At 73.9% G+C, this 110,638-nt stretch carries 109 protein-coding genes and 2 pseudogenes (2 of these 111 running past the window's edge); 40 read left to right on the plus strand and 71 right to left on the minus strand.

Annotated elements, in window-relative coordinates; translation table 11 throughout:
* Positions 1-174, minus strand: partial view of a citrate synthase gene (locus tag MF672_RS26285; protein ID WP_242382707.1) — the start only. The gene continues 1,116 nt to the left of window position 1, outside the view; only the first 174 of its 1,290 coding nucleotides appear in the window; the start codon lies at positions 172-174; its stop codon lies off the left edge, out of view.
* 78 nt (positions 175-252) lie between these two features.
* On the opposite strand from MF672_RS26285, the gene MF672_RS26290 reads away from it, so the two are divergent.
* Positions 253-1,467, plus strand: coding sequence for a LeuA family protein (locus MF672_RS26290; RefSeq protein ID WP_302893265.1), 1,215 nt, complete (start codon positions 253-255; stop codon positions 1,465-1,467).
* On the opposite strand, the gene MF672_RS26295 is transcribed toward MF672_RS26290, so the two are convergent.
* The 4 genes from MF672_RS26295 to MF672_RS26310 form a co-directional block, all read right to left on the minus strand.
* Positions 1,458-1,955 carry a hypothetical protein gene (locus tag MF672_RS26295; RefSeq protein WP_242382710.1) on the minus strand — a complete coding sequence of 166 codons (498 nt, stop codon included), beginning with the start codon at positions 1,953-1,955 and terminating at the stop codon, positions 1,458-1,460. The genes MF672_RS26290 and MF672_RS26295 overlap by 10 nt on opposite strands.
* Positions 1,956-2,166: 211 nt before the next feature.
* Positions 2,167-3,480 carry an NAD(P)/FAD-dependent oxidoreductase gene (locus tag MF672_RS26300; protein ID WP_242382712.1) on the minus strand — a complete coding sequence of 438 codons (1,314 nt, stop codon included), beginning with the start codon at positions 3,478-3,480 and terminating at the stop codon, positions 2,167-2,169.
* A gap of 67 nt (positions 3,481-3,547) precedes the next feature.
* Complete coding sequence (locus MF672_RS26305; protein WP_242382713.1) at positions 3,548-3,868, minus strand: DMT family transporter; 321 nt, start codon at positions 3,866-3,868, stop codon at positions 3,548-3,550.
* Positions 3,869-3,900: 32 nt separating this feature from the next.
* On the minus strand, positions 3,901-4,248 hold the full coding sequence (locus MF672_RS26310) for a DMT family transporter (RefSeq protein WP_242382715.1): 348 nt from the start codon (positions 4,246-4,248) through the stop codon (positions 3,901-3,903).
* 112 nt (positions 4,249-4,360) lie between these two features.
* Here MF672_RS26310 and MF672_RS26315 point away from each other — a divergent pair, with 112 nt between their 5' ends.
* On the plus strand, positions 4,361-4,816 hold the full coding sequence (locus MF672_RS26315; protein ID WP_242382716.1) for a MarR family winged helix-turn-helix transcriptional regulator: 456 nt from the start codon (positions 4,361-4,363) through the stop codon (positions 4,814-4,816).
* A 56-nt stretch (positions 4,817-4,872) separates the two neighbouring features.
* Here the strand turns inward: MF672_RS26315 and MF672_RS26320 are convergent, their stop codons facing one another.
* Positions 4,873-6,168, minus strand: coding sequence for an MFS transporter (locus MF672_RS26320; RefSeq protein WP_242382718.1), 1,296 nt, complete (start codon positions 6,166-6,168; stop codon positions 4,873-4,875).
* Between the two features lie 126 nt (positions 6,169-6,294).
* Here MF672_RS26320 and MF672_RS26325 point away from each other — a divergent pair, with 126 nt between their 5' ends.
* The 3 genes from MF672_RS26325 to MF672_RS26335 all read left to right on the plus strand — a co-directional run bounded on the left by MF672_RS26325 (position 6,295) and on the right by MF672_RS26335 (position 8,637).
* Positions 6,295-6,930 carry an HAD family hydrolase gene (locus MF672_RS26325; protein ID WP_242382720.1) on the plus strand — a complete coding sequence of 212 codons (636 nt, stop codon included), beginning with the start codon at positions 6,295-6,297 and terminating at the stop codon, positions 6,928-6,930.
* A gap of 135 nt (positions 6,931-7,065) precedes the next feature.
* The gene (locus MF672_RS26330) at positions 7,066-7,725 is read left to right on the plus strand and encodes a dihydrofolate reductase family protein (protein ID WP_242382721.1); all 660 of its coding nucleotides are present in this window, start codon (positions 7,066-7,068) and stop codon (positions 7,723-7,725) included.
* Between the two features lie 72 nt (positions 7,726-7,797).
* A complete protein-coding gene (locus MF672_RS26335; protein WP_242382722.1) occupies positions 7,798-8,637 on the plus strand; it encodes a class I SAM-dependent methyltransferase in 840 nt (279 codons plus the stop codon).
* A gap of 31 nt (positions 8,638-8,668) precedes the next feature.
* On the opposite strand, the gene MF672_RS26340 is transcribed toward MF672_RS26335, so the two are convergent.
* From MF672_RS26340 to MF672_RS26350, 4 genes are read right to left on the minus strand one after another with little or no spacing between them, the layout of a single operon-like run.
* Positions 8,669-9,550, minus strand: coding sequence for an NAD-dependent epimerase/dehydratase family protein (locus MF672_RS26340; RefSeq protein ID WP_242382723.1), 882 nt, complete (start codon positions 9,548-9,550; stop codon positions 8,669-8,671).
* 41 nt (positions 9,551-9,591) lie between these two features.
* Positions 9,592-10,137, minus strand: a complete 546-nt coding sequence (locus tag MF672_RS51835; protein ID WP_308210516.1) for an SbcC/MukB-like Walker B domain-containing protein — start codon at positions 10,135-10,137, stop codon at positions 9,592-9,594.
* Positions 10,089-13,463, minus strand: a complete 3,375-nt coding sequence (locus MF672_RS26345) for an AAA family ATPase (protein ID WP_308210517.1) — start codon at positions 13,461-13,463, stop codon at positions 10,089-10,091. The genes MF672_RS51835 and MF672_RS26345 overlap by 49 nt, the downstream gene beginning before the upstream one ends.
* Complete coding sequence (locus MF672_RS26350; RefSeq protein ID WP_242380612.1) at positions 13,464-14,573, minus strand: exonuclease SbcCD subunit D; 1,110 nt, start codon at positions 14,571-14,573, stop codon at positions 13,464-13,466.
* Between the two features lie 107 nt (positions 14,574-14,680).
* On the opposite strand from MF672_RS26350, the gene MF672_RS26355 reads away from it, so the two are divergent.
* Positions 14,681-16,180 carry an alpha/beta hydrolase family protein gene (locus MF672_RS26355; protein ID WP_242380614.1) on the plus strand — a complete coding sequence of 500 codons (1,500 nt, stop codon included), beginning with the start codon at positions 14,681-14,683 and terminating at the stop codon, positions 16,178-16,180.
* Between the two features lie 7 nt (positions 16,181-16,187).
* Here the strand turns inward: MF672_RS26355 and MF672_RS26360 are convergent, their stop codons facing one another.
* The gene (locus tag MF672_RS26360; RefSeq protein WP_242380617.1) at positions 16,188-17,117 is read right to left on the minus strand and encodes an alpha/beta hydrolase; all 930 of its coding nucleotides are present in this window, start codon (positions 17,115-17,117) and stop codon (positions 16,188-16,190) included.
* 1 nt (position 17,118) lies between these two features.
* A complete protein-coding gene (locus tag MF672_RS26365) occupies positions 17,119-17,982 on the minus strand; it encodes an enoyl-CoA hydratase-related protein (RefSeq protein WP_242380618.1) in 864 nt (287 codons plus the stop codon).
* Positions 17,983-18,119: 137 nt separating this feature from the next.
* Here MF672_RS26365 and MF672_RS26370 point away from each other — a divergent pair, with 137 nt between their 5' ends.
* From MF672_RS26370 to MF672_RS26390, 5 genes are all read left to right on the plus strand, one after another.
* Positions 18,120-19,586 carry an LCP family protein gene (locus tag MF672_RS26370; RefSeq protein ID WP_242380620.1) on the plus strand — a complete coding sequence of 489 codons (1,467 nt, stop codon included), beginning with the start codon at positions 18,120-18,122 and terminating at the stop codon, positions 19,584-19,586.
* Positions 19,587-19,774: 188 nt separating this feature from the next.
* On the plus strand, positions 19,775-20,749 hold the full coding sequence (locus MF672_RS26375; protein ID WP_242380622.1) for an ABC transporter substrate-binding protein: 975 nt from the start codon (positions 19,775-19,777) through the stop codon (positions 20,747-20,749).
* Positions 20,746-21,558 carry an ABC transporter permease gene (locus MF672_RS26380; RefSeq protein ID WP_242380624.1) on the plus strand — a complete coding sequence of 271 codons (813 nt, stop codon included), beginning with the start codon at positions 20,746-20,748 and terminating at the stop codon, positions 21,556-21,558. The genes MF672_RS26375 and MF672_RS26380 overlap by 4 nt, the downstream gene beginning before the upstream one ends.
* Positions 21,555-22,337 carry an ABC transporter permease gene (locus tag MF672_RS26385; protein ID WP_242380626.1) on the plus strand — a complete coding sequence of 261 codons (783 nt, stop codon included), beginning with the start codon at positions 21,555-21,557 and terminating at the stop codon, positions 22,335-22,337. Before MF672_RS26380 ends, MF672_RS26385 begins: the two co-directional genes overlap by 4 nt.
* 58 nt (positions 22,338-22,395) lie before the next feature.
* The gene (locus MF672_RS26390; RefSeq protein ID WP_242380671.1) at positions 22,396-23,175 is read left to right on the plus strand and encodes an ABC transporter ATP-binding protein; all 780 of its coding nucleotides are present in this window, start codon (positions 22,396-22,398) and stop codon (positions 23,173-23,175) included.
* 28 nt (positions 23,176-23,203) lie between these two features.
* Here MF672_RS26390 and MF672_RS26395 read toward each other — a convergent pair whose 3' ends face one another.
* Genes MF672_RS26395 through MF672_RS26415 form a run of 5 tightly spaced genes read right to left on the minus strand, consistent with a single transcriptional unit; the run spans position 23,204 to position 27,719 of the window.
* Entirely contained in the window at positions 23,204-24,313 is a 1,110-nt protein-coding gene (locus tag MF672_RS26395; RefSeq protein ID WP_242380628.1) for a Fic family protein, read from the minus strand.
* A gap of 53 nt (positions 24,314-24,366) precedes the next feature.
* Positions 24,367-25,341 carry an asparaginase gene (locus MF672_RS26400; RefSeq protein ID WP_242380630.1) on the minus strand — a complete coding sequence of 325 codons (975 nt, stop codon included), beginning with the start codon at positions 25,339-25,341 and terminating at the stop codon, positions 24,367-24,369.
* Positions 25,316-26,161, minus strand: coding sequence for an amino acid ABC transporter permease (locus MF672_RS26405; RefSeq protein WP_242380632.1), 846 nt, complete (start codon positions 26,159-26,161; stop codon positions 25,316-25,318). The genes MF672_RS26400 and MF672_RS26405 overlap by 26 nt, the downstream gene beginning before the upstream one ends.
* On the minus strand, positions 26,158-26,802 hold the full coding sequence (locus MF672_RS26410; protein WP_242380634.1) for an amino acid ABC transporter permease: 645 nt from the start codon (positions 26,800-26,802) through the stop codon (positions 26,158-26,160). Before MF672_RS26410 ends, MF672_RS26405 begins: the two co-directional genes overlap by 4 nt.
* On the minus strand, positions 26,802-27,719 hold the full coding sequence (locus MF672_RS26415; RefSeq protein WP_242380637.1) for a glutamate ABC transporter substrate-binding protein: 918 nt from the start codon (positions 27,717-27,719) through the stop codon (positions 26,802-26,804). Before MF672_RS26415 ends, MF672_RS26410 begins: the two co-directional genes overlap by 1 nt.
* Positions 27,720-27,825: 106 nt before the next feature.
* Between MF672_RS26415 and MF672_RS26420 the strand changes: the two genes are divergently transcribed.
* The gene (locus MF672_RS26420; protein ID WP_242380638.1) at positions 27,826-28,971 is read left to right on the plus strand and encodes an ROK family transcriptional regulator; all 1,146 of its coding nucleotides are present in this window, start codon (positions 27,826-27,828) and stop codon (positions 28,969-28,971) included.
* Here the strand turns inward: MF672_RS26420 and MF672_RS26425 are convergent.
* From MF672_RS26425 to MF672_RS26435, 3 genes are read right to left on the minus strand one after another with little or no spacing between them, the layout of a single operon-like run.
* Complete coding sequence (locus MF672_RS26425; RefSeq protein ID WP_242380640.1) at positions 28,968-29,963, minus strand: hypothetical protein; 996 nt, start codon at positions 29,961-29,963, stop codon at positions 28,968-28,970. The genes MF672_RS26420 and MF672_RS26425 overlap by 4 nt on opposite strands.
* Before the next feature lie 23 nt (positions 29,964-29,986).
* Entirely contained in the window at positions 29,987-31,075 is a 1,089-nt protein-coding gene (locus MF672_RS26430) for a mandelate racemase/muconate lactonizing enzyme family protein (protein WP_242380642.1), read from the minus strand.
* A complete protein-coding gene (locus MF672_RS26435) occupies positions 31,072-31,761 on the minus strand; it encodes a GntR family transcriptional regulator (protein WP_242380644.1) in 690 nt (229 codons plus the stop codon). The genes MF672_RS26430 and MF672_RS26435 overlap by 4 nt, the downstream gene beginning before the upstream one ends.
* Between MF672_RS26435 and MF672_RS26440 the strand changes: the two genes are divergently transcribed.
* Both MF672_RS26440 and MF672_RS26445 read left to right on the plus strand, forming a co-directional pair.
* A complete protein-coding gene (locus MF672_RS26440; RefSeq protein ID WP_242380646.1) occupies positions 31,760-32,989 on the plus strand; it encodes an MFS transporter in 1,230 nt (409 codons plus the stop codon). The two genes, MF672_RS26435 and MF672_RS26440, sit on opposite strands and share 2 nt — an antisense overlap.
* 98 nt (positions 32,990-33,087) lie before the next feature.
* Positions 33,088-33,327 carry a hypothetical protein gene (locus tag MF672_RS26445; RefSeq protein WP_242380648.1) on the plus strand — a complete coding sequence of 80 codons (240 nt, stop codon included), beginning with the start codon at positions 33,088-33,090 and terminating at the stop codon, positions 33,325-33,327.
* 4 nt (positions 33,328-33,331) lie between these two features.
* Here the strand turns inward: MF672_RS26445 and MF672_RS26450 are convergent, their stop codons facing one another.
* From MF672_RS26450 to MF672_RS26465, 4 genes are all read right to left on the minus strand, one after another.
* On the minus strand, positions 33,332-33,985 hold the full coding sequence (locus MF672_RS26450) for a class I SAM-dependent methyltransferase (RefSeq protein ID WP_242380650.1): 654 nt from the start codon (positions 33,983-33,985) through the stop codon (positions 33,332-33,334).
* A gap of 12 nt (positions 33,986-33,997) precedes the next feature.
* Positions 33,998-35,002, minus strand: coding sequence for an enolase C-terminal domain-like protein (locus MF672_RS26455; RefSeq protein ID WP_242380652.1), 1,005 nt, complete (start codon positions 35,000-35,002; stop codon positions 33,998-34,000).
* 11 nt (positions 35,003-35,013) lie between these two features.
* Entirely contained in the window at positions 35,014-36,396 is a 1,383-nt protein-coding gene (locus tag MF672_RS26460; protein ID WP_242380654.1) for an MFS transporter, read from the minus strand.
* 77 nt (positions 36,397-36,473) lie between these two features.
* The gene (locus MF672_RS26465) at positions 36,474-37,229 is read right to left on the minus strand and encodes a TetR/AcrR family transcriptional regulator C-terminal domain-containing protein (RefSeq protein ID WP_242380656.1); all 756 of its coding nucleotides are present in this window, start codon (positions 37,227-37,229) and stop codon (positions 36,474-36,476) included.
* A gap of 99 nt (positions 37,230-37,328) precedes the next feature.
* On the opposite strand from MF672_RS26465, the gene MF672_RS26470 reads away from it, so the two are divergent.
* Positions 37,329-38,774, plus strand: a complete 1,446-nt coding sequence (locus tag MF672_RS26470; RefSeq protein ID WP_242380658.1) for a DHA2 family efflux MFS transporter permease subunit — start codon at positions 37,329-37,331, stop codon at positions 38,772-38,774.
* Positions 38,775-38,793: 19 nt separating this feature from the next.
* Here the strand turns inward: MF672_RS26470 and MF672_RS26475 are convergent, their stop codons facing one another.
* From MF672_RS26475 to MF672_RS26495, 5 genes are read right to left on the minus strand one after another with little or no spacing between them, the layout of a single operon-like run.
* On the minus strand, positions 38,794-39,978 hold the full coding sequence (locus MF672_RS26475) for a VWA domain-containing protein (RefSeq protein ID WP_242380661.1): 1,185 nt from the start codon (positions 39,976-39,978) through the stop codon (positions 38,794-38,796).
* Positions 39,975-42,488 carry a DUF5682 family protein gene (locus MF672_RS26480; RefSeq protein ID WP_247815445.1) on the minus strand — a complete coding sequence of 838 codons (2,514 nt, stop codon included), beginning with the start codon at positions 42,486-42,488 and terminating at the stop codon, positions 39,975-39,977. The genes MF672_RS26475 and MF672_RS26480 overlap by 4 nt, the downstream gene beginning before the upstream one ends.
* A complete protein-coding gene (locus MF672_RS26485) occupies positions 42,485-43,549 on the minus strand; it encodes an ATP-binding protein (protein WP_242380664.1) in 1,065 nt (354 codons plus the stop codon). Before MF672_RS26485 ends, MF672_RS26480 begins: the two co-directional genes overlap by 4 nt.
* Entirely contained in the window at positions 43,546-44,937 is a 1,392-nt protein-coding gene (locus MF672_RS26490; protein ID WP_242380667.1) for a DUF5691 domain-containing protein, read from the minus strand. The genes MF672_RS26485 and MF672_RS26490 overlap by 4 nt, the downstream gene beginning before the upstream one ends.
* Entirely contained in the window at positions 44,934-46,607 is a 1,674-nt protein-coding gene (locus MF672_RS26495) for an SWIM zinc finger family protein (protein WP_247815446.1), read from the minus strand. Before MF672_RS26495 ends, MF672_RS26490 begins: the two co-directional genes overlap by 4 nt.
* Before the next feature lie 55 nt (positions 46,608-46,662).
* Here MF672_RS26495 and MF672_RS26500 point away from each other — a divergent pair, with 55 nt between their 5' ends.
* Positions 46,663-47,208 (plus strand): cupin domain-containing protein, encoded by a 546-nt coding sequence (locus MF672_RS26500; RefSeq protein WP_242383220.1) that lies wholly within the window; start codon positions 46,663-46,665, stop codon positions 47,206-47,208.
* Here MF672_RS26500 and MF672_RS26505 read toward each other — a convergent pair.
* The 3 genes from MF672_RS26505 to MF672_RS26515 are packed head-to-tail and all read right to left on the minus strand — an operon-like array spanning position 47,198 to position 49,448.
* Positions 47,198-47,683 (minus strand): nitroreductase/quinone reductase family protein, encoded by a 486-nt coding sequence (locus MF672_RS26505; protein ID WP_242383219.1) that lies wholly within the window; start codon positions 47,681-47,683, stop codon positions 47,198-47,200. The two genes, MF672_RS26500 and MF672_RS26505, sit on opposite strands and share 11 nt — an antisense overlap.
* A gap of 14 nt (positions 47,684-47,697) precedes the next feature.
* Entirely contained in the window at positions 47,698-48,612 is a 915-nt protein-coding gene (locus tag MF672_RS26510; protein WP_242383217.1) for a sigma-70 family RNA polymerase sigma factor, read from the minus strand.
* Positions 48,609-49,448 (minus strand): universal stress protein, encoded by an 840-nt coding sequence (locus tag MF672_RS26515; protein WP_242383215.1) that lies wholly within the window; start codon positions 49,446-49,448, stop codon positions 48,609-48,611. The genes MF672_RS26510 and MF672_RS26515 overlap by 4 nt, the downstream gene beginning before the upstream one ends.
* 120 nt (positions 49,449-49,568) lie before the next feature.
* Between MF672_RS26515 and MF672_RS26520 the strand changes: the two genes are divergently transcribed.
* A complete protein-coding gene (locus MF672_RS26520; RefSeq protein ID WP_242383213.1) occupies positions 49,569-50,246 on the plus strand; it encodes an HAD family hydrolase in 678 nt (225 codons plus the stop codon).
* Here the strand turns inward: MF672_RS26520 and MF672_RS26525 are convergent.
* The 10 genes from MF672_RS26525 to MF672_RS26570 all read right to left on the minus strand — a co-directional run bounded on the left by MF672_RS26525 (position 50,239) and on the right by MF672_RS26570 (position 60,342).
* Positions 50,239-50,766 carry a DoxX family membrane protein gene (locus MF672_RS26525; protein WP_242383211.1) on the minus strand — a complete coding sequence of 176 codons (528 nt, stop codon included), beginning with the start codon at positions 50,764-50,766 and terminating at the stop codon, positions 50,239-50,241. The genes MF672_RS26520 and MF672_RS26525 overlap by 8 nt on opposite strands.
* Positions 50,767-50,859: 93 nt before the next feature.
* A complete protein-coding gene (locus MF672_RS26530) occupies positions 50,860-53,313 on the minus strand; it encodes a cation-translocating P-type ATPase (RefSeq protein ID WP_242383209.1) in 2,454 nt (817 codons plus the stop codon).
* An 81-nt stretch (positions 53,314-53,394) separates the two neighbouring features.
* Complete coding sequence (hypE, locus tag MF672_RS26535) at positions 53,395-54,444, minus strand: hydrogenase expression/formation protein HypE (RefSeq protein WP_242383207.1); 1,050 nt, start codon at positions 54,442-54,444, stop codon at positions 53,395-53,397.
* Entirely contained in the window at positions 54,441-55,541 is a 1,101-nt protein-coding gene (hypD, locus tag MF672_RS26540; RefSeq protein ID WP_242383205.1) for a hydrogenase formation protein HypD, read from the minus strand. Before hypD ends, hypE begins: the two co-directional genes overlap by 4 nt.
* A complete protein-coding gene (locus MF672_RS26545) occupies positions 55,525-55,758 on the minus strand; it encodes a HypC/HybG/HupF family hydrogenase formation chaperone (protein ID WP_242383203.1) in 234 nt (77 codons plus the stop codon). Before MF672_RS26545 ends, hypD begins: the two co-directional genes overlap by 17 nt.
* Positions 55,749-56,660 (minus strand): Kae1-like domain-containing protein, encoded by a 912-nt coding sequence (locus MF672_RS26550; RefSeq protein WP_247815447.1) that lies wholly within the window; start codon positions 56,658-56,660, stop codon positions 55,749-55,751. The genes MF672_RS26545 and MF672_RS26550 overlap by 10 nt, the downstream gene beginning before the upstream one ends.
* A gap of 23 nt (positions 56,661-56,683) precedes the next feature.
* Positions 56,684-57,634: a Sua5/YciO/YrdC/YwlC family protein gene (locus tag MF672_RS26555; protein ID WP_247815448.1), complete on the minus strand. Its 951-nt coding sequence runs from the start codon at positions 57,632-57,634 to the stop codon at positions 56,684-56,686.
* Positions 57,635-57,643: 9 nt separating this feature from the next.
* Positions 57,644-58,300: a CBS domain-containing protein gene (locus MF672_RS26560; protein WP_242383437.1), complete on the minus strand. Its 657-nt coding sequence runs from the start codon at positions 58,298-58,300 to the stop codon at positions 57,644-57,646.
* A gap of 83 nt (positions 58,301-58,383) precedes the next feature.
* A complete protein-coding gene (locus tag MF672_RS26565) occupies positions 58,384-59,235 on the minus strand; it encodes a universal stress protein (protein WP_242383438.1) in 852 nt (283 codons plus the stop codon).
* Positions 59,236-59,301: 66 nt separating this feature from the next.
* Positions 59,302-60,342, minus strand: a complete 1,041-nt coding sequence (locus MF672_RS26570; protein WP_242383439.1) for a nitroreductase/quinone reductase family protein — start codon at positions 60,340-60,342, stop codon at positions 59,302-59,304.
* 106 nt (positions 60,343-60,448) lie between these two features.
* On the opposite strand from MF672_RS26570, the gene MF672_RS26575 reads away from it, so the two are divergent.
* On the plus strand, positions 60,449-61,852 hold the full coding sequence (locus MF672_RS26575; protein WP_242383440.1) for a DUF4389 domain-containing protein: 1,404 nt from the start codon (positions 60,449-60,451) through the stop codon (positions 61,850-61,852).
* A gap of 46 nt (positions 61,853-61,898) precedes the next feature.
* Here MF672_RS26575 and MF672_RS26580 read toward each other — a convergent pair whose 3' ends face one another.
* Together MF672_RS26580 and MF672_RS26585 are read right to left on the minus strand one after the other, a co-directional pair.
* The gene (locus MF672_RS26580; protein WP_242383441.1) at positions 61,899-62,798 is read right to left on the minus strand and encodes a universal stress protein; all 900 of its coding nucleotides are present in this window, start codon (positions 62,796-62,798) and stop codon (positions 61,899-61,901) included.
* 98 nt (positions 62,799-62,896) lie between these two features.
* Complete coding sequence (locus MF672_RS26585; protein WP_242383442.1) at positions 62,897-63,946, minus strand: class I fructose-bisphosphate aldolase; 1,050 nt, start codon at positions 63,944-63,946, stop codon at positions 62,897-62,899.
* Between the two features lie 151 nt (positions 63,947-64,097).
* On the opposite strand from MF672_RS26585, the gene MF672_RS26590 reads away from it, so the two are divergent.
* From MF672_RS26590 to MF672_RS26615, 7 genes and pseudogenes are all read left to right on the plus strand, one after another.
* A complete protein-coding gene (locus tag MF672_RS26590) occupies positions 64,098-64,730 on the plus strand; it encodes an SRPBCC family protein (protein ID WP_242383443.1) in 633 nt (210 codons plus the stop codon).
* A gap of 17 nt (positions 64,731-64,747) precedes the next feature.
* Positions 64,748-65,017: a DUF1876 domain-containing protein gene (locus MF672_RS26595; RefSeq protein ID WP_242383444.1), complete on the plus strand. Its 270-nt coding sequence runs from the start codon at positions 64,748-64,750 to the stop codon at positions 65,015-65,017.
* A gap of 72 nt (positions 65,018-65,089) precedes the next feature.
* Positions 65,090-65,986 carry an alpha/beta fold hydrolase gene (locus MF672_RS26600; protein WP_242383445.1) on the plus strand — a complete coding sequence of 299 codons (897 nt, stop codon included), beginning with the start codon at positions 65,090-65,092 and terminating at the stop codon, positions 65,984-65,986.
* A gap of 87 nt (positions 65,987-66,073) precedes the next feature.
* Positions 66,074-66,574 (plus strand): annotated as a pseudogene (locus MF672_RS51950) (phosphotransferase); the annotation flags it as partial.
* Positions 66,575-66,596: 22 nt separating this feature from the next.
* Positions 66,597-67,103, plus strand: a complete 507-nt coding sequence (locus MF672_RS26605) for a phosphotransferase (RefSeq protein WP_247815449.1) — start codon at positions 66,597-66,599, stop codon at positions 67,101-67,103.
* A gap of 37 nt (positions 67,104-67,140) precedes the next feature.
* The gene (locus tag MF672_RS26610) at positions 67,141-68,013 is read left to right on the plus strand and encodes a UTP--glucose-1-phosphate uridylyltransferase (protein ID WP_242383839.1); all 873 of its coding nucleotides are present in this window, start codon (positions 67,141-67,143) and stop codon (positions 68,011-68,013) included.
* Between the two features lie 31 nt (positions 68,014-68,044).
* Complete coding sequence (locus tag MF672_RS26615; RefSeq protein ID WP_242383840.1) at positions 68,045-69,598, plus strand: aldehyde dehydrogenase family protein; 1,554 nt, start codon at positions 68,045-68,047, stop codon at positions 69,596-69,598.
* Between the two features lie 47 nt (positions 69,599-69,645).
* Here the strand turns inward: MF672_RS26615 and glnII are convergent, their stop codons facing one another.
* A complete protein-coding gene (gene glnII, locus MF672_RS26620; RefSeq protein ID WP_242383841.1) occupies positions 69,646-70,665 on the minus strand; it encodes a glutamine synthetase in 1,020 nt (339 codons plus the stop codon).
* Between the two features lie 153 nt (positions 70,666-70,818).
* On the opposite strand from glnII, the gene MF672_RS26625 reads away from it, so the two are divergent.
* Positions 70,819-71,994 carry a TerC family protein gene (locus tag MF672_RS26625; RefSeq protein ID WP_242383842.1) on the plus strand — a complete coding sequence of 392 codons (1,176 nt, stop codon included), beginning with the start codon at positions 70,819-70,821 and terminating at the stop codon, positions 71,992-71,994.
* Between the two features lie 64 nt (positions 71,995-72,058).
* Here the strand turns inward: MF672_RS26625 and MF672_RS26630 are convergent, their stop codons facing one another.
* Together MF672_RS26630 and MF672_RS26635 are read right to left on the minus strand one after the other, a co-directional pair.
* Positions 72,059-75,235, minus strand: a complete 3,177-nt coding sequence (locus MF672_RS26630) for an AAA family ATPase (protein WP_247815450.1) — start codon at positions 75,233-75,235, stop codon at positions 72,059-72,061.
* A 10-nt stretch (positions 75,236-75,245) separates the two neighbouring features.
* On the minus strand, positions 75,246-75,893 hold the full coding sequence (locus MF672_RS26635) for a hypothetical protein (RefSeq protein ID WP_242374963.1): 648 nt from the start codon (positions 75,891-75,893) through the stop codon (positions 75,246-75,248).
* A 274-nt stretch (positions 75,894-76,167) separates the two neighbouring features.
* Here MF672_RS26635 and MF672_RS26640 point away from each other — a divergent pair, with 274 nt between their 5' ends.
* Together MF672_RS26640 and MF672_RS26645 are read left to right on the plus strand one after the other, a co-directional pair.
* Entirely contained in the window at positions 76,168-76,506 is a 339-nt protein-coding gene (locus MF672_RS26640; protein ID WP_242374964.1) for a carboxymuconolactone decarboxylase family protein, read from the plus strand.
* 17 nt (positions 76,507-76,523) lie between these two features.
* Entirely contained in the window at positions 76,524-77,273 is a 750-nt protein-coding gene (locus MF672_RS26645) for an SDR family NAD(P)-dependent oxidoreductase (RefSeq protein WP_242374965.1), read from the plus strand.
* Positions 77,274-77,400: 127 nt separating this feature from the next.
* On the opposite strand, the gene MF672_RS26650 is transcribed toward MF672_RS26645, so the two are convergent.
* The gene (locus MF672_RS26650) at positions 77,401-78,615 is read right to left on the minus strand and encodes an ABC transporter ATP-binding protein (protein ID WP_242374966.1); all 1,215 of its coding nucleotides are present in this window, start codon (positions 78,613-78,615) and stop codon (positions 77,401-77,403) included.
* A 178-nt stretch (positions 78,616-78,793) separates the two neighbouring features.
* Here MF672_RS26650 and MF672_RS26655 point away from each other — a divergent pair, with 178 nt between their 5' ends.
* Complete coding sequence (locus tag MF672_RS26655; RefSeq protein WP_242374967.1) at positions 78,794-79,855, plus strand: LacI family DNA-binding transcriptional regulator; 1,062 nt, start codon at positions 78,794-78,796, stop codon at positions 79,853-79,855.
* Here the strand turns inward: MF672_RS26655 and MF672_RS26660 are convergent.
* Both MF672_RS26660 and MF672_RS26665 read right to left on the minus strand, forming a co-directional pair.
* Positions 79,827-80,996: a 2,5-dihydroxypyridine 5,6-dioxygenase NicX family protein gene (locus MF672_RS26660; RefSeq protein WP_242374968.1), complete on the minus strand. Its 1,170-nt coding sequence runs from the start codon at positions 80,994-80,996 to the stop codon at positions 79,827-79,829. The genes MF672_RS26655 and MF672_RS26660 overlap by 29 nt on opposite strands.
* A 107-nt stretch (positions 80,997-81,103) precedes the next feature.
* On the minus strand, positions 81,104-81,592 hold the full coding sequence (locus MF672_RS26665; RefSeq protein ID WP_242374969.1) for a glutathione peroxidase: 489 nt from the start codon (positions 81,590-81,592) through the stop codon (positions 81,104-81,106).
* 200 nt (positions 81,593-81,792) lie between these two features.
* Here MF672_RS26665 and MF672_RS26670 point away from each other — a divergent pair, with 200 nt between their 5' ends.
* Together MF672_RS26670 and MF672_RS26675 are read left to right on the plus strand one after the other, a co-directional pair.
* Entirely contained in the window at positions 81,793-82,188 is a 396-nt protein-coding gene (locus tag MF672_RS26670) for an aggregation-promoting factor C-terminal-like domain-containing protein (RefSeq protein ID WP_308210518.1), read from the plus strand.
* Positions 82,189-82,524: 336 nt separating this feature from the next.
* Entirely contained in the window at positions 82,525-83,034 is a 510-nt protein-coding gene (locus tag MF672_RS26675; protein ID WP_242374970.1) for an aggregation-promoting factor C-terminal-like domain-containing protein, read from the plus strand.
* A gap of 22 nt (positions 83,035-83,056) precedes the next feature.
* On the opposite strand, the gene MF672_RS26680 is transcribed toward MF672_RS26675, so the two are convergent.
* Entirely contained in the window at positions 83,057-83,755 is a 699-nt protein-coding gene (locus MF672_RS26680) for a TetR/AcrR family transcriptional regulator (RefSeq protein ID WP_242374971.1), read from the minus strand.
* 82 nt (positions 83,756-83,837) lie between these two features.
* On the opposite strand from MF672_RS26680, the gene MF672_RS26685 reads away from it, so the two are divergent.
* Positions 83,838-84,956 (plus strand): ferritin-like domain-containing protein, encoded by a 1,119-nt coding sequence (locus MF672_RS26685; RefSeq protein ID WP_242374972.1) that lies wholly within the window; start codon positions 83,838-83,840, stop codon positions 84,954-84,956.
* Here MF672_RS26685 and MF672_RS26690 read toward each other — a convergent pair.
* Positions 84,949-86,271 (minus strand): sensor histidine kinase, encoded by a 1,323-nt coding sequence (locus MF672_RS26690; RefSeq protein WP_242374973.1) that lies wholly within the window; start codon positions 86,269-86,271, stop codon positions 84,949-84,951. The two genes, MF672_RS26685 and MF672_RS26690, sit on opposite strands and share 8 nt — an antisense overlap.
* 43 nt (positions 86,272-86,314) lie before the next feature.
* Entirely contained in the window at positions 86,315-86,794 is a 480-nt protein-coding gene (locus tag MF672_RS26695) for a nucleoside deaminase (protein WP_242374974.1), read from the minus strand.
* Between the two features lie 179 nt (positions 86,795-86,973).
* On the opposite strand from MF672_RS26695, the gene MF672_RS26700 reads away from it, so the two are divergent.
* Both MF672_RS26700 and MF672_RS26705 read left to right on the plus strand, forming a co-directional pair.
* The gene (locus MF672_RS26700) at positions 86,974-88,698 is read left to right on the plus strand and encodes an ABC transporter ATP-binding protein (protein ID WP_242374975.1); all 1,725 of its coding nucleotides are present in this window, start codon (positions 86,974-86,976) and stop codon (positions 88,696-88,698) included.
* On the plus strand, positions 88,695-90,554 hold the full coding sequence (locus MF672_RS26705) for an ABC transporter ATP-binding protein (protein WP_242374976.1): 1,860 nt from the start codon (positions 88,695-88,697) through the stop codon (positions 90,552-90,554). Before MF672_RS26700 ends, MF672_RS26705 begins: the two co-directional genes overlap by 4 nt.
* Positions 90,555-90,559: 5 nt before the next feature.
* On the opposite strand, the gene MF672_RS26710 is transcribed toward MF672_RS26705, so the two are convergent.
* The 6 genes and pseudogenes from MF672_RS26710 to MF672_RS26735 all read right to left on the minus strand — a co-directional run bounded on the left by MF672_RS26710 (position 90,560) and on the right by MF672_RS26735 (position 92,673).
* Complete coding sequence (locus MF672_RS26710) at positions 90,560-90,967, minus strand: hypothetical protein (protein ID WP_242374977.1); 408 nt, start codon at positions 90,965-90,967, stop codon at positions 90,560-90,562.
* 145 nt (positions 90,968-91,112) lie between these two features.
* Positions 91,113-91,415 (minus strand): hypothetical protein, encoded by a 303-nt coding sequence (locus tag MF672_RS26715; protein WP_242374978.1) that lies wholly within the window; start codon positions 91,413-91,415, stop codon positions 91,113-91,115.
* A 96-nt stretch (positions 91,416-91,511) separates the two neighbouring features.
* On the minus strand, positions 91,512-91,706 hold the full coding sequence (locus MF672_RS26720) for a hypothetical protein (RefSeq protein ID WP_247815505.1): 195 nt from the start codon (positions 91,704-91,706) through the stop codon (positions 91,512-91,514).
* 61 nt (positions 91,707-91,767) lie between these two features.
* A pseudogene (locus tag MF672_RS26725) lies at positions 91,768-91,875 on the minus strand (DUF202 domain-containing protein); the annotation flags it as partial.
* 12 nt (positions 91,876-91,887) lie between these two features.
* Positions 91,888-92,214, minus strand: coding sequence for a YidH family protein (locus tag MF672_RS26730; protein ID WP_242374980.1), 327 nt, complete (start codon positions 92,212-92,214; stop codon positions 91,888-91,890).
* A gap of 66 nt (positions 92,215-92,280) precedes the next feature.
* On the minus strand, positions 92,281-92,673 hold the full coding sequence (locus tag MF672_RS26735) for a DUF8711 family protein (RefSeq protein WP_242374981.1): 393 nt from the start codon (positions 92,671-92,673) through the stop codon (positions 92,281-92,283).
* Between the two features lie 161 nt (positions 92,674-92,834).
* Between MF672_RS26735 and bla the strand changes: the two genes are divergently transcribed.
* The 3 genes from bla (at position 92,835) to MF672_RS26750 (ending at position 96,746) form a co-directional block, all read left to right on the plus strand.
* A complete protein-coding gene (gene bla, locus MF672_RS26740; protein WP_242374982.1) occupies positions 92,835-93,800 on the plus strand; it encodes a class A beta-lactamase in 966 nt (321 codons plus the stop codon).
* Positions 93,800-96,010: a transglycosylase domain-containing protein gene (locus MF672_RS26745; protein ID WP_242374983.1), complete on the plus strand. Its 2,211-nt coding sequence runs from the start codon at positions 93,800-93,802 to the stop codon at positions 96,008-96,010. The genes bla and MF672_RS26745 overlap by 1 nt, the downstream gene beginning before the upstream one ends.
* A gap of 478 nt (positions 96,011-96,488) precedes the next feature.
* Positions 96,489-96,746, plus strand: coding sequence for a UBP-type zinc finger domain-containing protein (locus MF672_RS26750; protein WP_247815451.1), 258 nt, complete (start codon positions 96,489-96,491; stop codon positions 96,744-96,746).
* 18 nt (positions 96,747-96,764) lie between these two features.
* Here MF672_RS26750 and MF672_RS26755 read toward each other — a convergent pair whose 3' ends face one another.
* The gene (locus tag MF672_RS26755) at positions 96,765-98,348 is read right to left on the minus strand and encodes a Na+/H+ antiporter (RefSeq protein ID WP_242374985.1); all 1,584 of its coding nucleotides are present in this window, start codon (positions 98,346-98,348) and stop codon (positions 96,765-96,767) included.
* Between the two features lie 108 nt (positions 98,349-98,456).
* Positions 98,457-99,632: a hypothetical protein gene (locus tag MF672_RS26760; protein WP_242374986.1), complete on the minus strand. Its 1,176-nt coding sequence runs from the start codon at positions 99,630-99,632 to the stop codon at positions 98,457-98,459.
* A 373-nt stretch (positions 99,633-100,005) separates the two neighbouring features.
* Between MF672_RS26760 and MF672_RS26765 the strand changes: the two genes are divergently transcribed.
* Positions 100,006-102,009 carry an ATP-dependent DNA helicase gene (locus MF672_RS26765; RefSeq protein ID WP_242374987.1) on the plus strand — a complete coding sequence of 668 codons (2,004 nt, stop codon included), beginning with the start codon at positions 100,006-100,008 and terminating at the stop codon, positions 102,007-102,009.
* 42 nt (positions 102,010-102,051) lie between these two features.
* On the opposite strand, the gene MF672_RS26770 is transcribed toward MF672_RS26765, so the two are convergent.
* From MF672_RS26770 to bar, 10 genes are all read right to left on the minus strand, one after another.
* Complete coding sequence (locus tag MF672_RS26770; protein WP_242374988.1) at positions 102,052-102,807, minus strand: SGNH/GDSL hydrolase family protein; 756 nt, start codon at positions 102,805-102,807, stop codon at positions 102,052-102,054.
* A complete protein-coding gene (aroQ, locus tag MF672_RS26775) occupies positions 102,804-103,238 on the minus strand; it encodes a type II 3-dehydroquinate dehydratase (protein ID WP_242374989.1) in 435 nt (144 codons plus the stop codon). The genes MF672_RS26770 and aroQ overlap by 4 nt, the downstream gene beginning before the upstream one ends.
* The gene (aroB, locus tag MF672_RS26780) at positions 103,235-104,308 is read right to left on the minus strand and encodes a 3-dehydroquinate synthase (protein ID WP_242374990.1); all 1,074 of its coding nucleotides are present in this window, start codon (positions 104,306-104,308) and stop codon (positions 103,235-103,237) included. Before aroB ends, aroQ begins: the two co-directional genes overlap by 4 nt.
* On the minus strand, positions 104,305-104,808 hold the full coding sequence (locus MF672_RS26785; protein WP_242374991.1) for a shikimate kinase: 504 nt from the start codon (positions 104,806-104,808) through the stop codon (positions 104,305-104,307). The genes aroB and MF672_RS26785 overlap by 4 nt, the downstream gene beginning before the upstream one ends.
* Complete coding sequence (gene aroC / locus MF672_RS26790; protein WP_242374992.1) at positions 104,805-105,986, minus strand: chorismate synthase; 1,182 nt, start codon at positions 105,984-105,986, stop codon at positions 104,805-104,807. The genes MF672_RS26785 and aroC overlap by 4 nt, the downstream gene beginning before the upstream one ends.
* Before the next feature lie 43 nt (positions 105,987-106,029).
* Complete coding sequence (locus tag MF672_RS26795) at positions 106,030-106,638, minus strand: prepilin peptidase (RefSeq protein WP_242374993.1); 609 nt, start codon at positions 106,636-106,638, stop codon at positions 106,030-106,032.
* Positions 106,639-106,774: 136 nt separating this feature from the next.
* On the minus strand, positions 106,775-107,302 hold the full coding sequence (locus tag MF672_RS26800) for an SseB family protein (RefSeq protein WP_242374994.1): 528 nt from the start codon (positions 107,300-107,302) through the stop codon (positions 106,775-106,777).
* 11 nt (positions 107,303-107,313) lie between these two features.
* Positions 107,314-108,108 (minus strand): HD domain-containing protein, encoded by a 795-nt coding sequence (locus MF672_RS26805; protein WP_242374995.1) that lies wholly within the window; start codon positions 108,106-108,108, stop codon positions 107,314-107,316.
* The gene (locus tag MF672_RS26810; protein ID WP_242374996.1) at positions 108,105-108,446 is read right to left on the minus strand and encodes a PadR family transcriptional regulator; all 342 of its coding nucleotides are present in this window, start codon (positions 108,444-108,446) and stop codon (positions 108,105-108,107) included. The genes MF672_RS26805 and MF672_RS26810 overlap by 4 nt, the downstream gene beginning before the upstream one ends.
* A 57-nt stretch (positions 108,447-108,503) precedes the next feature.
* Positions 108,504-109,607 carry a barbiturase gene (gene bar, locus MF672_RS26815; RefSeq protein ID WP_242374997.1) on the minus strand — a complete coding sequence of 368 codons (1,104 nt, stop codon included), beginning with the start codon at positions 109,605-109,607 and terminating at the stop codon, positions 108,504-108,506.
* A 125-nt stretch (positions 109,608-109,732) separates the two neighbouring features.
* On the opposite strand from bar, the gene MF672_RS26820 reads away from it, so the two are divergent.
* Both MF672_RS26820 and MF672_RS26825 read left to right on the plus strand, forming a co-directional pair.
* Positions 109,733-110,404: an alpha/beta fold hydrolase gene (locus MF672_RS26820; RefSeq protein ID WP_242374998.1), complete on the plus strand. Its 672-nt coding sequence runs from the start codon at positions 109,733-109,735 to the stop codon at positions 110,402-110,404.
* Between the two features lie 64 nt (positions 110,405-110,468).
* A protein-coding gene (locus MF672_RS26825; protein WP_242374999.1) for an FUSC family protein crosses the window boundary here: on the plus strand, positions 110,469-110,638 show its 5' portion. Its footprint extends 913 nt past the window's final position; the window shows 170 of its 1,083 coding nt (coding positions 1-170); the start codon lies at positions 110,469-110,471; its stop codon lies off the right edge, out of view.

A 110,638-nucleotide genomic window follows, 5' to 3' on the forward strand; every position in this document is an offset into this window, starting at 1 on the left:
GTTGCGCGGCCGGCCGCGCCGCGCCAGCCGTTCGACCTCCTCGGCGGAGAACAGGCTGCGCCGCCCGTCCTCGGCGTGCCGCCGCCGCAGCACTCCCCTGCTCACGTACGCGTACAGGGTGGCGGGCTTGACCCCGAGCCGTCCGGCGGCGGTGGCGGCGTCGATCCACTCCACGTCCGGCCCCTTCCGCCCTGCGATATTGACGAAAATCAATATTGATCCACCTTGAGCGCGCGTGTCAACGTGAAAGGCATGCCTCAAGTTCACTTCCTTGACGTGACCAACCGGGACGGCGTGCAGACCGCGCGCACGGGCCTGTCGAAGTTCGGCAAGACCATGGTCAACTTCTATCTGGCCAGGCTCGGGGTGGCGCAGTCCGAGATCGGCTTCCCGTTCCTGTTCCACGAGGTCCCGTACGTGCGGGCGCAGCTCGCGCTCGCCGAGGCCGGCGCGTTCGGGGCGCTGCGGCTGTCCGGCTGGTGCCGCGGCGTGCCGCAGGACGTCGAGCAGGCCGCCCCGCTCGGCCTGAAGCACTACAACCTGTCCATCTCGACGTCCGACTACATGATCCAGAACAAGTTCCGCGGCCGCCTGGACCGGAACGCGATCATCAGGGAGATGACCGCCGCGGTGCGGGCCGCCAAGGCCGCGGGCGCGCTCACGGTCGGGGTCAACGCCGAGGACGGGTCACGCACCGACGACGGGTTCCTGCTGGAGTTCGCGCTGGCGGCGAAGGAGGCGGGGGCCGACCGGGTGCGGTACTGCGACACGATCGGCGGCGACACGCCCGACCGCATCCGCGAGCGCTTCGCCAAGCTGGCCGCCGCCGCCGCGATGCCCGTCGAGACCCACTGCCACAACGACCTGGGCCTGGCCGTGGCCAACTCGGTCTCCGGCGCGCTCGGCGACCTCGACGCCGGCCAGGACGCCTGGATCAACACCTGCGTGAACGGCATCGGCGAGCGCTCCGGCAACGCCGACCTGCTGTCCACCGTCCTCGCCTTCCGGCACGGCTTCGGCCTGGCCGCCGAGATCGGCGACCCGCTCGACCTGTCGTGGGCCCGGCGGTTCGCGTTGTGGGCGGCGTACGCGTTCGGGCAGCCGCTGCCGTACAACCAGGTGGGGGCGGGCCGCAACGCCTTCGCGCACGAGTCGGGCATCCACGCCGACGGCGCGCTGAAGGACCACGGCAACTACGAGCTGTACGACGAGGCGACGCTCGGCCCCTTCCCGCGGGACTGGCACGCCCGCTCCGGCCGGGTCGTGCTGACCGGCGAGTACGGCGGCAAGGCCGGCTTCCGCCACGTGATGGACGGCCTCGGCGTCGAGGTGACCGACGAGGACCTGACCTTCCGCCTGGTCCAGCTCTGCAACGCGATGACCGGCAAGCCCCTCACGGACGACGAGCTGCGCCTGATCGCCGCCCACCCGCGCGAGCTGTCCCTGCTGTTCCCCGGTCAGTCCTGAGCGGGCCGCCGCGCGCCGCGGAAGAACACCAGGAAGTACGCGACCGCGAGCACCGCCTGCCCGCCCCCGAGCACGATCAGCGGGACGCCGCCGCTCTGCTCGCGGAGCGCGAAGGTCACGCCGCCCCAGACCACCAGCGACGCGGTCGCGAGGGCGAAGCCGGTCCCCCCGTTCGCCCAGGCGGCGGAGCGGCGCCCGCGGCGCAGCACCCACCACAGCAGCGCGACCTCCAGCAGGCCCGGAGCGAGCAGGACCGCCTGCGCGAACGTCGCCGACGTGGACGGCACGGCTTCGAGGAGCGGCGCGGCGGCGAAGATGAGCAACGACACGGGGAGCGTCATCTCGATCAGCGTGACGCCGCCGAACACGAGGTCGAACGTCGAGCCCGTCGTGGCCGCGACGGTGAGCACGACGAGCGCGGCGGCGAAGGCCGCCGCGATGAGGCCGGGCAGGCTCCGCGCCGGCAGGGACTGCGGATTCGCGATCACGGTCCCACCCTCCCCCGCGCTGATCACGCGCGGCCCGCGATTCCCGTCACGGTCGGATCAAGCCGCGCGGGTCGAACCGCGCGGGTCGAACCGGGCGGGTCGAACCGGGCGGGTCGAACCGGGCGGGTCGAACCGGGCGGGTCAAGCCGGGCGGGTCGAACCGGGCGGGTCAAGCTGGACGGGTCAAGCCGGGCGGGTGAGGGCGCGCGGGTCAGGCCGCGCGGGGCAGGTCGTGGGCGGCGGCGGCGCGGAAGTCGGCGTCGGGGTGCTCGATCGCGGCGAGCTGCACGGTCTCCCGCCGGAACAGCGCCGACAACGTCCAGTCCGCGAGCACCCGGGCCTTGTGGTCGAGGGTCGGCACCCAGGCCAGGTGGTACGCCCGGTGCGCCAGCCAGCCGAGGAACCCGGTCAGCCGCAGCCGGTACACCTGGGCGACCCCCTGGTGGTGCCCGAGCCCGGCGACCGAGCCGAGGTAGGCGTGCCGGTACGGCCGCAGCCGTCGCCCCCGCACGTACGCGACCAGGTTGCGGGCGAGCAGCTTGGCCTGGCGGACGGCGTGCTGGGCGTTCGGGCCGGTGAACTCGCCCGGCCGGGTCAGGTCGGGCACCGCCGCGCCGTCGCCGGCCGCGAAGGCGTCGGCGAGACCGGCCACCGTCAGGTACTCGGTGGCGGTGATCCGGCCGAGGCCGTCCACCGGCAGGCCGCTGGCGGCGGCGAGCGGGTTCGGCCGGCCGCCGGCGGCCCACACCAGCGTGCCGGCGTCCAGGCGGGTGCCGTCGCTCAGCTCGGCCACGCCGCCCTCGGCCGAGGTGAGGCGGGTGCCGAGGCGGACGTCCACGCCGCGGGCGCGGAGCGCGTCGGCGGTCCAGCGGCCGAGGTCGGGGTGCAGCTCGGGCAGGATGCCGCCGGTGGCCTCGACCAGCGTCCAGCTCAGCTCGGCCCGGTCGACGCCGGGGTGGTGCCGGACGGCCTCGTCGGCGAGCCCCTGCATCTCGGCCAGCGCCTCCACGCCCGAGAACCCGCCGCCCACCACGACGAACGTCAGCGCCCTGCGCCGCACCTGCTCGTCGTCGGTCGAGGCGGCCGCGGCGAGCTGGGCGAGGACCCGGTTGCGCAGGTGCACGGCCTCGGCGACGGTCTTGAAGCCGACGGCGTGCTCGGCCAGCCCGGGGATGGGCAGCAGGCGGGTGACCGAGCCGGCGGCCATCACCAGGATGTCGTAGGCGAGGGTCCTGGCCGGCCCCTGGACCGGCTGGAACTCGGCGCTGCGCGCGTCGTGGTCCACGCGGGTGATCCGGCCGGTCAGGACCTGCACGCCGGTGAGCACCCGTCCGAGCGAGGCGACGACGTGCCGCGGCTCGACGGCGCCGCCGGCCGCCTCGGCGAGGAACGGCTGGTAGGTCATGTAGCCGCGCGGGTCCACGACGGTCACGCTCACCTCGCCCGTACGGATCAGCTTGCGCAGTCCCAGGGCGGTGTACATGCCGACATATCCGCCACCGACGATCAGAATGTGCTTGCTCACTGTTCCGTCTCCTTCCAGATTCTTCACCACAAGGACGGGCGAGGGCTCGCGTTCGTGACAGGTCCGCTCAGATTCCGGCCGACAGTTTGAGCAGGACGACCCCGCCGATGATCGCGGCGAACGAGGCCAGCTTGGCCGGGGTGATGCGCTCCTTGTAGACGAGGGCGCCGAGCAGGACGGTGCCGATGGAGCCGATGCCGGTCCAGACGGTGTAGCCGACGCCGACGTCCAGGGTCCTGAGGGCGAGGCTGAGGGTGAAGATGCCGCCGGCGGCGGAGAGCAGGGTGAACACCGAGGGCCACAGGCGGGTGAAGCCGTGGGTGGCGTTGGTGCCGAGGGCGAAGCCGATCTCGAAGACGATCGCGATGGACAGGTAGACCCAGGACATGAAGGACACTCCTCACGAAGCAGGCGGGCGGGTCAGCGGGTGGACGGGCGGGCCGGGCGGGCGGGGCGGTCGGCCAGCTTGAGCCCCAGCACGCCGCCGATGATGAGCACGAAGGCGAGCGCCCGCCCGGGCGTGAACTCCTCGCCGAAGATCACGGCGCCGAGCAGCACGGTGCCGACCGACCCGATGCCGGTCCACACGGTGTAGCCCACGCCGACGTCCAGGGTCCTGAGGGCGAGGCTGAGGAAGAAGATGCCGCCGGCCGCGGCGGCGATGGTGAGCAGCGACGGCCAGAGCCGGGTGAACCCTTCGGTGGCGTTGGTGGCCAGGGCGAAGACGACCTCGAAGACCGCCGCGATGAGCAGATGGACCCATGCCATGAGAGCGGGACTCCTCCCAGAAGTATTTGCATGTACGTACAAGTACATGTCCGACGGGCAGAAGCTTGCATGTACATGTATGCTTCTGTCAACCCGGCAACGAGGAGGTCCCATGACTCCGCCCACCCCCGTCACGGCACCCGCCCCGTCGCGCGAGGCCGCCATGTGGAGCGGGGTGCTGCTGCTGCACGCGCGGGTGGAGAGCCGGCTCGCGACCGCGCTCCAGCGCCGGCACGGCATCGGCCTGTCGGAGTACCGCGCCCTCGGGCACCTGGCCGCCGCGCCCGCCGCCGAGCTGCGCATGCAGGAGCTGGCCGACCGGCTCGGGCTCAACCAGAGCTCGGTGACCCGGCTGGTGGCGCGGCTGCAGACGGCCGGCTTCGCCTACCGGGACGTGTGCCCCGACGACAAACGCGGGGTCTACACCGTCATCACCGAGGACGGCCGCGCCCGCCACGCCGCGGCGAGCGGCACCTACGAGGAGGTCCTGCGCTCCGCGCTCGCCGAGGCGGCGGCCGACCCGCAGCTCGCCGCGACGGTCACGGCCCTTCAGCCCGCGGACGGGTGACCCGGCGGCCGGTCACCGTGACGGCCGGGCGCCCCCGGCGGACCGGAAGAACGACACTAAAGCCCCTTGTTGCGCGTCTCCGGGAGGGCGAGCAGGCACAGCAGGCTCAGCAGGGCCATGGCCGAGACGTAGACCCCGATCGCGCTCGCGCCCAGCCCGCCGGCCTGCATGCCGGTCGCGACCAGCGGCGGCACCGCGCCGCCCAGCACGCCGCCGAGGCTGTAGGCGACGGAGGCCCCGCTGTAGCGGTACTCGGTCCTGAACAGCTCGGGCAGGTAGGCGCCCATCGGGCCGAACACCAGCCCCATGAGGCCGAGCGCGCCCGCCAGCGCGACGCCGACGAGGACCACCGACCGGGTCTCCATCAGCGGGAACATCACCAGCCCCCACGCGATCGCGACCGCGCTGCCGGTGATCAGCGTGCGCCGCCGGCCCAGCCGGTCCGACACCAGGGCGGAGGCGACCGTGCCGGCCGCCATGAAGACGACCCCGGCCATGGTGAGGCCGAGCATCGTGGTGCGCGGGATCTTCAGCGTGCCGGTGCCGTAGGCCAGGCAGTACGTGGTCGCGGTGTAGAACAGCGTGTACGCGACCGTCATCGCGCCGGCGCCGAGCAGCACCCGCCGCCACTGGTGGCGCATCAGGCCGGCGAACGGCACCTTGGCGATGCGCCGCTCGTCCATCGCGGCCTGGAAGACCGGCGTCTCGGAGATCTTCAGCCGGACGTACAGGCCGACGATCACCAGCAGCAGGCTGGCCACGAACGGCAGCCGCCAGCCCCACCCGTCGAACTGCCCGTCGCTCAGCACCTCGCCGAGGACGAGGAAGAGCCCGTTGGCCACGACGAACCCGACCGACGGCCCGAGCTGCGGGAACATCGCGTACAGGCCGCGCTTGCCGGCCGGGGCGTGCTCGGTGGCGAGCAGCGCGGCGCCGCCCCACTCGCCGCCGAGGCCGATGCCCTGCGTGAAGCGCAGCAGCACCAGCAGCACGGGCGCGGCGACGCCGATGGCGGCGTAGCCGGGCAGCAGCCCGATCAGCACCGTGGACAGCCCCATGACCAGCAGCGACACCACCAGCATCGACTTGCGGCCGATCCGGTCGCCCCAGTGGCCGAACACGGCCGAGCCGAGGGGGCGCGACACGAACGCCACCGCGAACGTCGAGAAGGAGGCCAGGCTGCCCGCCACCGGGTCCATGCCGGGGAAGAAGGCGGTGTTGAGCACCAGCGCCGCGGCGGTGCCGTAGATGTAGAAGTCGTAGAACTCGATCGCGGTGCCGATCAGGCTGGCGGCGGCGATCCTGGACCTGCTGGGGGCGGCGGCCGTGGCCCGCTGGGGGGCTGTCTTCATGGGGGTCTCACTATGCGGACTGACATCTTGTTAGGTGGTACAGCAAAGCTATCACCTGCCGCGATGCCGCCGCCCCGCTCCCCGATAGGGTCGGGACAAAGGGCTGATTTCTGGAGGTACGCCGCCTTGGCTGTCGATCTGGTCATCTTCGACTGCGACGGAACGCTCGTGGACAGCGAGCCCATCTCGGTACGCGTGGGCACCGCCGCGCTGCGGCGCCTCGGCTGGACGATCGACGAGGCGGAGTACGCCGAGCGCTTCGTCGGCTGCACCAACGAGTACTGGGCCGAGCAGGTCGGCGAGACCCCGCCCGGCTGGCGGGAACGGCTCCACGCCGAGTACGAGGCCGCGATCAAGGCCGAGCTGTGCGTCATCGAGGGCATCGAGACGGCCCTCGACCGCCTGGACGTGCCGTCCTGCGTGGCCTCCAACGGCCGCCACCGGACCATCCGCCGCAGCCTGGAGGTGACGGGGCTCGCGGAGCGGTTCGCGGGGCGGGTGTTCAGCGCCGAGGACGTGCCGCGCGGCAAACCGGCGCCCGACCTGTTCCTGCACGCCGCCGCCACGATGGGGGCCGAGCCCGGGCGGTGCGTCGTGGTGGAGGACAGCCCGTTCGGAGTGACGGCGGCGGTGAGCGCGGGGATGCGGTGCCTGGCGTACGCGGGCGGGCTCACCCCGGCGGAGCGGCTGAGCGGCCTCGGGGCCACGCACGTCTTCCACGACCCGGCCGGCATCCCCGACCTGATCGCCGCCCTTCCCTGACCCCCGTACCGCCCCTCCCCGCCGCCGCGCCCCCCTGACCCCCGTACCGCCCCTCCCCGCCGCCGCGCCTCCCCGCCACCCCCTCCCGCCGCCGTCTTTCCGCCGTTCGCCGGGGTGGCGGCGTACCGTGAGGTCATGGCGCGACGTCCGTATGTGGTGGCGCACGTGGGCGTGTCGCTCGACGGGGCGACCACCGGGTTCCAGCCCGACGTGGCGAGGTTCTACGAGCTGGCCGCGACGTGGGGCGAGGACCTCACGCTGACCGGCGCCGACACCGTCCTCGCCCAGTACGGCGCGCCGCCGGCGACCCCCGGGGCCGAGCCTCCGGCCCCGGGGCCGGGGCCCGATCCGGAGGGCCCGCTGCTGGCGGTCGTGGACGGCCGCGGCCGGGTCCGCCCGTGGGTGTGGGAGGCGCTGCGCGCGAGCGGGTACTGGTCCGACGTCATCGCCCTGCGCTGCGCGAGCACTCCCCCGCGCCCGCCCGGCGCCGCCGTGCGCGAGGTCGTGACCGGCGCCGAGCGCGTCGACCTGGCCGCCGCCCTGGACCGGCTCGACCGCGACGACGGCGTCCGCGTGGTGCGCGTCGACAGCGGCGGCGCCCTCCTGGGCGCGCTGCTGGCGGCCGGCCTGCTCGACGAGATCAGCCTGCTCGTCCACCCGTGCGTGGCGGGCGGGCGGGCCACCCGCTTCTGGTACGGCGCCGCGCCCCCTGCCCCGCCCGTGCCCCTCGCCTTCGTCGCCGCCGAGCCGCTGCCCGGCGGCCTGGTCTGGCTTCGATATCGCCGCTCTTTATGAACGTTATCGGGAATTTATTTTCCTGTGTTATGCTGTTTGCACCGCCTGAATTGCCGTGCCTAATATCGCCGCGTGCACAGCGAGAAACACAGCCAGACGGCGATGATGGCGGCCGCCGCGCGCGCCGCCCACCTCGTGGTCGACGAGCCCCCGCACCTCTTCGAGGACCGGCTCGCCGCCCCCCTCCTCGGCGAACGGGCCGGCGAACTGCTCGGCTACCACCGCCTGCACGGCGACCACCTCATCCTGTCCGGCACCCGCGCCCAGGTCACCGCGCGCAGCCGGTACGCCGAGGACCGCCTGCGCGCCTCCGGCCACACCCAGTACGTCAGCCTCGGCGCGGGTCTCGACACCTACGCCTACCGCGCCCCCGGCGGCCGTGTCCGGGTCTTCGAGGTCGACCACCCCGCCACCCAGGAATGGAAGAAAAGCCTTCTCGCCGAGGCCGCGATCGCCATTCCGGAATTTCTCACGTTCGTCGGCATCGATTTCGAGAAAGCGGATCTGAACGAACGGCTCGCGGCCGAGGGATTCGATTTCGGCCGGCCCGCCTGCGTGAGCTGGCTCGGGGTGAGCATGTACCTGACGGCGGAGGCGGTGTCCGCGACGCTCGCCGCGTTCGCCGCGTTCGCGCCCGGCTCCGAGCTCGTCATGGAGTACGCCCTGCCCGAGGAGGCGCGCGACGGGACGGCGGCGGAGATGGCCGGGTACGCGCTGGCGGCGGCGGCCGAGCGCGGCGAGCCCTGGCTGTCGTTCCACACGCCCGAGCAGATCACCGCGCTGCTGGCGCGCCACGGCCTGCGGGTGGTCGAGCACATGCGCGAGCCGGACGTGCCGGCCGTGGCCGCCAGGACCGCGAGCCGGCCGGTCAGCGTGGACCTGTGCCGCCTGGTCACCGCCACCCCCGCCTGACCGCCGCCCGCCGGCTCCCTGGACGACCGGGTCAGGAGCGGGAGCGGCCGTCGTCGTCGAGATAGTCACGCCATGACCGCTTGGGCGCGTAGCCCAGCATCCGGTGCGCCTTGGCGCAGGACAGGCCCGAGGCGTCCGTCCGGGCGAGGGGCCGCAGCTCGATCGCGTCGCCGAAGTGCCGCCGCACCATCGCGGCGAAGTCGTGACCGCCCGCGTTGTCCGGCGCGGCGATGTAGAACACCTCGTGGCCCGGCAGGTCCGAGCCGACCGCCAGCACGATGGCGTCCGCCAGGTCGTACACGTCGGTGTAGCTCCACAGGCCCGCCCCCGGCTCGCCGCCCTCGCGGACCTGGGGGCCGAGGTTGCGCTCGTAGTTGCCCTCGTGCTGCACCCAGCTCGGGCGCAGCGAGACGCACCTGATGTCGGAGCGGCGCACCGCCGCGTCCATGAGCTGCTCGCCGAAGTGCTTCGACAGCGCGTACGGGTCCTGCGGCCGGACGGGGTGCTCCTCGTCCACCGGCGCGTAGTCGGGCAGGAACGGCCGCTCGGGGAAGAAGTAGCCGGGCACCGTCTCGCTGGAGATGTTCACGAACCGGGACACGCCGAACCGCACGGCCGCCTCGATCATGTTGAACGTCGCCATCAGGTTGTTCTGGAACACCACGTGCGGCGGGTTCTGCGTGGGGTCGGGGATGGCGGCCGCGTGCACCACCGCCTCGGCCCCGCGCGCCACCGCGAACGCGTGGCCCGCGTCCGTCAGGTCGGCCTGCATGTAGCGGGGCGCGCCGGGCTCCTTCCGCTCCCACACCGGACGGGTGACGTCGGTGGCGGTCACCTCGTGACCGGCCGCCTGCAGCGCCTGGACGGCCGCCCGCCCGACCTTGCCGTGGGCTCCCGTGACGACGACGCGCATCGGCTGACTCCTTAGCCTCGAAAGTGGTGAATCCGGGCAGATCATCCCACTCCGACGGCGGCGAGCGTCGAGCCTCTGCGCGTCTTCGTGACCTTGAGCTGGGCGGTGATGCGGGAGCGCAGCTCGGCGACGTGACTGACGATGCCGACCGCCCGGCCGCCGTCGCGCAGGCCGTCGAGGATGTCGAGGACGCCGTCCAGCGTGTCCTCGTCCAGGGTGCCGAAGCCCTCGTCCACGAAGAGCATGCCGATCTCCGCGCCGCCGGCCTCGGCCGTGACCACGTCGGCCAGGCCGAGCGCGAGGGCCAGGGAGGTGATGAAGCTCTCCCCGCCGGACAGGGTGGCCGGGTCGCGGTCGACGCCCGTCCAGCCGTCGCAGACCCGCAGGCCGAGCCCGCCGCCCGAGCGTCCGCGCGAACCGGCGGTCTTGCGCAGGTCGTGCCGGAGGAGGTAGCGGCCGGCGGACATGTGGTCGAGGCGTTCGTTGGCGGCGTCCACGACCTGGCGCAGCCGCTCGCCCAGCACGTACGACGACAGGCTCATGCTCCACTGGTTGTCGCCGGAGGTGCCGGTGGCCAGGGCCGCCATGCGCTCGGCGAGGCGGTGCCGCTCCTCGGCCGGCCGCCAGCGCTCGACGCAGGCCGCCAGCTCCGCGTGCAGCTCGGCGAGGCGGCGGGCGCGGGCCGCCGCGTGGTCGCGGACGCTCGCCAGCCTCGTGTGGGCCTGCTCGGCCGCCTCCCGCGCGGCCCCGGCGGCGGCCGGTCGGGCGCGGGCTCGGCGGCGGCGGCCGTCAGCTCGGGGTCGGCGAGGGCGGCGGTGACGGCGGCGTGCTCGTCGTCCAGCCGCCGCAGCGCCTCGGCCCGGCGGTCCCGCTCGGCGGGGCTGCGGTAGGCGGCCTCGGCCTCCGGCACGTCGGCGAACCCGGCCTCGGCCGCCGCCTCCCGCGCCTGGCTCCTGGCCCGGGCCAGCTCACCGGCCGCCGCCTGGGCCGCCTGGGTGGCCTCGACGGCCTCGCGCAGCAGCTCGGCCTCGTCGGTGAGCCTCGACAGGCGGGCCGCCAGGGTCGGGTCGTCGCCGCGCGCCGCGTCGAGACGGGTGGCGAGGCGGGCGGCGTCGGCGCTCAGCTCCTCGTGCCTCGTACGGCCGGCCGCCACCCGCGCGGCGACGCGGCGGGCCTGCTCCTCCAGCTCCCGCCGCTCCTCCCGCAGCCGCGCCACCTCCCGCGCCGCCGCCTCCTCCTGCCCCGCCGACCGCCGCAACCGGTGCAACTCCCGCTCGACACCCGCCAGCACCGCCTCGGCGTCCACCACGACGGCGTCGCCCCCCACCGCCCCCGCCATCGCAGCCCCGGTCACCTCGGCGCCCGAGGGCACCGCGTCGGCGTCGATCACGGGCGTCTCGTCTCTGGGGCCCGCCTCTGCGGGCGTCGCCCCTTCGAGCATGTCGCCGTGCCCCGGCCCGGGCCGGCTCGCCTTCCCGGCGCCGCTGTCAGTGGGCTCAAGCGCCTGACCCTCGGCCGCCCCCTTGCGGGGGTCGCTCACCGTCGCCTTCGGGCCGGGCGCGACGGGGCGGGCCTCCGGGGCCGGAATCGCCTGGGCGTCCGTGCCGGGAGCAGGGGTGGCAGGAGAGGAGCCGGGCGGGGAGGGGACGCCCGGTGGGGTGAGGGCGGTCTGGGCGAGGCGGGAGCGGAGGCGGGCGCGGTCGGTCTCCAGCCGGGTGCGGTGGGCGCGGTGGGCGGCCAGGGCCTCGGCGAGCTCCGTCGCCCGGTCCCGGACGCGTTCGCGCTCGGCCTCGACCCGTTCCAGCGCCGCCGCCAGCGCGGGCTCCCGCTCCGCCACCGCGTGCAGCCGGGACAGCTCCTCCTCCGCCCGGAGCACGGCCTCGGCGGCGGTCTCGGGGTCGAGGTCTCCGGTGGCCTCGACGGCGTCGGCGTGCCGGGACTCCAGGGAGGCCAGCGCCCGCTCGGACGCCTCCCGTTCGGCGAGGGCCCGCTCGTGGGCGTCCTCGGCCTCCCGCTCGTCCTCGGCGGACGGGGCGCTCGGGGCCGGCGAGGCGGGGTGCGGGTGGTGCTCGGAGCCGCACACGGCGCACGGGCGGCCGTCGGCCAGGTCGCGGGCCAGCTCGGCGGCCATGCCGTCCATGCGGGCCTGGCGCAGGTCGAGCCAGCGTTCGCGGAGGGCCTGGGCGTGGTCCACCAGCTCCTGGTGGGCGGCGGCGGCCGTCTCCAGCTCGGCGGCCAGGGCGTCGCGGCGGCGGGCGGCCTCCAGCGCGGCCCGGGCGGCGTCAACACCGGCGGACGCGGCCGGGATCGCGGCGGCCTGCGCCCGCACGTCCGCGAGGGCCGCGCCGGCGTCGGCGAGGCGGGCGGGCAGCTCGGCCTCGGCGGCCGACACCTCCGCCTCGCGCTGCGCCAGCGCCTCCAGCTCGGCCGCCAGCCGGGCCAGCTCGCGGTCGATCTGGATCAGGTCGGCGGCGGCGTCGCGGACGGCCTGGGCGGCCGGGATCCTGGCGGCGTCCGTACGGGCGCGGGCGAGCGCGGACTCGGCCTGCTCGATCAGGGCGGGCAGGGCGGCGAGGCGGGCGGTGACCCGCTCGTCGGCGGCCACCAGCTCGGCCAGCTCCTCCTCGACGCGCAGCAGGTCGCGCCGTACGACGGAGAGCCTCGCCTCCTCGGTCAGCAGCTCGGAGAGCCGGGCGAGCTCGGCCCGTCGCTCCCGCTCCAGCCGCGCCAGCCCGGCGACGGCGGGAACGCCCAGGCCGGCGACCGCGATCGCGTCCTCGGCGGCCAGGTCGGGCTGACCGGGCTGGAGGGTGGGGGCGTGGCTCGGGGGCGGGGGGTCGGGGAGGAGGGGGCGGGCGCGGGCGAGGGCGTCGGCGGCCAGGGCGCGGGCCTTGGCGGCGGCCTCCGCGCGTTGCCGGATGGCCGTGACCAGCGGGATCACCCGATCGGCCCGGGCGGCGTCGTCGAGGACGGCCTGGAGGTCGGCGCGTTCGTCGGCGCGTTCGTCCAGCATGCGGCGGGCGGTCAGGGCGTCGGCGTGGCGGCGCTGTCTGTCGGCGAGGGCGGCGGCCCGGTCGAAGCGCAGGCGGGTCTCGCGCAGCGCCCGCGCCGCCGCCTCGTGCTCCTCCTCGGCGCGGACGGCCACCGCGCGGGCGGCGGCGAGCAGCGCCCCCGCCCACCCCACGGCATCGGCCTCAGGGGAAGCGGCGGCCTGCGGGGGCGTCTTCAGGGGCGGGGTGAGGGTGTCGCCGGCGGCCTCCTCGACCCGCTGGATCGCGTAGTCGACCTGCCGCCGCAGCTCCTGCGCCTCCCGCCAGGCGAGCCGCCGCTGCTCGGCCAGCCATCCCTCCGCCGCCGTGAAGATCTTGACGGTGAACAGCCGCTCCAGCAGCCGCCCCCGCTCCTCCCCGTCGGCGCGCAGGAACTTGGCGAAGTCGCCCTGCGGCAGCATCGCCACCTGCCAGAACTGCTCGGCGTTCATGCCGAGCAGCCCGCCCACGAGGTCGCCCGCCTCGTCGAGCCGCGTCGTGAGCCCGGCCCAGGACGCGCCCTGCCGCTCGGCGACGACGACCTTGGCCTTCTCCTCGGTGAAGCCGCTGCCCCGCAGCTTGGGGCGCGACCACGCGGGCGAGCGCTGGATGCGCAGTAAGCGGCCCCGGATGGTGACCTCCAGCGTGACCGACGGCCCGGCCCCGGCGGAGGCGTGGTCGCAGCGCAGGCTGCGGGCGCTGTTGCGCTGCCCCGGCACCTGCCCGTACAGGGCGAAGCAGAGCGCGTCGAGTATCGTCGTCTTGCCCGCGCCCGTGGGCCCGTGCACCAGGAACAGGCCCGCCTCCGCGAGGGCGTCGAAGTCGACGGTCTCGGTGCCGGGGAAGGAGCCGAACGCCGTCAGCGTGAGCCGGTGCGGCCGCATCTACGCCATCGTCTCCTTCACCCTCGACGCCTCGATGGCCTGTCTTAGCAGGTCTTCCTCCTCGGGCGCGGCAGGCTCGCCGCGCACCTCGCGGACGAAGTCGAGGGCGACCTCCGCCTCGGGCCGGCCGCTCAGCCGCACGGGCTGGGCGGCGGGTGCGGCGCCGACGGGGTCGAAGGCGAGGGCGAGGGTGTGCGGGAAGCGGGCGCGCAGCCGGTCCATGGCCTGCTTGGGACGGACGGCGTCGGTGAGGGTGATGTGCAGCCAGTGGCCTTCGACGCCGGCGTGCCGCGGGTCGGCCAGCAGGTCGTCGAGCTCGCCGCGCAGCCGCGCGACGGGCCGCGGCACCGGCGCGGGCACGAAGTCGGCGCCCTGCCCGAGCGTGACCAGCCACGAGCCCTTGACGTGCCCCGCCTCGGAGAAGGAGTAGGCCAGCGGCGAGCCGGAGTAGCGCACGGTCTCGGACATGCGCTGCCGCCCGTGCAGGTGGCCGAGCGCGACGTAGTCGACGCCGTCGAAGGCCGTGAGCGGCACGTGCGCGACCCCGCCCACGCTGATGTCGCGCTCGCTGTCGCTGGCCTGCCCGCCGGTGACGAAGCAGTGGGACAGCACGACGGAGGCGCGCCGGCGGGCCGCGTCGGCGCGGACGCGGTCCATCGCGTACGTGATCGCCGCCGTGTGGCTGCGGTCGGGCAGCTCCCAGGGCGCCCGCACCAGCTCCGGCTCCAGGTAGGGGATGCCGTAGAAGGCGACGTCGTCGATCAGCACCGGCTCCCAGGCCCGCTCGGGCGCGCAGCGCACGTGCACCCCGGCGGGCTCGAACAGCGCCGACCCGAAGCGCAGCCGCAGCGCCGAGTCGTGGTTGCCGCTGATGAGCACCACCCGCGCCCCGGCCGCGCGCAGCCGGGCCAGCGCCTCGTCGAGCAGCGCGACCGCGTCGACGGGCGGCAGCGCCCGGTCGTAGACGTCGCCGGCGACGGCCACGACGTCGACCCGCTCCTGCCGCACCGTCTCGACCAGGTGGTCGACGAACGCCGCCTGCCCCGCGAGCAGGCTCTCGCGATGGAAGGTGCGCCCGAGGTGCCAGTCGGAGGTGTGCAGGATGCGCATGTCGCAGGAAACTAACAGCTCCCACCGACAAATGCGGCCCCACCCGTCCCACCAGCCGGGAGTAGGCTAAAAGATCCGCGGGCAAACCAACGCACATGGGGAGGCCGATGCGCACTGGCCGTGGCACCTTGAGCGTCGCCGCCGGCCTGGTGCTGGTGGCGCTTGCGACGGTCGGCTACGTTCTGCCGCCCGCCTTCGACCCCCCGCCGCTCAAGGCCGACCCCGCCTTCCAGGCCATCCCGCCGCAGCCGGCCGCCGAGCTGCGGCCGGTGCGCACCGACGGCGCGATCAGGCGGCAGGAGATCTCGGTCGCGGCCGAGGGCCAGCGGCTGTACGGGACGCTGCGCACGCCGCTGACGCCGGGGCGGCACCCGGCGATGGTGTTCGTGTCGGGGTCGGGCAACGGCTCGCGCACCGAGTTCACGCCGCAGGCGGAGTTCCTGGCCAAGGCGGGCGTGGTGACGGTCGCCTTCGACAAGCGCACGGTCGGCTACGACTTCCGCGAGCGCGACTTCGGCCTGCTCGCCGACGACGCCCTGCGCATGGTGGAGTACCTGCGCGCGCTGCCCGAGGTGGACCCGTCGCGGGTGGGCATCTGGGGCGTCAGCGAGGGCGGCTGGGTGGTGCCGATCGCGGCGGCCAGGAGCACGGCGGTCGGGTTCGTGGTGCTGGTGTCCTCCCCCAACGTCTCCCCGCTGCGCCAGGTCGCCTGGGCGCTGAACGAGCAGTTGCTGCGGCTGCGGGCCCCCATCGGCGCGCGCGACCTGCTGACCAGGGCGATGGGCGGCGTCGGCTTCACGTTCCTGCGCTACGACGCGATGCCCGCGTTAAGCCGGATCAAGGTGCCGGTCCTCGCGTTCTACGGCACGACCGACCCCTCGATCCCCTTCGTGGAGTCCACCAAGGCGCTCATCACCGCCATGGACCGGGCGGGCAACGACGCTTACACGATCCGGTTCATGGGCCAGGGCGACCACGCCATGCGGGTGGGCGGCGGCCCGTTCACCAAGGGCTACCTGGAGACCCTGGCCAACTGGATCACCGGCCTGCCGGGCACCGCGACCCCCGCGGTGCACATGGCGGGCGCCACCCCCGTGCAGCGGTTCGAGGCCACCGACGTGCCGGCCGCCCCCTGGTACGCGGGCGGCACGATGCTCGGCCTGACGATCTGCCTGGCCGCCGTCGGCTACGTGGCGGGCCCGGTGGCCGCCATCGTGGTCCGCCTGCGGGGCCGCAACCATCCCCTCGTCGTCGCCGAGGCCAACGCCCGGCTGTGGCCGCCGGTCCGGCGGCGCCTGGTCAGGATCGCGTGGACCAGCCTGGGGCTGCTGGTGTCGGTGCTGGCGTTCATCATGCTGCTGGTGCTGTTCTCGATCAACCAGGCGGGCGCGTGGCCGGCGGTGCTGGCCGGCTGGCTGGTGGTGCGCGTCCTGGCCGCGCTCATGCTGGTGCAGGAGGTCGCGGCGGTGGCGGCGGTGGTGTCGGCGCTGCGGGAGGGCATGCGGCCGGGCCGCTGGCAGCACGTCGCGGTGGCGGGCGTGCTGGGCGGCACCGGCCTGCTGATGGTGGCGGCGGCCTACTACGGCCTGTTCGCGTTCCCCTGGTAGTGGCCCGCTACGCCCCGTTCGCGTCGCCCTGGTGGACGTAGGCGTTCATCCAGCGGTCGAGCTCGGCGAAGACCTGCTTGCGCACGGGCTCGGCCGACAGCACCAGGTCGTGCACGCCGTCCTGGACGCGGACGCAGGTGACGTGCGGCCCGAGCGAGGTGGACCAGCGGGCGATGTGCGCGGGGTCGAGCACGACGTCGGCCGAGCGCGCCTCCGGGACGAAGTCGCGCACCCGCAGGCCCCGGGAGGAGGCCAGCACCAGCACGGGGACGTCCACCGCGAGCCCCCTGTGCAGCCGGCGCTGCGCCCGCCGGATGGCGGCCAGCCACATGGCGTGCACGGAGAACCCGCCGAGCGGCTTGAGCTCCAGGTCGTAGTCCCATTCGCCGCCGTGGTCGCGGTGCAGGGTCTGCCCGTAGACGGTGCTGACGCCGAGCGGCAGCGCCCGCCGCGTGTACGACAGCGGCGTCCGCAGCAGGTCGGCGGCCACGCGCATCGGCGTGGGCACGTTGAGGTCGAAGAACGGGCTGTTGAGCGCGAGGCCCTGCACCAGCCCGCGTCCGCGCACCCGGTCGGCCCAGAGCGCGGCGACCAGGCCGCCCGTGGAGTGGGCGTTGATCGTCAGCTCGTCGTGGTCGCGCCTGATGAGGCGGACGGCCTCGTCGATCTCGGGGAAGTAGTCGGTGACGCTCCTGATCAGGCCGCGGGTCTGGTGCGGCAGCAGGGAGCGGCCGTACTTGCGCAGGTCGAGGGCGTAGAAGTCGATGCCGCGCTGGACGTAGTGGTCGGCCAGGTGGTCCTGGAAGAAGTAGTCGGTGAAGCCGTGCAGGTAGAGGACCGCCCTGCGGGACCCGGCGGACGCCGTCCTGGCCACCAGGGTCGCGACGACCTCGCCCTCGAAGTCGTCGGGCAGGTGCAGCGTGGTGGTCTCGTACATGTCAGCCACCATAGGGATTGTCGGGCCAGGACGGTACACCGGGCGGCAGGTCCTCGCTGACCTTCATCGGGAAGTCGGCCTGCCGCTTCTCCAGGAACGCCGTCACCCCTTCGACGGTGTCGGCGGCGCCGCCCAGCTCGGCCATGAGCCGCGAGTCGGCGGCGTGTGCCTCCCACGGCGAGCTCGCCGACAGGCCGGACCACATCAGGCGGCGGATCGCGGCGACGGAGACGGCCGAGGTGTTGTCGGCGATCTCCCTGGCCAGCGCGTACGCGGCCGGCAGCAGCTCCTCGTCCGGCAGCACCCGGGAGACCAGCCGCCCGGCCAGCGCCTCGGCGGCGGGGAAGACGCGGCCGGTGGCGGCCCACTCCATGGCCTGCGCGATGCCGACGAGGCGCGGCAGGAACCAGCTCGACGCGGCCTCGGTGACGATGCCGCGGCGGGCGAAGACGAAGCCGAAGCGGGCCGACTCGGCGGCGAGGCGCACGTCCATCGGCAGGGTCATGGTGACGCCGACGCCGACGGCGGGGCCGTTGATCGCGGCGATGACCGGCTTGAGCGAGCGGGCGATGCGCAGCGCGACGGTGCCGCCGCCGTCGCGCGGCGCCCCCTCGACGGTCTCCACGCGGTGCTCGCGGTGGCCGAAGGTGCCGCCGCCCCCGCCGAGATCGGCGCCGGCGCAGAAGGCGCGCCCCGCGCCGGTCACGACGATCGCGCGGACCTCGTCGTCGGCGTCGGCGCGGTCGAACGCCTCGATGAGTTCGGCGCGCATGGTGTGCGTGAACGCATTCAGCCGCTCGGGGCGACACAATGTGAGGGTGGCCACACGGTCGGCCAGGTGGTACTCGATCTCGGTGAAGGCCATGACCGAATCTTATTCGGTCGTGGATGTTCACCCTCCGATAAAGACATATTTCGTATTCGGTGCGTAGGCTGCCCCCTCGATCCAGCCTACGGAGACTTTTACGGGGAAACGGGGATGTCGTGCAGGCAAAGGAACCGGTGAGCGCCGCGGCGGTCCTGGGCTGGCTGGCGCTGGCGGCGGTGGCGCCGGGAGCCGCGCACCTGCGCGCCGGCTGGCGCAAGACCGGGCTGGTCCTGCTCTCCTGCTACGCGGCCCTCCTGCTGGCCGCGCTCTGGGTGTGGCTCACGGTCGGCTTCGACGACCTCGCGGGCTCCCTGGTCGACGACACCGTGATGACGGCGCTCATCGCCGGCGCGGTCGCGCTCGGCGTGGCCTGGTTCGGGCTGATCGTGCACTCGTTCGTGGTGCTGCGGCCGAGCCGGCTGGCGCAGGGCGGGCAGATCCTCACCGGCACGGTGGCGGGGCTGCTCGCGGTGCTCGTGGTGGTGCCGTTCGGCGCGCTCGGCAACCTCGCGTGGACCGCCCAGGAGACGCTCAACAACATCTTCCAGGAAACGCCGAGCGACCCCGGCTCCCCCGCCGTGGCGCAGCCGAAGCCCGAGGACCCGTGGGCGGGCCGCGAGCGGGTCAACATCCTGCTGCTCGGCGGCGACGCCGACGACAACCGGGTCGGCGTCCGTACCGACAGCATGAACCTGGCCAGCGTGGACGTGCGGACCGGCAACACCGTGCTGTTCAGCCTGCCGCGCAACCTGGAGGACGTGCGCTTCCGCCCCGGCACCCCGATGGCGCAGCGGTTCCCCGGCGGCTTCCGCCTGCCGCCCGACCCCGGCGGCGGCCGCAGCGACCTGCTCAACAGCGTCTGGGAGTACGCCGACGCGCACCCGGAGATCTTCGGCGGCAGGCAGCACCAGGGCCCGAAGGTCCTCATGGACACGATCGGCTACACCCTCGGCGTCAAGGTCGACTGGTACGCCCTGGTCAACATGTGGGGCTTCGCCCGGCTCATCGACGCCATCGGCGGCATCACGCTCACGGTCGAGACGGACGTCGTGTTCGGCAAGTACAACGAGGGCCTGGTCAAGGCCGGCACGCGCCGGCTCAAGGGCGCGGACGCCATGTGGTACGCCCGCTCGCGCACCAACAGCGACGACTTCACCCGCATGCGCCGCCAGCGCTGCGTGCTGGGCGCGCTGCTCGACCAGGCCGACCCGGCGACGGTGCTCACCCGCTTCAACCGGATCGCCCTGGCCACCAAGGAGCTGATCAAGACCGACATCCCGCGCTCGATGCTGAGCAACCTGGTGCCGCTCGCGCTCAAGGTCAAGAACGCGAAGGTGACCAGCGTGCAGTTCGTGCCGCCGCTGATCAGCACCGGCTACCCCGACTGGGAGAAGATCCGCACCGTCGCGGCCAAGGCCCTGCGCGACTCGGCCGCCGCGAAGCCGGCCGTCGCGGCGACCGCGTCCGCCGAGCCGGCCGACGCCGGGGGCGGCACGTCCGCGAGCCCCGCCCCGAGGAAGACGCCGAAGAAGAAGCAGTCGTCGGCGACCGGGGACGACCCGGTCAAGGGCCTCACCGAGGGCTGCGGCGGCGCCCTGTAGCGGCCGCCGGCCCCGCCCGGACACCGTCCCGGTGTCCGGGCTTCTTTGTGCGCTTACTGTGGGCCATATTGTCAACAATCCTGCCGCGCTCGCTAGCCGGAGGCTTGTGATGCGGAGATGTTGCCGATATTGTCAACAATCTCGTCGTGAATCTCTTGCCCCCTGGAACGACGCCCTGGAGTGAGATCGTGTTCAAACCCCGCGCGGCCCTGGTCGCGGCCGCCGCCGTCCTCCTGCTCGCCGCGTGCGGCAGCGGTCAGAGCGCCTCCTCCGCGCCCGGAGCCTCCGACTCCGGCGGCGGCCTCAGCCCGGTGAAGGTCAGCGTCATCCCCATCGTCGACGTGGCGCCCATCTACCTCGGCGAGCAGCAGGGCTTCTTCGCAGCGGAAGGTCTCAAGCTGGAGCTGGTGACGGCCCAGGGCGGCGCGGCCATCGTCCCCGCCGTCGTCAGCGGCCAGGTGGACTTCGGCTTCAGCAACTTCACCTCGCTCATCATCGCCACGTCCAAGGGCCTGCCGATCAAGGTCGTCGCGCCCGGCGCCGCCTCCACCGGCGCCCAGGGCAAGGACTTCGGCGCGGTGGTCGTCAAGGCGGACAGCCCGATCAGGACCGCCGCCGACCTCGCCGGCAAGCGGGTGGCGGTCAACACGCTCAACAACATCAACGACACCACGGTCCGCGCCTCGATCCGGGCCGCCGGCGGGGACGCCAAGAACGTCGCCTTCACCGAGCTGGCCTTCCCCGACATGCTCGCCGCCCTGGAGAAGGGCAACGTGGACGCGGTCCAGGTCGTCGAGCCGTTCCTGGCCACCGCGAAGAAGAACGGCGACCGGGTCGTCGCCTCCAACTACGTCGACACCGCCCCCGACCTCGCCATCGCCGGGTACTTCACCTCCCGGCAGACCGCGACCGGCAAGCCCGACCTGGTCAAGCGCTTCACGGCGGCCATGCAGAAGTCGCTGGAGTACGCCGCCGGCAACCCGGACGCGGTCCGCAAGGCGCTGCTCTCGTACACGAAGATCGATGCGGCCCTGACCGGCTCGCTCACGCTCCCGAGCTACCCCGCGCGGGTCGATCGCGCGTCGCTGGAGACGTTGTCGAAGCTGGCCGTGCAGGACGGGCTGATCACCTCCGCCCCCGACCTGTCGGGGCTCGTTCCGTGACGGCCGCGACCCTCCGGCGCCGCTCCCCCCTGTCCTCCCGGCCGCCCTCCTGGCTGCTGGACCTGACCGGCCTGGCCGGGCTGGTCGCGGCCGTGGAGCTGGCGCCCCGGGCGGGGCTGGTGGACGAGAGGTACCTGCCGCCGTTCAGCGCCATGGCCGCCGCCCTGGCCGAGCAGGCGGGCACCGCGGAGTTCTGGCAGTCGCTGCTGGAGACGCTGCGCGGCTGGGCGATCGGCCTCGCCCTCGCCATGGCCGCCGGGGTCGCGCTGGGCCTGCTGATCGGCGGGATCCCGCTGCTGCGGGCCGCGCTGAGCTCGACGATCGAGTTCCTGCGCCCGATCCCGTCAGTGGCGCTGATCCCGCTGGCGGTGCTGCTGTTCGGCACCGACATGCGCTCGACGTTGCTGCTGGTGGTCCACGCCGCGTTCTGGCAGGTGCTGGTCCAGGTCCTGTACGGGGTGCGCGACGTGGACCCCGTGGCCCGCGAGACCGCCCGCTCCTACCGGTTCCGCCCGTTCACCCAGGTCCGGACCGTCACCTGGCCGACGGCGCTGCCGTACGTGCTGACCGGCTTCCGGCTGGGCGCCGCCGTGGCGCTGATCCTGGAGATCACCGGCGAGCTGATCATCGGCTCGCCCGGCCTCGGCAGGCAGATCGCGGTCGCGCAGAGCTCAGGGGCGGTCGCCTCGATGTACGCCCTGGTCATCGTGGTCGGCCTGATCGGCGTCGCGGTCAACGTGGCCGCCCGCGCCACCGAACGCCGGGTGCTGCGCTGGCACCCGTCCATCCGGAGGGACCTCGCGGCGTGAACGTCGGCAACCTCGCCCGCAAGGCCCTGCTCCTGCTCGCCGTGCCGGCGCTGCTGGTCGCCGCCTGGTGGGCGGCGACGGCGGGCGGCACGTCGTTCTTCTGGCCGCCGCTGAGCCAGATCCTCGCCGCCTTCGCCGAGACCTGGTTCAGCGCCCGCTTCGCCGCCGACGTGCTGCCCAGCCTGGGCCGGCTGCTGGCCGGCTACCTGGGGGCGGTCGCGCTGGGCGTCGCGCTCGGCACCGCGATCGGCTCGTCGCGGACGCTGCGGGGCGTGCTGGAGCCGGTCCTCGAGTTCTTCCGGGCCATCCCGTCGCCGGTGCTGGTGCCGATCCTCATGTTGTTCGCCGGCATCGGGGACGGCATGAAGATCCTGGTGATCGTCACCGGCTGCGTGTGGCCGGTGCTGCTGAACACCGTGGAGGGCGTCCGCGCCCTGGACGAGGTGCTGAGCGACACCGCCCGCAGCTACCGGATGCGCCGCCGCTCCCGCCTGATCCACCTCGTGCTGCGCGGCGCCGGCCCGCAGATCGCGGCCGGCGCGCGGCAGGCGCTGTCGATCGGGATCATCCTCATGGTGATCAGCGAGATGTTCGCGGCGAGCAACGGCCTCGGCTTCACCATCATCCAGTTCCAGCGCGGCTTCGCCATCCCGCAGATGTGGAGCGGCATCGTCCTGCTCGGGCTGATCGGCATCGCCCTGTCGGTCGCGTTCCGGGTGGCCGAGGCGCGGCTGCTGCGCTGGTACACCGGCTTGCGCACGTCACAGCGAGAGGGCTGACATGACCGCCGAACCCACGAACGCCCCGGCGCGTTCCGCCACCCCGTCCCCTGGCGTGATGCTGGACGTCCGCGGCCTGAAGAAGGTCTACGAGGGGCGGGGCCGCAGCGTCGAAGCGGTCCGCGACCTGACGTTCACGGTCGGGACGGGCGAGCTGGTCTGCATCGTCGGCCCCTCGGGCGCGGGCAAGACCACCCTGCTCAGGTGCGTCGCCGGACTGCTGGACGGCACGGCGGGCGAGGTGGTGCTGGAGGGCGAGGCCGTCACCGGCCCGCCGCCCGGCATGGCCGTCGTCTTCCAGGAGTACGGCCGCAGCCTGTTCCCGTGGATGACCGTGCGGCAGAACGTCGAGCTGCCGCTGAAGGAGAAGCGGGTCCCCAAGGAGCGCAGGCGGCGGCTCGTCCAGGACGCGCTGGAGGCCGTCGGGCTGGCCGAGGCGCAGGACGCGCACCCGTGGCAGCTCTCGGGCGGCATGCAGCAGCGCGTCGCCATCGCGCGGGCGGTGGCGTACGAGCCGCACCTGCTGCTGATGGACGAGCCGTTCGCCGCCGTGGACGCCCAGACCCGCGCCGACCTGGAGGACCTGGTGCGCGCGCTGTGGCTGCGCCTCGGCGTCACGGTGCTGTTCGTCACCCACGACATCGACGAGGCGGTGTACCTGGGGCAGCGCGTCATCGTGCTGTCGAACTCGCCGACGGTGGTGCTGGAGGACGTCCCGATCGACCTGCCCGCCGACCGCGACCAGCTCACCACCCGCTCCCTGCCCCGCTTCGCGGAACTGCGCGCCCACGTGTACGAACTCATCCAGCGCGCCAAATCCGGCCACCGCCCCACCTGACCCGCCCAGGAGCGGCCGGCGATGGGGCTCAGTGGCTCCGGTAGGGATCGACGTACGGCTTGGCCGATTGCCGGACGGACTCGGTGACGGGCCGCATGGCCGGTCCGGCCACGTAGTAGCGCCCTCTCGCCTGGCCCTCGGGGATCAGCCAGGCCAGCCGGCACAGCTCGCGGATGTCCCGGACGGCCTGCTGGCCGCTGAGGTCCGCGTCCTGCTGATAGACGGTCCGGCGCACGCGCGACTGCCAGAACGCGGGCAGGAGCGCGAAGACGACCCGCTCGTCGAGACCGTCCGCGACGGCCGCCTCCGACAGCGCCGACCATGCCCGGCTCAGGAGGTCGACCCTGCGGCGGGCCTGCTGGGCCTGGACGTGATGGGCGCGCAGGCAGAACCGGATCCACGCGTGCGTCGGGCGGCCGGGACTCCACTCCGGCCCGCCGACCTCTTCCAGGACCTGATAGTAGGCGTACGTGTTCTGGCCCCTGCCCAGCCATTCCTCGATGGAGGAGAACTCGGGGGGCAACAGGGCCTCTCTGGCGAAGACCAGGGTGGACAACGCGCGGGACATCCGTCCGTTCCCGTCCGACCACGGATGGATCTTCACCAGGTTCAGATGCGCCATGGACGCCCGGACCTGGACCGGAGCGTCCAGATCTCCTTCGTTGAGCCACTCGATCAGCTCGTCCATGAGATCGGGCACCACCGCGTGGTCCGGCCCGGTGTAGGCCGCGACGGCCGGGTCGTCGGGGCTGGTGACGTGAACCGGACCCTGGCGGAGGCGGCCGGGCCGTTTCCTCGGGTGGTGTTCCTGCATCATGAAGTGCAGGCCGTTGAGCAGGCCGAGATCGTAGCGGAAACTCGTGCCCGCGTCGGAGAGCGCCTGGATGTAGGTCATCGCCCGCCGGTAGCCCTCCACCTCGCGGCGGGTCGCGTCGCCGGTGTCGAGTGGGGGCTCCCCGGCCATCAGTGCCTCTACGTCTTCGACCGAGGCGGCATAGCCCTCGATGGTGTTCGAGCCCACGATGGCCCTGGCGGTGAGACTGCGGCGCAGCTGCTTCGTCCACTGCTCCTGCGGGCGGAGATGCAGGCGCAGATCGTGCCGCATCTGCTCGATCTCCTCCACCACGCGCACGTCCACGCCGGTCAGTTCAGGCGCCGCATAGAGCATGATGAAATGACACCATCATTGTGTCATGCTGTCAAACTGCCGCCCACCACGATCCGGCCCACCGGGGCGCCGCCGCCCAGGACCGGGACCTGCTCGAACGCCTCCGCCCCCGACACGTCGCAGCCCATGCGCCGCAGCACCGCGAGGGCGATGGCCGTGGTGGCGCGGGGGCTGCCGTCGATGACCTTGACGGCGGCCGCGTGGCCCGAGGCCAGGGCGGCGACCAGGACGCCCTCGGCGCCGCCCTTGACGACGGAGCCCGGCAGGGCGCGCATGAGGTCGGTGTTCTGGTGGCCGGTGCCGCCGACGTACTCGGGGTGCTCGCGCATGGCGTCGGCGACGAGGCGCGGGGCGCTGCCGGGCGCGGCGAGGACCAGGGACCGGACGGCGCGGGCCAGGCCGGTCAGGGAGAGGCCGAACAGGGGGGCGCCGCAGCCGTCCACGGCGACGTGAGTGGCCTGCTCGCCCGCCAGGTCCTCGGTGACGGCGCGGACGCGGCGCTGGAGGGGGTGGTCCGGGGAGAGGTAGGAGTCCACCGGCCAGGCGGAGACGGCGGCGGCGGCGAGCATGGCGGCGTGCTTGCCGGAGCAGTTCATGCGCTCGCGGGACTCCCCTGAGCCCTCCCTGATGAGCCGTTCCATGGTCGGGCGGTCCTCCGGCCAGGACGGCGGGCAGCGCAGCGCGCCGGCGTCGAGGCCGTGCTCGGCGAGGAGGTCGCGGACGAGCCGGACGTGGAAGTCCTCGCCGGTGTGGCTGCCGGCGGCGATCGCCAGCCGGGGCCCGGCCAGCGGGGCGCCCGCCTCCAGGCAGGCCAGGGCCTGGAACGGCTTGCCGGACGAGCGCGGCAGCACCGGCGACTCCGGCCGGCCGAGCGTCACCTCCGCCCGTCCGGACGGGTCCAGGCCGACGGCGCTGCCGTAGTGGACGCTCTCGACGAAGTCCGAGCGGATGACCTCCGCCAGCACGGCGAGATCAGGCGGCGGCACGTGCGGTCCCACGCGGGGTCCTCCTCGCGGATGCGGTGCGCTGGCGCGCCTCAAGGACGCGGGCCAGCTTGGACAGCGACGCGTTGACCACCAGGTAGATCAGCGCGACGACCAGGTACGTCTGGATGAGCAGGGTGTTGTAGGCGGCCAGCACCTTGCCGCTGTAGAGCAGCTCGCCGTAGCTGACGACGAAGCCGAGCGAGGTGTCCTTGAGCAGCCCGACCGACTGGCTGACCAGCGACGGCAGCACCCGTCGGGCCGCCTGCGGCAGCACGATCAGCCGCATCGCCCGCCACCGGGTCAGTCCGACGGCGAGGCCGGCCTCCATCTGGCCGCGCTCGACGGAGTTGATGCCGGCCCGGAAGATCTCCGCGTACGCCGCCGCGTTGGACACGGTCAGCGGCACCACCAGCTTCCAGAACAGCGGCAGGTCGAGCCCGTAGCGCGGCAGCGCGAACAGCACCACGTACACCAGCAGCAGCGCCGGGATCACCCGGACCACCTCGACGTAACCGGCGGCCGGGCGGCGCACCCACGGCGACGGCGAGAGCCGGCCGAGCGCGAGGGCGACGCCGAGCGCCATGGACAGCGCCGCCGCGACGACCGCGGCCTGGAAGGTGGACCACAGCCCGGTCAGCAGGTACCGCCACATCGGCCAGGTCGTGTACGGCTGCCAGCGCACGGCGTCGAGCTGGCCGTTCGCGGCGAACTGCCGGACGGCGAGGGCGGCCAGGGCGATCGCGGCCAGCGCGCCGAGCACGGTCGCCAGGCGGATGCGGCGCCGCGCGCGCGGCCCGGGCTCGTCGAACAGGACGGTGGCGGCGCCGCTCATCGCAGGATCACCAGCCGTCGTTCGAGCCGGCCCGTGACGAAGCCGGCGACGGCGGCGATCAGCCCGTACGCCACGCCCGCTCCCACGAAGATCGGGATCGGCTGGGCCTCGATCAGGTTCACCCGCTGCGCGGCCGCCGTCAGGTCCACGACGCCGACGGCGGCGGCGAGCGCGGTGTTCATGGCGGTGGCGATGAAGATGTTGCCGATCGGCTGCACGACGGTGCGCAGCGCCTGCGGCAGCACGACGTGCCGCAGCGACTGGCCGAACGTCAGCCCGATCGCCCGCGCCGCCTCGCCCTGCCCCTTGGCCACCGAGTTCACGCCGGAGCGCAGCGCCTCGGCGATGTAGGCGGCCTCGTAGCAGGCGATCACCACGATGGCCGTCACCAGCGGCTCGGCCTTGACGCCGATCTCGGGCAGGCCGAAGAAGGCCAGCACGAGCAGCACCAGCAGCGGCAGGTTCTGCAGCGCCTCGACGTAGGCGGTGCCGAGGGCGCGCAGCACCTGCACGGGGGCCACCCGCATGGCGCAGACCAGGACGCCCAGCACCACCGCGCCCGCGAAGGACGCGGCGGTGAGCTGGAGCGTCACGATCAGGCCCTGCCACAGCTCGGGCAGGTGATCGAGGATGACGGACATCAGGACCCCGGCACGCTGCCGATCCGCGGCGGCGCCGGGGCGTCGCCGGTCACCACGGTGCCGATGGAGCTCTTCCAGATCTCCTGCCAGGCGCCGGCGTCCTGCATCTTCTTGAGCCAGCCGTTGACGAACGTCTTGAACTGGTCGTCGCCGTGCTTGAGCCCGATGCCGTACGGGTCGCTGGTGAACGGCTTGGTGACGATCTCGATCGACGGGTCCTTCTGGGCGTCGGCGATGAGGATCGTCTCGTCCTGCACGTAGGCGACCCCGCGGTCCTGCTTGAGCGCCTGCACGCACTCGGGGTCGCTGCCGAACGTGATGATCTCGGCCTGCGGCGCCAGCTTCTTGATCGCCGGGATGGCGGGGGTGTTCGCGCCGGCCAGCACCTTCTTGCCATTGAGGTCCTCGGGCTTGGTGATGCCGGTCGTGCCCTTCTTGACGGCGATCGTCAGGCCGGAGGTGTAGTACGGCCCGGCGAACGCCACCTGCTTCGCCCGCTCCTCGGTGATCGTGTACGTCTGGAAGACGACGTCCACGGTGCCGTTGGCGAGCAGCGCCTCGCGGGTCTCCGACGCCGAGTTGACGATCTTCACCTTCGGCTCGCCCAGGATGTACTTCGCCAGGGCCTTGCCCATCGCGGCGTCGAAGCCCTCGACCTCGCCGGTCACCGGGTTCTGCTGCGAGAGCAGGGGCGCGTCGAGCGAGCCGCCCACGAGGAGCTCGCCGCGCTGCTTGATCTTCTCCATGGTCGAGCCGGGCAGGAGGTCGGCCGCGGCCGCGACCGGCGCCTTGGCCAGTACGTCGGTCTTCGGCTGGGTGCTCTCCCCGGGCACTCCCGGCACGGCGGGGCTGCTCGACTCGCCACAGGCCGCCAGCCCTAACAGGGCGACGGCGATAACGGCGACAAACCTCTTCATGAACGGTCACTTCCTTCGATTTCGAAGATAAGCGGGACCGTAGTGGGAGATTTCGGAGCAAGTCAATACGTTGTCGGCGGAAGTCGTGCCATGGTAGGTATCTCACATGAACCAGCGGCTGCCCGTGCAGGGGGCACACGGCGACCTGCTGCGACTCGTCGCCACCGGCAAGGCCGAGTCGCGCGCCGACCTGGCCCGCTTATCCGGCCTGGCCGCCTCCAGCGTGTCGCTGCGGGTGGAGGAGCTCATCGACGCCGGGCTCATCGCCGAGGAGGGGTCGGGCACCTCGCGCGGCGGGCGGCGCCCGCGCCGGCTGCGGCTGTCCCCCGGGGCGGGCGTGCTGGCCGTCGCCGACCTCGGCGCCCACCACGTGCGGCTCGGGCTGGTGGACCTCAGCGGCGCGCCCCTCGTCATCGAGGAGCGGCCCTGCGAGATCGCCGACGGCCCGCAGGCCACGCTCGACCGCATGGCCGACGCCTTCGACGAGCTGCTGGCCGAGCACGTGCCGCGGTCGGTGCCGCTGCGCGGCGTCGGCACCGGCATCCCCGGGCCGGTGGACCCGGCCACGCTGCGCGTCGTCACGCCGTCGCGCATGCCCGGCTGGAACGGCTTCCCCGTCGCCGAGCACCTGGCCGCCCGCTACGACCTGCCCATCCTCGTCGAGAACGACGCCAACCTGATGGCCGCCGGCGAGGCCCGCTGGTGGCCCGACCACGAGAACCTCATGGTCGTCAAGGCCGGCACCGGCATAGGGTGCGGCGTGATCGTCAACGGCCGGCTGCACCGCGGGCGCGGCGCGGCCGGCGACATCAGCCACGTGCGCGTCCGCTCCGACTCCTCGGTGATCTGCGCCTGCGGGCATCCTGACTGCCTGGAGGCGTACGCCAGCGGGGCCGCGCTCATGTCGGCGCTGGCCGAGGCCGGGATCGCGGTGGAGCGGCCGGCCGACATCGTGGGGCTGGTGCACGACGCCGTCCCCGAGGCGACCAGCCTGGTCCGCAACGCCGGGCGCAGGATCGGCGAGGTGCTGACCGTGCTGGTGAACTTCTTCAACCCGGACGTGGTGGCCGTGGGCGGCAGCCTGTCGGCCGCCGAACCGCTGATCACCTCGATCCGCGCGGCGGTGTGGGAGCGCTGCCTGCCGCTCGCCACCCGCGACCTGGAGATCGCCGCGGCCCGGGCCGGCCGGGACGCGGCGCTGCTCGGCGCGGGCTCCCTCCTGCTGGAGGCCGCCCTCGGCGCCCCGGCCTAGCCGGCCGGCGCCTCGGCCGGGACGACGGCCTCGACGCCGTCGTCCCAGCGCCAGGGCACGTGGTGGCCGTGCAGGCGCACGCCGCCGATCCAGCGGTCGATGCCGTTGAGCGCGACCCGGTCGGCCCGGCCCGCCAGCACCTCCGCGCCGGCCTCGGTGAGGCGCAGGCCGGTGCGCCACGTCACGGGGCCGCCGGGCGGGCCGAGGGCGAGGAGCGGCCGCGGCCCGCGCGCCAGCTCCGCCATCCGGCTGAAGTACGTGAGGTCGCCCATGAACGGCCGCGTCTCGCGCGCCGCGGCCCGCTGGAAGGCCGTCCCGGCGTCGTCCGCGCCGCCCGCGACGGCGGCCAGCACCCGCCGCTCGGTCAGCGACAGCCCGTCCCGGACGGCCGGGTACTCGCGGCCGAGCCGGTCGAACGCCTCCCCGAGGAAGCGCAGCTCCCCCAGCCGGGAGGCCGCGACGCCGGCCAGCCCCTCCGGGGTGGGCGCGCGGAAGGCCGCCCACGCGCGGGTGGCCAGCTCCAGCGCCTCCGGGGTCAGCCGGACGGCGGCGGCGGTGTCCGGCAGCTCGCGGAGCTGCGCGGCGGTGAGCTGGCCGAGGCCGCCGAAGCGGGCGAAGCCGGGGTACTCGCCGATGCAGATCAGGGTGACGCGTTCCGGAGGCACGCCCAGCTCGGCCAGGCGGGCCAGGATCTGGACGATCTGGAGCTGGTCGTACAGGTCGGCCTCGAACCACAGCACGTACGCGCCGTCGCGGCCCTCCTCCACCGCCCGGTCACGCTCGCCGAAGTCGCGCAGCACCGCCTCGCGTTCCGCGTGCTCGTACGCCGCGAGGAAGCCGGCCCTGACCAGGCGCAGCTCGTCGGGCGGCGCGTCGGGCACCGGGCCCTCGTGCAGGATGTCGCGCCAGTACACGACGCGGCGGGCCAGCCCGGTGCCCGGCACGTCGGTGGCGTCGCCGTTGCTGAGGTGCAGTGCCTCCCGCTGCTCCATGTCCGGGCCTCCTCGCCTCGACGTCAGGCTACGCGCAGGTCCTCCAGCGTGTCGCGGTCCCACGCGATGCCGAGGCCGGGGACGTCAGGGGCGACGGCGTGGCCGTCCTCGATGGCCAGCTCGGCCCGGGTGACGGCGCGGAGCTGCGGGATGTGCTCCACGTACGCGCCGGCCGGCACCGCCGCCACCAAACTGACGTGCAGCTCCATGAGGAAGTGCGGGCACACCGCCACGTTGAACGCCTCCGCCAGGTGGGCGATCTTCAGCCACGGAGTGATGCGGCCCACGCGGGCCACGTCCGCCTGGACGACCGAGGCCGCGCCGCGCGCCAGGTAGTCGCGGAACTGGCCGACGGAGTACATGGACTCCCCCACGGCCACCGGGATCGTGGTGGAGCGGGCCAGCTCGCGGTGGCCCTGCACGTCGTCGGCGGGCAGCGGCTCCTCGAAGAAGTACACGTCGTACGGCTCCAGCAGCCGCGCCCGCCGCCGCGCCTCGGCGTAGGTCATGGACTGGTTGGCGTCCACCATGATGTCCAGCCCGGGGCCGGCTGCGGCGCGGACGGCGGCCACGCGCTCGGCGTCCTCCTCGGCCCGGGGGCGGCCGATCTTGAGCTTGACGCCGCGCAGCCCGGCGTCCCTGGCCGCCAGCGCGCCCCGGACCAGCTCGTCCGCGGGCAGGTGCAGCCAGCCGCCCTCGGTGTCGTACACGGGGACGACCTGCCGGAAGCCGCCGGCCAGGCGCCACAGCGGCTCGCCGGCGCGCAGGCAGCGCAGGTCCCACAGGGCGGTGTCCACGGCGGCGAGGGCCAGCGAGGTGATCGCGCCGACCGTGGTGGCGCGGGTGGCGGCGAACAGCTCGCGCCAGACGCCCTCCACCTCGCGGGCGTCGCGGCCGGGCAGCAGCGGCAGCAGGTGGTCGCGGAGCATCGACAGCACCGCCCGGCCGCCGGTGCCGATCGTGTACGAGTAGCCGGTCCCGGCCAGGCCGTCGTCGGTGCGCAGCTCGACCAGGACGGTCTCCTGCTTGACGAACGCCTGCACGGCGTCGGTCCGCACGGTCTCCACGGGCAGGTCGGCGAGGAAGGCGTCGGCGGCGACGATCTTCGTCATGGTGTCGGTGGTCCAATCCTGAGGAACCGGTCGCGGGCGGCGGCCAGGTGCTCGCGCATCGCCGACTCGGCGGCGGCGGCGTCGCCGTCGGCGATGGCCGCGCCGACGCGGTGATGCTCGGCCAGGGTGGGCTCGCCGCTGCGCCGGCCCTCGTACTCGAGGCGGAACAGGTGCAGGTGGGCGTGGGTGCGCCGGAGCGCGTCGCGGACGGCGGGGCTGCCGGACAGCTCGGCCACCAGGTCGTGGAAGCGGGCGTCGTGGGCGGCGATGCCGTGGTAGTCCTCGTAGCGGGTGCCGGGCGGGGCCTGCGGGAGGCTCGCCAGCTCGGCGCGCAGCCGCCCGGCGGTCTCGGGGGTCACCGTCTCGGCGGCCCGGCCGGCCGCCCACGGCTCCAGCAGCAGCCGCAGCCGGTAGAGGTCGGCCACCTGGTCGCGGGTGAGCAGGGGGGCGACGGAGTAGCCGCGCAGCGCCTCCTTGGTCAGCAGGCCCTCCGACTCCAGCGCCGCCAGCACCTCGCGGACCGGCGTCTGGGAGACGTCGAGGAGCCGGGCCACGGCGTAGATGTTGACGCGGCTGCCGGGTTCGAGGTCGCCGTTCATGATCAGGCTCTTCACCCGTTCGTGCACGTCCTCGGTCAGCACGCTGCGCCGGGCCGTCGCCACCTGCCCTTTCAGGCGGTTCTCCATGTCGCTGGGCACCCTGGCCACCACCCTCCGGAGGAATCGCGCGGTCCGCGGCCGCCTCCGCTGGTACATGATCAGCTTCGTCTTCGCCGGGCTCGTCATCAACTATCTCGACCGGGCCGGCCTGGGCGTGGCGCTGCCGTTCATGGGCGAGACGTTCCGGCTGTCCAAGACGCAAGAGGGCATGATCCTCGCCGCGTTCTTCTGGTCGTACGACTTCTGCCAGCTCGCCGCCGGCTGGTTCGTGGACCGCCACGGCCCGCGCAAGACCTTCACCTTCGCCGCCGTCTGGTGGTCGATCTTCACCTCGCTGACCGCGGCGGCGAGCAGCTTCGCCACCCTGTTCGGGGTGCGGCTGCTGCTCGGCGTCGGCGAGAGCCCGGCCGCCACGACCAGCGCCAAGGTCGTCGGCCGGTGGTTCCCGCGGCACGAGCGGGCCCTCGCCACCGGCATCTGGGACTCCGGCTCGCGGGGGGCCTTCGGCTGGTGGCGGACCTACCGCGACCCGCAGGAACACCCGCGCGTCAGCGAGGAGGAGCTGGCCTACCTGCGCGAGGGCGGCGCCCGCTGGGAGGGCGACGCCGGCGACGAGCGGACGCGCTGGCGGGACCTGTTCCGCCACCGCACGATCTGGGCGATGATGCTGGGCTTCTTCTGCCTCAACATGGTCGTGTACTTCTTCCTCACCTTCTTCCCGACCTACCTGGTCGAGGAGCGGGGCTTCAGCCTGCTCAAGCTGGGGCTGTTCGGGGCGTTGCCGGGGCTGGTCGCCATCGGCGGCGAGTGGCTGGGCGGCTGGCTCGCCGACCGGCGCATCGCGAGGGGCGAGTCCGTGACGCGGGTGCGCAAGACGTTCATCGCCGGCGGCTTCCTGGTCTCGACGGTGATCGGGGTGGCCGTGTGGGTGCCCGCGGCGTGGATGGCGCTGGCGCTGCTGTCGGTGGCGTACGCGGGCTCGACGTTCGCCGCGGCCAACATCTGGTCGCTGCCCGCCGACGTGGCGCCGTCCGACCGGCAGGTGGCCTCGATCGGCGGCATCCAGAACTTCGCCTCGAACTTCGCCGGGATCATCGGGCCGATCATGGTGGGCTACCTGGTGGACGTGACGTCGTCGTTCACCGTGCCGCTGATGGTGATCGCGGCGGTGGCGCTGCTGGGGGCGTTCACGTACGCGGTGGTGCTGAAGCGGGTGGAGCCCATCGGGGCTCCGCCGGCCGCCGCCGGAAGGTAAAGAACCGGCCGGGCGCTGTGGCGGACGGCGGGGGCGCCGGGCGGGGCGTGATGTCCTGGACAGCGTTCCCGCCTGTCATCTGCCGACCGGAGGCCGTCATGCCGTACCGCCGCGCCTGCCTGCTCACCGCCGCCGCCGTCGCGTTCACCCTGCCGGCCGTGCCGGCGTCGCCCGCCGCCGCGGCCCGGGTCTCCGGCGACGGGCCGGTGGGGTACGCGCACGGCATCCGGAACGCGCTGATCTCCGCCGGGCGCCGGTTCCACGGGGTCCCGGACATCCTGACGGGCGCGCTGACGAGCAGCCTCAACCTGCACAAGGGCGGCCTGCCCCTCCTGTGAGGGCTCAGCCCGGCGGGCGGTGGAAGGTGGCGCGCCAGCGGTGGCGGCCGCCGTCGCGCAGGTCCTCGACGCGGCCCCGCTCCAGCCCGCCGCTCGCGAACGCGGCGATCTCGGCGGGGGTCAGCGGCCACGGCGGCGCGGGCGCCGGCCCGCCCTCCTCCCGGCCCGACGCGATCACCAGCAGCGTGCCGCCGGGCGCGACGAAGCCGGCGACCGCCTCGGCCGCGGCGGCGTGCAGCGGCTCGGGCAGCGCCTGCACGGTCATGATCTCCACCACCAGGTCGTACGCCCGCCGCCACTCCCCGGGAGGGGCCAGCAGGTCGGCCGTCCCGTAACGCACCCGGCTGCCGGGGAAGCGCTCGCGCGCCAGCCGCACCGCCGACGCGCTCACGTCGAAGGCGACGGTGTCGTACCCGAGCCCGGCCACGTACTCGGCGTCGTCGCCGAGCCCGGCCCCGACCACCAGCGCCCGCCCGGCGCCGCTCGCGTGCTCCTCCCCCCACTCGGTGAGCAGGGGGTGCGGCGAGCGCGAGTCCCAGGGCACGACCGCCGCTCCCGAGGCCGACTCGGCGTACAGCCGCTCGAACCATCCCACCGGGTCGCCGGCCGCCAGTGACTCGCCCGCCAGCCGGATCGCGTCCGCGTCTCTGCTGTCCATCAGGTAGGCACCCTACGCGTGGAAGGACTCCCTGGCCATCCGACGCAGCCGGCTCTCGTCGATGTCGTGGCCGAGCCCCGACTGGGTCAGCGGGACGGCGATGACGCCCGCGTCTGCCCCCACGATCGGGGTGACGATCTGGTTCTGGCGGGGCGGCTGCGTGACGTCGCAGGGCAGCGTGCAGCCGGGCAGGCTGGCGACGGCGACCGTGGCCGCGCGGGCCAGGCCCGCCCCCTGGCCGCCCGCGCACTGGATGTCCCAGCCGGCCGCGGCCGCCCGGTCGTGGGCGCGGCGGGCCTCCGACAGCGACGGGAACGAGGTGGGCCGCAGCAGCAGCACCCGCGCCGCCCGCACGGTGAGGTAGTCGTCCAGCTCGGCGGTGGAGGCGACCTCGACCGCCACCGAGGCCGACACCTCGTCCTGGAGCGCGGCGTGCGCGTAGACGTCGCCGGCGGCGAAGGGCCGCTCGATGACCTCCAGGCCGTAGGAGTCGAGGGCGACGAGCTGGCCCTGGTCGGTGTAGGCGTTGCCGCAGTCGACGGCGAGCGTCAGCGCCGGGTACGCGGCCCGCACCGCCCGCACCGGCTCGACGTCCCAGCCGGGCCGCACGTCGAGCGTGACGTGCCCGTAGCCGGCGCAGACCTGCTGGTTGACCCGGCTGACCAGGCTCTCCGGCGACGGGTCGGGCGACAGCCGGACGGTCGCCGTGAGCGAGGTGCGGGTGCCGCCGATCGCCTCGGCGAGCGGCACGCCGCGCATCTTGGTCCACAGGTCCCAGCAGGCCATGTCGACGGCCGGGTCGCCGCTCGGCACGGCGTCCGGGTGCTCCCAGTCGACGCCGATGAGCAGGGCGGCCAGCGTCTCCTCCAGCCTCGACCAGCTCTTGGGCGGCGGGCAGGGCGCTTCGCCCCACCCGGTCATGCCGCCGTGGTCGGTGAGCTTCACGAGCAGGGTCTCCGACCTCCTGCCGAACGGCAGGACCAGCCGGAACACCTCAAGCTCCCGCACTCGCGGCATGTACCCCCCTTTTATGGCGCGGTTCCCTCCATAGTGCCTGCTGTCCGGGGCCTGACCAAACGGGGGGCCAGCGCGAACGCCAGGACGGCCAGCGCGACGGTGGTGAGCAGCCCGGTCGCGTAGCTCTCGCCGGTGGCGGTGAACAGGGCTCCGCTGACCGCCACGGCGACCACGGTGAAGACCGACTCGCCGACGCCGACGGCCGCGCTGTTCTGGCCTTCCTCGCCCGGCGCGGACATCTCCAGCACCAGGACGGAGACCGTCGGGTGCAGCATGCCGATGCCGAGCCCGGCGATCGCCATGGCCACGTGCGCGAGCGCCAGCGGCACCGCGTCCACCAGCACGAGCGTCACGAGCGCGAGGCCGGTCGCGAGCATGCCGGCCCCGCCGCGGACGGCGAGCAGGTTGCTGATGCGGCCGCGGCCCTTGAGCCAGGAGCCGGTGGACCAGCCGAGCGCGCCGATCGTCAGGACCAGGCCGGCGCCGGTGGCGCTGAGCCCGCGCTCGTTGATGAGCATGAGGGGGATGAGCACCTGGGCGGCGGTGAGTGAGCCGAACGCCAGGCCGCGCAGCAGGGGCGCGCTGGGCAGGCCGGGCGCGGCCCGCAGCGAGCCGCGCAGCAGCAGCTTCGGCAGGGCCACGGCGAGCAGCACGACCCCGGCGCCGAGCAGCGGCAGTCCGGTCAGCCCGAGGGCGCTGCCGTACTGGATGAGCGCGGCGGCGACGGCGGTCACCCCTGCCCAGACGAGCTTGCGGCCGAGGCCGGGGGCCGGCTCGGCGGCGGTGCCCGCGCCGAGATCGCGGCCGGCGGTGCCGCGCCAGAGCAGCAGCGCCGACGGGACGACGATGAGCGAGACGCCGAGGAAGATCCACCGCCAGTCGGCGTTCTCCACCACGAACCCGGCGATCGCCGGCCCCACCATCGACGGCACCACCCAGGCGGCCGAGAACAGCGCGAACACCTTGGGATGCAGCGCGCCAGGGTACACGCGGGCGACCAGCACGTACAGGGCGACCTGGGTGGCCCCGGCGCCGAGCCCCTGCACGAACCGGCCGGTCACGAACACCTCCATGTTCGGCGCCAGGCCCGCCAGCAGCAGCCCGGCCACGAAGGTCACCACCCCGGCCGAGATCGGTTCGAGCGGCCCCCGCCGGTCGCTCCACCGCCCGCCCAGCACGGTCGCGATCACGCTGGCCGCCAGGGTGGCGCTGAAGGCCAGGTTGTACAGGTGCATGCCGTTCAGCTCGCGCGCCACCACCGGCATGGCGGTGGCGACCGCCATCGCCTCGAACGCCAGCAGGGTCACGATCGCCACGAGCCCGAAACTCAGCGCCCGGTAGGGAGCCGACACCACGCCGGTCCTCGCCGGCGCCTCCACAACAGTCGTCGTCATGGCGTTCACGCTAGGGCGGGGCGCGGGCCGGCACATCGGGCGCAGGGCCTAGGCGGCTCTCGGCACATGGTCCTAGATCAGCGCTCTTGCGGTCGCCCGGGCATGCGGGCCTCGATGCCGTCGAGCATCAGCTCCAGGCCGTACAGGAACCGGTCCTCGCCGTCGTCGGCGACCAGCTCGTCGATGTGCCGGTGCAGGTGGGGGAAGACCGAGTCGGGCAACGAGCGGTAATAGGCGGCGATCTGGCCGGCGAACCGCTCGAAGTACTCCTGCGGGTCGCTCAGCCCGGCGGCCCGCATCCGCGCCCAGTGCAGGGAGCCCTCGTAGGCGTCGCCGACGAGGTAGAGCGAGAGGCGGTCCATCGCCAGGGACGCCTCCCTGGGCGGCATGCCGGCCTCGATGAGCAGCCCGTAGACGAACTCACCGGCGCGCACGGAGTTCTGGCCCGTGGGGATGGTGGCGAGGGCCGCGCGGGCGACGTCGGCGTGGCCGCGCAGCACGCGGTGCACCTCCAGGCAGTACGCGCGAAGCTGCTCCTTCCACCGGGACGGGTCCCGCTCGGGCGGCAGGTGGATCTCGCCGAGCACCCGGTCGTAGATCAGCTCCAGCAGCTCCTCCTTGTTCGCGACGTGCGCGTACAGGGACGCCGGGCCCGTGTCGAGCTCCTGGGCGACGCGGCGCATGCTGAGCGCGTCGAAGCCCTCGGCGTCCAGGATGCGCAGCCCGGCCTCGATGATGAGGTCCTGGCTGAGCTGCCGCTTGGGCTGCGGCTGCCGTCGCGACTTGCGCCAGGGCGGCGTGGGCAGGTCGTCGGTCGTCCTCGTCGGGTCCATACGAACACTGTATTTGACACGAACGATGTTCGCCACTACAACAGTGTTCGTAACGAACAACGTTCGTCGCAAGAACAACGTTCCTCTAAGGAGATTCCGATGACCGTCACCGCCCCCGAGGCGACGGGCGAGACCCAGGGCTACCGGTGGCGCTGGATCGCGCTCTTCGTGATCCTCGCCGCCGAGGTCATGGACCTGCTCGACGCGCTCGTCACCGCCATCGCCGCCCCCACCATCCAGCGCGACCTGGGCGGCTCCGACAGCGTCGTGCAGTGGCTCGGTGCCGGCTACACCCTCGCCATGGCCGTCGGCCTGATCACCGGCGGCCGGCTCGGCGACCTGTACGGCAAGAAGCGCATGTTCCTCATCGGCGCCCTCGGCTTCACCACCGCCTCACTGCTGTGCGGCGTCGCGGTCAGCCCCGAGATGCTGATCGCCAGCCGGGTGTTGCAGGGCCTGTTCGGCGCCGTGATGCTGCCGCAGGGGCTGGGGCTGATCAAGGAGATGTTCCCGCCGAGCGACATGGGCAAGGCGTTCGGCATGTTCGGGCCGGTCATGACGATCTCGTCGGTGGGCGGCCCGGTGCTGGCCGGCTGGCTCGTCGACGCCGACTTCTTCGGCACCGGCTGGCGCATGATCTTCCTGATCAACCTGCCGCTCGGCCTCGCCGCCGCCCTGGCCGGGATCCGCTTCCTGCCCGAGCACCGCGAGAGCGGCGCCACCCGGCTCGACCTCGGCGGCGTCGGCCTCGTCTCGCTCGCCGCGCTGCTGCTCACCTACCCGCTGATCCAGGGGCGCGAGCTGGGCTGGCCCTGGTGGACGTTCGCGTCCATGGCCGCCTCGGTCGTGGTCTTCGCCCTGTTCGGCCGGTACGAGTCCCGCCGCGCCGCGACCGGCCGCGACCCGCTGGTCACCCCCAGCCTGTTCCGCAAGCGCGCCTTCACCGGCGGGCTCGTCGCCGGCCTCGCCTTCTTCTCCGGCGTGATGGGCTTCGGCCTGGTCTTCAGCCTCTACGCCCAGAACGGCCTCGGCTTCACCCCGCTCCAGGCGGGCCTCGCCGGGCTGCCCCAGGCGATCGGCGGCGTCATCGGCTTCGGGCTGGCGATGTCCGGGCTGCAGGAACGGCTCGGCCGCGGGCTGCTGCAGATCGGCGCCGTCGTCATGGGGGCCGGCGCGGCCGTGCTCGCGCTCACCATCCACGTCGCCGGCACCGACGTCACCGCCTGGCAGCTCGCCCCCGGGCTCGGCCTCGCCGGCATCGGGATGGGGCTGGTCATGGCGCCGTTCTTCGACATCGTGCTGGCCGGCGTCGAGCCGCACGAGTCCGGCTCCGCGTCCGGCACCATGACCGCGGTGCAGCAGCTCGGCGGGGCGCTCGGCACCGCCGTGCTGGGCACGCTGTTCTTCAACCTGCTGGCCGCCGAGTGGGGCTTCGGGGCCTCCATGGAGGTGACGGTGTGGGTGGAGGTCGGGCTGCTGGCGCTGACGTTCGCGCTGTCGTACCTGATGCCGCGCCATGCCCGCCCCGAGCAGGCGGGCCACTGACCGGCGCCCGGCGCCGGCGTCAGGTTCCGGCGCCCAGGTTGCGCTCCGCCCACCGGCCGATGTCGCGCCGCTCGATCGCGGCCGCCATCAGGCCGGGGAAGGCGTCCGGGGTGCAGGCGAACGCCGGCACCCCCATGGCGGCCAGCGCCGCCGCGTTCTCGTGGTCGTAGAACGGCGCCCCCTCGTCGGACAGCGCCAGCAGCACGATCACCTGGACGCCGGCCTCCGTCATCGCCGCCACCCGGCGCAGCATCTCCTGCCGGACGCCGCCCTCGTACAGGTCGCTGATCAGGATGAAGATCGAGTCGGCCGGCCGCGAGATGAGGCCCTGGCAGTAGGCGATCGCCCGGTTGATGTCGGTGCCGCCGCCGAGCTGGGTGCCGAACAGCAGCTCCACCGGGTCGTGCAACTGCTCGGTGAGGTCCACCACGGCGGTGTCGAACACCACGAGCGACGTGCGCAGCGACCGCATCGAGGCCAGCACCGCCCCGAACACGCCCGAGTACACCACCGACGCCGCCATCGAACCGCTCTGGTCGACGCACAGCACCACCTCGCGCTGCACCGCCCGCCGGCGGCGGGCGTGACCGACCAGGCGGGACGGGACGACCGTGCTCCGGTCCGGCAGGTAGTTCTTGAGGTTCGCCCGGATCGTCCGGTCCCAGTCGATGTCGGACACCCGTTTCGGCCGGTGGGTGCGGGCCGAGCGGTCCAGCGCGCCCGTCACGGCCGCCCGCGTCCGCTGCGCCAGCCGGCGCTCCAGCTCCGCCACCACCGCGCGCACCACCGCCCGCGCCGACTCCCGGGCCTGGTCGGGCATCACCTTGTTGAGCGCGAGCAGGGTGCCGACCAGGTGCACGTCGGGCTCCACGGCCTCCAGCATCTCGGGCTCCAGGAGGAGCCGGGTGAGGTTGAGCCGCTCGATCGCGTCGCGCTGCATGACCTGGACGACCGTCGCGGGGAAGTACGCGCGGATGTCGCCCAGCCAGCGGGCCACGCGCGGCGCGGACGCCCCGAGGCCGCCCTCCCGCGCGGTGCCGCCCTCGCCGGTGCCGCCCCGGTCGTAGACGGCGGCCAGGGCGGCGTCCATGCGGGCGTCGTCGCCCTGCAGCCCGAAGCCGGTGCCGTCGGCGTCGCCACCGCCCAGCACCAGCCGCCAGCGGCGCATCCGCTCGTCAGCGGGCTCCCGATCCGCCTGACTCATCCCGCTCCCTCCCCCTCCATCGCCCGCCCGCCGCTCGAACCCGCCCGCCCGCCGCTCGAACCCGCCCGCCCGCCGCTCGGACCCGCCTGCCCGCCGCTCGGACCCGCCTGCCCGCCGTCCTCCGGGGCCGGGCCGTTCGGCTTGTCCGCCGCCCGGGGCGCGTCGCCGCCGCCTTCGGCCGTCCGGCCCAGGATGGACAGGACCGTGGCGACGGCGGCGACCGCCCGCCGGTCGTCCACCTCATCCCCGTCGTGCTGGTCATGGCCCTGGCCGCGCCGCCGGTCCGCCGCGCGCAGGCGGTCGCCGATCGAGCGGCGCTCCGGGGCGGCGAAGGCGCCGAACGTACGGCGCAGCAGCGGCAGCACGTCCGTGAACTGCTCGCCGGACAGGCCGGTGAGCCAGCCGTCCACCAGGCCGAGCAGCCGGGGGTCGTGCACCAGCAGCAGCCCGCCCCCGCCCAGGAACCCCTCCACCCACGAAGCCGCCCGCGCCGGGGCCTGCCCCCGCGACATCGCCCGCGACATGCGGCTCTCGGCGTCGTCGAGCTCGCCGCAGTCGAGCAGGATCCGGGTGAGCCGCCCTTCGATGAGCCCGTGCAGGTCGGGCCGGTCGCTGAGGTCGCGCAGGGTGGCGAGCCAGCGTTCGCGCTGCCGGCCGCCCTCGGCCGTCTCGGCGAGCAGCGCGACGGCCGCGTGCACCGCGTCCACGTGCTTGAGCAGGGCGGCGGCCGCGTCGTCGTCCAGGCCCGTCACGGCGACCGGCAGGCCGACCCGGACGCGGTCCAGCATCGACCGGACGATCACCGCCAGCCCTTCGGCCGGGGTGCCGCGCACGTCGCCGTACCGGTGGGCGCGCACCATCGCGGGCAGCGCCGCCATGAGGTGCGTGACGTCGGTGTCGAGCGCCGCCCGGGCCGAGAGCGCCGCCAGCACGCCGGGCAGCGCGGCCGGCAGGTCGGCCAGCAGGCACTGCTCCACCAGCGCCGTCAGCTCCGCCAGCGCGACCGGCGCGTACCCACCGGCGACGAGCCCCGCGTCGGCGGGGGTTCGCGCTCCTCCGGCGGCCAGGTCGCGGGCGCGGCGGGTGGCCGCGGCGGCCACCGTGGTGCCCAGCGCGGCGTGCTCGATGAGCGCGAGGTCGTGCTCCGGACGCCACTGGAGCGTCCACGTCTCACGGAACGTGCCCTTGCCGCGCGCCTGCCCGGGCGTGCCCCAGCCCACCTCCAGCAGCCGCAGCCGGTGCAGCAGGTGGCTGCGGTCGAGGTCGAGCGGCTTGCGCAGGTCGAGGTCGAGCTCCCGGTCCAGGGCCTCCGGACGCAGCCGCAGCCGCCGCTGCTGCTCGCGCAGGTCACGCTGGAGCGGCACCATCGGGGTGCCGTCGGTGACGCGGCCGAGCCGGTCGCCGACGACCAGCCGCCGCTGGATCAGCTCCACCGCCAGGTCGTCGCCCTCGCACAGGACGGCCCTCGCCGCCTCGGTGACCTCGCCCAGCCCCGCCAGGGGACGTCCGCGCAGCGCGGCCAGGCCGTGGGCGAGCCGTACGGACTCGATGACGTGCGCGGACGACACCGCCAGCCCCTCCTCGCGCAACACCCCGGCCGCCTCGGCCAGCCACCGCTCCACCGGGCGGTCGGGCGCGGTGAACAGGTGGTGGTACCAGCCCGGCGACGTGATGCCGGCGCCGTAGCCGCTCCAGGAGGCCAGCCGGCCGTACGTCCACGGCACCCAGGTCAGCTCCGCCTTCACCTTGGGCAGGCCGCGCAGCAGGGCGTTGTCGGACGCGGCGGGCGGCAGGGGACCGGCGAGCGCGGGCACGTGCCAGGCTCCGCAGACCACCGCGATCCTGGTGCGGCCCTGCTTGAGCGCGGCGCGGACGGTCTTGCGCATGTACGCCTCACGCCTGGCCTCCCGCTCGTCCGGGACGTGCCCTTCGCGCACGGCCGCCATGGCCTCGGCGATCACCTCGAACCACGGCGTCCGGTCGTCACGCGGACCATCGCCGGCGGCGCCCGTGTCAGCGGCGTCGGCGGCGCCTCGGTGCTCGACGACGTCCTCCCACCAGCGTTCCGGGTCGTCGTAGCCGGCGGCGGCGGCGAGCGCGCCGATGGGATCGGCGCGCCGCGACCCGGCGACGTCATCCGCGCCGCCGCCGTGGTCGTCGCCGGTGCCGGCGGGGGGTTCGGCCAGGGTGTGGGCGGCCGGCAGGTCGCAGAAGCGTACCGGGACGCCGGCCGCCACCCCGTACAGAAGGGCCTGCCACTCGGGCGAGAACCCGGCGAACGGCCAGAACGCGGCCCGCGCGGGCGCCCCCGGGACGTGGGCCAGCAGCGCGACCGGCGGTTCGAGCTCGGGCGCGAGCCGGATCAGGGCGTCGGCCTCGGGCGGCCCCTCGATGAGGATCGCGTCGGGACGCAGGCGTTCGAGCTCGGCCCGCACGGCCCGCGCCGAGCCCGGCCCGTGGTGCCGCACCCCGAGGACGGTCACGCGCGCGTCGCCCGGCGGGGTGGTCATGTGGCCTCGCGGCAGGCTCGGTAGAAGTCGCGCCAGTCGGGACGTTCGCGCACCACGGTCTCCAGGTACTCGCGCCACACCACCCGGTCCGAGACCGGCTCCTGCACCACGGCCCCGGCGATGCCGGCGGCGACGTCGGCCGGGCGCAGCACCCCGTCGCCGAAGTGCGCGGCCAGCGCGATGCCGCTGGTCAGCACGGAGATGGCCTCGGCCGTGGACAGGGTGCCGCTCGGCGACTTGAGCTTGGTGCGCCCGTCCTCGGTGACGCCCGCGCGCAGCTCGCGGAAGACGGTCACCACCCGCCGGATCTCCTGCAGCCCGGTCGTGGTCTCCGGCAGCTGCAGCGACCGGCCGAGCTGGGTGACGCGCCGGGCGACGATGTCGACCTCCTCCTCGGCGGTGGCCGGCACCGGCAGCACGACGGTGTTGAAGCGGCGGCGCAGCGCGCTGGACAGCTCGTTGACGCCGCGGTCGCGGTCGTTGGCGGTGGCGATGACGTTGAAGCCGCGTTCGGCCTGCACCTCGCGGTTGAGCTCGGGGATCGGCAGCGTCTTCTCCGACAGGACGGTGATCAGGGCGTCCTGGACGTCGGACGGCATCCGGGTCAGCTCCTCGACCCGGGCGATGCGGCCCTCCGCCATGGCCCGCATGACCGGGGACGGGGTGAGGGCGTCCATCGAGGGGCCCTCGGCCAGCAGCCGGGCGTAGTTCCAGCCGTACCGGACGGCCTCCTCGGCGGTGCCGGCCGTGCCCTGCACGAGCAGCGTCGAGTCGCCGCTGACGGCGGCGGCCAGGTGCTCCGACAGCCACGTCTTGGCGGTGCCGGGCACGCCGAGCAGCAGCAGCGCGCGGTCGGTCGCGAGCGTGGCGACGGCGACCTCGACGATGCGCCGGGGGCCGATGTACTTGGGGGTGACGCGGTCGCCGTCGCCCAGCACGTACGTGGTGACGGCCCACGGCGACAGCCGCCAGCCCGGCGGGCGGGGCCGGTCGTCGTCCTTGGCGAGGAGGTCGAGCTCCTCGGCGTACTGGTCTTCCGCGTGCGGGCGCAGAACGGTCATGGGTGCTCCTTCGTCGGTCTCATGACCGGGGCGCTGGGTGTCATCTGCGGCAACAACTCCTCGTGCATGTCGGCGCGGAACCGCAGCAGGGCCGCGACCTGCTGGATCGGCTCGGCCGGCGAATAGCTCTCGGCCAGCGGGAACAGCGCGGGGTCGATGTGCTCGCCGGCCAGCTTGACCAGCTCGCCGAGGTTCCACGGCTGGGTGGCGGCCACCTTGACGATCTTGTGCAGGACGGTGGTGGCCAGCTCCTCCTTCCACGGCGACGACACGCCGCCGAGGACCATGATGAGCTGGCTGTCGAGGTCGTGCCCGCGGGCGAAGCCGGCCGCCAGCTCCTGCTGCTCCTCCGGCGGCAACGACTCCAGCAGGTCGGCGATCGGGTCCCAGCCGAACATGGCCCGCGCCCACACCGGGTCGCGCTGCAGCACGGCGGCGCGCACCCAGGCGGTGCGCACGTCGGCGTCCCAGTCGGGGATGCGCATGGCGAGCAGCCGCTCCGGCGGGTGGCCCCACACCGCGAGCGGGGCGCGGGCGATGATCTGCTGGAGCCACCAGGCGCGCTCGCCGAGGCCGCGCGGCGGCTTCGGGCGGACGCCGTCGCGTTCCATGGCCCTGTCGCAGGCGCGCGGGGCCTCGATGACGATGAGGTCGCCCGCGACGGCGGCGCACCCGCGGACCCGCTCGGCCATGCGCCGGGCCAGGCGCGACTCCGGCAGGCGGGTGAGGAGGTTGGCGGCGGCCTGGCGCACCTCGCGGCGGCGGTCGTCCAGCGCCGACTCCAGGAACGGCTCGTCGTCCATGCTCAGGCCCTCGGACAGCAGCTCGACGAACTCCGCCCGGTCGTCCGGCGTCTCGCTCTCCCACGTGCTCTCCAGCAGCAGCCGGGCCCGGGCGGGGTCGGCCGCGCGGAGGGCGCGCAGGTGGGCGCGGCGGTCGGCGGGGCCGCCCAGCTCCCACGTCTCGCCCGTGGGCTCCTCCAGCAGGTACGCCCACGCCGGGTTGAGCCCCGCCAGCCACCTGCCGCGCTGCCCCGCCAGCACACCGAGGTGCACCCGGATGGAACGGTCGCGCCGGCCGCGTTCGAGCAGGTCGGGCAGCACGTACGGGGGCACCCGGCGACCCGTCGCCGCGGCGGCGGCCAGCCACTCGGGCAGCAGCCGCTCGTGCTCGCCGCCCAGGATGCGGGCCAGCCGGCCGGCTGCGGCGCGGGTGACCGCCGGGCGTTCCTCGCCGGGGGCCGGCTCCGGGGGCGCGACCGGGCCGGGACGCCGGCCGGCCCGCCGGCGCGCCACCTCGACGGCGGCGTCCTCCAGCAGCACGCCGGGGTACGGCCGCCGGTCGGTGCCGACGAGCGCGGCCGAGGCCAGCTCTTCCCAGGTGCTCACAGGATCACCGCCATGCCGTCGTCGTCCCAGGTGGTCAGGGGGCGGAGGCCCTGCGGCGTCCATTCGGCCGCCACGGTGAGCGGACGCCCGCCCGACACCGCGATCAGCCGCCAGGGGTCGCGGTGCCGGGGGTGCAGGGGCAGCCCGCCGATCGAGGCCCGCTCGGGGACGACGCCGGCCAGCACGAGCGGCCACGACTCCACCCACGGGTCCTCCCCCACGGCCCGGGCGATCTCCTCCAGCGCCTGCTCCGGCGGCATCCCGGGCGGCGGCCCCGCGCCGGGGACGCCGCCGTGCCGGACGGCGACCAGGGCCCGCAAGGGGGCGGCCCCGGGGTAGAAGGTCACCTCGGCGTCGATGGTGGTGCCCGTGACCAGGGACGCGTCCAGCGGCTGGCCCTGCGGCGCGAACGACAGCACCAGCGCCGGCCGGCCGGCGCGCCGCCCGCGCAGCCAGACCCGCCGGGCCGTCAGCCGGTCCTGGACCTCGTCGCGGCGGCCCAGGACGTCCCAGTGGTCGCGGAGGGCCGGGCCGGTCAGCACCTCCTCCCGGGTGACCGGGAACCCGGCGCGGACGAGGGCGGTCCGGGCGAGCGGCGGAGGCAGCTCGGCCCGGCGGCGGTAGGCGACGGCGAGCAGGTTGATCAGCGCGTACTCGGCCAGGAGCCGGCCCGGCCAGTCGTCGGCCGCGCGCACCTGCGCCAGCCGGGACACCAGCCCGGCGACGCCCGGCGCCTGGGCGTCGACGAGCCGCTTGGCGAGCCCGTCCCACTCGTGGGGGGCGGCGTGCGCGAGGCCCTGCCGCACCTGGTCGGCCAGCCACCGCTCCAGCTCCGCCAGCCCGGCGGCCACCCGCGCGTGCCGCACCGACTCCACCCCGGCACCGGCTGCTCGCCCCGGCCCGCTCCCCTGCGCACCGGAGCCGCCCCCGTCCGTGGGGCCGGCCCCGGCTGAAGGGCCGCCGACCACAGGGCCGCCACCCCCGGAGCCCGCCCGGCCACCGGCGTGCGCGGCCTCCTCGCCCTCCTCGGCGACGGTGGCGGGGGTGGCGGCGAAGACCCCCGGCGCAGCCGCGCCTGCGGGGGCGGCCCCCGAGGCGGAGGTGCCCGAGGGGCCGATGCCCGAGGGGCCGATGCCCGAGGGGCCGGTGGACGAGGGGCCGGTGGCCGAGGGGCCGGTGGCCGAGGGGCCGGTGGCCGAGGGGCCGGTGGCCGAGGGGCCGGTGGCCGAGGGGCCGGTGGCCGAGGGGCCGGTGGCCGAGGGGCCGGTGGCCGAGGGGGCGGTGGCCGAGGGGGCGGGGGCGCGGGCGGCGGCGAGGCGGGCTGCGGCCTTGGCGGCGCGTTCGGCGCGCCCCTCCATCCACTCCGCCGCCCACGACGGCACGACCTCCAGCTCGGGCACCCCGCCGTCGGCCCACAGCAGCAACAGCCCGAGCGCGTGCTTGCAGGGGAACTTCCGGCTCGGGCAGCTGCAGCGGTAGGCGGGCTCGCCCAGGTCGACGCAGGCCAGGTAGGGCTTGGCCCCGCTGCCCGCGCACTCGCCGTACAGCAGCGCGCCCGCGGTGCCGCGCACCGGCCATCGGGCGGGCGCGGCCACGCCCTGGGCGGCCTTGCGCGAGGACGCGTCGGGGGCGAGGGCGAGCACCTGATCACGGCTCCACCGTTCGATCACCTGCCGCAGACTAGCCACCCCGACCGACATTTCGCCGCCCCTTAGACTCGGCCGGGTGGAGCTCAAGATCTATCCTGACGGCCCGGCCGTGGACGTCCCCGACGAGGCGGCCGCGCTCGCCGCCGGCCTGCCGGGGCAGCTCGTCCTCGACTGCACCCGCTTCCTGCGCAGGGACGTCACCGGCGCCCCGCTCGGCTTCGTCGAGCGCCCGCCCGTCGCCGCCGCCCTGGACCTCCTGCCGCACCCGGAGGGCGGCTGGTTCCGCGAGACCTGGCGCACCTCGGCGACCGTCGAGCCGCCCGGCTACGCCGGCCCCCGCGCCACGGCCACCGGCATCTACTTCCTGCTGAACCCGGGCGAGGAGTCGGTGCCGCACACGGTCAGGTCGGACGAGGTGTGGTTCTGGCACCGCGGCGGCCCGCTGTCGCTGACGATCGGCGAGGCCACGGTGACGCTCGGCCCGGGGGTGGAGGACGGCCAGGTGCCGCAGGCCGTGGTGCCGGGCGGCGTCCGGCAGTCGGCCCGCCCGGCCGCCGCCGAGCCGGTCCTGGTGAGCTGCGTGGTCTCCCCGGGCTTCGACTTCGCCGACTTCACGGCCTGACGGCGGGCCGGGCGCCGGCCGCGGGCTCGACGCGGAAGACCGGGTACTGCCCGGCGATCGCGTCGAAGTCGGCCAGCGGCGCCCAGCGGTCCACGGGCAGGTGGGGGCGGGCGCCGGGCGCGACGGCGAGGTAGCGGCGCAGGACCGGGGCCCGTTCGGCCGGCGGCAGCTCGACGAGGCGGACGTGCTCGCGCGTGCCGTGCCTGAGCACCGCGAGGCCGCGCGCGGCCCGGACGTTGGCCACCCAGTTGGCGTCGCGGCCGAGCATCGACACCAGGTACCGCCGGCCGCCGAGGCGGGCGACGACCAGGGGGAGCGCGACGGTCCTGCCGGTGTGGCGGCCGGTCACCTCCAGGGTGACCAGGCGGCCGGGCATCAGCAGGCCGCTGCTGTGGACGGCCGCCCACAGCCGGTTGACCGCCCTGGCGAGCCGGTTGGGGCGGCCGCCCCGGTACAACCATTGGTGCAGCGTCATGGCGCGGCCCTCCCTCAGCCGGCCCAGGCCCGCAGGCCCGCCCTGGCGCCGTAGCGGCGCAGCCGGGCCAGCGACTCGCGTTCGAGCTGGCGCACCCAGTGCGGGGTCAGGCCCATGCGGTCGGCGATCTGCCGGGGCGTGTGCTCGCCCTGGCCGTCCAGCCCGAAGCGCATCCGCATGATCATGGCCTGGCGCGGGGCCAGGTCGGCCATCAGCGTCGTCAGCGCGGCCTTCAGCGCCGCGCGTTCGGCGGCCTGGGCGGGGGTGACGGCGTCGGGGTCCTCGACGAGGTCGCCGAGGGTGCCCTGGTGCGGGTCGCCGGGGGCGTGGTCGAGGCTGACGCAGTCCTGGGAGACGCGGCGCAGCGTGACGAGCTTGGCGGTCTTCTCGCCCAGGTGCTCGGCCAGCTCGGCCTCGGTGGGGGTGCGGCCGAGGGCCTGGGTGACGACGATCTCGGCCTGCGCGAGCTTGCCGAGCTGGTCCTGGACGCCGATCGGCAGGCGGACGGTGTGCGCGTACTCCAGCCCCTGCTGGATGGACTTGCGGATCCACCAGGTGGCGCAGGTGGAGAAGCGGTGGCCGCGGGTGTGGTCGTAGCGTCCGACGGCCTCGATCAGGCCGAGGTTGCCGTCCTGGATGACGTCCGCCCAGGACATGCCGCGGTGCGCGTAGCGTTTGGCGACCGACACCACGAGCCGCAGGTTCGCGCGGATCAGGTGGTCGCGGGCGGCCCGGCCGTCGGCGACCAGCTCCTCCAGGCCGGGCCTGGAGACGCCTTCGGCCAGCAGGTGGGCCGCGTACGTGCCGGCCTCGACGCGCTTGGCCAGCGCGACCTCCTCCTCGGCGCTGAGCAGCGGCGTGGCGCCGATGCTCGCGAGGTAGTCGCCGAGCTGGTCGGCCTGCGGCCCGGCCTCGGCCTGCGCGCTCATCGTCCTCTCCTCACCACGACGAACGGGCAGGGCGACTCGTGCAGGAGGCCCTGGCTGACCGAGCCCATCACCATGCCGGAGAACGTGCCGTGCCCGTGCGAGCCGGCGACCAGCAGGTCCGCGCCGGCGGCGGCCTGCCGCAGCACCTCGACCGGGTGGCCGTGCACGACCTCCTCGATCACCGGCACGTCCGGGTGCCGTTCGCGGTGCCCGGCCAGGGTCTCCTTCAGCACGAGCAGCTCGTCGCGCTCGTCGTCGGGGTCGGCCGGGCCGAGCCCGCGCACGTCCGCCCAGGACCAGGCGTGCACGGCCCGCAGGGCGGTGCCGCGCAGGTCGGCCTCGGCGAAGGCGAAGTCGAGCACCCGCCCGGCCATGGGCGAGCCGTCCACGCCGACGACGATCTCGCCGCGCGGCAGCGACGGCAGCTCGCGCACCACGACGACGGCGCACGGCGCGTGCCCGGCGACGCCGTAGGCGACCGAGCCGACCAGCAGCCCGCGCACGCCGCCGACGCCGTGGCTGCCGAGCACCACCAGCTCGGCGTCCGCGGCGGCCCTGACCAGCGCGGTGCGGGGGTCGCCGGGCAGGAACACGGTCCGCACGTCGATCTTCGGGCGTTCCCGGCGGGCGCGGGCCTCGCCGGCGGCGAGCACGGTACGGCCTCCGTCCCGCATCCAGCCGGCCACCTCGGCGTAGCGGCCGCTCTCGGTCTCGCACGCCCACCTGGGCATGGCGTGCGCCACGGTCAGCGGCACGTCGCGCAGCGCGGCCTCGCGCGCGGCCCAGCCCGCGGCCTCCAGTCCGGCGCGGGACCCGTCGACCCCGACAATGATCATGATGCCTCCTGATCGCTCCGTGTCCATGACACCGCCGGGGCGGGTGACGGGCCTAGCGACGAAAGTCCTTTCCGGCAGGGACCTCCGACAACTGCGGGCCGGGACCCGTACGCTCGGGGCATGCGGCCGCTCGCGCTCTTCGACCTGGACCGGACCCTGCTCGACCTGGACACGGCGCTGGCGCGCTGGGCGGCGGAGTTCGCGGCGGGGCGCGGGCTGGGGCCGGAGGCGGTGGCGCTGGTGACGGCGCTCGACGCGGAGCTGCGCCCGGACCGCGGCCGGTTCTTCGCCGAGCTGCGGCGCCGGTTCGGCCTGCCGGAGCCGGCGGAGGAGCTGCGGGAGGCGTTCCGGCGGCGGCTGCCGTACCTGGCGGGCTGTTATCCAGGGGTCCGCGAGGCGCTGGCGGGGCTGCGCGCGGAGGGGTGGCGCGTCGGGATCGTCACGAACGGCGCGGCGGACCGGCAGCTCGGCAAGATCCGCCGGACGGGGCTGGGCGAGCTGGTGGACGGCTACGCGATCTCCGACGCCGAGGGCGTGCGCAAGCCGGCGGCGGAGCTGTTCGCGATCGCGGCCCGCCGCTGCGGCACGGGCCTGGCGGCGGGCGGCTGGATGGTGGGCGACAACCCGGCCACGGACGTGGCGGGGGCCAGGGCGGCGGGGCTGCGCAGCGTGTGGATCGACCACGGCACCTGGCCGGCGCACGCGAACGTGGCCGACCATGTGGTCGGCCACGTCCTGGCGGGTGTCGAGGTGGTGCGGGACGCCTGCTCCGGCGGAGCAGGCCGCGTGGTCACTTGAGCCATGCGTTCTCGCGGACGAACCGCAGGGTGCCGAGGCCGAAGACCGCGCCGGCGTTGGCGAGCGCCAGGCCGATGATGACGATCGAGTAGATCAGGTGCTCGTCCATGAACGGGTTGTTGGCCAGGGGCAGCTCGGCCGCCCACATGAGGACCAGCATCGCGGTGCCCGCGCCGGCCGCGATCCGGGTGCCGATGCCGAGGACCAGCGCCAGGCCCACGCCCAGCAGGCCGAGCATGAACAGCCAGTCCACCCAGGCCTGTCCGGCCAGGGAGCTGAAGAAGCCGCCGAGCGCGTTCTCGCCGGTGCCCTTGAGGAAGCCGGTGGTGGGGCTGCCGCCGTTGATCCAGGACTTGGCGGCGGGAGTGGCGAAGCCCCAGCCGAAGGTCTTGTCGAGGAAGGCCCACAGGAAGATCCAGCCGATCGCGATCCGGGTGATGGCCCAGACGTAGTCGACGGGGCGGCGTGCCTCGGTGGCGATGCCGGCCTGCGCGGCAGGCTTGCTGACGGTGGCGGCCATGACGGCCCCCTTTCCATGACGGTCGGTCGTGCTTCTCACGCTCCAAGCACACCGCTTTATGCGCGCTTTACGCAGAGCCGTACGGCCTGCCCGTCACGGGCCTTTGGTCCTCTTCCTGGCCCGCCACCCCTTGTGCGCGGCGTCGGCCAGCACCATGACGGGGATCGCGGCCGCCGCCAGCGCCCACCCCGCGGCGGGCGGGAACGCGCCGCCGAGCACCCGGGCGACCGGCGGCACGGCGAGGAAGAACAGCAACATCCCGGCCTCGAAGGCGACCGCCCCGAGCAGCAGCGGGTTGGCCCGCCACCGCAGCCGGCCGATCCAGCGGGACTCGCTGCGGCAGGCGAAGGCGTTGGCGAACTGGCCGAGCACGACGGCGGCGAACGCGGTGCCGGACGCCGCGGCCAGCAGCCCCGCCCCCGGCGCGAGCCCGGGACGCCAGCCGCCGAGCAGCAGCACCCCGGCGAAGGCCGCCATCTCGGCCAGCGCCTGGGCGGGGCCGAGCACGCCGAAGACGCGGGCGAGGACCCGCCGGTCCACGAGGTTGCCGGTGCGGGCGGGGCCGTCCATGGTGCGCGGGTTGGCGGGCTCGGCGCCGAGGGCGAGCGCGGGCAGCAGGTCGGTGCCGATGTCGAGGGCGAGCACCTGGAGCACGCCGATCGCCAGCGGGATCGTGCCGCCGCTCAGCGCCCACACGGCGAACGGGGTCAGCTCGGCCACGTTGTCGGTCAGGTGGTAGGTGAGGAAGCGGCGCACGTTGGCGTAGGTCGCCCGGCCCAGCTCGACGGCCGCGACGATGGTGGCGAAGTGGTCGTCCAGCAGCACCAGATCGGCGGCCTCGCGGGCGACGTCGGTGCCGGAGCGGCCCATCGCCACGCCGATGTCGGCCTCGCGCAGCGCCGGCCCGTCGTTGACGCCGTCGCCGGTCATGGCGACGACGTGGCCGCGCGAGCGCAGCGCGCGGGCGATGCGCAGCTTGTCCTCGGGGGTGACGCGGGCGACGACCACGCCGTCGCAGTCCAGCAGCTCGCCGAGCGCGGCGTCGTCGCCGGGCAGCTCGGCGCCGGTGACGACCAGCTCGTCCGGGCCCAGCAGGCCGACCTCGCGGGCGATGGCGCGGGCGGTGCCGGGATGGTCGCCGGTGACCATGGCCAGCCTGATCCCGGCGATGCGGCACTTCCAGATGGCCTCGGCGACGTCGTCGCGCGGCGGGTCGTGCAGGCCGACCAGGCCCAGCAGCTCCAGGTCCCGCTCGTCCTCCCCCTGGCCCGTCGCGACGGCGAGGACCCGCAGCCCGTGCTCGCTCATCCGGGCCAGCTCGTCCTCCACGCCCGGCGCCGGCCGGCACAGCGGCAGCACCGCGTCGGGCGCGCCCTTGAGGTGCAGCCGGCCGCCCACCACGACCGAGGCGCGGCGGCGCACCGGGTCGAACGGGAACCGCCGGACGACCTCGCCCGTCAGGTCCGCCCCCACCCGCAGCGCCTCGACGTGCAGCGCGACCTCCATCGGGTCGCCGACCGGCCGGCCGCCGCTCATCCGGCCGGTGGAGCTGAGCACGGCCGAGCGCATCACCTCGGGGCGCGGGCAGGAGGGCGCCCACACCTCGGCGACGGTCATCTCGTTGCGGGTCAGCGTGCCGGTCTTGTCGGTGCAGATGAACGTGGCCGAGCCGAGCGTCTCGACCGCCTCCAGGTGCCGTACCAGGGCGTTCCTGGCCGCCATGCGCTGCGCGGCGCGCGCCAGCGACAGCGTCACGGTCGGCAGCAGCCCCTCGGGCACCAGCGCCACCGTCACCCCCAGCGCGAACAGGAAGCCCTGCCCGGGATCCATCCCGAGCAGCACGGCCAGCCCGAAGAAGGCCGCGCCGACGGCGAGCGCGATCCCGGCGACGATCCGCACCACCTTGCCGAGCTGCACGGCGAGCGGGCTCGGCGGGCGGCGCGCCTCGCGGGTCAGCCGGGCGATCGCGGCCAGCCTGGTCCGCGCCCCGGTGGCGGTGACGACGGCCTCGGCCTGGCCCTCCACCACGAACGTCCCCGCGTGGGCGGCCTCGCCCGCCCCGGGCCGGACGGGCCGGCTCTCCCCGGTCAGCATCGACTCGTTGACCGCCAGCGCGTGCGCCTCGGCCAGCTCCAGGTCCGCCGAGACGCGGTCGCCCGCCTCCAGCAGCACCACGTCGCCGGCGACCAGCTCGGCGGCGGGGACGAGCCGGCGCTCGCCGTCCCTGCGGACCACCGCGTTCGCCGGGATCAGCTCGCCGAGCCGCTGCGCGGCCCGGTCCGCGCGGTACTCCTGGGCGAAGGCGAACGCGCCGTTGAGCAGCACCACGACGACGATGGCCACGGCGAGCTGCGGCATCCCGGCCAGCAGCGCCAGCCCGGCCGCCGCCCACAGCAGCAAGGCGAAGAAGTGCGCCATCTCGCGCAGCAGGAGCACGACGGGAGAGGCGCGGCGGGCGGCCGGCAGGGTGTTGGGCCCGTCGGCGGCCAGGCGGGCGGCGGCCTCGGCGGAGGTCAGGCCCGGCCGTACGGGCGAGGCGGTCCTCATGCCCGCCACGTTCCCGCGCGGCGGGCGGCTCCCGGCAGAGGCGTTCGGCACCAAGGTCGTGGGCCTTCCGGCTCGCTCCGGTCAGCAGATCCTGGGCAGCTGCTCGCCGACGAGCAGGTCCACGACCCGGGTCGAGCCGACCAGCGTCCGCATGATCACCCGGCCGGGGTGCCCGGCGACCAGCGTCCCGATCCTGGTGGCCTGCGCGCCCTCGGGCCGCGCGCGCATCGCGGACAGGACCGCGCCGGCCCGCGCCGGGTCCACGAACGCCACCAGGCAGCCCTCGTTGGCCACGTGCAGCGGGTCGAGGCCGAGCAGGTCGCAGGCGGCGGCCACCTCCGGCGGCACGGGGACGGCCGGCTCGTCCAGCTCGACGCCGACGCCGGAGGCCGCGGCCAGCTCGTTGAGCGCGGCCGACAGCCCGCCCCGGGTGGGGTCGCGCAGCGCGTGCACGCCGCAGCTCCCCGCCGTGATCATCGCGGCGGCCAGGCGGTGCAGCGGGCGGCTGTCGGAGGCGATCCCGGTCTCGAAGCCGAGCCCTTCGCGGGTGCTGAGGATGGTGACGCCGTGCAGGCCGATGGGCCCGGACAGCAGCACGGCGTCCCCCGGACGGCCGCCGGCCGCGCTGACGTGCGCCCCGGGCAGCCGGACGCCGACGCCGGTCGTGGTGACGTAGAGCCCGTCGGCGGCGCCCCTGCCGACGACCTTGGTGTCGCCGGTGACGACGGGCACGTCGCAGGCGCGGGCAGCGGCGGCGACCGACGCGGTGACCCGGCGCAGCTCCTCCAGCGGCAGCCCCTCCTCCACGATGTACGCCAGCGTCAGCGCCACCGGCACCGCGCCCCGCATGGCGAGGTCGTTGACCGTGCCGTGGACCGCCAGCGAGCCGATGTCCCCGCCGGGGAAGAAGCGCGGCGTCACCACGAACCCGTCGGTGGACACCACGATCTCGGGCGCGCCGGTGGTGACCAGCGCGGCGTCCTCGGTGGCGGGCGCGCCGAGCCGCGGGGTCAGGTCGGCGAGCAGCTCGGCCATGAGCCGGCCGCCGGAGCCGTGGCCGAGCAGCACGCGCTCGTCCTCGGTGAGCGGCGCCGGGCAGGTCGCGGCGAGCGGGTCGAAGCCCGTGCTCATGGCAGCACCTCCTGTGCTTCCTGCCGGACGCGGCCGGCGTTGTGGTAGGCGGCGCAGGTGCCCTCGGCGGAGACCATCGGCGCGCCGAGCGGGCGGCGGGGCGTGCACAGCGTGCCGTAGGCGGGGCAGTCGAGCGGGGTGCTGGTGCCGCGCAGGATGTCGCCGGCGATGCAGGCCGGGTGCTCGCGGGCGCTGAGGCCGGCCACGCCGAACCGCAGCGCGGCGTCGTACGCGGCGAACTCCGGCGCCAGCACCAGCCCGCTGTCCGGGATGTCGCCGATGCCGCGCCAGGTCTGGCCGCTCACCCGGAACACCCGGCGCAGGGCGTCCCTGGCGAAGGTGTTGCCCTCGCGCCGCACCGCCCGCGCGTACTGGTTCTCGACCTCGAAGCGGCCCTCCTCGAGCTGGCGCACCACCATGAGGATGCCTTCGAGCAGGTCCAGCGGCTCGAACCCGGTCACCACGATGGGCACCCGGTAGCGGGCGGCCAGCGGCTCGTACTCGGTCCAGCCCATGACCGCGCACACGTGCCCGGCGGCGAGGAACGCGTCCACGGACGCCGACTCCATGATCGCCGACATGGCGGGCGGCACCAGCACGTGGCTGACGAGCACGCTGAAGTTGGCGAGCCCCTCGCGGGCGGCCGTGAGCACGGCCATCGCGTTGGCGGGCGCGGTGGTCTCGAAGCCGACGGCGAAGAACACCACCTGCCTGCCGGGGTTGGCGGCGGCCAGGCGGACGGCGTCCAGCGGCGAGTACACCACGCGCACGTCCGCGCCGCGCGCCTTGGCCGACAGCAGGTCCGTGCCGGAGCCGGGGACGCGCAACATGTCGCCGAACGAGGTGAAGATCACCTCCGGCCGGGCGGCGATGGCCAGCGCCCGGTCGACGGTGGCCAGCGGCGTCACGCAGACCGGGCAGCCGGGCCCGTGCACCATCCGGACCGGGATCAGCTCGTCGATGCCCTGCCGCACGATCGTGTGCGTCTGCCCGCCGCAGACCTCCATGATCGACCAGCGGTGGCGGGCGGCGGCCCGGATCTCGCCGATGAGGCGGCGGGCCAGCACGGGGTCGCGGTACTCATCGAGATACTTCATCCAGCCCTCCGGGGATGGCGCGGAGCACCGCGAGCGTCCGCAGCGCCTCGTCCTCGTCGAGCACGGAGATCGCGAACCCCACGTGCACGATCACGTAGTCGCCCACGCCGGCCTCCGGCGTGTACGCCAGGCAGACCTCGCGGCGCAGGCCGGCGAAGTCGGCCGTCCCCATCTCGCCGTCGCGGGCGGTGATCCGCCCCGGAACCCCTAGGCACATGACAACCTCGCAGCCGCTATGGCCGCCTGGCCGAGCCCGACGCCCCCGCAGCCGACGGGGACGCGCTCGCCCGCGTACGCCTCGAACCCCGCCGTCGTCAGGCGGGCGAGGACGCCGGCGAGCGGCAGCCGCTGGTCGAAGACGTCACCGGCCAGGCAGACCCGGGTGACGTCGCAGGCGTCGGCGGCGCGCTCGCACATCAGCACGGTGACGGCCGCGACGGTGGCGTGGAGTGCGGCGGCGATCCGCGCGGGCGGCTCGCCGGCCTCCTTGGCCTCCCGCAGGTGGCGGAGGGTGGCGGTGGTGTCGTACACCCACAGGCCGTCGCGCCGCTCCAGCCGCCAGGCCAGCGGCTCCGCCTCCGGGTACGCCTCCGGGTCCGTGTCCGCCCGCAGGCCCGTGACCGGCCCGAGGAGGGCGGCGGCGGCCCGGTACAGCTCCGGCAGGCCGGAACGCGGCCGGGACGGGCGGGACAGCGAGCCGAGGCGGCGGCAGGCGGTGTACGTGGCCAGCAGCAGCTCGCCGCCCCAGAGCGTGCCGTCGCCGGCGGGCGCGGGGCGTCCGTCGCAGACCAGGGCCAGGAAGGGCGGCTCCAGCAGGTGCTCGGCGGCGACGGCCGCGGCGTGCGCGTGATGGTGCTGGACGGCGGTGCGGCGGTGCCAGCGGCGGGCCTGCCGCGCGGCGGGGCCTGTGGGGTCGAGGTCGTGCACGGCGTGCACCGGCTCGACGCCGGCCAGGGCCACCAGCCGCTCCAGCGCCACGTCAGCCGCCTCCGCCCTGCCGGGACCGAGGCCGGAGGGGTCGTCGAGAGTTGGGGCGAGGAAGGCGCGGTCGCCGGCGGCCAGCGCGAACGCCGGGGCGGCGCCCGCCCCGAACGCCACGAGCGGCCGCGGCGAGGCCACCGGCAGCCGCAGCGGCCCGGGCGTCAGCCCGCGCCCCGGCGCACCGCGACGGCCCGCACCCCGCCGGCCCGGGCCCCGAGCGAGCGCAGCACCGTGTCCCCGTCGGCGGCCCCGAAGGCGGCCCCGGAAGCGGACCCGGAGGCGGACCCGTCGGCGGCCCCGCAGGCGGACACGGCGGGCAGGTCGTCGCCCAGCACCCCGTCCACGTCGTCGAAGCGCCGCCCCGGCCCGGCGGGGAGGCCGGCCCAGGACACGGCGAGCGGCCGGCGGACGGCGTCCAGCAGCAGGTGGTGCACCGGCGTGTGCGGCAGCACCAGCCCGAGCTCCGGCGGCCCGGCGGGCGCGCCCTCCCGGCGCGGGACGAGCAGGACGGGCGCGCCCGGCGAGGCGAGCAGCCGCCGGTCCTGGGCGGTGAGCCGCCCGAAGGCCGCCGCGGCGGCGGGCCCCGGCACCATGAGGGCGGGTTCGCCGCCGGCGTGCCGCAGCCGGGCGACGGAGTCGGCGTTGGCCGCGTCGCACACCAGCCGCGTCCCGCCCGGCCCCTTGACGGCGATCACGCCGCCGGCGGCGACCAGCGCGCCGGCCGCGCGCAGCGCCGCGTCGCCGGACAGGCCGAGGAAGCTCAGCCGGGGGCCGCACGCGGGGCAGGCGACGGCCTCGTCGCGGAAGCGCCGCCCGGCGGGGTCGCGGTACTCGGCGGCGCAGGCCGCGCACATCGGGAAGCGCCGCAGCGCGGTGCGCTCACGCGCGAACGGCGGCCCGGCGGCGATGGAGGCCCGCGGCCCGCAGGCCGCGCAGCCGGTGAAGGCGTACCGGTGGCGCCGCGCGCCCGGGTCGAACAGCTCCAGCAGGCACGCGGCGCAGGTGGCGAGGTCGGGCGGGACCGCCGCGGCGGCCGGCGCGAGGACAGCGGCCGCCGCGGGGACGCGGGCGCCGGGTCCCGGGGGAAGACCTGTGGGGGGTGCCGTCTCCACCTGCGGCTCCTACAGCAGCGGCGGCATGACGATGAGGTCGTCCTTGTCGCAGCTCACGTCCGCGACGACGTCGATGACCCCTTCCACGCCGCGTACCCGCTCGACGAGCGCGACCGCCTGCGAGCGCCATTCGGTCCGGCCGGAGATCCGCACCAGGCCGCGGTCGATCTCGACCGCGAACGTCCCGTGCTCGGGGAGCACGGCCCTGATGTCGTCCTCCAGCTCCTCGACCGGCCGGGTGAAGACGCGCAGCACGTCCCGCTGGTGCAGGGTGCCGACGATCCTGCCGGTGCCGGGGTCGACCACGGGAAGCTGCTTGATGTGCCGGTCGTGCATCAGCCTGGCCGCCTCGCGCACGGTGCTGCGGGGCGCGACGGTGATCGCCGGCGAGGTCATGAGCTGGGCGGCGGTGACCGCCGCGGCCTTCTCGTGCTCCCTGCGCCGCTCGCGGGACTCGAAGATGGAGACGCTGTGGCGCACCGGGTCGGCCTCCTTCATGAGGAGATCGTCCGCGGTGACCACGCCCACGGGCCGCCGCTCGGCGTCGATGACGGTGACGGCGCCGACCGCGAACCGCTTCATCGCGGCCACGATGTCGGCGAACGACGCGTCCTCCCTGACGGCGATGGCCACGCGTCCCATGAGGTCCTTGACTTCGATTGCCATGGTCTCCCACCTCGCTTTCCCCTCATACCGTCCGCCACCTGGGGCCGGGCCCGGCAGCGGCGAACGTCCCTGACAGGTGTGGCTTAGGTCCTCTGGGCGGGCACGCCGGCCTGCGGGGCGCGGACGACGGCCACGGTGCAGCGGGCGTGGTGCAGGACGCCGCGGCTGACCGAGCCGAGCAGCGCCGCGCCGAGCGGTCCGCGCCCGTGCGAGCCGACCACCACCAGGTCGGCCTCCGCGGACGCCTCGGTGAGCGCCTCGACGGGGCTGGCGAACTTGATGTCCTCGCTGACCTCGACGTCCGGGTAGCCGCGGCGGAACGCCTCCAGCCGCCGCTGGACGGCCCGGTGCTGGTTGGCGCGCACCTCGTCGAGGTCGCGGGCGATCTCGGGGGCGAAGGCGTGCACCACGCGCAGCTTGCTGCCGCGCAGGTCGGCCTGCCGGAAGGCGTAGGCGAGCGCGGGCTCGCAGGCGGGCGAGTCGTCCACGCCGACCACGATGCGGCCCTGGCGGGGCCGCCGCTCGCCGCGCACCACGACGACGGGGCACGGCGCCTGCCCGGCCACGTGGGCGCTGACGGAGCCGAGCAGCGTCCCGGCGAAGCCGCCGAGGCCCCGGCTGCCGACCACGACCTCGCTGGCGTGCTCGGCCTGCTCGCGCAGCACGGCCGCGGGCGCGCCCTCGATGTCCTGCGTCTGCACCTCGACCGCGGGCTGCCGCTCGCGGGCCAGCGCGACGGCCTCGCGCAGCACCCGGTGCCCCTCGCGGACCAGGGTGTCGCTGACCCCGGAGGCGGGGAACCTGTCGATCTGGTACGGCGAGCGGTCCACCGCGTACACGATTCTGAGCGGCACGTGCGAGCGGAAGGCGTCACCGGCCGCCCAGTCCACCGCCGCCCGCGCGGTCAACGACCCGTCCACACCCACCACGATCATGATGGCCTCCTTTCGTCCATCCATCGCACCCTGCGGGCGGCCGTGCGTCGCAGGGCCGGAGGTCCATCACGTGGGGGGCCTTAGGACCATGACGGGTCGCAGGAGCCGGACCAGGGCGAGGCCGGTGAGCGCGGCGACCGTGGCGGCCATGACGGCCCCGGCGAGCACCCCGACGGCGGCCACCAGCCACCCCGGCTGCCCCTCCTGCCACAGTGGCGTCGCCACCAGCATGAACGCCCCGAGCGCCACCAGCCAGGCGGCCATCGTCGCGGGCACCCACCGCCAGGCGCGCGGCACGTGCCGCCGCAGCACCCGCCACTGCAGCACGCCCATCCCGGCCAGCAGCACCACGCCGAGCAGCACGAGCACCGCCGGGTGCCACCGCCACAGCCGCTCGCCCAGCACGAACGGCAGCGCCCCGACCGTCCACGCGATCCCCGCGCCGCCGGCCGTCGCCCGCACCCACTCCCGCGTCCCGGCCCCGGGCAGCGCGCTCCGCAGCGCGTACGCCTGCGCCAGCCCGAGCACGACGCCCTCGGCCAGCCCCGCCGCGACGATCGTGGCGCCCTGCAGCAGCGGCCCGATGCCGAGCAGCCCCCACGGCACGCCCGCCGCGAGCGCCCCGGTCACGGCGGGGACCGCGAACCCCGCGATCTCGCCGAGCGTGACGGCGGCGAACCAGCGCCGCCACAGGCCCCGCGGGCCGGGCCCGGCCGCGGGCGCCCGGGCCTCCAGGTGGACGGTGACCGCGACGAGCTCTCCCCCGGCCTCGGGATCGGCGGGGCCGGCGTCGGCGACTGCCTCGTACGTCACGCCGCCCACGAGGGCCCGCAGCGGCGCGCCGCCGCGCACGTTGCGCCACCACTGCCGGGAGCGGCGGGTGAGCACGCGCAGCACGTCGCGCTCGCGCCGGTAGCTCACCGGCACCGCGAGGAGTCTCCCGCTGCGGCGGCCGGTGACCTCCAGCAGCGCGACCGAGCCGGAGACCAGGTCGTGCAGCGGCGAGCGCAGCAGCCGGACGACGAACGGGTTCAGCAGGTTCTGCAGGCGGTCCAGGCGCCGGGGGGCGTGACGCCCGGGCGGCCGGGTGAGGGATGGACGCTCCATGGGCGCAGCGTCCCACCGGGAAGGGCGGCCTTCCCGGGTCGTACGTCCCGGCAAGCGCCGCCGTTGGACCCTGCCCGCCCCCGCCGGGCGGTGCTGCGCTGGGGGCATGAACGGTTACCCCGTCAGAGTGGAGGCCAGGCTGGACGAGCCGCTGAACCGCGGCCTGTGGCTCGTCAAATGGTTCCTGGCGATCCCCCACTACATCGTGCTGTCGCTTCTCTGGATCGCCTTCGCGGTCCTCTCCGTCGTGGCGTTCTTCGCGATCCTGTTCACCGAGCGGTATCCGCGGGCGCTGTTCGACTTCAACCTCGGCGTGCTGCGCTGGACCTGGCGGGTGGCGTACTACACCTACGGCGCGCTGGGCACCGACCGCTACCCGCCCTTCTCCCTCGGCGCCGAGCCGGACTACCCGGCCACGCTGGAGATCGACTACCCCGAGCGGCTCTCGCGCGGGCTGGTGCTGGTCAAGTGGTGGCTGCTGGCCATCCCGCACTACCTGGTGGTCGGGCTGTTCACCGCGGGCAGCGTGATCTCCTGGCGCGACGACGTGCCCGACCGGGTCGGCGGCTGGTTCTACACGCTCGACTGGGGCGGCCTCATCGGGCTCATGGTCGCGCTCGCCGCCGTCGCCCTGCTGTTCACCGGCCGCTACCCGCACGGCGTCTACGACTTCGTGGTGGGGATGAACCGGTGGGCGCTGCGGGTGGCCGCGTACGCGGCGCTGATGACCGACGCCTACCCGCCGTTCCGGCTGGAGCAGGGCGGGCACGAGCTGCCGCGGATGGAGCCGCCGCCGGTGCCGCACCAGGAGCCGGTCCGGCACACGACCGGGTCGGTGGTGGCGATCGTGCTCGGCGCGCTGCTCGCGTTCGCGGCGATCGGGACGGCGGCGGCCGGGTCGTTCTCGGCCGTGGTCGCGCGCTCCCGGGCCGGCGACGGCTTCGTCAGCACGACCGCCGAGCGGATCGCGACCCCGTCGTACGCGCTGACCACCGAGGAGATCGCCATCGGCGGCCAGGGCGTCCAGTACGTGCGCGGCTTCACCGGCAAGGTGCGCATCTCGGCCACCGGCACGGCCACGCCGCTGTTCGTCGGTGTCGGGCCGACGGCGGACGTGGACAGCTACCTGCGGAACGTCGCCTACGACCGCATCACCCGCCTGACCTTCGGCCCGGGGCCCGAGGACGTCACCTACGTCCGGCACCCCGGCGGCGGACCGGCGGCGGCGCCCGCGGCGCAGCCGTTCTGGGCGGCCAAGGGCTCCGGCAGCGTGGAGTGGACGCTGCGGCCCGGTGACTGGACGGTCGTGGTGATGAACGCCGACGGCGGCGCGACGATCTCGGCCGATCTGCGGCTCGGGGCCACGCTGCCGTGGCTGGACAGCGTGACGCAGGGATTGTTCGTGGTGACCGGGATCCTGCTGCTGACCGGCACGGCGCTGGTGCTGATCGGCGTCCGGCTGCCGCACACCCCGGCGCCCGGGCCCAAGCCCACGGTGCCGACAGCTTGACGGGCGCCGGCATCGCGACGGCGGCGCGGCGGCACCGGGTCCCGCCTCAGCGTTCACGCGGGGCGGCGACCCGGTGCTCGCGCACGTGCTCGTGGCGGAGGGCGGCGGCGGGGGCGGGCACGACCGCGACCGGGCAGGCCGCCCGGTGCACGAGCGCCTGGCTGACCGAGCCGAGCAGCAGGCCGCGCAGCTCGCCCAGCCCGCGCGGGCCGACGACCACCAGCCGCGCCCGCTCACTGGCCGCCAGCAGCGCCTGCCGGGCCGGCTGGTCCACCTGCTCGACCGTCGCGTCCAGCTCCGGGTCGGCGCGGTGCAGCGCCTGCAGCTCGTCCCAGGCCAGGCCCTCGGCCGAGGTGCGGGGCTCGTCCATGGCCGCCTCCCTGCCCTGCTCGCGGTAGGCGATGACCACGCGCAGCCGCGTGTGCCGGACCAGGGCCTGCCGGGCGGCGAAGCGCAGGGCGGCGAAGGCGGGCGGCGAGGCGTCGAACCCGGCGACCACCGGCATGCTCCTCGACGGCGGCCCGCCGCGCACCACGATGACCGGGCAGCGGGCGTGCGCGGCCACGTACGCGCTGGTCGAGCCGGCCACCAGCCCGCCCACGCCGCCGTACCCGCGGGTGCCGACCACGATCATGGCGGCGGTCCGCGACAGGCGCGTCAGGACCTCCGGGGGCGTGCCCCGGTCGGTGAGCGCGTTGACGACCAGCTCAGGGTGTTCGAGTGCGGCCCAGCGGGCGCCGCTCCTGACCATGCGCAGGGCGGGCAGCTTGGCCAGCGTCAGCGGCACCAGCTCGCCCGGCCACTCGTGGTAGGGCCACTCCCAGGCGTTGCACACGGTGAGCGGCAGCCGGGAGGCGGCGGCCTCCGCGGCGGCGTAGCGCAGGGCCCGCCGGCCCTCGTCCGACTCGTCGAAGCCCGCGACCACGCCCAGCTCGTCGTCACGCATCGGGATCACCTCGCAAGCGGCTTTCCCTCATCGTCGGACGGCGGGCGCGGCCGGGCGGAGGGTCCTCCCGCACCCGTTCGGGAGGACCTTGGTCACCTCTACGCGACAGTGACGTCGGGGTCGAGGTAGACGTCCTGCACGGCGTGCAGCAGCCGCACCCCGTCGGCCATCGGCCGCTGGAACGACTTGCGCCCGACGATCAGGCCCATCCCGCCGGCCCGCTTGTTGATGACCGCGGTGCGCACGGCCTGCGCCAGGTCGCCCTGCCCGCCGGAGGCGCCGCCGGAGTTGATCAGCCCGACGCGGCCCATGTAGCAGTTGACGACCTGCCAGCGGGTCAGCTCGATCGGGTGGTCGGCGGCCAGCCTGTCGTAGACGGCGTCGTGCGTCTTGCCGAACCGCAGCGCGCGGAAGCCGCCGTTGCACTCGGGCTGCTTCTGCTTGACGATGTCGGCCTCGACGGTGGCGGCGAGGTGGTTGGCCTGCCCGGTGAGGTCGGCGCTGAGCTGGTAGTCCACGCCGTCCCTGACGAAGTCCTCGTTGCGCAGGTACGCCCACAGCACGGTGAACAGCCCCAGCTCGTGCGCCTCCTGGAAGGCCGCGCGCACCTCCTGGAGCTGGCGCATGCTCTCCTGGGCGCCGAAGTACACGGTGGCGCCCACGGCGACCGCGCCCAGCTCGAACGCCTGCCGCACCGAGGCGAACGGCGTCTGGTCGTAGCGGTTGGGGTAGGTCATCAGCTCGTTGTGGTTGAGCTTGACGATGAACGGCACACGGTGCGCGTACCGGCGGGACACCGCCCCGAGCACGCCGAGCGTGGAGGCGATGGCGTTGCAGCCGCCCTCGACCGCCAGCTCGCACAGCGCGGCGGGGTCGAAGTAGGCGGGGTTCGGCGCGAAGGACGCCGCCGCCGAGTGCTCGACGCCCTGGTCCACGGGCAGGATCGACAGGTATCCCGTGCCGCCGAGGCGGCCGGTGTCGAAGACGTGCTGCAGGTTGCGGAGTACCGCCGGGCCTCGGTCGGTGCAGGTCACGACGCGGTCCACGTAGTCCGGCCCCGGCAGTTGCAGCGACTCGCGCGCGACGCCGGTGGCGTGGTGCTCCAGCAGGTAGGCCGCCTCGTCGCCGAGCAGCTCCTTGACTTCCATCTGCTTTCCCCTCTCGCAAGGCTCGCCCCGAGGGTCCTCCCGCCGCCGCCCGCCGGCCAGGGCCGAAGGTCACCGGGCCAGGGACGAACGTCCGCCCCGCTACCGCCCTTCGGCACTCGCCGCCGGGCCGGGGCCGTGCTGAGACTGGGGCATGGAGGAACGCGCCGACCGCCGAGTGCGGGCCCTGCTCCGGCCGCTGGCCGTGACGGCCGCGCTGGCCGCGTATCTGCTGTTCGTCCGTCCCAGGCTGCTGCGCTGGGGCGCGACGCCGGAGGAGGCGGGCGAGGCGCTGCCCGGCGACGAGCTGGTGCCGCGCCCGCACGTGGTCGCCACCCGCGCCGTCACGGTCGACGCGCCGCCGGAGGCGGTGTGGCCGTGGCTGGCGCAGATGGGCGGCCCGCCCCGGGCCGGCTGGTACGGCTACGACCCGCGCGACGAGCCCGGCCGCATCGTGCCGGAGCTGCAGAAGATCGAGGTGGGCGACCTGCTGCCGACCGGCCGCGGCGGCACCGGCTACCGGGTGGTGGAGGTGGAGCCCGAGCGGCTGCTGGTGCTGTCGATCCACGCCTTCCACGTCCTGGTCTCGTGGACGATCACGCTGCGGGAGGCCGGGGGGCGCACCCGGGTGGTGTTCCGGCAGCGGGTGCAGTGCCGGCCGGGCGTGCTCGGGCTGGTCTATCTGCTGCTGTCGCAGTCGGCCGACTTCCTCACCGTCAGGAAGCAGCTGACGACGATCAAGGCGCTCGCCGAGCGCGAATTCCGGCGGAGTTTCGTCGAGCCGTGAGCGGGCAGCCGGGTGCCATGAGAGCCACGGAATGGACGGTGCGCGTCGAGCTGACCGAGGACGGCGACGAGACGACGGCGCGGGCGGCGCTGGTGACCGACGAAGGGGCCGAGGTGACGGGCGAGGGCCGGGCGCGGCGCAATCCGTCGGACCCGGCGGTGCCGGGGATCGGGGCCGAGCTGGCCGCCTCGCGGGCCCTGAACGACCTGGCCGAACGGCTGGCGCTGATCACCCGGCGGGACATCGCGGGGTCGGCGGACACGCCCGTTCCGAGCCGTTCCTGGTAATGCTAATTATATCACGAATATCGAAATTCCGCATTTTTTACTAATGCCGCGTTAATCGCTACATTCCTCGGCATGCAACCGACGGAAGAGAAATTCGTCCCTTCTGGGGAATTGCGGCTGTGGACCGAGCGGTTCGGCGATCCGGCGGACCCGGTGGTGCTGCTCGTCATGGGCACCTCCACCCCCGGCATCGGCTGGCCGGACGAGCTGGTCGAGGCGCTCGTGGCGGGCGGGCGGCAGGTCATCAGGTTCGACCACCGCGACACCGGGCGGTCCTCGTGCGTGGACTTCGCGGCGGCGCCGTACGCGCTGAGGGACCTGGCGGGCGACGCGCTGGCCGTGCTCGACGGGCACGGCGTGCGGTCGGCGCACGTCGTGGGCGCGTCACTCGGCGGGGCCGTCGCGCAGTGGCTGGCCGTGCACCGTCCCGAGCGGGTGGCCCGCCTCACCGCGATCATGACCAGCCCGATGGGCGCGGACGCCGGCCCGGTGTGGGCCCGCGCCCTGTCCGGCCAGGCCCCGGACCCCGCCGACCTGCCGCCGCCCGCCCCGCGCTTCCTGGAGCACCTGGCCCGCGCGGCGGCCGCCCCGCGCGCGACCCGGGAGGAGCGGGTCGCCGCGGCCGTGGAGACCTGGCGGGTGCTGAACGGCGGCGTGCTGCCGTTCGACGAGACCGCGGCGCGCCGCCTGGCCGAGGAGACCGAGGACCGCACCGCCGACCCGTCGGCCGCGCTCAACCACGACCGGGCGGGCCGGGCGCTCACCCCCGACCGCCGCGCGCCGCTGTCCTCGATCGCCTGCCCGGCGCTCGTCGTGCACGGCACCGAGGACCCGCTGCTGCCGTTGCCGCACGGCGAGGCGCTGGCCGCCCTCGTCCCGGGGGCCCGCTTCCACGCCGTCCCCGGCATGGGGCACGGCTTCCTGTCCCCCGGCCTGCCGCGCCGCGTCGCCGGCCTGCTCCTCCGATGACGTGCCGCCGCGGCCGGGCGCTGCCCGCCGCCCCCGTGTACGATCTCCGGGGTCATCGGGCACCGGAGGGCTGAGGCGTTGGGGAAGATGCATGACGGCGAGGTCGACACCGACGAGGAGCTGGTGCGGCGGCTGATCGCCGCCCAGTTCCCGCAGTGGGCGGGCCTGCCGGTCGAGCGTTTCCCCTCGCCCGGCACGGTCAACGCCGTCTACCGGCTCGGCGGCGAGCTGTCGGTCCGCCTGCCGCTCGTCGAGCGGGCCGTCGGCGACGTGGAGAAGGAGCAGCGCTGGCTGCCCAGGCTGGCGCCGCTGCTGCCCGTCCCCGTCCCGGCGGTGCTGGGCGCGGGCGTGCCCGGCGAGGGCTACCCCTTCCCGTGGTCGGTGTGCCGGTGGCTGCCCGGCGGCAACCCCGAGGCGGGGCGGCTCGGCGACGCCGGGCCGCTGGCGGCCGACCTGGCGGCGTTCGTCACGGCGCTGCGCCGCGCCGGGCTGCCCGGCGGCCCCGCGCCTACCGCGGTGGCCCGCTCGGCGAGGTGGACGCGGGCGTGCGCCGCGCGATCGCCGAACTGGCGGCGATGGCCCCGGACCGGACGGCGACCCGGGCGGCGCCGTGGGCGGCGACGTGGGCGGCGGCGGCGACGTGGGCGGCGGCGTGGGCGGCGACGCGAGCAAAGGCGTGGGCCGCCTCTCTGGCCGCGGCCCCCGCGGCGGCCTGGTGGACGTCGCCGCCGTGACCGCCGCCTGGGAGGACGCGCTCGCCGCGCCCCCCTGGCCGGGCCCGCCCGTGTGGGTGCACTCCGACCTCATGCCCGGCAACCTGCTCGTCTCCGCCGGCCGCCTCACCGGCGTCATCGACTTCGCCACCGCCGGGGTGGGCGACCCGGCCTGCGACCTCATGGTCGCCTGGAACCTGCTGCCCGCCGAGGCCAGGCCGGCCTTCCGCGCCGCGGCGGGGGCCGACGACGCCACCTGGGCGCGGGGCCGCGGCTGGGCCCTGGCGCAGGCGCTCATCGCGCTCCCCTACTACCTGGACAGCAACCCGGCGATGGCCGCCAACGCGCGCCACGTGATCCGCGAGGTGCTGGCCGACCTGATCACGGGCGGCCGGCTCGGGTAACGTCGGCACTCTCCCCCCTCAGGCGAAGGAGAGACCAGTGGTGCACAAAGCGGTGATCCCGGTGGCCGGCCTGGGCACGCGGCTGCTGCCCCTCACCAAGGCGCTGCCGAAGGAGATGCTGCCGATCGGCGACAAGCCGGTCATCGAGCACACCATCCGGGAGCTGGTGGAGTCGGGCATCGACGAGATCACCATCGTCACCTCCTCGCGCAAGGAGCTCGTCCAGCGGCACTTCGCGCCCGACGCCGACCTGGAGCGGCAGCTCCGCGAGGCGGGCAAGGAGGAGCTGGCCGCCGCCGTGGCCGAGCTGTCGTCGCTGGCCCACATCACGTACCTGTACCAGAACGGCCCGTACGGCAACGGCACGCCGGTGCTGAACGCCGCCCGCGTCATCGGCGACGAGCCGTTCATGGTGTTGTGGGCCGACGACGTGTTCGTGGCCGAGGTGCCGCGCGCGCGGCAGCTCAAGGCCGCCTACGAGGCCACCGGGGCGCCGGTGCTGGCGCTGATGCCGATGGCGGTCGAGGACGCCTCCCGCTACGGCGTGCCGGTCGTCGAGGAGGACCTGGGCGGCGGCCGGCTGCGCATCTCGGGCCTGCTGGAGAAGCCCCGCCCGGAGGAGGCGCCGTCCCGCTACGCCGCGATCGGCGGGTACGTCGTCACCCCCGGCGTGATCGACGAGCTGGAGGCCGCCACGCGCCGCCGGCGGGAGCGGCCGGAGGGCGAGATCTACCTCACCGACGCCCTGCACCGCCACGCCGCCGCCGGCAACCCGGTGTACGGGCAGGTCATCGACGGCACCTGGTGGGACACCGGCTCCCCGCTCAACTACCTGCGCGCCCAGTTCGCGGCCGCGCTCGCCCATCCGGCGTACGGGCCGGAGCTGCGTAAATTGGCCATGGAGAGCTAGCGTCTACCGCAGAACTTACGGAGGAGGTCCGGTGAGCCGGCAGATCATGTCCATCGTGGGCGGCAAGGAGGCCGCGGCGGCGGCCACATACGACTCGACCAACCCCGCCCGCCCGGCGGAGGTGGTGGCCCGGGTCGGCCTGGCCGACGCGGCCACGTTCGCCGCCGCCTGCCGCACGGCGGCCGAGGCGCAGCGCGAGTGGGCGAAGGTGCCCGCGCCGGTGCGCGGCCGGGTGATCGCCTCCATCGGGCGGCTGGTGGAGGCCAACGCCGAGGCGCTGGCCCGGCTGGTGACCGAGGAGATCGGCAAGCCGTACGCCGAGGCGCTGGGCGAGGTGCGGGAGATCGTCGACACGTGCGACTTCTTCCTCGGCGAGGGCCGCCGCCTCTACGGCCAGACGGTGCCGTCGGAGATGCCGGACAAGAACCTGTTCACCTTCCGCAACCCGGTCGGCGTGGCGGCGGTCGTCACCGCGGGCAACTTCCCGGTGGCCGTCCCGTCCTGGTACCTCGTGCCGGCGCTGCTGTGCGGCAACGCGGTGGTGTGGAAGCCCGCCGAGTACGCCGCCGCCTCCGCGCACGCCATGTTCCGCCTGTTCGTCGCGGCGGGCCTGCCGGACGGCGTGCTCAACCTGCTGTTCGCCGACGGCGCGCAGACCTACGCGGGCCTGGAGCTGGCCCTGTCCGAGGGCAGCGTGCAGAAGGTCGGCTTCACCGGCTCCAGCGAGGTCGGCCGGCGCATCGGCGAGCTGACCGGGCGGCACCTGCAGTCGGCCTGCCTGGAGCTGGGCGGCAAGAACCCGATGGTGATCATGCCGGACGCCGACCTCGACCTCGCCGCCGAGGGCGCGCTGTTCTCCGGCTTCGGCACGGCGGGCCAGCGCTGCACCAGCCTCGGCACGGCGATCGTGCACGAGAGCGTCCACGACGCGTTCGTCGAGCGGTTCACCCGGGCGCTGGCGGCGGCGGCCGTCGGCGACCCGACCGGCGACGTGCTGGCCGGGCCGCTGCTCGACGGCAAGTTCGCCGAGCGCTACGAGGAGTACCTGACCTGGATCCAGCCCCACCACACGGTGGTGTCGGGCCCGGTGGGGCGCATCACGAAGGACAACCCGCGCGGCGGCTTCGACGGCGGCGACGGCCTCTACTACCACCCGGTGATCGTCGACGGCGTGCGGCCGGGCGACCGGCTGTTCATGGAGGAGACGTTCGGCCCGATCGTGGGCGTGACGACGTTCCGCACCCTGGAGGAGGCCGTCGAGCTGGCCAACCTGCCCGGCTACGGCCTGTCCAGCTCGATCTACACCGGCGACGCGAGCAGCGCCTTCCGCTTCCGCGAGGGCGTCTCGGCCGGCATGGTCAGCGTCAACAACTCCACCTCGGGGGCGGAGGCGCACCTGCCGTTCGGCGGCAACGGCAAGTCGGGCAACGGCAGCCGCCAGTCGGGCATGTGGGTGCTCGACCAGTTCACCCGCTGGCAGGCGATGAACTGGGACCACTCGGGCCGGCTGCAGAAGGCGCAGATGGACGTCGCGGAGATCGTTCCCGACCTGGGCTTCCGGCTCGCCGAGACGCGCCTGCCCTGAGCACGCGAGAAGGGGCCCCGCGCGCGGGCCCCTTCTCTGTCGGTCGGTCAGACCTGGCCGGCCTTCTCCAGCGCCGAGCAGCAGGTGTTCACCAGCAGGCGGGTGACCACGTACGGGTCGACGTTGGCGTTCGGGCGGCGGTCCTCGATGTAGCCCTTCTTGTCCACCTCGACCTGCCACGGGATGCGCACCGACGCGCCGCGGTTGGACACGCCGTAGCTGTACTTGTTCCACGGGGCGGTCTCGTGGTGGCCGGTCAGGCGCAGCTCGATGTCGGCGCCGTACTGGGTGACGTGCTCCATCGGCTTGTCGCCCTCGCCGAGCGCCTCGCAGGCGGTGATGATCGGCTCGTAGCTCTCGCGCATGGCCTTGGTGGAGAAGTTGGTGTGCGCGCCGGCGCCGTTCCAGTCGCCGCGGGCGGGCTTGGCGTCGAGGGTGGCCTCCACGCCGAACTCCTCGGCCGTCCGGTAGAGCAGGTAGCGGGCGACCCACAGGTGGTCGGCGACCTCCAGGGGGCCCGCCGGGCCGACCTGGAACTCCCACTGGCCGGGCATGACCTCGGCGTTGATGCCGGAGATCTTCAGGCCGGCGGCCAGGCAGCGGTCGAGGTGCAGCTCGACGATCTCGCGGCCGAAGACGGCCTCGGCGCCCACGCCGCAGTAGTAGTGGCCCTGCGGGGCGGGGAAGCCGCCCTCGGGGAAGCCGAGCGGGCGGCTGCCCTTGAAGAAGGTGTACTCCTGCTCGATGCCGAACCACGGCTCCTGAGCGGCGAACTGCTCGGCGATCGGGCGCAGCAGGGCGCGGGTGTTGCTGGCGTGCGGGTCGCCGTTGATCTCCTCGACCTCGCACAGGACGAGCACGTTGGCGCCGCCGCGGATCGGGTCGGGGCAGGTGAAGACCGGGCGGAGCACACGGTCCGACGAGTGGCCCTCCGCCTGGTTGGTGCTGGAGCCATCGAAGCCCCAGACCGGCGGCTCGGCCCCGTCGGCCAGGATCTTGGTCTTCGAGCGCAGCAGAGCGGTGGGCTCGGTGCCGTCGATCCAGATGTACTCAGCCTTGTAGCTCACGGCGGTCCTTTCACGGTCTCTCTCAGCCACGCCGAGTCTTCCGGACGGCCGTTTCCCGCTTTTTGCCCGAATGTGAACGCCGTGTTAATCGGCCGGCCCATACCTGGAGGCCGGAGCAGGCATAACCCGTCACCGGTGGGACACACGTTACCCATGAGCGTCTCGCCGCTGGTCTGGTGGCTCACGATCGCCGGGATCGTCGCCCTGCTGCTGTTCGACTTCGTCTTCCACGTGCGCAAGGCGCACGTGCCCACGCTGCGCGAGGCGTCCCTCTGGTCGGCCCTGTACGTCGGCATCGCCCTCGCCTTCGGCGCCGGCGTGTGGCTGCTCGGCGGCGCCGAGCCCGGCACGGAGTACTTCGCCGGTTACGTGACGGAGAAGGCGCTGTCGGTGGACAACCTCTTCGTCTTCCTCGTCATCATGTCGAGCTTCAAGGTGCCGCGCGCCGACCAGCAGAAGGCGCTGCTGTTCGGCATCGTGTTCTCGTTGCTCGCGCGGAGCCTGTTCATCCTGGTCGGCGCGGCGCTCATCAACACCTTCGCCTGGGTGTTCTACCTGTTCGGCCTGATCCTGCTGGTCACCGCGGGCAACCTGCTCAAGCCCGAGAGCGAGGAGAGCCACTCGCCGGACAACCTGATGGTCCGCCTGGCCCGCCGGGTCTTCCCGGCCACCGACACCTACGACGGCGACAAGCTCTTCACCGTCAGGGACGGGCGGCGGGCGATGACGCCGATGCTGCTCGTCATGATCGCCATCGGCGGCACCGACATCCTGTTCGCGCTGGACTCGATCCCGGCCATCTTCGGCCTGACGCAGGACGTCTACATCGTCTTCACCGCCACCGCGTTCTCGCTGCTGGGCCTGCGCCAGCTCTACTTCCTCATCGACGACCTGCTCGACCGGCTGATCTACCTGACCTACGGGCTGGCCGTCATCCTGGGCTTCATCGGGGTCAAGCTGGTCCTGCACGCGCTGCACGAGAACAACGTGCCGTTCATCAACGAGGGCGAGCCGGTGCCGGTCGCCGAGATCAGCACGGGGCTGTCCCTGTCGGTGATCGTCGGCGTGCTGCTGGTCACCGTGGTCGCCTCGCTGGCCAGCCCGAAGGGGCGGGCCCAGAACGCCGTCTCGGCCGCGCGCCGGCACGCCCAGGAGTACCTGGAGGTCGAGCACGACCCCGGGCTGCGCGAGGAGCTGTTCGCCAAGGTGTGCGCGAAGGAGCGGGAGCTGCGGGCGCTGCCGGACAAGCACCGGCGGCGCATCCGCGAGGAGGAGCGGCTGATGGCGCTGCTGCGCCGGGTGCACGAGGAGCACGACCGGACGGGCTGACCCCGCCGGCCGTGCTCCCCCGTGCTCGCGGACGCGGCTCCAGGCGCGGCTTCAGGCGCGGCTGTCAGGAGCGGCTGTCGCGCCCGTTGCCGTTGCCGTTGCCGTCGTAGCCGAGCAGCCGCAGCGCGGTGTCCGGGTCCATGGCCGCGGCGAGGAGCTGGGCCCTCGCGTGCGCCTCGTCCCGCTCGCGTTCGGCCTTGGCCTGGGCGGCGCGCACGCCCCTGACCGCGACCAGCGCCAGCCCGCCGCCCACGATGACCGCGACGATCACCACGAACAGCAGGAGCAGCAGCCCCGGCGAGGCGAGGCCGGAGCCGCCCGCGTTCAGCAGGTTGCCGCCGGCGCCCGTCACCGCCAGCGCGGCGATGATCGACAGCACCACCAGGCCGAGCAGGCTGGCCAGGACCAGCCAGACCCGGCCCGCCCCGCGCCGCGGCCGCGACGGGGGCGTGAGCGGGGGCGGCGCGGCCTCCGCCTCGACCACGATCGGCACGGGCGCCGACGAGGGGCCGGGCGCCCACGGCACGAACTCCGGCCGGTCGGCCGGCTCGGGCACGGCCGCCCCCGGCACCGGCACCGGCACCGGCACCGGCACCATCATCGCCGGCGGGCCGGTGACCGCCGGCGGCTGGCCGGCGGTCACCGGCGGCCCGGACGACTGCCCGGGCGGCGGCGGGAGCGGGACGGCGGTGGAGGAGTCCGGCGGCCCGGCCGGATGCCCGGTCAGGTAGCCGGTGGAGTGCCCGGTCGGGTGGCCGGTCGGGTGGCCGGTCGGGTGGCCGGTCGGGTGGCCGGTCGGGTGGCCGGTCGGGGGCGTGATCTGGACGGCCGTCGCCACCGCGCTCCCGGCGAAGGCCGCCGCCGGCTCGGCGGCCCGGGCCGCGCCGGGCAGCTCGCGCTCGACCCGGCTGTGCTCCCGGTGCGCCCGCGCCGCCTCCTGGTGGTACTCCTCCAGCTCCTCGTACAGCTCGTCGGAGGCGTAAATGGTGCCGTCGATGAGCGGGCCGGGCTCGCGCCGGATGATCGCCACGACGTCGTCGCCGTTGAGCGTCTTGTGCGTCTCCAGCGCGTGCGCCACGCACAGCACCTCCCTGCGGTGCTCCTGCAGCAGCCGCTCGGTCTGCTCCAGCAGCCGCACCAGGTTGAACTCGATCCGCTCCCCCAGCACGTCGGGGGTGAGGTCGGGCTCGCGGCGGGACGGCTCCCGCTCGGTGATGCCGATGCCGCCGGCGCCGCCGGGCGCGCGCTTGCGCATGGCCTTGCCGCCCATGATCTCCAGCTCCTGGAGCGCGGGCAGCGAGGTGACGCCGGAGCCCATGCCCCAGTACGACTCCATCATGGCCGTCAGGTACGTCGCCGAGAACAGGTCTCCGGAGACGCCGGAGGAGTTGTCCTCGCCGAAGAACATGCGCTCGCCGGCCAGCGAGGCCAGGGAGACCATGATGTCCGCCTCGTGCTCGGACTTCCACCGGGTGAACTGGTCCTCGGGCTTGATCGAGGCGACCATGCCGAGGTAGTCCGCGCCCTTCTCGATGGTGGCGATGTCGATCTCCAGGTGGAACCGGGTCGCGTACGCCACCACGGCGTGGCACGCCTCGTGCACGGCGACGGCGTGCCGCTCGCGCTCGATGTACTCGACGTCCTCGGGCGGGCCGAGCTGCTTGAGCCGCTTGGCGCGCAGCACGTCCGACCAGGTGATGACCTCGCGCCCGTCCCTGATGGCGGTGATCAGCGACTCGTTGACCAGGTCCTTGATCGTGGCGCCGGTGGCGTACGGGGTGATGGTGGCGAGCTTGTCGATCTGCGCGGGCGTCAGCTCGTGCCAGACCTTGTCGAAGTAGCCCTGGTAGGTGCGCACCCGCCCGGCCTTGGACGGGTAGCCGACCTTGTAGATGCGGTCGATGCGGCCCGGCCGCAGCAGGGCCTCGTCCAGCGCGTCGGGCCGGTTGGTGGCCATCATGACGAGGATGCGGTACTTGGGCGGCGGCTTGGGCCGCATGCCGAGCAGCCGGCGCACGAACCGGTTGAAGAAGCCGCGCGGCTTCTTCAGCCCGGACAGCTCGGTGAGCAGCGCCTGGAGGGTGCCCGGGTCGCCGCTGTTCATCATGCCTCCGCCCATGACGAAGCGGCTGATCCCGCCGGGCTCCTTCGTCTCCTCGCGCCGGCCGCGGAAGGCGAGCACCTGCCGGGTGGACTCGGACAGGTAGCTGAAGCCGTGGCAGCCGTGCGTGTCGGTCGCGGAGAAGCCGCCCGGCACGTTGGGCCCCTGCTGGGCGAGCTGGCCGCGCTTGCCGAGCGAGTCGGCCTCGTCGAAGAAGACGATGACGCCGCCGTAGCGCAGGGCGAGCTTGCGCAGCTTGCGGAAAAGGGTCTTGACCTTGAGGATGCCGATGCCCATGAACATGTTCGTGAACGCGCCCGGATCCACGAACACGTACGGCTTGCCGGTCTCGCCGGCCACGGCCTCGGCCATGAGGGTCTTGCCGGTGCCGGGCGGGCCCCACAGCAGCAGGCCGCTCGGCACGTACCCGCCGCGCCGCTCGATCTCGTCGGGCCGCTCCAGGAAGACGATGTTCTCCCGGACCCGCTCGACCACGTGGTCCTGCCCCCACACGTCCTTGAAGCGGGTCTTGATGTCGTCGGGGAAGTACGTCTCGACGCCGCCCCGCGACAGGAACCAGAACAGGCCGACGAACTGGATGATGACGAAGAAGAACAGGAAGACGATCTGGAGGAAGAACGGCAGCGCCTGCCACAGCAGCGCGGGCGCCTGGAGGAGCGCGGCGAACGGGTGCACGTCCAGGACCGCGCCCAGGACGAGGGCCGCCAGCACGACGAGAAAGACGATCTTCAGCGCGCGGGAGAGCCGGTAGCGGGTCCAGTCGTCGAAGCGCCGGTGCGCCCACCGCTCGAAGCCGCCGAAGACCTTCTGGCTCCAGAAGCGGTGGTAGCCCGACCAGTGCTCGGAGACGAGGAAGTGGAGCTGCCGCACCACCTCGACGCCGAGCAGCCAGAAGATCCACTGGTAGGCGCGGGCGATGGCCTGCGCGGCCTGGGGGAAGGTGACGACGCCTTCGTAGTCGGCCATCACCTTCCACGTCAGGACGAGGTAGGCCAGCACCAGAGCGATGAGGAACTTGCTCCGATCCCAGAACTGCATCTTCTTCCTGGTCACGGATTCCGGGTCGGACGGCCCGCTGCCGGGCGCGCGCAGCCCTTCATGGTGTTCTGTGATGGTCAATGGTGCTCCCTCATCCAGGCAGCCGGAGCAGCTTGAACGAACTCTCGATCTTGTCGAAATCGCCGGCGCGCTGCCGGTAGCAGGAGACCTGGCAGCCGAGGAGCAGGACGGAGACCGTGTCGCCCTGCTCGTCGAGGATGGCGGTGTGGTCGAACGTCTGGACGTTGTCGCCGATCTGGTAGTTGTAGCGGACCCGCACGCCCTTGGCGCCGTGGTCGAGGGTCAGCACCTGGTCGTCGAGGAGCTCGAAGTTCCTGAAGACCGGCAGTTGCCCGGCCGCCACCGTCTGCTGCAGGTAGTACTCGCGCATCTGCTCGGTGACCGGGAGCACGAAGTCGCGCAGCCGGTCGATGGAGACCGCGTCCCGCTGCTCCTCGGTGAGCTGGTGCACGGTGGCGTAGACGAAGGGTTCCGGGGAGCCCAGCAGGTGATCGGCCTTGGGATCCGCGGACTGGTCGAAGGCCGTCGACCAGACCCGCTGCGCCCGCAGGGCCGCCGCCTGCGAGCCGGGGTGGTCGCCGGACAGATACAACTCGATGGGAGTGGCGTCGAGCTGCTTGAACGAGGACGGCACCCGGAAGTACGTCGTGCCGTCACGATCACGGACGTAGGTGAACTCCGGCTGCCCGCACGCAGACAGCAAGGTGACCGCGACCATGAGCGCGATCCAAGCCCGTGTCTTTTTCACCAGGGCTTACCTCCGCTTTACGGACCAACGGAGTTGTTGTGCCCGCTTTCAGGCGTAATGAGCCCGATGCGCGGTGAGAAATCTTGACCAAATCTTGCCCGGCCCTTGGCTCGATTTGTTACAGATCAGAACGAGGCCGGGGCCATGGGATCACTCGTTCCGTACAACGTTCATGCAACCCCATTGGTTCAACTGAGGAAGTGGCGAAAGATATGAGGATCCCTACCGACACCCGGAGCGCGACATGACGGAACCCGCAATGCAGATCGTCGACTCCTTCGGCATGATGGCCGAGCGCCAGTTCGCCGACGTGTGGGCGAGGACGGTCCTGTCGGTCAGGGAGCGTCGGCTGCTCCTGCTCGGGCTGCTCGTCGGGCAGGGGCTCGACGAGCTGACGGAGGTCCAGCTCGACGCCGCGCTGCGGACGGGCGCCCTGTCGGCGACCGAGCTGCGCGAGGTGGTGGTCTTCCTGTCGCACTACGCCGGCTGGGCGCGCGGCTCGCGGCTCAACGACCAGGTGGAGAGCCTGATCGAGCGGGCCGGCGGGTCCGGCGCGGGCAACGGCGAGCACGCCGGCCCGTAGGCGTTAGGGTTGCGGGCATGCCCACCGCTCTGATCACCGGCGCCACCGCGGGGCTCGGCGCCGCCTTCGCCCGCCGCCTGGCCGCCGAGGCGTTCTCGCTCGTCCTGGTCGCGCGCGACGAGGCCCGCCTGGCCGAGAGCGCCGGCCAGCTCAAGCTCAGGTACGGCGTCGACGTCGAGACGCTGCCCGCCGACCTGACCACGGACGAGGGCCTCGCGGCGGTCGAGGCGCGGGTGCGCCAGGGCGTCGACCTGCTCGTCAACAACGCCGGTTTCGGCCACCACGGCCGCTTCCCCGACGTGCCGGCCGCCGACGAGGTGCGCATGCTCAAGCTGCACTGCGAGGCGGTGCTGCGGCTGACCCTGGCGGCGCTGCCCGGCATGCGCGAGCGCGAGCGGGGCGCGATCGTCAACGTGGCGTCGGTGGCGGCGTTCTTCAGCCGGGGCACCTACAGCGCGTCCAAGGCGTGGGTGGTCAACTTCAGCGAGTCGGCCGCGGCCGATATCGGCGATCCGCGGATCAAGATCATGGCGCTGTGCCCCGGCTTCGTGCGCACCGAGTTCCACCAGCGCGCCGGCATGGACACCGCGGGCATCCCGGGCTTCCTTTGGCTCAAGGCCGACGACGTGGTGCGGGAGGGCCTGCGCGACCTGGCGCTGGGCAAGCGGGTGTCCGTGCCCGACGTGCGCTACAAGACGATCGTGGCGCTCGGCCGGCTGGTGCCGCGCGGCCTGCAGCACTACGTGTCCTCGCGCATCGGCCGCTGACCCGCCTCCCGCACCAGCTCACCGCCCCGGGAAAAGGGCGGGCCCCCGCCGCGGGAGGGGGTCGCGGTGGGGGCCCAACGGCCGTGAGCGTCGCTCACGGCCGGGAACCAGAAGCCGGGAGCCCTGCTCAGCGGTTGGCCTCGTGACCGATGGCCAGGCCCGAGGACGGGTCGAAGAAGTGCAGGTTGTGCGTGTCGACGACCAGGTCGATGTTCTGGCCGGGGCGCGCGTGGCTGCGGGCGTTGACGCGGGCGGTCCACAGGGACTTGTCGCCCGCCAGCGGCAGCGCCGCCTCCTCGTCGTCGCCGGTGTCGGCGGCGGCCACGGTGTCCTTGTGCTCGACCGGCGGGGCGTCGATGAGGAACAGCACGTTGATCTCGGAGCCCAGTTCCTCGGTGACCTCCGCGCGCACCGGCAGGGTGGCCCAGCCGTTGCTGGCGTGGCTGCCGGCCGAGACGGCGTCCTCGAAGTCGGACGGGCGGATGCCCAGGATGATCTTCTTGCCGACGTACTGGTCGAGGCCCGGCTTGTCGGCGAAGGTGGAGTCGGGGATCGGCAGCTTGAAGCCGGCGAAGGCCACCGCGGCGCCGCCGTCGCGGACCAGCTCGGCGGTGACGAAGTTCATCGCGGGGGAGCCCATGAAGCCCGCCACGAACAGGTTGACCGGCTTGTCGAACAGGTTCTGCGGGGTGTCCACCTGCTGGAGGATGCCGTCGCGGAGCACGCAGACGCGGTCGCCGAGGGTCATGGCCTCGACCTGGTCGTGGGTGACGTACACGGTGGTGACGCCGAGGCGCTCGTGCATCTGGTTGAGCGAGGCGCGCATCGAGACGCGCAGCTTGGCGTCCAGGTTGGACAGCGGCTCGTCCATGAGGAAGGCCTGCGGCTCACGCACGATGGCGCGGCCCATGGCGACACGCTGGCGCTGACCACCGGACAGGGCGGCCGGCTTGCGCTTGAGGTACTGCTCCAGGCCGAGCATCTTGGCGGCCTCGTTGACCCGCTTCTGGATCTCCGGCTTCGGCATCTTGCGCAGCTTGAGGCCGAAGGCGAGGTTCTCCTCGACCGTCATGTGCGGGTAGAGCGCGTAGTTCTGGAAGACCATCGCGATGTCGCGGTCCTTGGGCGGCAGGTGGTTGACCACCTTGTCGCCGATGGAGATCTCGCCCCCGCTGATGTCCTCAAGGCCGGCGATCATCCGGAGCGCGGTCGACTTACCGCAACCGGACGGACCGACCAGCACCATGAACTCGCCGTCCTTGATCTCAAGGTTGAGCCCGTTCACGGCCTTCACGCCACCGGCGTAGATCTTGTCGACGTTACTCAGAACGATGGATGCCATGACATTCCTTCGTGCTCCAGGGCACCAGCGGCCCGGATGTACCGTGTCCCCACTCACGTGGATACGTTTTCAAACATCTCACCCGAAACGGACATGCGTGTCAAGGGTTCCAACGTGACCAGCCGTTGTCGGCGCGCACGGCTTCCCCTGCCGCGGAAAGCATGATGGAATCGTTTCCATGGAAAGGCGGGCGACGATCAAGGATGTGGCCGAGGCGGCCGGTGTGGGCGTCGCGACCGTGTCCAGGGTGCTCTCGGGCGGCTCGGCCAGCCCCCGCACCAGGGAGCGCGTGCTGGCCGTCGCCGCGCAGCTCGACTACCGGCCGAGCGCGCTCGGCCGCAACCTGCGCCAGCGCCGCACCGGCGGCATGGGGCTGCTCGTCCCCGACCTCACCGACACCTTCTACGGCCAGCTCGCCGAGGGCGTGCTCGCCTGCGCCCGCTCGGCCGGCGAGCCCGTGGTGATCGGCTCCACCGGCGACGACCCCGAGCAGGAGTCGGAGCTGATCGGCATGCTGCTGGAGCAGAGCGTGGACCGGCTGATCGCGGTCCCGGCGGGCGACGCCGAGACCTGGGCGCCGGCGGCGCGGGCGGGCATGACGGTGGTCTTCGCCGACCGCCTGCCGGCCCCGGCGGCCGGCGAGGAGGACCCGCGGGCGGCGGCGGTCGGCGACCTCATGCTCCTCGACGGCCTGTCCCCCGCCGCCCGCCCGCGCCCGCCCGAGGCGCCGTCGGTGCTGGCCGACGACCGGGCCGGCATCCGCACCGCCGTGCGCTACCTGCGCGGCCTCGGGCACCGGCGCATCGCCTTCCTCGGCGGCCCCGGGCACGACCGCCGGGTCGCGGCCTTCCGCGAGGCGGTGGGCGCGCCGGTGGACGAGGAGCTGGTCGTCTTCGCCACCGGCAGCCGCGACTCCGCCTACGCCGCCGCCTCCGGGCTGTTCCAGAGCCGTCCCGACCTGTCGGCCGTGGTGGCCGGCGGCAACGTGCTCGGCGAGGCCGCCGTGCTCGCCGCCCGCGAGCTGGACCTGCGGGTGCCGCGGGACGTGTCGCTCATCATGTACGACGACGTGCCGTGGGCCGAGCTCTGCTCCCCGCCGCTGACGGTGATCGCCCAGCCGGGGCGCGACATGGGCTACCGGGCCGCCGAGCTGGTGCTGCGCTCGGGCGGGCGCCGGGCGCGCGGGGTGGTGCTGCCGACCGAGCTGATCATCAGGGGCAGCTGCGGCCCGCACCGCTGACCGCCCCCCGCTCCGCGCCCCCGGCGGTGTAGCGGCGCGGCAGGATCATCGTCGGGTTGTCGTCCAGGATCACCTCGGGCGGGCCGAACCGCGCGGCCACCTCCCGCACCTCCGGGTGGTCGAGCAGCAGCAGCCGGCCCCGCTCGATGAACAGCTCGCCGTCCACCACCATCGTCGGCCGGTCCACCTGGATGTCGCAGTGCGCGAACCCGGGCCCGCTGGTGACCGGCATGCCGCCGGTCAGGCCGTCGATGCCGCAGTAGAAGGCGCCGGCGTGCTTCTCGCGCTCGAACTGCGTGCCGCCCGCCACCCGCACCTTCGGGTTGAGCCCGATCAGGCCGTGGCGCATGTAGTAGCCGCCGGGGGCGTAGCGGCGGAGCTGGTCGGCCGCCACGCCGCCCTCGATCTTGCGGACCAGGTTGCCCTCCAGCGTGATGCGCAGCGGTTCCTCCGGAACGCCGGTCACCGTGGACTCCTCGATGACGATCACGCCCTCGGTGTCGGTGGGCCAGAAGTTGGCGCCCCCGTACGGGAAGGGCCGCCAGTCGCCCGGCCGCATCGCGCCCGGGTCGGGGTCGAAGGTGAACCCGGAGTAGGTGACGTCGGTGCCGCGCTCGGAGGTCACCCGGATCGCGCGGGCCGGCGAGAGCCGCTCCAGCGTCAGGCGCAGGAGCACGTAGAAGACCTCGGCCGGCAGCCGCCCGCCGGTCAGCAGCGCGCCGGCGGTGGCCGTCATGTGCAGCGACAGCCAGCGCGACGAGCGCGCCTTGATCTGGTCGAAGAACAGCGGCGCGGTGTGCACCTCGCCCCACCACGTCGCGGCGATGACGACGTCGGCCTCGCGGAAGGCGGCCGTCTCGATGTCGAGCGGCGCCTCCCTGTCCCACCCGCCGGGGCTGAACGGCGGCACCGACAGGATCCGCACGTCGGCGTCCCGGAACGCGGCCCCGGCGGCGAGCGCCTGCACCACGACCGGGTCGACCGTGTGCTCCGTCATCAGCAGCACCCGCTCGCCGGCCTGCAGCCGCAGGTACTCGAGCGCGTTGCGGACGCCGGGCATCAGCTCCACGATGGAGTACGGCGCGACGGCGGGCTCGGTGGCGTAGCTGAAGGGGGATCCTGCGTACGGGTTCGTCGTCATGGGTCAAGGGCTCCTAGCGGGACGTCAGGCGGGCTGTGCGCTAGATCGATACCCCGCGCGGGAAATCGCGTACCGTGTCCGCCCGATTACCCGAACCCCGGCGGGGATCAGGCCAGGAGCTTGTCGATGGCGCCGGTCACGGCCGGGTCCTCGGGCTCGGTGCCGGGGCGGAACCGGGCGACCGGCCGCCCGTCCCCGTCGACCAGGAACTTCTCGAAGTTCCACTGCACGTCGCCCGCCTGCCCGTCCGCGTCCGGCAGATCGGTGAGCCCCGCGTAGAGGGGGTGCCGGCCGGGCCCGTTGACGTCGGTCTTGGCGAGGAGCGGGAAGTCCACCCCGTACGTCGTGGCGCAGAAGGTCTGGATCTCCTCCGCCGACCCCGGCTCCTGCCCCATGAACTGGTTGCAGGGCACGCCGATGACGGTGAGGCCGCGCGGGCCGTACTGCGACTGGAGCTTGACCAGGCCGCTGTACTGCGGCGTCAGCCCGCAGCGGGAGGCGACGTTGACGATGAGGGCGGGCCGGCCCCCCGTGAGCTCACGGAGCGTGGTGGGGGCGTCGGCGAGCGTGCGGAGCGGGATGTCGCTGAGGCTCATGATCCGACGATACAGAACCGCGCCGGCAGCTCCGGCCCGAGAAATGTGATGCAGTTCTCATTCTCCCGACAAAACCGCTGAACGATGCGTTATCGGGATCTTTACCAACGATCTACCTTTCCATGGTCAATTCGCAACGAATGGTGCTTATCGGGCAGGGTGGCGCGGTCCATGTCCCCTTCGAAAGGGAATCCATGCCCATGCTCCGCCGTACCGGCGTCCTGGTCCTGACCGCCACCCTGGTGGCGGCAGGCGGCGCCTCGGCCGCACAGGCGCAGAGCTCCCAGACGAGCACGAGCAGCAGGAACAAGTCGATCGCCAAGCCCATGGTGGCCGCGCGAGGCTGGAACATCGCCCAGTTCGCCTGCCTGGAGCGGCTCTGGGCCCGGGAGAGCGGCTGGAACCACCGGGCCGGCAACGGCTCCGGCGCCTACGGCATCCCGCAGGCGCTCCCCGGCCACAAGATGGCGTCCTCAGGCGCCGACTGGCGCACGAACCCCCGCACCCAGATCAGATGGGGCCTCGGATACATCAAGCAGCGCTACGGCACACCGTGCGGCGCGTGGGGCCACTTCCTGTCCCACAACTGGTACTGAGCCAAACCCCAGGCTTGGCCGCTTTTTACGGCAAGCCGCCGTCAGGATCACGACAGGCCCGGCAATACCGCCCCAGCGAGGCGGCCTTTTATCCGCAACGATCGCACAAAGGCCTGTCCTTCGCGTGTCCTGATGTATGACCCACGGTGACAGCGCGTAATAGGAATCGTGCTAAAGGACACGTCGCGGTGCCCTCCGGGCCGTCCAGCACGATCGGGCGGAAGCAGGATCCCGGAGGGCCGGCGGACCCTTCGCGTGCGCGCCACGTACGCGGACCGGCAGGGCGCCCCGTCAGCGGGGCGCCCGTCCGCGCGCGGCCCGGCAGCAAGGATCGCCTTGGACAGCAAACGCGACAGCAAACGCGACACCAAACGCGACGGCAAGCGCGCACTCAGCGGCACGCTCATCAGCCTGACGGCGCTCACCGCGCTCAGCACGATCACCACGCCCGCGGCCTGGGCGGGGGCGGCGGAGGCGCCGACCCCGATCAGGACCAGGACGTGGACGACATCCGCGCAACCCGACATCCCGGCCATCAAGCCGGCCAACAGGAACAAGAGGATCGCCCTGGACCACGTGGTCCAGCGGTCATGGAACCTCACCGAGTTCCGCTGCCTGGACCAGCTCTGGACCAGGGAGAGCAACTGGAACCACCACGCCTACAACCGCTCGTCCGGCGCGTACGGCATCCCGCAGGCACTGCCCGGCGGCAAGATGCGCGGCGCGGGCCGCGACTGGCGGTCCAACCCGGAGACGCAGATCCGGTGGGGCCTGGCCTACATCAAGGGCAGGTACGGCCGGCCGTGCGGAGCCTGGGGCCACTGGAGGTCTCACAACTGGTACTGATGATGGCCGGGAGGGCGCCCGGTCAGCGGGTGCCCTCCCTGCTTCCCCGCTGCCTGCTCGCCTGCCCTCTGCTGCCCTGCTCCCCGCTCCCCCGCTCCGCCCGCGCGGCGGCCGCCTGGATGAGCATCTCCAGGCCGAACTCGAACTCCTCCTCGTGGTCGCACTCGTCGAGCAGCGACGCCAGCGAGCTGACCTCGGGGAACAGCGCGGCGTCCACGCCGACGGGCGAGATGGTCCGGGTGTGCGCGGGCGCGAACGCCGGCGTCACGCCGACCTCGCGCAGCAGCGACCCCACGATGTAGGCGATGAACACGCGCAGCATGCTGACCGCCTCGGCCCCGTCGAAGCCCGCGCTGCGCAGCGTGGCGAGCGCCCGCTCGACCGGCAGCAGGCCGGCGGCCGAGTGGAGCTGCCTGCTGACCACCAGCATCGTCGAGCGCGGGTAGTGGCTCGCGATCTGCCGGAAGGCCCGCGCCTGCGTGCGCACCCGGTCGGCCCAGTGGGCGTCGGGGTCGTCGGTGAACTCGATCTCGCTGAGCACCGCCTCGGCCACGCCGTTGAGCAGGGCGTCCTTGCTGGGGACGTGGTTGTACAGGGACATCACGCCGACGCCCAGCTCGGCGGCGATGCGCCGCATCGAGATCGCGTCGGCCCCCTCGCGCTCGATGAGGTCGATGGCGGCGGCGACGATCCGGCCTCGCGAGAGCGGCTCCGTGGGCATGGCTCATTCTATTGACCGCCGTACGCCGTACGTGCAACTCTCACGGGAGTACGTACGGTGTACGTCTCCCCCCGGAGGTCCGATGTCGACGCACGATCTCTACACCATCCCCGCCGGCCTCTCCACCTGGAACGTCGAGATGTCCGGCGCCAGCCGGTTCACCTGGGAGTACGACGACGGCCGCGACCGCATGCTGGCCCTGTACCAGAAGGGCAAGGACAAGCAGTGGGACTCGGTCAAGCGCATCGACTGGGATCTCGAGGTCGATCCGTACAACGTGCTCGGCGTCCCCGACCAGACGATCGCCATCCACGGCACGCCGCTGTGGGAGCGCATGAGCGAGCGGACCCGCCAGGAGGTGCGGCTGCACGGCGCCGCCTGGCAGTTCTCCCAGTTCCTGCACGGCGAGCAGGGCGCGATGATCTGCTCGGCCAAGATCGTCGAGTCGGTGCCCGACCTCGACTCGAAGTTCTACGCGGCCACCCAGACCATGGACGAGGCCCGCCACGCCGAGACCTACGCCCGCTTCCTCCAGGAGAAGGTGGGGCTCGCCTACCCGATCAACGAGCACCTGAAGGCGCTGCTCGACAGCACGCTCAGCGACTCCCGCTGGGACATGCCCTACCTCGGCATGCAGGTGCTCATCGAGGGGCTGGCGCTGGCGGCGTTCGGGGTGATGCGCGACATCACGACCAAGCCGCTGCCCAAGCAGATCCTCGCGTACGTCATGCAGGACGAGGCCCGGCACGTCGCCTTCGGCCGGATGGCGCTGCGCGACTACTACCGCAACCTGTCGGAGCAGGAGCTGCGCGAGCGCGAGGACTTCGTCATCGAGGGCTGCTACCTCATGCGCGACCGGCTGCGCGGCGAGGAGACCTGGGAGAACCTGGGCCTGTCGCCGGCCGAGGTCGACGAGGCGATGGAGGCGACCGAGCACTCGGAGTACCTGCGGCTGTTCCGCTCACTGCTGTTCAGCAGGATCGTGCCGTGCGTCAAGGACATCGGGCTGTGGAGCCCGCGGCTCCAGCAGGCGTACGCGGACATGGGCGTGCTGGAGATGGCCGGCCAGTCGCTGGACGCGCTCATGCGGCAGGACGAGGACATCGCCGACAAGCTGGACGCCGAGCGCTTCGCCGAGGAGGAGGCCGAGCGGCACGCCGAGGTGGCCGAGACGATCGCCCTGGGCACGGACGTCAGGTAGGGGCCAGGGGCAGGCGGAGGACGAGGCAGGCCCCGGGCCCGTCCGTGGCCGACAGCGTGCCGCCGTGGGCGCGGGCGATGTCGCGGGCGATGGGCAGGCCGAGGCCCGAGCCGCCGCTGTCGCGCGAGCGGGTGCGGTCCAGGCGGGTGAAGCGTTCGAAGACCCGTTCGCGCATGTCCTCGGGGATGCCGGGGCCGTCGTCGCGGACCTCCAGCACCGCCTGCCCGTCCTCGGCCCGCACCCGCACGCTGACCCGCGACCCGCCGTAGCGGTCGGCGTTGGACAGCAGGTTCGTCAGCAGGCGGGCCAGGCGCAGCCGGTTCCCGCGGACGACCACCCCGGGCCGCAGGTCGGCGGTCACCGGCAGGCGGCCGCCGCGGCGCTCGATCTCGTCGGCGGCGAGCCGGCCGAGGTCGACGTCCTCCTCCTGCCCGGCGGGGGCGGCGGCGTCCAGGCGGGCCATCAGCAGCAGGTCCTGGACGATGTCGGACAGGCGGCGGGCGTCGGCGAGCGCGGCCCGCCAGTCGGCCTCGTCGCGTTCCTCCAGCCCCGCCTCCAGGCGCACCAGCATCGCGGTGATCGGGGAGCGCAGCTCGTGGGAGGCGTCGGAGACGAAGCGGCGGTGCCGGGCGACGGCGTCCTCCAGGCGGGCCAGGGTGTCGTTGACGGTGCCGGCCAGCTCGGCGACCTCGTCCCGGGCGGGCGGCACCTCGACGCGGCGGGTCAGGTCCTCGGCGCTGATGCGCTGCAGGTCGCGGCGGATGCGCTCGACGGGGGCCAGCACCCGGCCGGTGCCGTACCAGGCGCCCCAGCCGAGCAGCGCCAGCAGCAGCGCGGCGGAGCCGTAGAGCAGCACCGGCAGGAGCGGCGAGCGCAGCAGGTACGGCTCCCGCACCGCCGCGTAGGCCACCGCCGGCCCGTAGGCGGTGGCGCGGTTGCTGGTGCCCACGACGACGAGGCAGCCGCGCGGCCGGCACACGCGATCGTCCACCCGCGAGTCGCCGCCGTGCGGCCGGGCCGCGGTGAGGGCCGGCCGGCCGGTCAGGCTCTCGCTGGCGGCGAGCACCTGGCCGCGCTCGTCCACGACCTGCAGCAGGGTGACCGGCCCCTGGGCGGGGATGGGGCCGGTGAAGCGGCGGTCGTCGATGAGCATGGTGAGGCGGCGGCTGGCGGTGGCGGCCTGGACGAAGAGGTCGGCGCGGGCCCGCGCCGGGTACGTCAGCGAGATCGCCACCGTGCCCGCCAGCAGCACGACCCCGAAGACGATCACCGTCGCGATCGTCATCCGGGCCCTGATGGAGTGGCGGCCGCCCATGCCTCCGACTGTGCCAGGAGCACGGCAAACCGCAGGTCAAACGCTATGCAGCCCCGTGGAAGCGGCGGTGCAGCTCTCTGACGGGGCCGGCCAGCTCGGGCACCGGCCCGTCCACCCGCGCGCCGGGCACGACCTCGCCGACCGGCAGCGGCCGGACGGGCGGCGCGGGCACGCCCAGCTCGGCCAGCCAGCCGGCGAGCTGGGCGGAGGAGGCGGCGTAGACGATGCGGCCGAGCCCGACCCAGCCGTGCGCGGCCGCGCACATCGGGCAGTGCTCGCCGGAGGTGTAGACGGTGGCCGTGGCCCGCTCGGCGGGCGTGAGGTTGGCCGCCGACCAGCGGGCCAGCTCGAACTCCGGATGCCGGGTGCGGTCGCCGCCCGCCACCCGGTTGTGGTCCTCGAACAGGATCTCACCGGCGGCGGAGACGAGGACGGAGCCGAAGGGCTCGTCGCCCTCCTCCAGCGCCTCGGCGGCCAGCTCGACGCAGCGACGCAGGTGCTTGAGGTCAGCATCGGAAATCATGACGCTCGATTCTACGCCGCCCATTGTGCATGATCCTTCATGTTTTCCCACGTCACATACGTGAAACGCACCCCTGAGCCACAAAAAACGGGTTGATCGCCAGTATTAGCCTTGAAGGGATGCCTCCCGATACGTATGTACCTCGCCGTCCCCTGCTGTCCTCCAACTCCCTGTGGCGGATGAAGTCCTACCTCCGCCCGTACGTCGGCAGACTCGTCTTCATCTGGCTGTCGGCCCTCGTCGGCATAGGCGCCGGCATGGCACTCCCCCTCATCAGCAAACAGGTCATCGACGGCCCCGTCCAGCACAAGGACCCCGGCGCGCTGCTCCCCCTCGGGCTGCTCGCGCTCGGCGTCGGCGTGGTCGAGGCGCTGCTGATCTGGCTGCGGCGGTGGGCCCAGGTCAAACCGGTGCTCGGCCTGGAGACCGCCATCCGCGACGACCTCTACGAGCACCTGCAGCGCCTGCCCATGCGCTTCCACGGCGAGTGGCAGTCGGGCCAGCTCCTCTCCCGGGCGACCACGGACCTGTCGACCATCCGCCGCTTCCTCGGCTTCGGCATGTTGTTCCTGGTCATGAACATCCTGCAGCTCATCACCGTCACCGTGCTGCTGCTGAACATGTACTGGCCGCTCGGGCTGCTGGTGCTGGCCTCGGCCGTGCCGATCGTGTGGACCTCGCTGCGCTTCGAGAAGCGCTACATCAGCGTCTCCCGCCAGGTCCAGGACGAGCAGGGCGACCTCGCCACGCTCGTCGAGGAGTCCGCGCTCGGCATCCGCACCATCAAGGCGTTCGGCCGCCGCCACCACGTCTACGACCGCTACGACGACGCCGCGCTCAAGGTCTACGGCACCTCGCTCGACAAGGTGCGCCTGTCGGCCCGCTTCTTCACCTTCCTCGAGGTGATCCCCAACGTCACGCTGGCCCTGTCGCTGCTGCTCGGCGCGCTCGCGGTCGGCGCGGGCGGGCTGACGCTGGGCGCGCTGGTCGCCTTCACCACGCTGATGCTCCAGCTCGTGTGGCCGATCGCGAGCCTCGGCTACCTCCTGGCCATGGCCCAGGAGGCGATGACCTCCGCCGACCGCCTGATGGAGGTCATGGACACCGTCCCGTCCATCGAGAGCGGCACCGAGACCATCGAGCGGCCGCGCGGCCACCTGCGCTTCGAGGGCGTCGGGTTCCGCTTCCCCGGCGCCGAGCGCCCGGTGCTGCGCGACGTCTGGCTGGACGTGCGGCCCGGCGAGACCGTCGCCCTCGTCGGCCCGACCGGCGCGGGCAAGACCACGCTGACCGCGCTGGTGCCCCGCCTGCTCGACCCCACCGAGGGCCGCGTCACGATCGACGGGCACGACGTGCGCGACCTGGAGCTGGCCGCCCTGCGCAGCGTGGTGGCGACGGCGTTCGAGGAGCCGACGCTGTTCTCGATGAGCGTGCGCGAGAACCTCATGCTCGGCCGGCTCGACGCCACCGAGGAGGAGCTGGAGGACGCGATCCGCACCGCGCAGGCCGGGTTCGTCCACGACCTGCCGTGGGGCCTCGACACCCGCATCGGCGAGCAGGGGCTGTCGCTGTCCGGCGGCCAGCGCCAGCGCCTGGCCCTGGCCCGGGCAGTGCTCAGCAGGCCGCGCGTGCTGGTGCTCGACGACACCCTGTCCGCGCTCGACGTGGAGACCGAGGCCCTGGTGGAGGAGGCGCTGCGGCACGTGCTGCGCGACGCCACCGGCATCGTGGTCGCCCACCGCGCCTCCACCGTGCTGCTGGCCGACAAGGTGGCGCTGCTGCGCGACGGCACGATCACGCACGTCGGGCAGCACCACGAGCTGCTGGCCGAGGTGCCCGAGTACCGCGAGCTGCTGGCCCAGGACGCCGACCTCGACGACGCCTCGGAAGGAGCGCTGCGATGACCACCGCCACCCAGTCGTCCGGCCCGCCGGCGGGCGCGTCCTGGCGCGGGGTCGCCTCCGAGGACCAGGACGAGCTGCCGGAGAAGGTCTCCGTCCTGCTGCGGGAGCGCTCGCGGCGGCTGCTCGGCGCGCTGCTGCGGCCCTACCGCAGGCGCATCGCGCTGCTCGTGGCCACGATCGTGGTGTCGAGCGCGGCCGGGCTGTCCATCCCGTTCCTGGTCTCGGTCGGCATCGACGAGGGCATCCCGCCCCTGTCGCGCGGCGAGGGGCCGGCCACCCTGCTGGTCGTGGTCGGGGTGATCCTGGCCGCGACCCTCGTGCAGGCGGTCACCCGGCAGGCGTTCCTCAACATGTCGGGCCGGATCGGGCAGGGCATCCTGCTGGAGCTGCGCCGCCGGGTCTTCGACCACTTCCAGCGCCTGTCGCTGAGCTTCCACGAGCAGTACACCTCGGGCCGGGTGATCTCGCGGCTGACCTCCGACATCGAGAACATCGCCGAGCTGCTGCAGTCCGGCTTCGACGCGCTGGTCCGGGCGCTGCTGACGATGATCGGCACGGCCGTGCTGCTGCTGGTGCTGGACCTGCCGCTCGGCCTGATGGCGCTCGTCCCGCTGCCGCTGCTGCTGCTGTTCACCCGCTGGTTCCGCCGGCAGTCGGCCCTCGTCTACCGGCGGACCCGCGAGACGGTCGCCTTGGTGATCGTTCACTTCGTGGAGTCGATGACCGGCATCCGCGCGGTGCAGGCCTTCCGCAGGGAGCCGCGCAACCAGGAGATCTTCGAGCAGCTCAACGACGACTACCGCGACGCCAACGCCGGCGGCATGAAGCTGGGCGCGACGTTCATGACCGGCATCAAGCTCATCGGCAACCTGACCGTCGGCGGGGTGCTGCTCTACGGCGGCTACCTGGCGCTGCACGACGAGGTCAAGGTCGGCGTGCTGGCCGCGTTCCTGCTCTACCTGCGCCAGTTCTACGAGCCGATGCAGGAGGTCAGCCAGTTCTACAACACGCTGCAGTCGGCCGGCGCGGCCCTGGAGAAGCTGTCCGGGGTGCTGGAGGAGGAGCCGTCGGTGCCCGAGCCGCGCGACCCCGCCCCGCTGCCGCAGGGCCGGGCGCGCGGCCGGATCCGCTTCGAGCAGGTCAGGTTCGCCTACGTCGAGGAGATGCCGATCCTGCCCGGCCTCGACCTCACGGTGCCGGCCGGGCAGACCGTGGCGCTGGTCGGCTCGACCGGCGCGGGCAAGACCACGCTGGCCAAGCTCATCTCCCGCTTCTACGACCCCACCGAGGGCCGGGTGCTGCTCGACGGCGTGGACCTGCGCACCCTGGACGAGCCCACCCTCCGCCAGGCGGTCGTCATGGTGACGCAGGAGAACTTCCTGTTCAGCGGCACGGTCGCGGACAACATCAGGTTCGGCCGGCCGCAGGCCGGCGACCGGGAGGTGCGCGAGGCCGCCAAGGCGATCGGCGCGCACGAGTTCATCTCCAGCCTGCCGGACGGCTACGACACCGAGGTCGGCAAGCGCGGCGGGCGGATGTCCGCCGGGCAGCGGCAGCTCGTCGCGTTCGCCCGGGCGTTCCTGGCCGACCCCGCGGTGCTGATCCTGGACGAGGCGACCTCCAGTCTGGACGTGCCCAGCGAGCGCCTGGTGCAGCGGGCGCTGCGCACCATCCTGGCCGACCGCACGGCGCTGATCATCGCGCACCGGCTCTCCACCGTGGAGATCGCCGACCGCGTGCTGGTCATGGAGCGCGGCCGGATCGTCGAGGACGGGCCGCCGGACCGGCTGATCGCCGCCGCGGGCCGCTTCGCCGGCCTGCACCAGGCCTGGCTGGACAGCCTCAGCAGCGGGTGAGCCGGTCAGTGGTGGTGCACGGGCGCGACCACCGTCGCGTAGAACTCGTAGCCGACGAATAACGCGACGGGCGCCCCGATCGCCACCAGCAGCCGGCCGGGCAGGGTGATCCGCTCCACGGCGGGCGCTCTGCCCGGCGGCTCGGCGACCGGCACCAGCAGCGGCGCCGGCTCGGGCTCCGGGTCCGGCGCCGCGATCAGCTCGGGATGGCGGCTCAGGTAGCCGGACGGGAACGAGGTGACGTCGTAGGCGCCGCAGCCCGGGCAGCACGACCCCGACCAGGGCGGCTGCACCGACACGCCGGATCTCAGCCAGATCTGCGTCTCGTTGCCGTGCACGTCCGTGAGGCTGCGGAGCAGGAAGTCCTCCTCCCAGACGTGCAGACAGCGCAGGCACTCGTAAGGCCATGACATACGGGTTTCGAACCCGTCGGGCACGAAGACCACCCCCGGCCTCGGATCGCCGTTCGCCCTCAGTGTCCGGCCGATTACACAATCCCGGCAAGACGGTCTTGTGACACCGGACGCTAGGGAATGCTCACCTGCTGTCAGGTTAGCTCTAATAGAGCGGTTTCGGGACGGGGCTCAGCAACGGTGTCGGATCGGGCACGGCCGGCGTCTCCGGCGGCATCAGCTCCGGGTGGTGCAGGAGATAGCCCTCGGGGAACGTGGTGGCCTGCTGGCAGCCGCACCTCGGGCAGATCGTCCCGGGCGAGGGCGGCGGCACCGCGACCCCGTGACGCAGCCAGAGGGTCGCCTCGTTGCCGTGGGCGTCCTCGGTGCGCCGGACGAGGTACTCCTCCTCCCAGACGTGCCAGCAGCGGCGGCACTCGAAGGGCACGGTTCTGCGTTCTTCCTCCATCGGAGTCACCTCCTTACTCCGAGTCTCCGCCCTGGTCCCCGGCTCCCGCAAACCGGCCCCCTCTCCCAGGACGCGGGGCCTTTGCGGACGCGCTGTTCAGAGTGCGCGGGACCAGACGAACGCCGCCGCGCCGGCGACCACGCAGAGCGTGCCGAGCCAGGCGAGCAGCACGTCCGCGCCGGCGTCGAGCGGCCGCCCGCCGTGCAGCGCCGCCTGCACCCTGCGGTAGCGGGCCCGGGTGCGGGTCAGCAGCAGGCCGCCGCAGAACGCGGCCACCGCGAACGCCGCCACGGCGGGCGCCGCCCTGGCCGCCGCCGCCGCACAGCCCGGCCGCGCCGAGCCCGCCGGTGGCCAGCGCCACGGCCGTGCGCACCCAGGCCAGCCGGGTGCGCTCGCTCTGCAGGCCGCGGTCCCAGACCTCCTCCTCAGGCGTCCCCGCGCCCGCCCCCGCCCCCGTCATCGCGTGCGCCGCTCAGGCCGCGAGGATGATGAGGACGAGCGCGATGACGGCCACGGCCGCCACGCCGTAGCCGAACACGGCGGCCAGCGCGGGCGGGGGCAGCGGCGCCTGGGCGCGCAGGGCGCGCTGGATGTTGCGCCAGCGCGGGTAGGCCATGCCCGCCGCCAGGGCCGAGAGCGTGACGAGCACGACGGCCAGCGTGGTGCGGATCCACGGCACGAACACGTCGGCCGGCACCGCCGCCATGGCCACCCCGCCCGCGCTGAGCGCCAGCGCCGTGCTCAGCCAGGTGAGGAAGGTGCGTTCGTTGGCCAAGGTGAAACGCGGGTCGGGTTCCATGGGAAAACGGTAATTCGTCCACATTTCCCCTAGAGATGGCGGGATTGTCGTTCCCGGCGCCGCGCCTCAGTTCGTGCAGGCCTGCGTGACCTTCTCCAGGTAGGCCGCCGAGTCCTTGCCCACCTTCTGGGCCGCGTCCACGGCGTCGTTGACGTCCTTCACCGAGATGTTGCTCAGCGTGGTGGCCAGGTTGTCGGAGGCCTCCTTGAGCGTGGTGTTGGCGGCCTTGTCGGCGACGTCGTTGAGCTTGGCGGCGGCGTCGTCCAGCGCCTTGTCCATGGCCTGGGGATCGTCGGTGAGCTTGGTGATCTGCGCGCCCAGGTCCGTGACGATCTTCGGCGCCTCCAGGCACGCCTGGGCCTTGTCGATGGTCTGGTTGACCTCGCCGCACCCGGCTGCTGCGAGGACGACGACGGAGAAGGCGGCAAGGGACAGGAACCGGCTCTTGTGGAGTCGCATACCCCGACCCTACCCAAGCGCCCGCTCCCGTGGCGGAATCCGCGCGGCCTGCGGTGATATCAGAAATCTAATGCTTCAAGACCTGATATCGCTATTAGACATCACCTGATCCGGTCTGCTGTGCTTCTGCCCTCTGACGGACGACTGCAAGGAATGGTCACATGCGACACAACCGCGCCCGCCACCTCGCGACCGCCCTGGCGGCCTGCCTCCTCGCTGGAGGCGCCCTGGGCACGGGAACGGGCACGGCCTCGGCCGCCACGACGACGGTCACCGCCGTGCCCGCCGCCGTGCCCGCCGCTGCGCCCGCCGCCGTGCCCGCCGGCCAGGCTCTGGTGACGAAGGAGCTCCGCGCGCTGGAGGCGGCCTACAAGGGGCGGATCGGCGCGTACGCGATCGACACCGGCACCGGCCGGACGGTCGGCTACCGGGCGGGCGAGCGGTTCCCGCTGCTGTCCACGTTCAAGGCGATGGCCTGCGCCGCCGCGCTGCACAAGGCCCGCACAGCCGAGCCCGGCCTCATGGACAAGGTCGTCAAGTGGACCGAGGACGACCTGGTGGCCAACTCGCCGACGACCGAGAAGCACGTCGCGGACGGCCTGACCGTCGCCCAGCTCTGCGAGGCGGCCATCACGCTCAGCGACAACACCGCGGGCAACATGATCCTGAAGCAGATCGGCGGACCGGCCGGCCTCACCCGCTACTTCCGCTCGCTGAAGGATCCGGTCTCCCGCCTGGACCGCTGGGAGACCGAGCTCAACGACTGGACGGCGAAGGACCGGCGCGACACCACCACGCCCGCCGCCATCTCCCGCGACCTGCGCCGGGTCACCGCCGGCGACGCGCTGACGGCCAAGGACCGCGAACGGCTCACCGCCTGGCTGCTGGCCACGCGGACGGGCGACGAGCGCATCCGCGCCGGCCTGCCCAAGACCTGGACGATCGGCGACAAGACCGGCACCAACCCCGAGATCGGCGGCGCCAACGACATCGCCGTCGTGTGGCCGGCCAAGGGCGCGGCGCCCGTCGTCCTGGCCGTCTACACCACCCGCTCGACCCCGTCCGTGGACAACACGGTGATCGCGAAGACCGCCACCGTCCTGGCCCGCGGGCTCGGCAAGCTCTGATGGCACGCCGGGGGACGAAGATCGTGCGGCTCGCCGCCGCGGGGGCGGCGGCGGGCGTGCTCGTGGCCGGGATCGCGGTCCCGGCCGTCGGGGGCGCCGGGTTCGGGCTGGTCGCGGCGGCCGGTGAGGTGGACCTCAAACCGGTCGACCTGGTGGAGCCGCCGCCGGCCGAGGTCACGATCGTGCAGGACGCCGAGGGCGGCGAGATCGCCCGCTTCTACGAGGAGTACCGCGAGGTGGTCGGCTTCGACGACATCGCGGAGGTCATGAAGACCGCGATCGTGGCCATCGAGGACTACCGCTTCTACCAGCACGGCGCGATCGACCTCGAGGGCACGCTGCGCGCGCTCGCCACGAACCTGCGGGCCGGCGAGGTCGCGCAGGGCGGTTCGAGCATCACCCAGCAGTACGTCAAGCAGGTGCTGCTGAACTCCGCCGGCACCGACGAGGAGCGCGACGCCGCCCTGGAGGCCAGCTACGCGCGCAAGCTGAACGAGCTGCGCTACGCCATGGGCGTGGAGGAGAAGTACACCAAGGACCAGATCCTGGAGAAATATCTGAACATCGCCTACTTCGGGGCAGGCGCGTACGGGGTGGAGGCGGCGGCCCGGCGCTTCTTCGGCGTCCCGGCGGCCGAGCTGACCCTGCCGCAGGCCGCGACGCTGGCCGGCGCCGTCCAGGACCCGAACGCCACCGACCCCAACCTGGGCAAGGAGCACCGTCAGCGGCTGCTGCACCGCCGCGACGTGGTGCTCGACCGGATGGCCGAGCTGGGGAAGATCACCCAGGCGGCGGCCGGCCAGGCCAAGAAGGCCAAGCTCGGCTACAAGGGCACGAAGCTGCCCGGCGGCTGCGAATCCAGCAAGTACCCCTACTTCTGCCTCTATGTCCGGCACGAGATCCTCGGCAACCCGGACTTCGGCCGCACCGCGAAGGAACGCCTGGCCACCCTCAACCGCGGCGGCCTGACGATCAGGACCACCCTGGACCCCGCCAGGCAGGCCGCCGCCGACCGCGCGATCCGCAGGTACGTCCACGCCTCCGACCACCCGGTCGCCGCCGAGGCCCTGGTCCGGCCGGGCACCGGCGCGATCCAGGCGATGGCGGCCAGCCGCCCGTACGGCAACGGCGAGGAGCGCGGCGAGATCTCCTACAACCTGGTCGCGGACGCCGCGCACGGTGGCGGCATCGGCTTCCAGGCGGGGTCCACGTTCAAGACGTTCACCCTGATCAGCGCTTTCAAGCAGGGCATGAAGGTGGACGACGGGTTCACGGTGAGCGCGGGCTACCGGGCGCCGGGCTACTCGACGTTCAAGAACTGCGCGGGCGAGAACATCGGCGACCCCACCCACACGGTCACCAACGACGAGGGCTCCCCCGGATGGAAGACCCTCCGGACGGGGACGTGGGGGTCGGTCAACACGTTCTTCATGGAGCTGGAGCGGCGGGTCGGCCTCTGCGAGACCGTGACCACGGCCAAGTCGCTCGGCATCAGGCGGGCCGACGGCCGCAAGCTGCGGGAGTACGAGACGTTCACGCTCGGCATCAACGAGATGGACCCGGTCACCGTGGCCGCCGCCTACGCGGCGATCGCGGCGCGCGGCTCCTACTGCGCGCCGATGGCGATCACCCGCATCACCGACCGCGACGGCGACACCACCCGGTACCGCCCCAAGTGCCGCCAGGCCCTCGAACCGGCCGTCGCGGACGCCACGGCGGACGTGCTGTCCGGCGTGTTCACCCGGGGCACCATGCGCGACGTCGGCGGCATCGGCCGGGACGCGGCCGGCAAGACCGGCACCACCGACGACTACGCGACCGCCTGGTTCGCCGGGTTCACCCCGGACCTGGCGGCGGCCGTCAGCATCGGCGACCCTCGGGGGTCGCAACGGCACAAGCTGGTCGGGGTGACGATCGGCGGGCGGTACTACGGGGTCGTGGCGGGGGCCAGCCTGCCGGGGCCCATCTGGAAGGACACGATGATCGGGGCGCTGAAGGGCGTGCCGGCGTCGTCCTTCACCCCGATCGACCCGTCCCGCTTCGGCGGCTGCACCACCCACTGCCGCCCCACCCCCACCGACTCCCAGACCCCGCGACCGGACCCCGAGCCAGGCGACAACGGCCGGCCCACAGGACTGGACGACACCCCTGACCCGGGCCCGGACACCGCCGGCACCACGGGCTCCGAGGGCGCTCCGGACGGACGCTAGACGCACCGATCCGGGCAGCGGACGGCCCGAACCGACCGTCCACTGCCCGACCGTCCACTGCCCGGACGCCCCCTGTCGGACGCCCCCTGCCGGACGCCCCAGGACCAGGCGTGACGCCCGAGCCGCCCGCAAGGCCCGAGCCGCCCGCAGGACCCGAACCGACCGCAGGACCCGAACCGACCGCAGGACCCGAACCGACCGCAGGACCCGAACCGACCGCGGGGCCCGGGCCGACCATGACAGCCCCTCAGCCCGACGACGACCGGCCCTCTTCCCACGACTGCGCCCGACCGGCGTCCCCGGGCCGTGCCCGACATCGGCCCGTCCCCCGTCCCCCCGGCCTCGGCTCTTGAGCCCGGTCGCCCTCGGGCCGCGCCCCCGCCCCGGGGGACCGGTCCGCGAGGGGGCGGCCACCGGCTCGGTGAGCAGGCGAAACACCCTGCCGAGAGCCCCGCCCCCGGGTATTAGGATGATTCATATGGCTATGTGCGAGCATCTTTCCAAGGCTGAAGACCCGGCGGCGCGCACCCCCGAGGGTTGTGAGGAGTGCCTGGCGACGGGCGGCCGCTGGGTGCACCTGCGGCGTTGCCTGGAGTGCGGCCACATCGGCTGCTGCGACTCCTCGCCCAGCAAGCACGCCACCGCCCACTACCACTCGACCTCCCACCCGGTGGTCCAGTCGTACGAGCGGGGCGAGGACTGGCGGTGGTGCTACGTGGACAACCAGATGGGGTGACGAGAGGGAGGGGCCGGGTCAGCGTTCGAGGATGGCCTCCTCGAAGTCGAGCTGGGCCATCACCTCGCGCAGCACCTCGTCGTCCAGCCGCCGCTCGTCGCGCAGGCGCACGAAGACCTGCCGCTCGGCCTGGAGCATCTCGCGCCGCAGGCGCCGGTAGAGGTTGCTCGGCGTCTCGGCGCCGCCCTGCCCGGTGCCGCCGCCGAGCCGCTCCCAGGCGCTGAGCGAGCGCCGCCACGACTTCTCCCTGAGCTGGTCGATGACCTGTTTCTGGATCTCGTCGGGCTCGTTGTCCTGCTCGGCCACCAGCCGCTCCAGCTCGGCGAGGCCGGCTTCCAGCGCCGCCTGCTGGGCGGCCGCCTCGGCCAGGCGGTCCTCGTACTGCTCCTGGTCGCTGGAGACCCCCAGCCGCCGGATCAGCGCGGGGAACGTGGTGCCCTGGACGAGCAGCGTGCCGATCACGGTGGTGAACGTCAGGAACAGCAGCATGGCCCGGTCGCGCGGCGGCACGCCGGGCGGGAGGGCGAAGGCCGCCGCCAGCGACACGACGCCGCGCATGCCCGCCCATCCCAGGATGACGCTCTGCTGCCGGGTGGGCGCGCGCGAGCCCCGGCGGCTGAGGAGCTTGATGACGGACGTGGCGGTGAACACCCACACGAACCGAGTGAGAATGGTCACGCCCAGCACCGCGGCGGCGTAGCCGGCCACCTGCCAGGCGCTGTAGCCGGAGATGCCGCGGATCACGGTGACGAGCTGGAGCCCGATCAGCGCGAACACGATCGTCTCCAGGAAGAAGTCGGTGACCTTCCACACCGCGTCGGACACCAGCCGGGTGCCGAACCCGCGCAGGTGCATGCGGTAGCCGAGGTAGAGGCCGACGATGACCACCGCGATCACGCCGGAGGCGTGCACGGTCTCGGCCGCGAGGTAGGCGGCGAACGGGATGAGCAGCATGAGCGTGTTCTCGACCAGCGAGTCGCGGGTCAGCGTGAACAACCACGCGAACGCGACCGCGAGCGCCAGCCCGATCGCCACGCCGCCGGCCGTCGCCGTCAGGAACTGCCACCCGCTGTGCATCAGGTCGATGGTGCCGCCGGTGAGCGCGCCGATCGCCACCCGGTAGAGCGTCAGCGCGGTGGCGTCGTTGAACAGGCTCTCGCCGATGAGGATGGTCAGCGCCTGGCGCGGCAGCCCGAGCCGCCGGCCGACCGCGACGGCGGCCACCGCGTCGGGCGGCGCGATGATGGCGCCCAGCGCGAACGCCAGCGGCATCGGCAGCGCCGGCAGCATCAGGTGCACGACGAACCCGACCACGACCGCGGTGAACAGCACCAGCCCGATCGACAGCAGCGCCACGGCCCGCTTGACGTCGCGCAGGCGCAGGTAGGAGCTGTCGAGCGCGGCGGAGTAGAGCAGCGGCGGCAGGAACACGTACAGGACCAGCTCGGGGTCGAGCGGCACCGCGGGCACCAGCGGCGACACCAGCAGCCCGGCCGCGACCAGCAGCAGCGGCGCGGGCCAGCCCTTGCGTCTGGCCACGGCGGCGACCGCGATCGCGCCGCCCGCCACCAGCAGCAGCTGCAGGCCCAGGATGGGACTCACCGGCGCTCCTCCCCGACTCGGCCCGGCGAGCCGCCGGTCACCCGGCCGGCCGCCGCCCGATCAACTCGCCGAGAGGAGCGTACCCGGCCCGCCGAGGCGGGCCGGCCGTCACCACTCCCTGCGGTCGCTCCGCTCGTGGTAGTCGGGCTGCTCGGGACGCAGGCGCTCGCCCGTGGAGAACATGGGGTCCCCGACGTACGGGCGGGACATGCCCTGGTCGGGCTGCTGCGGCGGGTACTGCTCCTGGCGGCCGAGCGCGAGCAGCGGGTCGACCGGGTTGGGCGGCTGCTGGGGCTGGGACGACTGGGGCTGGGACGCGGGCTGCTGGTAGGCGCCGTAGTCGTCGCGGTGGTCGCCCCGATAGTCGTCCCGGTAGTCGTCCCGGTAGTCGTCACGGTAGTCGGCGGGCGCGGCCTGCTGGGGTGCGGTGCGGCGGCGGCCGGCGCCCGGGATGCCGTGCATGGGCGTGCCGAGGCCCGCCCCGCCGCCGTCGGCGGCCTGGCCCTGCGGCTGAGGCGGCTGGGACGGCTGCTGCGGCGCGTAGGAGTCCTGGCGGCGGTAGGGGTCGGACGGGTACGCGTCCGCCGGGTAGGCCGGCGCGGGCGGGGCGGCGTACCGGTCGGCGGCCTGGGAGGGGAAGCCGAGCGGATCGGTGGCGAGCGGCGACTGGCGGCGCTGGTCGGCGCCGGGCATCTGGTAGACGGGCTCGTCGGCGTACTGGTGGTCGGCGTACTGGTGGTCGACGTACTGGGGGCCGGTGAAGCGGTCGGGCTGCGGCGGCTGGTACGGCTGCGCGGGCTCGGGCGTGTACTGCGGGCCGCTGAACGGGTCGCCCGCGTAGTGCTGGGGGCCGCTGACCGGGTCGCCGGTGTACTGGGGACCGCTGAACGGGTCGCCGGTGTAGCGGGGCTGGGGGCCGGTGCTGTCGACGTACTGGGGGCCGGTGAAGGGCGTCCGCTCGCCGTAGGCGGGGCTCGGCTCCCTCGGGGCCGTGGTCTCGCCGAACCCGGCGACCAGTTTGTCCTGCGGTGCGGGGCCCCGGGCCACGAGGACGTCGTTCGGGGACAGGGCCGCCGTGGGCCGCTCGTCGAGCGGCTGGGCCGGCGGCTGCTGGTGGAGGGGCTGCGGGCGCTGGTACTGCCCGGTGCCGGGCATGATCTCGATGCCCGGGTCGTGCGCGGGGACGGCGGGCTGCTCGCCCGTGGCCTCCGCGAACCCCTCGTCGAGGGTGTCGAGCAGGCGGCCGACGTCCTCCATCGGCATGCGGAAGCTCGCTGTGCACATCTCCCCACGCCACAGGCTGAGCACCAAGGTGCCCTCGTGCCACGTGACCCGGAGGCACCGCTCCTGACCTCGTGCATCGAAGAAGACTTCGCCGAACGACGGCAACGGGACAACTTCCGACATGGCAGACATACTGCTTTAACCAGCCTTTATTCGTCCACTCGACCCCGGAAAACCCTACAGAATCGGCCTTCCCATACACACCATAGGCCCCTGAGTCAACCACTGGAGATCGTGTCCGACCAGTTGGGGTCCCGATCGCCCAGTGTGCCACGCGTGCCGCCGAAAGCGTTCGGGAATGCCGGGATGCGTCTGGCCGGTCACACCCCGTTCGGCCCGCGTCCGGCCCCGGTTCGGCACGGCGACCCGGCAAATGCGGGTAGCGTTTAGTGCCGTGCCGGACTCCCATCTCCCGTCAGTGGACGAACTGCTCAGCATCGCGGTCAACGCCGTCGGAGGGAGCGAACGGCCGGGCCAGGTCACCATGGTCCGGGCCGTGCAGCAGGCCATCGACGCCGACGAGCACCTGGCGGTCCAGGCCGGCACGGGCACCGGCAAGTCGCTGGCCTACCTGGTCCCCTCGATCCGCCACGCCATGGACAGCGACAAGCCCGTGGTCGTCTCCACCGCCACGATCGCGCTGCAGCGCCAGCTCGTCGACCGCGACCTGCCGAGGCTCGCCGAGGCGCTGGGCAAGGAGCTGCCGCACGAGCCGACGTTCGCCATCCTGAAGGGCCGCCGCAACTACCTGTGCCGCTACAAGGCGACGGCCGGCTGGCCCGAGGACGACGAGCAGGACCAGCTCTTCGACCCGCGCGAGGTCAGCGCCACCGGCCGCATGGTGCAGCGCATCCAGGAGTGGGCCGAGGAGACCGAGACCGGCGACCGCGACGAGCTGGTGCCGGGCGTGAGCGAGCAGGCGTGGCGGCAGTTCTCCGTCAGCGCCCAGGAGTGCCTGGGCGCCAACCGCTGCCCCAGCGGCGCCGAGTGCTTCGCCGAGTTGGCCAGGCAGCGGGCCGGCGAGGTCGACGTCGTGGTCACCAACCACGCGCTGCTCGCCATCGACGCCATGGGCGACCTGCCGGTGCTGCCCGAGCACAAGGTCGTGGTCGTCGACGAGGCCCACGAGCTGGTCGACCGGGTCACCTCGGTGGTCACCGGCGAGCTGTCGGAGCTGACCGTGTCGCTGGCCGTGCGGCGGGTCGGCCGCCTCATCGAGCAGTCGGTCGCCGACCAGCTCCAGGAGGCGGGCGAAGACCTGAAGGCGCTGCTCGCCGCCGCCCCGCCCGGCCGCGTCGACGACCTGCCGCAGGTGCTCGCGCTGACCCTGCAGCTCATCCGCGACACCGCCTGGCGCTGCGTCACGGCCCTCGGGCCGCGCAACGCCGACAAGGACGACCCCGACAAGGCGGGCCAGCGCAAGGCCGCGTTCACCGCCCTCGACGAGGTGCACGACACGGCGGTGCGCATGCTGGAGGCGTACGGGCACGCCTCCGAGGCCGACCGGGCCGAGGTCGTCTGGCTCGACGCCGGCACCGACCGCCGTCCGCCCGCGCTGCGCGTCGCCCCGCTCACCGTCAGCGGCATGCTGCGCGACAAGCTGTTCGGCGAGCGCACGGTGGTCCTCACCTCCGCCACGCTCGCCCTGGGCGGCACGTTCGACGGGCTCGCGGCGCAGTGGGGGCTCGGCGGGTCCGGCGAGTGGCAGGGCATCGACGTCGGCTCCCCCTTCGACCACCCGAGGGCCGGCATCCTGTACGTCGCCAAGCACCTGCCCCAGCCGGGCCGCGACGGCCTGCCGCAGCAGTACCTCGACGAGATCGCCGAGCTGATCGAGGCGGCCGGTGGCCGCACGCTCGGCCTGTTCTCCTCGATGCGCGCCGCCAAGGCCGCGACGGAGGCGCTGCGCGACCGCCTCGACGTGCCGCTGCTGTGCCAGGGCGACGACTCGACGATGCTGCTGGTCAAGCAGTTCGCCGAGGACGAGCCCACCTGCCTGTTCGGCACCCTGTCGCTGTGGCAGGGCGTGGACGTGCCGGGGCCGTCGCTGCGGCTCGTCATCATCGACCGGGTGCCGTTCCCGCGCCCCGACGACCCGCTCACCTCCGCCCGGCAGCGGCACGTGGCGGCGCGGGGCGGCAACGGCTTCATGGCGGTCGCCGCCAACCACGCGGCGCTGCTGCTCGCCCAGGGGGCGGGGCGGCTGCTGCGCTCGCAGCACGACAAGGGCGTGATCGCCGTGCTCGACCCGCGCCTCGCGACGGCCCGCTACTCGGGCTTCCTGCTGGGCTCGCTGCCGCCGTTCTGGCGCACCACCGACCCGGCCGTCCCCCGGGCCGCGCTCAAGCGCCTCGCGGCCGAGCCGACGGACGCCTGACCCGCGGGCAGGCGCCGGGGTCTCCGGCGCGGGGTGACCGGGTCAGATCCAGGGCGTGAGGTCGGGACGCTTCGGCGTGAGGCCGTCGCCCGAGGAGACGCCGCGCAGGCGGCGCGACACCCACGGCACCAGGTGCTCCCTGATCCACTGCGCGTCCTCGCGCCGCCGCGCCCGCGGGTCCGCGCGCTGCGCCGGCCAGTCCTTGCGCCAGTCGTCGAACGGCACCCCGAGCACGTCCAGCACCCGCGCGGCGACGAGCCGGTGCCCGTCCTCGTTCATGTGCAGCCGGTCGGGGCTCCACGCCCGCCAGTCGCGCAGCCCCTGCATCGACCACTGGTCCACGAGCCGGCACCCGTACAGGTCGGCGATGGAGCGCAGGTGCAGGTAGAAGACGGCGAAGCGGCCGCGCAGGCGGCGCATGAGCGGCGTGTCGCGCGGGTCGACCCCGGTGAACAGCAGCACGTCCGCCCCGCCCGCGCGCAGGTCGCGGACGGCGCCGGCGAGCTTCTTGGCCATCACGTCGGGGTCGCTGCCCGGCCTGAGCAGGTCGTTGCCGCCGGCGCAGAAGCTGACCAGGTCGGGCGCCATCTCGACGGCCACCGGCACCTGCTCGGCGATGATCTGGTCGAGCAGCTTGCCGCGCACCGCCAGGTTGGCGTAGCGGAAGGAGGGGTCGTCGGCGGCCAGCCGCTCGGCGACCCGGTCGGCCCAGCCACGGTAGTGGCCGTCGGGGCCCGGGTCGTTCAGTCCTTCGGTGAAGCTGTCGCCCAGGGCGACGAAGGACTTGTAGTGCCTCATGAGGTGGTGTTCATCTCCGCGATAGCGTGCAGCGCAAGGACGTACGACTGTAGTCCGAAGCCGGCGATGGTGCCCGTCGCCACCCCGGCGACGACGGAGGTGTGCCGGAACTCTTCCCTGGCCGCGGGGTTGGTGAGGTGGACCTCGACGAGCGGGGCCCGGCGCTGGGCGATGGCGTCGCGCAGCGCGTAGGAGTAGTGGGTGAACGCGGCCGGGTTGAGCACCACCGGGATGCGGCCGTCGGCGGCCTCGTGCAGCCAGTGGACCAGCTCGGCCTCGTCGTCGGTCTGGCGGACCTCGACGTGCTCGCCCAGCTTCCTGCCGGTGTCGCGGCAGAGCGCGGCGACGTCCTCGAACGTCTCCGAGCCGTAGACGTCGGGCTCGCGGGTGCCGAGCCGGCCCAGGTTGGGCCCGTTGAGCACGAGGATCATGCCGAGATCTCCTTGTACGCCGCTTCGAGCAGCTCTTCCGCCGGGTCTTCGAGCCGCCCGGGCCTGGCGAGGTCGTCGAGGACCACGAACCGCTGCTTGGCGCCGCGGTTCTTCTTGTCCAGCCGCATGTGGTCGCGCAGCCGCGGCCAGGCGTCGGCCCGGTAGGAGACGGGCAGCCCGACGGCGGTCAGGATCCGCCGGGTGCGCGCGACGAGGTCGGCCCGCCCGGCCAGGCGGGACAGCTCGGCGGCGTAGACCATGCCGATGGCGACGGCCTCGCCGTGACGGATCTCGTAGTGCCGGTCGCGCTCGATGGCGTGGGCCAGCGTGTGACCGTAGTTGAGGATCTCGCGCAGGCCCGCCTCGCGCAGGTCGGCGCCCACGACGTCGGCCTTGACGCGGATCTTGCGCTCGATGAGCTCGCGGGTGTGCGGGCCGTCGGGCCGGACGGCGCCCTCGGGGTCGGCCTCGACCAGCCGCAGGATCTCGGGGTCGGCGATGAAGCCGCCCTTGATCACCTCGGCGAGGCCGGCGCGGTAGTCGTCGCGGGGCACGCCGTCGAGCGTGGACAGCTCGCACAACACGCCCGCGGGCGGCAGGAACGTGCCGACGAGGTTCTTGCCCTCGGGCGTGTCGATGCCGTTCTTGCCGCCGACCGCGGCGTCGACCATGGCCAGCAGCGTGGTGGGCACGAGCACGACCTGCACGCCGCGCAGCCACGTGCCGGCCACGAAGCCGGCGAGGTCGGTGGTCGCGCCGCCGCCGACGCCGACGACGGCGTCGGAGCGGGTCACGCCGTGGCGGCCGAGCGCCGACCACAGGCCGGCGGCGACCTCGGCGGTCTTGGCCCGCTCGCCGTCGGGCACCGGCAGGGCGGCGACCTCGTGCCCGGCCGCGGCGATCGCCTCGCACACCGGCCTGGCCAGCTCGGGCAGGCCCTGCGGGTGGATGACGGCGACGGTGCGGACGCCGGGCCTGAACAGCGTGGGCAGCTCGGCCAGCACGCCGGTGCCGACCACGACGTCGTACGGGTCGTCGCCGCGCACGGTGATCCTGGTGGCCCCGCTCATGCCGGCAGCCCCTTCACGATCTCGTCGGCCAGCTCGCGCGGCTCGCGCCCGTCGGTGACCACGGTGACGGCGGCCAGCCGCTCGTAGACGGGCCGCCGCTCCTCCATCAGCTTCTTCAGCCGGCTGCGCGGGTTGAGCACCAGCAGCGGCCGGGCCGAGGCGAGCCCGACCCGCTGGACCGCGTCGGCCAGCCCCACCTGCAGGTAGACGACGTGCTGGCCGGCCAGCAGGGCCTGCGTCTCGGCGTGCAGCACGGCGCCGCCGCCGAGCGACAGCACGCCGTCGTGCTCGGCCAGGGCGCGGCGCACCGCCTCGTGCTCCAGCTCGCGGAAGCGCTCCTCGCCGTCCTCGACGAAGATGTCGGAGACGGGCTTGCCCGCCACCGCCTCGACGTCGGCGTCGGTGTCGCGGAACGCGACGCCGAGCCGCTCGGCCAGCAGCAGCCCGAGCGTGGTCTTGCCGGAGCCGGGTGGGCCTATCAGCACAGCCTTGGCCGTCATTTGATCACCATGGAAGAGAGGTAGCCGGACAGGTTGCGCGCGACCTCCTCGACGGAGTCGCCGCCGAACTTCTCCAGGGCCGCGTCGGCGAGCACCAGCGCGACCATGGCCTCGGCCACGACGCCGGCCGCCGGGACGGCGCAGACGTCGGAGCGCTCGTGGTGGGCCTTGGCCGCCTCGCCGGTCTTGACGTCGATGGTGGCCAGCGCCCTCGGGACGGTGGAGATGGGCTTCATCGCGGCGCTGACGCGCAGGATCTCGCCGTTGGTCATGCCGCCCTCGACGCCGCCCGCGCGGTTGGTGACGCGGCGGACGCCGTCCTGGGTGGTGTACTCGATCTCGTCGTGGGCGCGGGAGCCGGGCCGCCTGGCGGTCTCGAAGCCGTCGCCGACCGCCACGCCCTTGATCGCCTGGATGCCCATGAGCGCGCCCGCCAGGCGGGAGTCGAGGCGACGGTCCCAGTGGGTGAAGCTGCCGAGGCCGGGCGGCAGGCCGTAGGCGAGCACCTCGACGACGCCGCCGAGCGTGTCGCCGTCCTTGTGCGCCTGGTCGATGACCGCGACCATGGCGGCGCTGCCCTCGGGGTCGTGGCAGCGCACGGGGTCGGCGTCGATGCGCGCGAGGTCGCCGGGGCCGGGCAGCGTCGCGGACGGGGTGGCGGCGCCGCCGATGCTCGTGACGTGGCTGAGCAGGTCGACGCCGAGCGCCTGCTTGAGGAAGCGGCGGGCGACCTCGCCGAGCGCGACGCGGGCCGCGGTCTCGCGGGCGGAGGCCCGGTCGAGCACCGGGCGGGCGTCGTCGAAGCCGTACTTCTGCATGCCGGCCAGGTCGGCGTGGCCGGGGCGCGGGCGGGAGCGGGGGGCGTTGCGCGCCAGGCCCTCCAGCTCGGCCGGGTCGACCGGGTCGGCCGACATGATCTTCTCCCACTTGGGCCACTCGGTGTTGCCGATGCGGATGGCGACCGGGCCCCCCATGGTGCGGCCGTGGCGGACGCCGCCCACGATCGTGACCTTGTCCTCCTCGAACTTCATCCGCGCGCCGCGGCCGTAGCCGAGCCGGCGGCGGCGCAGCGCCTCGTCGATGGCGGCCGTGGTCACCTCGACCCCGGCCGGCAGGCCCTCCATGACGGCGACGAGTTCGGGCCCGTGGGACTCTCCGGCGGTCAACCAGCGCAACATGCGTACAAGTCTTCCACGTACCGCCGAGTGGGATGTCCCACGCTCACCCTGTAAGACACAGCACGGCGAACGCGCCCATCAGCATGAACGGCCCGAACGGGAACTGGGTGTGCCGGGTGCCGCGCCCGGTGGCCAGCAGCGCCAGTCCGTGCAGTGCGCCGAGCACCTGCCCGGCGAACGCGGCCACCACCCACTGCTGCCAGCCGGCCGACGCCGCGGCCAGGCCGATGAGCCCGGCCAGCTTGACGTCGCCGAGCCCCATCGCCTCCGGCCGGGCGAACCAGAGCAGCCCGTAGAGCGCCGCCAGCGCCGCCCCGCCGGCCAGCGCCCGCGGCAGCTCGCCCGTCGGCCAGAGCGCGAGGGCGGTGATCGGGTACGCCGGCAGCGTGATCGCGTCCGGCAGGATCGTGGTGCGCCAGTCGACGACGGCGAGCGCCACGCCGATCACCGCGAACGGCACGTACGGCAGCCCCATGCGCCAGGCGGTCAGCGCGGTCACGGCGGCGGCGGCCAGCTCGACGGCGGGCGGCCAGGGCGGCGTGCGGACGAAGGCGGGCGGGTGGCCGGGGGTGAGGGCGCGTTCGTAGACGTCGGCCAGCGCCCTGATGCGGTGTCCGCAGACCAGCCCGGCCAGCGCCATGAGTGCGACCACGAGCCGACCCTAGTGGGCCGCGCGCCGCCGGGCGGTCCGTTCGCCGGAGGCCGGCCCCGCCGGACCCGTGCGGGCGGCGGGAGGACCCCAGCCGCGGGTCAGCGGCGGGAGGGCCCCGCCGCGGGCCCACCGCCGGTCAGCGGCGGGAGAACCAGCGGCGTCTGCGGGCCGGCTCGACCCGGGCCACGGTCGCCCGTCCGAGCTGCGCGGCCGTACCGGACTCGACCGCCGCCAGCGCCTCCAGCACCGCCCCCTCGATGACGAACGGCACCGGCCCGGCCACGTCCACCACGACGGCCGCCGCGCCCTCCTGCGCGGCCGCCCGGCACACCTGGAGCGTGGTGCTCTGGATCGGCCGGGCGTCGGGCCGCCACCTGGCCAGCGCCTCGGTGCCGGTGAACGCCGGGACCGCGTGCCTGCCGTCCTGCCCGACGAGCTTGGGCAGGGCCATCTCGCTCTCCTTCTCCTGCCGCAGCCCGTGCGCGCCGACCTCGGACTCGGTCAGCATCGCCACCACGGGCACCAGGAGCCGGGCGCGGCTGAGGGCGTTCAGCACGGCGGTGGCGTCGGCCGTGCCGTCCCTGTAGGCGGCGAGCGCGGCGGCCACGCCGGGCGCGACGCCGCCGTCGTCGTGGGGGTCGAGGGGCTGCGGAATGCTCGGCACAACCCTTGAGACTACCCGCGCCGGTCCCCGCCCCCGCCCCTGCCCCGCGGCGCCCGCACCCGCCGCGGGCCTCCGGGCACGTCCCGGTGCCGCAGGGCCGCCGCCATGCGCGGCATCCCCGCGAGCAGGCCGAGGGCGAAGCGGGCGCGCGCCCGGCGGCCGGGGAGTGCGTGCAGCTCGCCGAGCCACTCCTCCAGCCAGCGGCCGCGGGCCCGGCGGGGCAGCAGCACCGCGCCCGTGCGGAGGACCGCGAACGACATCCGCCCCGGCAGGTGGGCGGCGGCCAGCCGCTGGAGCTCCCGGCCGGCGCGCTCCCAGCCGAGCCGCTCGGCGACCGGCACGAACGACTCCAGCGTCTCGCGCGCCTTGGCGCGGCGTCTCACCTCGGGCAGCCAGCGCAGGGTCCGCATGTTGTGCAGGCGGTCGGCCAGCTTGAGCAGCAGCACGCGGTCGTCGAACTCGCCCGGCGCGGGCGGCCCGCTCCGCCGCCCCAGCTCCGTCAAGCCGAGCACCAGCGTCACGGTCCGGTCGCCGAACTCGCGTCTGAGCTCCGCCTCGGGGCAGGCCGTGCCGTCCAGCAGGTCGTGCAGCAGCGCCGCGCACAGCGTCTCGTGGTCCGCCCCCTGCTCGGCGAGGATCACGGCGACGGCGACCGGGTGGGTGATGTAGGGGTCGCCGCTGTGGCGGCGCTGGTCCCGGTGCCAGTGGGCGGCCACCGCGTAGGCGCGCCGCACCTTCCGCAGCCCCTCGGCGTCGAGGCGGTCACCGGCGGCCTGCAGCAGGGGACGGAGCGGGTCGCGGCTCATGACGCTCCTCCGTGGCCGGGCAGCCACGCCGGGACCGCCAGGCGGCGGGAGCGGTAGGCGCGGGCGACGGCGTCACGGGCCCGCTCGGCGCCGTCCGGGGTGATGCGGTAGTAGCGGCGGCGGGGGCGGCCGGCCCGCTCGTGGGCGGAGGGGTCCTCCCAGCGGCTCTCGACCCAGCCGAGCCGCTCCAGCCGGGCCAGGATGGGGTAGACGGTGCCGCCGGGCAGCCCGGCCAGCTCGCACAGCTCCAGCCCGTACCGCTGCTGAGCGGGGGCCTGGAGCAGGACGCGCAGGACGGCCTGCGTCGGCGCGGTCATGCGGGGCGCGTCGCCTGTCATGACCCTACTCTACATAGGTAGAGAAAGGCCGGGCAGTGGCGCGGAGGCCGGTTCTTCCTATCCCTCGCCCAGGTCGGCGATGGCGGCGACCGGGCCGCCGCCCGAGGGGCCCTGGTGGACGGCGGCCACCGAGACGAACACCGCGGGGTCGCCCGTCACCGACGCCGCCACACCGCCCACCGCCGCCTTGATCTGGCGGTGCCAGTGCACGTCGGAGTCGTCCAGCATGATGTTGCGCCGGCCGCGCACCCGTCCGGACGGGTCGGCCTCGCACTTCATGAAGACGTTGACCAGCCGCCCGCCGAGGTCGTCCGGGTGGGGGCGGTCGGGCAGCGGCAGGCCGGAGTCGCGGATGGCGGCCCAGATGCCGTCGGCGTCCAGGGCGTCCCGCATGACGCTGTGGCCGATGCGGTAGCGCCCGCCGATGCCGCGCACGTTGCCCACCAGGACGATCTGCGCCCGGTCCAGCTCGACCCCGGAGGAGCAGGAGGCCACCGACGAGTACAGCGACAGGTCCTTGTGGATCTGGTCGGCGCGCGGCATGTCGATCTCGCCGAGCGCCACGGCGATGCCGAGGGCGGTCGTGGAGTTGGACAGGTCCATGGAGGGGCCGGTCTCCTCGATGGCGGTGTCCTTGCCGCGGCTCCTGGCCTCGGTGATGGTGGCGAGGGTGAGCAGGGGCGTCTTGGTCTGGACGTAGTGCACGTCGCGAGGGTCGTCGATGCCGGCGATCTTCATGGCCTCGCGCACCCCGGCGGCGACCTTCTCCACCATGGCGGGGCGGCCGATGTCCTCGGGCAGGATGACCTCGCTCATGGCGACGCCGACCGACAGCCGGGGCTCGTCGGTGGCGGGGGCGCGCTCGGCCGGGGTGGTGGCGAAGATCGTGGCGTGCGGGCTCAGGATGCCGTCGGTGCCGCCGGACCACACCAGCGGGACGTTGTCGGGCGCCGGGTGCCCGTGCCGGGCCAGCACCTCGCGGAAGGCGCGGTCGGCCAGGATGCGCGTGTAGTCGTTGACGCCGCCGTTGCCCTCGGTCTTGCCGACGACGGCGAGCACCCGTTCGGCCTCGATCACGCCGTCGGCGATGAGGCGCGACAGCCCGGAGGCGTCGGTCACGCTCTCGATCGGCACCTTGCGGACCTCGATGGGTTCCGGCATGCGACCACCCTTTCTGTTCCCGCCCCTCGCGAGCGACGCTAGCCGAGCCGGCCGGCGGGGTTCATGGGCAATGTGTGCCCATGAAGGCCGCCGGCCATGTCAAGGCGCGCCGTACGCTGACCAACGTGATTCGCGAAGCACACGTCAACGGGATCAAGCTCGTGTACCGGGAGGAAGGGGACCCGAACGCTCCCCTGATGGTGCTGATCCACGGCCGCACGGCCGACCACAACGACTGGAACGGCATCACCCAGCACTTCGCCGCCCGCCACCGGGTGCTCGTGCCCGACCTGCGCGGGCACGGGGGCAGCGACCGGCCGGGGGCGTACCCGGTGCCCGCCATGGCCGAGGACGTGGCCGGGCTGATCGTCCGGACCGGAGGGGGCGGGCCGGCGACGGTGGTCGGGCACTCGCTCGGCGGCATGGTGGCCTACCGGCTCGCCGTGAGCCGTCCCGAGCTGGTGGCGCGGCTCGTGCTGGAGGACGTGCCGCCGCCGTTGCCGATCGCGGACCGGCCGCCTCTCGTCGAGGACGGCTCCACCGGCTTCGACCGGCGGATGATGCACGACACCGAGCGCCAGATCCGCGACCCCGACCCGGCCTGGCAGGCGGACCTGGCCAGGATCGCCGCGCCGACGCTGGTGGTGTCGGGCGGCGCGGCCTCGCCGTTCGACGCGGCGGCGCTGGCGGCCATGATCCCGGGGGCCGAGCTGGTGACGATCGAGGCCGGGCATCTGGTCCACGCCACCGAGCGGGCGGCGTTCCTGCGCGCGGTGGACGCCTTCCTGCAAGGCTGACGGAGAATGGGGTAGAAGGGGCGAATGTGACCCCAACGTCACAAAGATCCGTCAAGGTGGAAAGGTGCGCACGAGGCTCAGCGATCACGTCAGGGAACGTCTGGGCACGTTCGCCCTCACCGCCCCCTCCATCGCGCAGTGCGCGGTCGGCGCGGCGCTGGCCTGGATCGTGGCGATGGAGCTGCTCGGCCACCCGCGGCCGTTCTTCGCCCCCATCTCCGTGCTGATCTGCGT

Origin of the sequence: Actinomadura luzonensis, from assembly GCF_022664455.2 — a bacterium.
Taxonomy (GTDB): domain Bacteria; phylum Actinomycetota; class Actinomycetes; order Streptosporangiales; family Streptosporangiaceae; genus Nonomuraea; species Nonomuraea luzonensis.

What these genes read in the sequence shown, in the direction of transcription:
- MF672_RS26290 (WP_302893265.1), top strand. Translation starts at nt 253, where the DNA reads ATGCCTCAAGTTCACTTCCTTGACGTGACCAACCGGGACGGCGTGCAG.
- MF672_RS26305 (WP_242382713.1), bottom strand. Translation starts at nt 3,868, where the DNA reads ATGTCCTGGGTCTACCTGTCCATCGCGATCGTCTTCGAGATCGGCTTC.
- MF672_RS26310 (WP_242382715.1), bottom strand. Translation starts at nt 4,248, where the DNA reads ATGGCATGGGTCCATCTGCTCATCGCGGCGGTCTTCGAGGTCGTCTTC.
- MF672_RS26315 (WP_242382716.1), top strand. Translation starts at nt 4,361, where the DNA reads ATGACTCCGCCCACCCCCGTCACGGCACCCGCCCCGTCGCGCGAGGCC.
- MF672_RS26320 (WP_242382718.1), bottom strand. Translation starts at nt 6,168, where the DNA reads ATGAAGACAGCCCCCCAGCGGGCCACGGCCGCCGCCCCCAGCAGGTCC.
- MF672_RS26330 (WP_242382721.1), top strand. Translation starts at nt 7,066, where the DNA reads ATGGCGCGACGTCCGTATGTGGTGGCGCACGTGGGCGTGTCGCTCGAC.
- MF672_RS26340 (WP_242382723.1), bottom strand. Translation starts at nt 9,550, where the DNA reads ATGCGCGTCGTCGTCACGGGAGCCCACGGCAAGGTCGGGCGGGCGGCC.
- MF672_RS51835 (WP_308210516.1), bottom strand. Translation starts at nt 10,137, where the DNA reads ATGGCGGCCCTGGCCACCGGCACCTCCGGCGACAACCAGTGGAGCATG.
- MF672_RS26345 (WP_308210517.1), bottom strand. Translation starts at nt 13,463, where the DNA reads ATGCGGCCGCACCGGCTCACGCTGACGGCGTTCGGCTCCTTCCCCGGC.
- MF672_RS26350 (WP_242380612.1), bottom strand. Translation starts at nt 14,573, where the DNA reads ATGCGCATCCTGCACACCTCCGACTGGCACCTCGGGCGCACCTTCCAT.
- MF672_RS26355 (WP_242380614.1), top strand. Translation starts at nt 14,681, where the DNA reads ATGCGCACTGGCCGTGGCACCTTGAGCGTCGCCGCCGGCCTGGTGCTG.
- MF672_RS26360 (WP_242380617.1), bottom strand. Translation starts at nt 17,117, where the DNA reads ATGTACGAGACCACCACGCTGCACCTGCCCGACGACTTCGAGGGCGAG.
- MF672_RS26365 (WP_242380618.1), bottom strand. Translation starts at nt 17,982, where the DNA reads ATGGCCTTCACCGAGATCGAGTACCACCTGGCCGACCGTGTGGCCACC.
- MF672_RS26390 (WP_242380671.1), top strand. Translation starts at nt 22,396, where the DNA reads ATGCTGGACGTCCGCGGCCTGAAGAAGGTCTACGAGGGGCGGGGCCGC.
- MF672_RS26405 (WP_242380632.1), bottom strand. Translation starts at nt 26,161, where the DNA reads ATGAGCGGCGCCGCCACCGTCCTGTTCGACGAGCCCGGGCCGCGCGCG.
- MF672_RS26410 (WP_242380634.1), bottom strand. Translation starts at nt 26,802, where the DNA reads ATGTCCGTCATCCTCGATCACCTGCCCGAGCTGTGGCAGGGCCTGATC.
- MF672_RS26415 (WP_242380637.1), bottom strand. Translation starts at nt 27,719, where the DNA reads ATGAAGAGGTTTGTCGCCGTTATCGCCGTCGCCCTGTTAGGGCTGGCG.
- MF672_RS26420 (WP_242380638.1), top strand. Translation starts at nt 27,826, where the DNA reads ATGAACCAGCGGCTGCCCGTGCAGGGGGCACACGGCGACCTGCTGCGA.
- MF672_RS26425 (WP_242380640.1), bottom strand. Translation starts at nt 29,963, where the DNA reads ATGGAGCAGCGGGAGGCACTGCACCTCAGCAACGGCGACGCCACCGAC.
- MF672_RS26430 (WP_242380642.1), bottom strand. Translation starts at nt 31,075, where the DNA reads ATGACGAAGATCGTCGCCGCCGACGCCTTCCTCGCCGACCTGCCCGTG.
- MF672_RS26440 (WP_242380646.1), top strand. Translation starts at nt 31,760, where the DNA reads ATGTCGCTGGGCACCCTGGCCACCACCCTCCGGAGGAATCGCGCGGTC.
- MF672_RS26435 (WP_242380644.1), bottom strand. Translation starts at nt 31,761, where the DNA reads ATGGAGAACCGCCTGAAAGGGCAGGTGGCGACGGCCCGGCGCAGCGTG.
- MF672_RS26445 (WP_242380648.1), top strand. Translation starts at nt 33,088, where the DNA reads ATGCCGTACCGCCGCGCCTGCCTGCTCACCGCCGCCGCCGTCGCGTTC.
- MF672_RS26450 (WP_242380650.1), bottom strand. Translation starts at nt 33,985, where the DNA reads ATGGACAGCAGAGACGCGGACGCGATCCGGCTGGCGGGCGAGTCACTG.
- MF672_RS26455 (WP_242380652.1), bottom strand. Translation starts at nt 35,002, where the DNA reads ATGCCGCGAGTGCGGGAGCTTGAGGTGTTCCGGCTGGTCCTGCCGTTC.
- MF672_RS26460 (WP_242380654.1), bottom strand. Translation starts at nt 36,396, where the DNA reads ATGACGACGACTGTTGTGGAGGCGCCGGCGAGGACCGGCGTGGTGTCG.
- MF672_RS26465 (WP_242380656.1), bottom strand. Translation starts at nt 37,229, where the DNA reads ATGGACCCGACGAGGACGACCGACGACCTGCCCACGCCGCCCTGGCGC.
- MF672_RS26470 (WP_242380658.1), top strand. Translation starts at nt 37,329, where the DNA reads ATGACCGTCACCGCCCCCGAGGCGACGGGCGAGACCCAGGGCTACCGG.
- MF672_RS26475 (WP_242380661.1), bottom strand. Translation starts at nt 39,978, where the DNA reads ATGAGTCAGGCGGATCGGGAGCCCGCTGACGAGCGGATGCGCCGCTGG.
- MF672_RS26480 (WP_247815445.1), bottom strand. Translation starts at nt 42,488, where the DNA reads ATGACCACCCCGCCGGGCGACGCGCGCGTGACCGTCCTCGGGGTGCGG.
- MF672_RS26485 (WP_242380664.1), bottom strand. Translation starts at nt 43,549, where the DNA reads ATGACCGTTCTGCGCCCGCACGCGGAAGACCAGTACGCCGAGGAGCTC.
- MF672_RS26505 (WP_242383219.1), bottom strand. Translation starts at nt 47,683, where the DNA reads ATGACGCTGCACCAATGGTTGTACCGGGGCGGCCGCCCCAACCGGCTC.
- MF672_RS26510 (WP_242383217.1), bottom strand. Translation starts at nt 48,612, where the DNA reads ATGAGCGCGCAGGCCGAGGCCGGGCCGCAGGCCGACCAGCTCGGCGAC.
- MF672_RS26515 (WP_242383215.1), bottom strand. Translation starts at nt 49,448, where the DNA reads ATGATCATTGTCGGGGTCGACGGGTCCCGCGCCGGACTGGAGGCCGCG.
- MF672_RS26520 (WP_242383213.1), top strand. Translation starts at nt 49,569, where the DNA reads ATGCGGCCGCTCGCGCTCTTCGACCTGGACCGGACCCTGCTCGACCTG.
- MF672_RS26525 (WP_242383211.1), bottom strand. Translation starts at nt 50,766, where the DNA reads ATGGCCGCCACCGTCAGCAAGCCTGCCGCGCAGGCCGGCATCGCCACC.
- MF672_RS26530 (WP_242383209.1), bottom strand. Translation starts at nt 53,313, where the DNA reads ATGAGGACCGCCTCGCCCGTACGGCCGGGCCTGACCTCCGCCGAGGCC.
- hypE (WP_242383207.1), bottom strand. Translation starts at nt 54,444, where the DNA reads ATGAGCACGGGCTTCGACCCGCTCGCCGCGACCTGCCCGGCGCCGCTC.
- hypD (WP_242383205.1), bottom strand. Translation starts at nt 55,541, where the DNA reads ATGAAGTATCTCGATGAGTACCGCGACCCCGTGCTGGCCCGCCGCCTC.
- MF672_RS26545 (WP_242383203.1), bottom strand. Translation starts at nt 55,758, where the DNA reads ATGTGCCTAGGGGTTCCGGGGCGGATCACCGCCCGCGACGGCGAGATG.
- MF672_RS26560 (WP_242383437.1), bottom strand. Translation starts at nt 58,300, where the DNA reads ATGGCAATCGAAGTCAAGGACCTCATGGGACGCGTGGCCATCGCCGTC.
- MF672_RS26565 (WP_242383438.1), bottom strand. Translation starts at nt 59,235, where the DNA reads ATGATCGTGGTGGGTGTGGACGGGTCGTTGACCGCGCGGGCGGCGGTG.
- MF672_RS26570 (WP_242383439.1), bottom strand. Translation starts at nt 60,342, where the DNA reads ATGGAGCGTCCATCCCTCACCCGGCCGCCCGGGCGTCACGCCCCCCGG.
- MF672_RS26575 (WP_242383440.1), top strand. Translation starts at nt 60,449, where the DNA reads ATGAACGGTTACCCCGTCAGAGTGGAGGCCAGGCTGGACGAGCCGCTG.
- MF672_RS26580 (WP_242383441.1), bottom strand. Translation starts at nt 62,798, where the DNA reads ATGCGTGACGACGAGCTGGGCGTGGTCGCGGGCTTCGACGAGTCGGAC.
- MF672_RS26585 (WP_242383442.1), bottom strand. Translation starts at nt 63,946, where the DNA reads ATGGAAGTCAAGGAGCTGCTCGGCGACGAGGCGGCCTACCTGCTGGAG.
- MF672_RS26590 (WP_242383443.1), top strand. Translation starts at nt 64,098, where the DNA reads ATGGAGGAACGCGCCGACCGCCGAGTGCGGGCCCTGCTCCGGCCGCTG.
- MF672_RS26595 (WP_242383444.1), top strand. Translation starts at nt 64,748, where the DNA reads ATGAGAGCCACGGAATGGACGGTGCGCGTCGAGCTGACCGAGGACGGC.
- MF672_RS26600 (WP_242383445.1), top strand. Translation starts at nt 65,090, where the DNA reads ATGCAACCGACGGAAGAGAAATTCGTCCCTTCTGGGGAATTGCGGCTG.
- MF672_RS26625 (WP_242383842.1), top strand. Translation starts at nt 70,819, where the DNA reads ATGAGCGTCTCGCCGCTGGTCTGGTGGCTCACGATCGCCGGGATCGTC.
- MF672_RS26635 (WP_242374963.1), bottom strand. Translation starts at nt 75,893, where the DNA reads ATGGTCGCGGTCACCTTGCTGTCTGCGTGCGGGCAGCCGGAGTTCACC.
- MF672_RS26640 (WP_242374964.1), top strand. Translation starts at nt 76,168, where the DNA reads ATGACGGAACCCGCAATGCAGATCGTCGACTCCTTCGGCATGATGGCC.
- MF672_RS26645 (WP_242374965.1), top strand. Translation starts at nt 76,524, where the DNA reads ATGCCCACCGCTCTGATCACCGGCGCCACCGCGGGGCTCGGCGCCGCC.
- MF672_RS26650 (WP_242374966.1), bottom strand. Translation starts at nt 78,615, where the DNA reads ATGGCATCCATCGTTCTGAGTAACGTCGACAAGATCTACGCCGGTGGC.
- MF672_RS26655 (WP_242374967.1), top strand. Translation starts at nt 78,794, where the DNA reads ATGGAAAGGCGGGCGACGATCAAGGATGTGGCCGAGGCGGCCGGTGTG.
- MF672_RS26660 (WP_242374968.1), bottom strand. Translation starts at nt 80,996, where the DNA reads ATGACGACGAACCCGTACGCAGGATCCCCCTTCAGCTACGCCACCGAG.
- MF672_RS26665 (WP_242374969.1), bottom strand. Translation starts at nt 81,592, where the DNA reads ATGAGCCTCAGCGACATCCCGCTCCGCACGCTCGCCGACGCCCCCACC.
- MF672_RS26670 (WP_308210518.1), top strand. Translation starts at nt 81,793, where the DNA reads ATGCTCCGCCGTACCGGCGTCCTGGTCCTGACCGCCACCCTGGTGGCG.
- MF672_RS26680 (WP_242374971.1), bottom strand. Translation starts at nt 83,755, where the DNA reads ATGCCCACGGAGCCGCTCTCGCGAGGCCGGATCGTCGCCGCCGCCATC.
- MF672_RS26685 (WP_242374972.1), top strand. Translation starts at nt 83,838, where the DNA reads ATGTCGACGCACGATCTCTACACCATCCCCGCCGGCCTCTCCACCTGG.
- MF672_RS26690 (WP_242374973.1), bottom strand. Translation starts at nt 86,271, where the DNA reads ATGGGCGGCCGCCACTCCATCAGGGCCCGGATGACGATCGCGACGGTG.
- MF672_RS26695 (WP_242374974.1), bottom strand. Translation starts at nt 86,794, where the DNA reads ATGATTTCCGATGCTGACCTCAAGCACCTGCGTCGCTGCGTCGAGCTG.
- MF672_RS26700 (WP_242374975.1), top strand. Translation starts at nt 86,974, where the DNA reads ATGAAGTCCTACCTCCGCCCGTACGTCGGCAGACTCGTCTTCATCTGG.
- MF672_RS26705 (WP_242374976.1), top strand. Translation starts at nt 88,695, where the DNA reads ATGACCACCGCCACCCAGTCGTCCGGCCCGCCGGCGGGCGCGTCCTGG.
- MF672_RS26710 (WP_242374977.1), bottom strand. Translation starts at nt 90,967, where the DNA reads ATGTCATGGCCTTACGAGTGCCTGCGCTGTCTGCACGTCTGGGAGGAG.
- MF672_RS26715 (WP_242374978.1), bottom strand. Translation starts at nt 91,415, where the DNA reads ATGGAGGAAGAACGCAGAACCGTGCCCTTCGAGTGCCGCCGCTGCTGG.
- MF672_RS26730 (WP_242374980.1), bottom strand. Translation starts at nt 92,214, where the DNA reads ATGGAACCCGACCCGCGTTTCACCTTGGCCAACGAACGCACCTTCCTC.
- MF672_RS26735 (WP_242374981.1), bottom strand. Translation starts at nt 92,673, where the DNA reads ATGCGACTCCACAAGAGCCGGTTCCTGTCCCTTGCCGCCTTCTCCGTC.
- bla (WP_242374982.1), top strand. Translation starts at nt 92,835, where the DNA reads ATGCGACACAACCGCGCCCGCCACCTCGCGACCGCCCTGGCGGCCTGC.
- MF672_RS26745 (WP_242374983.1), top strand. Translation starts at nt 93,800, where the DNA reads ATGGCACGCCGGGGGACGAAGATCGTGCGGCTCGCCGCCGCGGGGGCG.
- MF672_RS26750 (WP_247815451.1), top strand. Translation starts at nt 96,489, where the DNA reads ATGGCTATGTGCGAGCATCTTTCCAAGGCTGAAGACCCGGCGGCGCGC.
- MF672_RS26760 (WP_242374986.1), bottom strand. Translation starts at nt 99,632, where the DNA reads ATGTGCACAGCGAGCTTCCGCATGCCGATGGAGGACGTCGGCCGCCTG.
- MF672_RS26765 (WP_242374987.1), top strand. Translation starts at nt 100,006, where the DNA reads ATGCGGGTAGCGTTTAGTGCCGTGCCGGACTCCCATCTCCCGTCAGTG.
- MF672_RS26770 (WP_242374988.1), bottom strand. Translation starts at nt 102,807, where the DNA reads ATGAGGCACTACAAGTCCTTCGTCGCCCTGGGCGACAGCTTCACCGAA.
- aroQ (WP_242374989.1), bottom strand. Translation starts at nt 103,238, where the DNA reads ATGATCCTCGTGCTCAACGGGCCCAACCTGGGCCGGCTCGGCACCCGC.
- aroB (WP_242374990.1), bottom strand. Translation starts at nt 104,308, where the DNA reads ATGAGCGGGGCCACCAGGATCACCGTGCGCGGCGACGACCCGTACGAC.
- MF672_RS26785 (WP_242374991.1), bottom strand. Translation starts at nt 104,808, where the DNA reads ATGACGGCCAAGGCTGTGCTGATAGGCCCACCCGGCTCCGGCAAGACC.
- aroC (WP_242374992.1), bottom strand. Translation starts at nt 105,986, where the DNA reads ATGTTGCGCTGGTTGACCGCCGGAGAGTCCCACGGGCCCGAACTCGTC.
- MF672_RS26805 (WP_242374995.1), bottom strand. Translation starts at nt 108,108, where the DNA reads ATGAGCCGCGACCCGCTCCGTCCCCTGCTGCAGGCCGCCGGTGACCGC.
- MF672_RS26810 (WP_242374996.1), bottom strand. Translation starts at nt 108,446, where the DNA reads ATGACAGGCGACGCGCCCCGCATGACCGCGCCGACGCAGGCCGTCCTG.
- bar (WP_242374997.1), bottom strand. Translation starts at nt 109,607, where the DNA reads ATGCCGGAACCCATCGAGGTCCGCAAGGTGCCGATCGAGAGCGTGACC.